The 115,343-nt window shown below is 59.9% G+C and carries 32 protein-coding genes (1 of these 32 cut by a window edge); 20 read left to right on the forward strand and 12 right to left on the reverse strand.

What is annotated here, in order from left to right; genetic code table 11:
• From J3U87_RS13240 to J3U87_RS13265, 6 genes are all read left to right on the forward strand, one after another.
• On the forward strand, positions 1 to 11,907 hold the end of the coding sequence (locus J3U87_RS13240) for a non-ribosomal peptide synthetase (RefSeq protein ID WP_237383521.1). It extends 34,257 nt beyond the left edge of the window; the window shows 11,907 of its 46,164 coding nt (coding positions 34,258–46,164); its start codon lies beyond the left edge, outside the window; the stop codon is at positions 11,905 to 11,907.
• On the forward strand, positions 11,904 to 19,508 hold the full coding sequence (locus tag J3U87_RS13245) for an SDR family NAD(P)-dependent oxidoreductase (RefSeq protein ID WP_237383522.1): 7,605 nt from the start codon (positions 11,904 to 11,906) through the stop codon (positions 19,506 to 19,508). Before J3U87_RS13240 ends, J3U87_RS13245 begins: the two co-directional genes overlap by 4 nt.
• Entirely contained in the window at positions 19,505 to 39,397 is a 19,893-nt protein-coding gene (locus J3U87_RS13250) for an amino acid adenylation domain-containing protein (RefSeq protein ID WP_237383523.1), read from the forward strand. Before J3U87_RS13245 ends, J3U87_RS13250 begins: the two co-directional genes overlap by 4 nt.
• Positions 39,398 to 39,406: 9 nt before the next feature.
• The gene (locus tag J3U87_RS13255; RefSeq protein ID WP_237383524.1) at positions 39,407 to 54,313 is read left to right on the forward strand and encodes an SDR family NAD(P)-dependent oxidoreductase; all 14,907 of its coding nucleotides are present in this window, start codon (positions 39,407 to 39,409) and stop codon (positions 54,311 to 54,313) included.
• Positions 54,310 to 55,452: a MupA/Atu3671 family FMN-dependent luciferase-like monooxygenase gene (locus J3U87_RS13260; RefSeq protein WP_237383525.1), complete on the forward strand. Its 1,143-nt coding sequence runs from the start codon at positions 54,310 to 54,312 to the stop codon at positions 55,450 to 55,452. Before J3U87_RS13255 ends, J3U87_RS13260 begins: the two co-directional genes overlap by 4 nt.
• A 181-nt stretch (positions 55,453 to 55,633) precedes the next feature.
• Positions 55,634 to 57,082 carry a methyltransferase domain-containing protein gene (locus tag J3U87_RS13265; RefSeq protein WP_237383526.1) on the forward strand — a complete coding sequence of 483 codons (1,449 nt, stop codon included), beginning with the start codon at positions 55,634 to 55,636 and terminating at the stop codon, positions 57,080 to 57,082.
• A gap of 61 nt (positions 57,083 to 57,143) precedes the next feature.
• Here the strand turns inward: J3U87_RS13265 and J3U87_RS13270 are convergent, their stop codons facing one another.
• Together J3U87_RS13270 and J3U87_RS13275 are read right to left on the reverse strand one after the other, a co-directional pair.
• On the reverse strand, positions 57,144 to 58,421 hold the full coding sequence (locus tag J3U87_RS13270) for a glycosyltransferase (protein WP_237383527.1): 1,278 nt from the start codon (positions 58,419 to 58,421) through the stop codon (positions 57,144 to 57,146).
• A gap of 162 nt (positions 58,422 to 58,583) precedes the next feature.
• Positions 58,584 to 58,937 (reverse strand): hypothetical protein, encoded by a 354-nt coding sequence (locus J3U87_RS13275; RefSeq protein WP_237383528.1) that lies wholly within the window; start codon positions 58,935 to 58,937, stop codon positions 58,584 to 58,586.
• 77 nt (positions 58,938 to 59,014) lie between these two features.
• Between J3U87_RS13275 and J3U87_RS13280 the strand changes: the two genes are divergently transcribed.
• Positions 59,015 to 60,751, forward strand: coding sequence for a carbamoyltransferase family protein (locus tag J3U87_RS13280; protein WP_237383529.1), 1,737 nt, complete (start codon positions 59,015 to 59,017; stop codon positions 60,749 to 60,751).
• Between the two features lie 81 nt (positions 60,752 to 60,832).
• On the opposite strand, the gene J3U87_RS13285 is transcribed toward J3U87_RS13280, so the two are convergent.
• Positions 60,833 to 63,466 carry a serine/threonine-protein kinase gene (locus tag J3U87_RS13285; protein WP_237383530.1) on the reverse strand — a complete coding sequence of 878 codons (2,634 nt, stop codon included), beginning with the start codon at positions 63,464 to 63,466 and terminating at the stop codon, positions 60,833 to 60,835.
• Positions 63,463 to 64,062 (reverse strand): sigma-70 family RNA polymerase sigma factor, encoded by a 600-nt coding sequence (locus J3U87_RS13290; RefSeq protein ID WP_237383531.1) that lies wholly within the window; start codon positions 64,060 to 64,062, stop codon positions 63,463 to 63,465. Before J3U87_RS13290 ends, J3U87_RS13285 begins: the two co-directional genes overlap by 4 nt.
• 866 nt (positions 64,063 to 64,928) lie before the next feature.
• On the opposite strand from J3U87_RS13290, the gene J3U87_RS13295 reads away from it, so the two are divergent.
• Together J3U87_RS13295 and J3U87_RS13300 are read left to right on the forward strand one after the other, a co-directional pair.
• Positions 64,929 to 66,176, forward strand: coding sequence for a glycosyltransferase family 4 protein (locus J3U87_RS13295; RefSeq protein WP_237383532.1), 1,248 nt, complete (start codon positions 64,929 to 64,931; stop codon positions 66,174 to 66,176).
• Positions 66,109 to 66,648 (forward strand): phosphatase PAP2 family protein, encoded by a 540-nt coding sequence (locus tag J3U87_RS13300; RefSeq protein WP_237383533.1) that lies wholly within the window; start codon positions 66,109 to 66,111, stop codon positions 66,646 to 66,648. The genes J3U87_RS13295 and J3U87_RS13300 overlap by 68 nt, the downstream gene beginning before the upstream one ends.
• A gap of 94 nt (positions 66,649 to 66,742) precedes the next feature.
• Here J3U87_RS13300 and J3U87_RS13305 read toward each other — a convergent pair whose 3' ends face one another.
• From J3U87_RS13305 to J3U87_RS13335, 7 genes are all read right to left on the reverse strand, one after another.
• The gene (locus J3U87_RS13305; protein ID WP_237383534.1) at positions 66,743 to 70,051 is read right to left on the reverse strand and encodes a S41 family peptidase; all 3,309 of its coding nucleotides are present in this window, start codon (positions 70,049 to 70,051) and stop codon (positions 66,743 to 66,745) included.
• Between the two features lie 137 nt (positions 70,052 to 70,188).
• Positions 70,189 to 72,651: an ABC transporter permease gene (locus tag J3U87_RS13310; RefSeq protein ID WP_237383535.1), complete on the reverse strand. Its 2,463-nt coding sequence runs from the start codon at positions 72,649 to 72,651 to the stop codon at positions 70,189 to 70,191.
• 12 nt (positions 72,652 to 72,663) lie between these two features.
• Complete coding sequence (locus J3U87_RS13315) at positions 72,664 to 73,404, reverse strand: ABC transporter ATP-binding protein (RefSeq protein ID WP_237383536.1); 741 nt, start codon at positions 73,402 to 73,404, stop codon at positions 72,664 to 72,666.
• A 308-nt stretch (positions 73,405 to 73,712) separates the two neighbouring features.
• Positions 73,713 to 75,071, reverse strand: coding sequence for a sensor histidine kinase (locus tag J3U87_RS13320; RefSeq protein ID WP_237383537.1), 1,359 nt, complete (start codon positions 75,069 to 75,071; stop codon positions 73,713 to 73,715).
• Positions 75,072 to 75,092: 21 nt separating this feature from the next.
• On the reverse strand, positions 75,093 to 76,487 hold the full coding sequence (locus J3U87_RS13325; protein WP_237383538.1) for a sigma-54-dependent transcriptional regulator: 1,395 nt from the start codon (positions 76,485 to 76,487) through the stop codon (positions 75,093 to 75,095).
• 249 nt (positions 76,488 to 76,736) lie between these two features.
• Positions 76,737 to 76,907 (reverse strand): hypothetical protein, encoded by a 171-nt coding sequence (locus J3U87_RS13330; RefSeq protein WP_237383539.1) that lies wholly within the window; start codon positions 76,905 to 76,907, stop codon positions 76,737 to 76,739.
• A gap of 2 nt (positions 76,908 to 76,909) precedes the next feature.
• The gene (locus J3U87_RS13335) at positions 76,910 to 78,496 is read right to left on the reverse strand and encodes a sodium:solute symporter family protein (RefSeq protein ID WP_237383540.1); all 1,587 of its coding nucleotides are present in this window, start codon (positions 78,494 to 78,496) and stop codon (positions 76,910 to 76,912) included.
• A 403-nt stretch (positions 78,497 to 78,899) separates the two neighbouring features.
• On the opposite strand from J3U87_RS13335, the gene J3U87_RS13340 reads away from it, so the two are divergent.
• The 11 genes from J3U87_RS13340 (at position 78,900) to J3U87_RS13390 (ending at position 110,382) form a co-directional block, all read left to right on the forward strand.
• On the forward strand, positions 78,900 to 79,931 hold the full coding sequence (locus J3U87_RS13340) for an ROK family protein (protein WP_237383541.1): 1,032 nt from the start codon (positions 78,900 to 78,902) through the stop codon (positions 79,929 to 79,931).
• A gap of 3 nt (positions 79,932 to 79,934) precedes the next feature.
• Positions 79,935 to 82,289 (forward strand): hypothetical protein, encoded by a 2,355-nt coding sequence (locus tag J3U87_RS13345; RefSeq protein WP_237383542.1) that lies wholly within the window; start codon positions 79,935 to 79,937, stop codon positions 82,287 to 82,289.
• A 751-nt stretch (positions 82,290 to 83,040) separates the two neighbouring features.
• Positions 83,041 to 92,556 carry an ATP-binding protein gene (locus J3U87_RS13350; protein WP_237383543.1) on the forward strand — a complete coding sequence of 3,172 codons (9,516 nt, stop codon included), beginning with the start codon at positions 83,041 to 83,043 and terminating at the stop codon, positions 92,554 to 92,556.
• Positions 92,553 to 93,767, forward strand: a complete 1,215-nt coding sequence (locus J3U87_RS13355; protein WP_237383544.1) for a hypothetical protein — start codon at positions 92,553 to 92,555, stop codon at positions 93,765 to 93,767. The genes J3U87_RS13350 and J3U87_RS13355 overlap by 4 nt, the downstream gene beginning before the upstream one ends.
• Positions 93,764 to 96,268: an ATP-binding protein gene (locus J3U87_RS13360; protein ID WP_237383545.1), complete on the forward strand. Its 2,505-nt coding sequence runs from the start codon at positions 93,764 to 93,766 to the stop codon at positions 96,266 to 96,268. The genes J3U87_RS13355 and J3U87_RS13360 overlap by 4 nt, the downstream gene beginning before the upstream one ends.
• A complete protein-coding gene (locus J3U87_RS13365; RefSeq protein WP_237383546.1) occupies positions 96,265 to 98,946 on the forward strand; it encodes an amidohydrolase family protein in 2,682 nt (893 codons plus the stop codon). Before J3U87_RS13360 ends, J3U87_RS13365 begins: the two co-directional genes overlap by 4 nt.
• 546 nt (positions 98,947 to 99,492) lie before the next feature.
• A complete protein-coding gene (locus J3U87_RS13370) occupies positions 99,493 to 100,596 on the forward strand; it encodes an efflux RND transporter periplasmic adaptor subunit (RefSeq protein ID WP_237383547.1) in 1,104 nt (367 codons plus the stop codon).
• Positions 100,597 to 100,730: 134 nt separating this feature from the next.
• Entirely contained in the window at positions 100,731 to 104,246 is a 3,516-nt protein-coding gene (locus J3U87_RS13375; protein WP_237383548.1) for an efflux RND transporter permease subunit, read from the forward strand.
• A complete protein-coding gene (locus tag J3U87_RS13380; protein WP_237383549.1) occupies positions 104,243 to 107,467 on the forward strand; it encodes an efflux RND transporter permease subunit in 3,225 nt (1,074 codons plus the stop codon). Before J3U87_RS13375 ends, J3U87_RS13380 begins: the two co-directional genes overlap by 4 nt.
• Before the next feature lie 121 nt (positions 107,468 to 107,588).
• Complete coding sequence (locus J3U87_RS13385) at positions 107,589 to 109,421, forward strand: motility associated factor glycosyltransferase family protein (protein ID WP_237383550.1); 1,833 nt, start codon at positions 107,589 to 107,591, stop codon at positions 109,419 to 109,421.
• 79 nt (positions 109,422 to 109,500) lie between these two features.
• The gene (locus tag J3U87_RS13390) at positions 109,501 to 110,382 is read left to right on the forward strand and encodes a glycosyltransferase family 2 protein (protein ID WP_237383551.1); all 882 of its coding nucleotides are present in this window, start codon (positions 109,501 to 109,503) and stop codon (positions 110,380 to 110,382) included.
• Between the two features lie 1,638 nt (positions 110,383 to 112,020).
• On the opposite strand, the gene J3U87_RS13395 is transcribed toward J3U87_RS13390, so the two are convergent.
• Positions 112,021 to 115,254, reverse strand: coding sequence for a ligand-binding sensor domain-containing protein (locus J3U87_RS13395; RefSeq protein ID WP_237383552.1), 3,234 nt, complete (start codon positions 115,252 to 115,254; stop codon positions 112,021 to 112,023).
• Positions 115,255 to 115,343: the final 89 nt, after the last annotated feature.

Here is a 115,343-nt window from a genome sequence, read left to right on the forward strand (position 1 = left end):
CAGGTGCAAAAAATGGGATTGCTTCCCGAGCCCGGTACCTGGGCGCCTTGGCGGGAGTTGGCGGGCGAAGCGGGGATCGTGAACACGTACCGGCGTTGGTTCGAGGAATGCGTGTCGCTGCTGGAAGACGGCGGCTACCTGAAACGCAAGGGCGAGCGCTTGCAGGTGATCGCAGAGATCGACCCGCACGAGGGCGACCGAATCTGGGCAGACTGGGCCGCACAAAAAGCGGCTTATTTGCAGGATCGCGACTTGGGCCCCGGAATTGCCCTGGTTGACGAATGTTTGCAGCGGCTCCCCGAAATCCTCAAAGGTCAGGTTCAAGCGACGAGCATTTTGTTCCCCGATGCCTCCACGAAAAAAGTGGAAAAGATGTACCAGCGGAACGCCATTTCCGATTATTTCAACGGCCTCGTCGTCCACTTCGTGAAAGCCTATATTCAACAACGGATCGAAGAGGATCCCAAGGCCCGGATTCGGATCATCGAAATCGGTGCCGGCACCGGCGGCACGACCAGCATGGTCTTGCCGGAACTCGATTCCAGCCATATCGCGGAATATTGTTTTACCGACCTGTCCAACGCCTTTTTGTTTGCGGCTCGGGACAGGTACGACGCCCCTTTCATGACCTACCAATTGTGGGACATCGAAAAACATGGACGCGACCAGAAGATCAAGCGCGGTGCCTACGACATCGCCATCGCCGCCAACGTGTTGCACGCCACGAAGAATATTCGGGAAACGCTGCGCCATGCCGTGGATGCCTTGAACTCGGACGGCATCCTGGTTCTGTATGAAGTCACGCGCAAAGTGGCGTTGCTGTCCCTGACGTTCGGGTTGCTGGACGGTTGGTGGCGCTATGAAGACGAGGCGCTGAGGATTCCCGGATCGCCGCTGTTGGACTCCGAGGCCTGGTGCAAGGTGTTGCAAGAAGAGGGCTTTGCCAAGGTCCTGTTACCCGTCGAAGCCGCCGAGAGCCTGGGCCAACGCGTGATCGTCGCAGAACGCGGCGGCCTCGTCTTGAACGAAAGGCAACCCGACGAGATGACGTCGCAGCAACCAACACAGACCGCATCCGTCGCGGGGTCCGCGGGCGATGGACAGGATTCGGTGGAGGCGGTGATCACCCGCAGTCTGGCCGAGGCCGCCCAGGTTTCGCAGTCGGCGATCCAAAGCCATATCCCGTTTTCGGACTACGGGCTGGATTCGATCTTGGGCACCGCCTTCATCAAGCTCATCAACCAGCGCTTAAACCTTCGTTTGAACAGTGCGATCATTTTCGACTACACCACCGTCGGGCGCTTGTCCCAATACGTCGAGCACACGTTCAAGGACCGGGTCCGGATTACCGCGCCCGAAACGCCGAGACGTCCGATTGAAACGGGTTCCACCCCAAACATTCAAGCTCCGTCCTCCTCCGCGTCCTCGATTGCGGTGATCGGTCTGTCTGTCCAGTGTCCCAAGGCCCACGATGCATCGAGCTTTTGGCACAACTTGATTCAGGGCCAGGACGGGATCGGAGCGCTGCCCGACCATTATGTGGACCCGGAAAGTGCCGCGTATCGTTGGGGCGGCATCTTGGCGGATCGCGATTGTTTCGATCCGCTGTTTTTCAACATTTCTCCCTGGGAAGCGGAATCGATGAACCCGCACCAGCGCTTGATCCTCCAGGAAAGCTGGAAAGCCCTGGAGGACGCCGGGCTCAATCCCAAAAACCTGGAGGAGGCACAGGTCGGTCTGTATATCGGTGCCGAACCGACCGGATACGTGCATGAATCCTTTACCGGCGCATCCGAAGCGATCGTCGCCTCGCGCCTGTCCTACTACCTCAACTTGAGAGGGCCGGCCATGGTGCTGAACACGGGCTGTTCCTCTTCCGGCACGGCCATCCATCTGGCCTGCGAAAGCCTGCGCCACGGAGAAACGGATCTGGCGATCGCCGGTGGGGTTTATGCCGCCATGGGTCAGGACGGTTTCAATGTACTGTCCGGCGTGGAAATCCTCTCGCCCGACGGGAAATGCCACACCTTCGACGCATCCGCCAACGGCACGGTTTTATCGGAGGGTGTGGGCATCCTGGTCTTGAAGCGACTGGACAAGGCGATGGCCGCCGGCGATCCGATCTACGGCGTGATCGAGGCTTCCGGCGTGAATCAGGACGGCGCCAGCAACGGCATCACCTCCCCGAGCGGTGTCGCCCAAGAGGCGTTGATCACCGACGTCTACCAGCGCTTCGGCATCAATCCCGAGCAGATCTCCTATGTGGAAGCGCACGGTACCGCCACCAAATTGGGCGATCCCGTGGAAGCCAACGCGCTGGTGCGCGCCTTCAAACGGTTTACCGATAAAAAACACTTCTGCGCCGTGGGCAGCGCCAAAGCGCATATCGGGCATACCTGTGCCGCTGCCGGCGCGATCGGGTTGATCAAGATCCTCTTGTCCATGAAGCACGGCAAACTCCCTGGTCTGCTTCATTTCAATCGGCTCAATCCCTTGATCGAATGGGACGATTCCCCGTTTTTCGCCAGTGGGCAAACCATGCCTTGGCCCGCTTCCGCCGATCATCCGCGCACCGCCGCCCTGAACTCCTTTGGGCACAGCGGCACCAACGTGCATCTGGTCGTGCGCGAACATGTCCCCGTGACAACCGATGCCACCTCGGACCTCGAAACCTACTTGATTCCACTCTCGGCCCGCAAGGCGGATCGGCTTCCGATCCTCGCCGAGAACCTGCGCCGCAACGCACCGTCCGCCGCCCATCTCGCGGAGATCGCGGTGACGCTCCAAACCGGACGCGAAGCCATGAAGGAACGCGTGGCGTTGCTGGTGCGGGACCGGGCCGATTTAAACCGGAAACTGGCCCAGTTCATCGCGGGCAAAACAGACCCCGCCTGGTGCCTGCAAGGACGCGCTGGCAAGGAAACCGGGCCGCCACCGCCGCTGCACGATCTTCGAAACGTCGCGGAACGATGGTGTCGCGGTGCCGAGATCGCATGGGATCGATTCTATGGTGGGGAAATCCCGCGTCGAATCCATCTGCCGGTCTACCCGTTCGTCAAAAACCGGTATTGGGCGGATATTCGTCCCCAAGTCGCCGAGCGCCCGCATCATCACGAGAACGTCTTGATGTACCGCCCGACCTGGATAGAGAAAGCGGTGCCCGCGACGGGCCGAATCGAGGCACGACACCTGGTCATGCCCTGCGAACTCGAACTTCCCCACATGGGCGAAGGCATCGCGATTCATCCCTTGCGCACTCGAGAAACGGATGTGGATCGACGCTTCGAGGACATTGCCCTGCAAGTCTTCGAACACATTCGAAACGTCCTGGCGCAAAAACCGCGGCAATCGCTCCTGATCCAAATCGTCATGCTTGGACAAGGCGAACGACAACTATTCCGCGGACTCTTGGGCCTCTTGAAAACCGCTCAATTGGAAAACCCGAAAGTCATGGGGCAACTGATTGAATTCGAACCGGGAGAGCAGGAACTCGTCCAAAAACTCAAGGCCGAAGCCTCGGCTGCGAACGAGGTTCACATCCGCTACCGCGACGGTGTCCGCCAGGTCTCGTCTCTGGAGGAAATCAGCTTCAATCCGGAGATGGGCGATCACCTCTACAAAGAGAAAGGCGTGTACCTAATTACCGGCGGTGCCGGTGGGCTTGGTTCGGTGTTCGCACGAGACATCGCCGCCCGCACCAAAGGCGCCGTGCTGATTCTGGTCGGTCGCTCTCCGATCGACGACCGGATTCGTGCCTTACTCCGGGAGCTCGAAAGCACGGGTGGCGGCGTTGCCCGATACCGCTCGGCCGACGTCGCTCGGCGTCAGGAGATATGCGACCTGGTTCGCGAGGTGCACACGGAATTCGGTGCGCTGAACGGTTTGATCCACAGCGCCGGACTGATTCGCGACAACTTCATTCTCAAAAAATCGGCGGTGGAATTCAAATCGGTCTTGGCCCCGAAAGTCTCGGGCATCGTTCATCTCGACACGGCGACCAAAGACCTGTCGCTCGACTTTTTCGTGTTCTTCTCTGCGGGCGCCGGCGTATTGGGCAATCCGGGTCAGGCGGATTACGCGACCGCCAACGCCTTCATGGACGGTTATGCGTCCTATCGAAACCAGCTTGTCGCCGAAGGTCGGCGATCGGGTCATACGCTGTCGATCGATTGGCCGCTTTGGAAAGAATCGGGCATCGACATCGCCATGGAGACCCAAAAGGCCATGAAGGACCAAATCGGCATGGTGGGCCTGGAGTCGCCCGCGGGCGTCTTGACGCTCCACCAAGGCTTGGCGGACCTGCAAGATCAGGTGATGGTGATCGCCGGAGATGTGGCCAAGCTTCGCCGCTTTCTCGGCCACTCCCCGCTCAAGCGACAGGTGTCGAACGCGGCGGTGCCGACCGAAACGTCGTCCGAACGGTTGATGGAAACCACCATGATGCGGCTCAAGGCGCTGTTCTCCAAAATCATTCGATTGGAACCGCACGAGCTTGACGCCGAAGAGGCCCTGGAGCAGTACGGCGTGGACTCGATCGTGATCAATCGGCTCAATGGGGAAATGGTCGCGTTCTTCCCAAACATGTCGAAAACGCTGTTTTTCGAGTACCAGACGTTGCGCACCGTGGTGGAACACCTGACCGAGGTCTTCCCGCAGGAATGCGTGCGTTGGGCAGGCGACGCGAGGCCTTCCGCAGCCGGCACGCCCGACGCCGGAAAGCCCGTGGCGGTGCCCCGCGAAACGACGCGTATCGCGGACGAGGCGCCCCCCCTCGAAAAGACGTTCGTTGCGGATGAAGCGGCGCCCGTCGACGCGACGGCGCAAGGCGAGCCGATCGCGATCATCGGTATGCGCGCTCGCTTCCCGCAAGCCGAGAACCTGGAACGATTTTGGGAGAACTTGAAAGCCGGAAGAGATTGCATCCACGAGGTTCCCGAGGATCGCTGGCGCACGGAAGGGTTCTATCATCCCGATCCCAGGCAGGCGATCGAACGGGGCATGAGCTATTGCAAATCCGGCGGGTTCCTGGAGGGCTTTGCGGACTTCGACGCGCTCTTCTTTGAAATCTCGCCACGGGAAGTCATGAGCATGGACCCCCAGGAACGGGTGTTCATCGAAGCCTGCTGGGATGTCTTCGAAGATGCGGGCTACCCACGGGCACGGCTGGCCGACCAACACGATAACCGCGTCGGCATCTTCGTGGGCATCAGCCAAACCGGGTTCGAACTCAACGCGGAAGCGTTATCCAGCCAGGGTAAACGGGTGATTCCCCACACCTCCTTCAGTTCGGCGGCCAACCGCATGTCCTACCTGCTGAATTTGCGAGGACCCAGCCTCGCGATCGACACGATGTGTTCGTCTTCGCTGACGGCCATCCATGAAGCGTGCGAACACCTGCATCGCGAATCCTGCGATATGGCGGTCGCAGGCGGCGTCAACCTATACCTCCACCCCTCGAAGTTCATCCCACGCTGCGCGATGGGCATGTTCTCGCCCAACTCGAAAAGCCAGGCCTTCGGAAAGGGTGCCGACGGTTTTGCGCCAGGCGAGGGTGTCGCCTGTTTGCTGCTGAAACCCTTGTCCAAAGCCGTCCGGGATGGGGATTCGATTTACGCCCTGATCCGCGGCAGTGCGCTCAATCACGGCGGCAAGACCAACGGTTACACGGTCCCCAACCCTCTGGCTCAAGCAGCGTTGATTCGGAGCGCATTGGATCGGGCGGGCGTGCATGCGCGCACGGTCAGCTATGTCGAAGCTCACGGCACCGGCACCGTACTCGGCGATCCCATTGAGGTCACCGGCCTTTCGCAGGCCTTTCAAAAAGATACCGCCGACACCGGGTTTTGTGCATTGGGTTCGGTCAAGTCCAATATCGGTCATTTGGAAGCCGCCGCGGGCATCGCCGGACTGGCCAAAATCGTCTGGCAGATGCGCCATCGCCAACTGGTGCCCAGCCTGCACGCCAAAGAATTGAACCCCAATATCGACTTCGCGCGCACCCCGTTCGTGGTCCAACAGGAAGTAACGGAATGGAAACGGCCCGTCGTCACCATCGATGGCGAAACGAAGGAATATCCCAGAATAGCCGGGGTTTCCTCGTTCGGGGCCGGCGGTGCCAACGCCCATCTGATCATCGAAGAGTACAGGGGTGGGGCGGAACCGGTGCGACAGGAACACGACACCCACGTGATCGTCTTGTCCGCCAAAACCGAGGATCGCCTGCGGGCCTACGCCGAAAAACTCCTGGCGTGCCTGTCGGAATCCGTCAATCTTTCCGATCTTACCTACACCCTGCAGACCGCCCGCAACGACATGAAAGAACGCCTGGGCCTGATCGTGAAATCCGTAGCGGAACTTTCCGACAAGCTGGGCGCCTTCCTCGCAAACCAAGCGACCGACACGTATCGTGGCCGGATGATGAAAAAGGAGCCGTTGGCCGCCTTGGCGAAATCCCTGCGCCGCGACCTCGATGAATGGTACCGGGAACGCGACTTGGCCAAACTGTTGGCGCATTGGATCAAGGGCGTCGCCATCGATTGGGACCGACTTTACGGCGCGGCCAAACCGCGCTTGATGCGTTTGCCCAGCTATCCGTTTACCCGTGAAACATACTGGTTCTCGCCGGTGGCGGCCGCGTCGGCGGGGAATCATAGCCTGCTTGGCTTGGTTCCCGAAAAAGCCTCAGATTCGCGCGAGCAGCGTTTCAGGGTACAGCTCACGGGTCGTGAATTTTTCTTGCGCGACCACGTGGTCAACGGCCGCAAGCTGCTGCCCGCCGTGGCATACCTGGAGCTAGCCCGCAAAGCGATGACGCAATCCGCCGAGGCCTCCGCTCACGTTCGCCTCGAGAACATCGTCTGGGCCCAGCCCTGTTTCGTCGACGACGATCCCATCGAACTCCATATCGGACTCGAGCCGGATTCGAGCCTCCCCGATCGGATTCGGTATCGCATCTTCGCAACCTCCGCCGAAGAGGAAAGCCTTTACAGCCAGGGATTTGCTATTTGGGCTGCCGACACGCAGGCAACAAGCGTTCCGGAGCTTGCCGCCCTGCAGGCGGAGATCAACCAAACCGAGATCGAGCCCGCGACCTGCTACGCGGCGTTCGAGCGGATGGGCATCGACTACGGCCCCGCTCACCGTGGCCTGGAACGCCTGACTTATGGAAACAATCAAGTCCTGGCCAAACTCAGCCTGCCGGCCTCGGTTGCGGAGACCCTGGATCAATTCGCGCTCCATCCCAGCCTGATGGATGCGGCCACCCAAGCCTCGATCACATTCGCCCTGATGGCCGATCAGGAACAAGGCGCGGGTCCCTTCCTCCCGTTCGCCCTGGAGGCTTTGGAAATCCATGGGACATGCGCACCAGACATGTGGTGTTGGATCCGTCGTTCCGATATCCCGGAAAACAAGGTGCGCAGGCTCGATATCCATCTGTTGGACGGCGACGGAACGCTCTGCGTACGCATGCAGGGCTTCTCCTCCCGTGCCGTGGAAGCACGTCATCCCCTGCTTCACCAAGACCGCACCACCCCCGGAACGGTCGGCTTTACGACCTCATTCAAGGGAACGGAACCCTACCTGAGAGATCACGGGCACATGTTGCCCGGCGCGGTTCTTCTGGAAATGGCGCACGCCGCCGGAGCACAAGTGCAAGAGGTCGTGGGCTTGAGCCACGTGGTTTGGAGCCGACCGCTGGTGGTCGCGAAACCCGGCCTGGCCGTGCAGATCGACGTGTCTCGAGACGATCGAAACGGCTTCCAGATCAGCACGCGAACCGATGGCGAACTGCAGGTTCACGCCCAGGGCCGATTCATCACCGGCCCCCACCCACAAGCCGCCGGATCATTGCCCGTTGAAGAGATCCAGGCCCGTTGCACCGCACACAAAGATAAAGACGCATGCGACGCCCTGCTGGAATTCGGCCACGGGCCAAGCATTCAAAGCGTCGTGCGGCTCGACTACAACGACCGGGAGGCATTGGCCACACTCAGGCTGCCCGCCGAGGCCGACCGGGCCAACTACGTCCTGCACCCCAGCATGATCAACGGCGCCGTGCTGACGGGCATTCTGTTCGCTGCGATCCAAGAGCCGGGGAACGCATTGCCGATGCCCTACAGTTTGGACGAATTGACATGCTACGGCGACCTTCCCGATCAGGCGTACGCCTACGTGCGGACGTCCACATCCCGCGATCCGTTCAAGAAGGTCGATATCGATGTGACCGATGAGCACGGCGCGATCATTGTGGCCATGAAGGGTTTTACCGCGATTCCGGCACCCGCGAACAATGAGCTGCTGTACGCGGTTCCCCAATGGCGTCCCTCGACGCTCATCAAAAATCCACCATCGCGACCGACGGCGCCGCCCATGTTCATCGTGACCGAGGACGAACTGCACCAGGCGCTGAGCGAACATCGGCCGGATGCCCGCATTGAATGTCTGCCGCTTTCCAGTGAGAGCGGTGCTCAAGAGATCCAAGACAACTTCATTCACGTGTTCGAGCTGATCCAAACGGCCGTGCGCCAATTGTCCAAAGACGACCAACCGGTCATCCTGCTGATTCCCGAGGATAGCGAAGACAAGGCTCACGCCGCCATTGCCGGCTTCCTCCAAACGGCGCGCCTGGAACATCCTGGCATTGCGCCCAAAGTCGTTTATTACCAGTCTGATCAGGCCGATTGGTTTGATCGATTGATGCCCCGCCTGGAAGCCGAGATCCAAACCGCCAACCAGGATCTCGAAATCCGCTACACCCGAACCGGCAGTCGAGAGGTCAAAGGCCTCGAGGAAATCGAGATCCCTGCCGAAGGCGGTCCCATCCTCCAAACCGGTGACGTGGTTTGGATCACGGGCGGCCAGGGCGGTTTGGGCCTCATTTTCGCCGACCACTTTGCAAGCGTTGCAGGCGTCACCTTGATTCTGAGCGGCCGCTCCGAACTGCGCGATCCGTCCCTTCTGGAGAAGCTGCGCCGCAAAGGTGCCAAGGTCGCCTACCTCCAGGGCGACATCGGCGACGAAGCGGAGGTGCGCCGCCTGGTGGACACCATCCTGCGCGACCACGGCAAACTGAACGGCATCGTCCACAGCGCCGGCGTTTTGCGAGACGCCTACATCCTCGGCAAGACGCCCACGGACGTGGCGCACGTGTTGCGGCCCAAAATTGCCGGGTTAACGGCGATCGACCGCGCTACACAATCCGTCGATCTGGATTTCCTGATCCTGTTCTCTTCGCTCTCCAGTGTGTTGGGCAATCCGGGCCAAGCCGATTACGCGGGTGCCAACGCCTTCCTCAACGGTTTCGCGGAAGCCCGCAACCGCCGCAAAACCCAGGGCGGGTGCAGGACCCTATCAGTGATCTGGCCGTTGTGGAAAGGCGGCGGCATGCAGATGGCGCACGAGAATCAAGTCCGCATGACCCAAGCCACCGGCATGATCCCGTTGGAAACGCCTGCGGGCCGACAGGCCTTGGACAGGATCTTCGCGACCGGGCATCCTCAGGTGCTGGTTCTCCAGGGAGACGCCCGACGGATTCGTTCTCGGATTTTGCAGCCCGCGGCCCTGGTCCCACAGCCCAAGCAGGAAAGCGCCGTCGCTTCACCCGACCTCAAAGCCCTACGCGACGCGACCTATAGGGAACTCGTCACACAGGTCGCCGATCTCATGGACTTGCGGCCCAAATTGATCGAAGCGGATGCCGAGCTTCCGGCCTATGGATTCGATTCGATCACCTTCTTGGAATTCACCAATCGTCTCAACGGGTGTTACGGCTTGGATCTGATGCCCACGCTGTTTTTCGAATACACCAGCCTGTCGGCGCTGACCGACTATCTGCTGGACGCGCACCTGCCGGTCCTCCAGAAAAAGTACGGCGCGTCACTCAAGGCAGTCCAGGCATCCGTCCCGACTGCCCAACCGGAACCACCTCCGCGCCTCTTCCCCAGCCAACCGAAACCGAAAACGTCGGAACCGGTTTCGGCCGTGGCCATCGTCGGTATGCACGGCCGCTTCCCCGGCTCCCCCGACCTGGATGAATTTTGGCGCAATCTGGAAGCCGACCGCGATCTGATCGGCGAAATCCCTTCCGATCGCTGGGATTGGCGTCGTTATTACGGCGATCCGATCCAAGAGCCAGGCAAGACCAACGTCAAGTCCGGCGGTTTTATCGCCGATGTCGATCGATTCGATCCTTTGTTCTTTGGGATTTCGCCCGTGGAAGCCGAGAACATGGACCCGCAATTCCGGCTCTTCCTGCAAACCGTTTGGAGCACCATCGAAGATGCAGGTTACCGATCCGCCGCCCTGTCCGGGAAGAAGGTCGGCGTCTTCGTGGGCGTCTCCTCCGCCGACTATCGCGACCTGAGTCGGCAAACCCAGGCCGAGGGATTCATGACCACCTTCCCCTTCGCCGTGGCCAACCGCATTTCCTACATCCTCAACCTGCACGGACCCAGCGAAGCCATCGACACGGCCTGTTCCAGCTCCTTGATTGCCATGCACCGTGCCATCGAGAGCATCCGCAGTGGCAGCAGCGACATGGCTTTGGTCGGGGGCGTCAACGTCATGTCCAGCCCGCAGTTGTTTATCGCCGCCTCCGGGGCCGGGATGCTCAGCGAGGACGGTCGCTGTAAAACCTTCGACAAGCGCGCCGACGGCTACGGGCGCGGCGAAGGCGTCGGCGCGGTGTTTTTGAAACCCCTGGACAGAGCGCTCGAGGACGGCGACCAGATTTACGGCCTGATCCGCGGCTCGGCCGAGAATCACGGCGGCAAAGCCACGTCGCCGACCGCCCCCAATCCGGTAGCCCAACAAGACCTTTTGGTCTCGGCCTACCGGGCCTCGGGCGTCGATCCGGCGAGCGTGGGTTACATCGAAACCCACGGAACCGGTACCCAATTGGGTGACCCGATTGAAATCAACGGCCTCAAGGCCGCATTCGAGGAACTGGGCAAACAAGTCGGCCCGCAACCCGAGCAGGCACGATGCGCGTTAGGCTCGGTGAAAGCCAACATCGGCCATTTGGAAGCGGCCGCCGGGATCTCCGGTGTCTTGAAAGTGCTCTTGATGCTGAAACACGGCAAGATCCCCGGCAATCCGCATCTCAAAGACCCCAACCCGTACCTGAAGTTAGAGGACAGTCCCTTTTACCTGGCCGAGAAGACGCACGACTGGAAGCCGACCTTGGACCACCAGGGCGAGGCGCTTCCCAGACGGGCCGGGGTCAGCAGCTTCGGCATCGGCGGGGCCAACGCCCATGTGGTTTTGGAAGAATACGTGGCGGCCCCGTGCGCCCGGACCGAACCACCGGGGAGGGCCCACATCGTCGTGCTCTCCGCCAAGAGCCCGGATCGGCTGGCCGCTCAGGCCGCCAATTTGCGCGAATTCCTCGCGAGCCGTGCCGATCTCCAGCTCGAAAGCCTGGCCTTTACTCTCCAGGTCGGGCGCGACGCCATGGATCATCGACTGGCGTTCACCGCGACGTCCATCGCCGAAGTGCAGGACACACTCCAGGCCTTTTTGGACGATCGTCACGACGGGCCCGCATTCTATCGCGGCGAAGTGGGCACCGACGATTCACTGCGGATCTTCACCGAAGACGAAGATATGCCCGAAATCGTCGCCACATGGATCGCCAAACAAAAGTACGTCAAGCTGATCGAACTGTGGGTCAAGGGGCTTGCCGTCGATTGGGAGCGGCTCTACGGGGAGGCCAAACCCCTGCGGGTCGGTTTGCCCACCTATCCTTTTCTCGGCGAACGCTATTGGCTCGGCACCGAGACCGAGCCGCAGGACACACATCGAGACGATTTCGAAATGGATCACTTCGAAACCATTCTGGAACAGCTTGAAGACGGTCGAATCGACGTTTCCCAAGCATTGAAACTCACGAATGCGGGTATGCCATGAACCATCTCCTGGAACTCATTTATCGGAAGGTCGCCGAACATAAATTGACCAAAACCGAGGCGTTGGGGCTGATCGAAGGGATGAGGGGCACCGCGTCCGCTCGGCTGCATCCGCTCATCCACCGCAACACCTCCGATTTCTCGGGACAACGCTTCTCCGCCACCTTCACCGGTCATGAGTTTTTCCTGCGGGACCACGTGGTCAAGGGACAAAAGGTGATGCCCGCGGTGGCCTTCCTCGAAATGGCCCGCGCCGCGCTGGCCTGTTCAGCCGGTTTCCCCGAGCCATCAAGGGCTTCCGCGATTCGCCTGCGCCATACGGTCTGGATTCGCCCGCTGATCGTCGATCAAGCGCCCAAAGACATCCATATCCGGTTGGACGTGGAACAGGAGCGGATTCACTTCCAAATCTACGCCGAACCGGAGCAGGCCGGCGACGAACCCGTTGTGTACTGCCAGGGCGTCGGCAGCGTTGGCGAGAGCGGCGACCCGGTTTTTCCCGACCTTCAGGCTCTGCGAACCGACATCAACCACGTCGCGCTGAACGCGGACCAGTGTTACGAGGCCTTCAGCAAGGTGGGCATCGAATATGGGCCCGGTCAGCGAGGCATAGAAACCGTCTACACGTCGGACAATCAGGTCTTGGCCAAATTGACACTGCCCCACAGCGTCAGTTCCCAGAACGATTTTCTGCTGCATCCCAGCACGATGGATGCTGCCCTGCAAGCCGTGATCGCCATGAACATGGGCGCGACAGGAACGCATGCGAAACCCTCGCTCCCGTTCTCGCTGGACGAGTTTGCCGCGATCGGCGGCTGTACCCCCGCCATGTGGGCCTGGATCAGACATGCAAAGCCTTGTAAATGCAAGGAATGTACGCCCCAACGCGACGTTTCGCAAACGCGGCGGGGCGACGTCAAGTTGGACATCGACGTGTTCAACGACCAAGGCGAAGTCTGCGCCCGCTTCAAAGGCCTGTCGTCTCGGGTCCTGGAAGCGCGACGCGAAGCGCCTCCGACCGAGGGTTTGACGCTGCTCGAACCGGTGTGGTCGCCGATCTCGCTTCAAAGGGAACCGATCGTCGATCAACGGGTCCTCATCCTGGGTGGTACCCAAACCCAAATTGCGGCCGTGCGCAGCATGTACCCCGATGCCGGGCATTTCGCGCTAGGTACCGAGAACATCTCGGCGATCGCCGCCCGATTGAAGGGTCCCATCGATCACTTGGTTTGGATCGCGCCCGATCGCCAGGTGTCCACTGTCACCGAGGAATCGGTGGTCGAAGCACAAGAAATCGGTGTACTTCAGGTTTTTCGGATCATCAAAGCCCTGTTCACCCTGAATTACGGTGTCAAGGAATTGACCTGGACGTTGATCACCACCCAAAGCGTTGCCGTTGCAGATACCGACCACCTGAACCCGACCCATTCAGGCATTCATGGCCTGGCAGGCTCACTTGCCAAGGAATACCCACATTGGCGGATTCGTCTCCTGGACATGGAAGCAGACCGGGCCTGGCCCGTCGAAGCCATGTTCCGCGTATCCCCCAACGATCAGGGCGACGCCGTGGCCCGGCGCGGCGAACAATGGTACGCCCAGCAATTACTTCCCGTCGATGACAAGCCTGCAAGCCAATCGCCGTACCGCACCAGAGGGGTGTATGTGGTCATCGGCGGTGCCGGAGGCATCGGCGCCGTTTGGAGTCGCTCGGTCGTTGGATTGTACGACGCTCGAGTGATCTGGATCGGTCGCCGCGCCGAGAGCGACTTGGGACCAGCGCAGCGCGAGGCCTTATCCCACCCGAATCTGACCTACATTCGAGCCGACGCCACCGACAAAGCGTCCCTGCAACAGGCCCGCGATCAAATCAAAGCCAAACATGGCCGCATCCACGGCGTGATCCATTCCGCCCTGGTTTTGCAGGACCGCAGCCTGGCCAAGATGGAAGAGGGCCCTTTTCGCCGAAGTCTGGCGGCAAAGGTCGATATCAGCGTCAGGCTCGCCCAGGTCTTTTGTGCCGAACCTCTGGATTTCCTGGTGTTCTTCTCTTCCATGAACGCCTTCGCCAAAGCCGCGGGTCAAAGCAACTACGCCGCGGGCTGCACCTTCAAGGATGCCTTCGCCCATCGACTCGCCCGAGAATGTGCCACCACGGTCAAAATCATGAATTGGGGTTTTTGGGGCAGCGTAGGCGTTGCCGCCGATGCGGCCCACAACCAACGCATGGCCTCCGTCGGAGTTGGGTCGATCGAGCCTGACGAGGGCATGGCCACGCTTGAAAAACTGCTCCAATCGCCCTTGCCTCAAATGGCGGTGTTCAAAGCGGTCGCGCCTCGAGTCGAAGAGGCGCCCGAAGCGCCGCAGCACATCGAGTCGGGTCCTTCTCTGGTTGAAAAAAGTAGGGCCTACTTCAGATCGTTCATCGCCGAAGCTCTCAAGATCCCACCCAACCGGATCGATCCTTCGAAACCCCTGGAAAACTATGGCTTGGATTCCATCCTTGCCGTTCAACTAACCAATGGATTGAGCAAACACTTCGACAACCTCAGCAGTACCTTGTTTTTCGAGGTTCCGACCATCGACGCGCTGGTCGAAGAAATGATGAGAACCCAGAAAGAGGCATTGATCCGCCGAGTGGGTTTCGAAGCATCGACCCCGCAACCGGAGCAGGTCAAACAGAGCCCGCCTGCACCCAAAACGTTCAAGAGGCCCCAAAGGCGCGCCACAGCAACCCAGGCGCCGCGCACGACGTCGAAGGACGTGGCGATTATCGGCCTCACCGGCCGCTTCCCCCAAGCCGACGATCTCGAAACCTTTTGGGACAACCTGGTGCACGGGAAAGACTGTATCGAGGAAATTCCCAAAGACCGCTGGGACGCCGCCGCCTACAACCAAGACGAACAAGAGCCCGGCACGTCCTACAGCAAGTGGGGCGGGTTCCTCAGCGACGTGGACGGATTCGATCCGCTTTTCTTCAATATCTCCCCGAGGGAAGCCCAGGTCATGGATCCCAAGGAACGTCTGTTTCTGGAGACCGTTTGGAACCTGTTGGAAGGCCGAGGGTACACGCGACAGATCCTTGCCGACCGGTACGCCAAACGGGTCGGCGTGTACGTCGGCGCCATGTACCAGCAGTATCACGCGTTCGACGCCGATCTCGTCACCGAGTCGGTGGTGTCGCTCTCGTCCTATGGTTCGATCGCCAATCGGGTTTCCCATTTTTTCGATTTTCAGGGGCCCAGCATCGCGATCGACACCATGTGTTCCTCCTCGCTGACAGCCGTCAAGATGGCCTATGAAAGCCTGCTCAACGGGGAATGCAAACTGGCCATCGCCGGCGGCGTGAACCTCTCGATTCACCCTAAAAAGTACATTGGCCTCAGCGCCTCGGGCATGATCGGCAGCCATCCTCAAAGCAGGAGCTTTTCCGACGGCGACGGGTACCTGCCCGCCGAAGCGGTCGGTGCCGTGCTCTTGAAACCCCTTGCCCAAGCGGTGGAAGACGGCGATGCCATCTTGGCGGTCATCAAATCCGTCACCGCCAACCACGGCGGTGCCGGCACGGGCTACTCCATCCCCAACCCCCAGGCCCAGATCCAACTCATGCGGGACAATTTCGAAAAAGCCGGAATCGACCCGCGCACCATCAGCTACCTGGAATCGGCCGTCAACGGTTCTCCGTTGGGCGATCCCATCGAGATCAACGCCTTGAACCGGTTTTTTGGAGAAGCCACCTCGGATCGAGGCTTTTGCGCCATTGGTGCCGTCAAAGCCAACATCGGCCATGCCGAAGCCGCTTCGGGCATCTCTCAGCTCGCCAAGGTGGTGCTGCAACTGCAACACCGGCAATTCGCACCGTCCCTGGACGAAACGCCGCGCAACCCCAAGATCCGTTTGGACGACTCTCCGTTTTACCTCCCACCCCGAGAGGCCACGGCTTGGGAACAGCCGGTTTTGGAAATCGACGGGCAGATGCGGGCGATTCCCAGAAGAGTGGCGATCAGTTCCTTCGGGGCCGCGGGCGCCAACGCCCACTTGATCGTCGAGGAATACGCGCAACCCGTGCCCGAAAACGAACCGGGTGCACAAGGACAGGCCCATGTCATCCCGCTATCCGCAAACGCGGAAGACCGCCTGCCGGTCATGTGCGCGAACCTGTTGGATGCGATCCGTTCCGACCCCAAACCGATTGCCGACATTGCCTACACGCTTCAACTTCACCGTGAGGCCATGGCCTATCGCTTGGCCTTCGTGGTCGAAGACATGGAAGAGCTGGTGCTTGGCTTGGAGCAGGTCGTCGCCCAAGTCGATCACCAGGTCCCGATGTTTCGCGGCAATACGGAGGATTTTTCCAATAACTTGCTTTCAGGCGAGACCGGCAAGGCGGTGCTGCAATCGATTATGGCGGAGCCCAACCTCGCAAAAGCGGCCGACTTCTGGACCCATGGCGGCCACATCCCGTGGACGGCGTTTCATGAAGGAGAAAACCGGCGCCCCGTTGCACTACCAACTTATCCCTTTGCCAAGCGGCGCTACTGGATCCCGGCAGTGGGCGCCACTTCGGTCGACGAGCCGCAGCAGGGTCGGGCGACGAAAGACTGGAGCGATTGGCTTCGACGCACGGCGGGCGACCTTCTCCAAATCGACGACATGCCCACGCGCAAGAGCCTCGACACCCTGGGCTTCGGTTCGCTGGACGGCGTTCAGTTGAAATCGGCGTTTGAGCGCGAGTTCGGCGTCACCGCACCCATCGCACTGTTCCAAGGTGCTCAAACCATCGAACAAATCACCCTCGCGCTGGAAAAAGTCGCTCCGTTCGAGCAGACCTTCACACCGTCTGCCGTCGCCGATTCCGAGATCCTGCCCGTGATCGTTCCCAACCCTTCCGAACGCTATCAACCCTTCCCCTTGAGCGATATTCAGGAATCCTATTTGATCGGTCGCAAGCTCGGCGACAAAGAGGACGCCGTCGGCTGCCACATTTATCTGGAGCTGGAAGCAACGCAACCTTTGGATCTGTTCCGTTTGAACGCGGCCTGGAAGCGTCTCGTGCAGGATCACGACATGTTGCGCACGGTGATTCTGCCCGACGGCCGCCAACAGGTCCTGGAGGACACGCCGCCCTATGAGTTCAAGGTTCTGGATCTCAGAAGGAAAACCGCGGAGGAACGCTCGGCCTCGTTACAGAAGCTGAGAAACGATCTTTCCCACAAGGTTTATGAAACCGACCAATGGCCGCTGTTCGACATCCGAATCAGTATCTGCCCGCAAAGAAAAACCGTCGTTCATTTCAGTATCGATGAACTCCTGCTGGATTGGTCCGGCATCGACATGTTGTTCGCCCAGTGGCAGGCCTACTATCGGGAGCCCGCAACGCAACGGCGGCAACCGCAAGTCACTTTCCGCGACTACATGGTCGCCGTCAAAAAATTCGAGGCATCCCAGCGCTATCAGCAGGATCTGGAATACTGGTTGACCAAATTGGACGGCATGCCCGGTGCGCCACAGTTTCCCAGACAAGAACCTTCCGAATCCCGGAACCATCGCCGCGCCAAACTGGAAGCAAGCCTCGATCAAGCACAATGGCGCGCACTCAAGGAAAAGGCGCAGGCCCTGAAGGTCTCGCCGACGACGCTGCTGCTGTGCGTGTTCACCGAGGTCCTGCGTATCTGGAACGACGGCAACCCCTTCTCCCTGATCATGACCTATTTCAACCGCCTCGCCCTTCATCCCGACTTGAATCAGGTGCTCGGCCCATTCATTTCCACAAACCTCTTTCGGGTGGACGACCCTGGCGACCGCGACCTGGCGGACATCTTCCGAGACACCCAAACCAGTCTGTGGGAAGATTTGGACCACGGCAATGTCAGTGGCATTCGGGTGTTGCGGGAGCTGAAGAAGCGGAAAAAAATTCCGAACGACCTGTCCCTGCCGGTCGTCTTCACCTCCCTGTTGGGCCAGGAACGCGAACCCCAGAACGTTGGTTTTTTTGCGGACCTCGCCTATTCGGTCACCCAAACTCCGCAGGTCTACCTGGATCACCAGGTCCATGAACGCGATGGCGCGCTTCATTTCAATTGGGACGTCGTCAAAGGCACCTTCGCACCGGGCGTGATGGACGCGCTGTTTTCCGATTATTGTGCCGTACTTCAGCGGTTGGCTGCGCACCCCGAACAATGCCACGACGGTTCCTGGCGCTCCGCCGTCAAGCAAACGACCGCCAAGGTACCGATCCACCTGCTGAAAGCCCAACCGGATCGTGCATTCGAGCCCTTTCCCCAAACGGATCAGCAACAGGCCTACGCATACGGTCGCAGCAAATACGCCGGTAACATCAGCTCCCAGGTTTACATGGACTTCGAAGCGGAGGACCTGGATGTGGCACGCCTGGAAAACGCGTGGCGAAAGGTGATGGAAACCCACGACATGTTGCGCGTGGTCGTCCAGGCCGACGGCACCCAGCAGGTCTTGAAAGATCCACGCCCCTACGCGATTCGCGTCGAAGATTTTCGGGGCGAGAAGCCTGCCGAGGTGCTGCGCCAATGTGCAGCGGTGCGCCACGCCATGATGGCGAACATCACGCCGCTCGGCGCGTGGCCGTACTTCGACATCGCCGTATCGCGATTGGACGAATCGAAGTGCCGCGTTCACTTCAGCATCGATATGATCATCGCCGACGGGACCAGTATCAACATGCTGGCCGAAGCGTTGTTTCACCACTACGAACATCCCGACGCGCCTATCAAGAAGCCCTCGATTTCGTTTCGAGACTACGTAATGTACCTGCAACACTACCGAAACACCGAGGGCTTTCGAAAAAGTACACATTACTGGCGCGACAAATTCGCCGACATCCCGCCAGGACCGGATTTACCCGCCTTCGAGGGGGTCTCGATCAAGGGCACGGAGCGTTTCGAAGGCGTTCTGGAGGATTGGTTCAGCATCAAACGAAAGGCCGAGGGTTTGCAGGTTTCGCCCGGCATGGTGTTGCTGGCGGTTTACGCCGAAGTCCTCGCTGCCTGGTCGGACCGCAAACCGTTTTCGCTGGTGGTCCCCTGCTGGAAACGGCTCGCACTGCACCCCGAGTTGGACGAGGTCGTGGGCGATTTTACCGCCATGAGCTGGGTCACCGCCGACCTGGAGGCAAAACCCTTCGAAGAGAAAGTGCGCGGTTACCACGAGGCTTTGGAACGCGACCTTTCCCACCAGGCCGTCAGCGGATTGAGCGTGTTGCGAAGGGTTGCCATGAAGCATCGCAACAAATCGCTCGGCTTCCCGGTGGTGTTCACCAACCTGGCCAAGCCGACCCGGCTCCAACTCCCGCCCGGCTTGACGTTCGGTGAATTCTTAAGTCAAACCTCCCAGGTCCATATCGACTGCATCAGCTTGGAAGAAGGCGGTCAGCTCAACCTGCATTGGGACGTGGCCAAAGGGTTGTATCCGCCAGGCATGATCGCGGAGATGTTCCGGGGATATCAGCGCGTTTTGGATGCGTTGACGGATGCCGGGAATTGGCGCAAGACGAACTTTGATGCATTCATCGGCGCACGGCCAAGCGAGGTCGGGGTCGCGGTCGCCAATGCCATGGAGAAAGTCTTATGAACAAGAGCACCGACCATTCCCTCATCGAGAAGACCCAAGTCCTCACCACCCTGCACCACCTGGTCGAAGAGCGGGCTGCGCGCGCGCCGCAGGACGTCGCCCTCCGGTTTGAAGGTGAGTCGCTCACCTTTTTCGAACTCAACCGGCGCGCCAACCAGGTCGCCCATTTCCTGCGCGGCTTGGGCATGGGTCCCGACAAGATCATCGGCGTGGTCATGGAGCGTTCGTTCGAGCTGACCACGGCGTTGCTCGGGGTCTTGAAGTCCGGCGGCGCTTGGCTGCCCTTGGACCCGGACTACCCCGAACAGCGCATGAACTTCATCCTCGACGACGCCGGATCGACGGCCGTGCTGACGCAAGCCAAACACGAGGAGCTGCTGCGTTCCTTCGACGGTACGGTTTTGAGCCTTGATCGGGAGTGGCACTATGTGGCGGAAGAGTCCGACGCGAACCCGAGCCCGATGGCCATGCCTCACCATTTGGCCTATGTCATCTACACCTCGGGCTCTACGGGCCAACCCAAAGGGTGCATGATCCCCCACCAGGCGATTTGTAACCGGCTGATCTGGATGCGCGACGCCTACCAGATCACCGACCAAGACCGGATTTTACAGAAAACGCCCTACACCTTCGACGTCTCGGTCTGGGAACTGTTTTTGCCGTTGCTGGCAGGCGCCTGTCAGATCGTCGCCAAACCCGACGGTCACCGGGACGCGCATTATCTGGTGGACTTGATCAATGCCGAGCGCGCGACGGTGTGCCACTTCGTGCCTTCGATGCTGCGCTTCTTCCTGGGACAAGCCCAAGCGCACACCTGTCGCACCTTGCGCCATGTGTTCGCCAGCGGCGAAGCGCTGCCCTACGACCTGACGCGTCGCTGGATGGAAACGATGCCGGCGAAACTGCACAACCTCTACGGGCCCACGGAAGCCGCGGTCGACGTGAGCTTTTGGGAATGCGAGATGCGCACGGACCGGAAAATCCCCATCGGGCGCGCGATTCAAAATATCGAACTCTATATTCTGGACGACGATCTGAGACCGGTTCCGGACGGCGAAGCGGGTGAACTGCACATCGGCGGCATCGGCTTGGCGCGGGGCTATTTGAACCGGCCCGAGCTGACTCAAAAGACGTTCGTCGCCCACCCGTTTTCGAACGATCCCGAGGCGCGCCTGTACAAAACCGGCGATAAAGCGCGCTTTCTGGAAGACGGGAACATCGAGTATCTGGGCCGCTTCGACACGCAAATCAAGCTGCGCGGTTTTCGCATCGAGCTGGGCGAAATCGAGGCGGTTCTGCGAAGCCATCAAGCCGTGAAGGACGCCGCCGTCGCCGTCCAAAGTCAGGACGATCCCCGACTCGTCGCTTACCTGGACGCGGAAGACGTCACGGCCGGACAGATCAAACAGTTCGTCAAAGACCGACTGCCTGAATACATGGTTCCCAACCAAGTCGCGTTTCTGGACGAATTACCGGTTTCCCGCCACGGTAAGCTGGACCGCAAGGCCCTGCCGTGGCCGATTGCAAACGCCCAAAAGCAGCAACCGAACGAAACACCGGCCGCCAAACCCACCGCGACCTTCGAGAACGTGCTTGCCCATCTCCTGGGCGATTTCACGCGGCTGGTGATGGTGAACGACTTGAAGGGCGATGACGACTTGTTCGATGCCGGGGCCACGTCGTTGACCGTCGTGCTGATGGTCGAGCGGATCCAAACCCATTTCGGCGTCACCGTGCCGGTCGATGTGATCATGGATACGCCGACGGTCGCAGCCATGGCGCATTACGTGGCGGATAGGCTGGGAAGCGTACCCGAGGAAATCCCCCCACAGGAACGCCAGATAAGCGAGCCGCAATCCACCGAACTCGATTGGATTGATTTGGCGCCGGTTCACCTGCGGGATTCGGCCTTTAGGCGAGTCTCGATTCCTACCGGATTTTCCGCGCAATCCATCGACGCAGACCGGTTCGGCCGGTTTTTATCGCTCTTGAAACAGGGCCGTTTGGAAGCAAAACCCAAGTATATGTATGCCTCCGCCGGCGGCTTGAATCCCATCCAGACCTATCTGTTCGTCAAAGAAGACGGGGTAAAAGATCTGGATGCGGGCATTTATTATTACCACCCCATCAAGCACCGCCTGCATCTCATCCGATCGCAATCCGAATTCACGCCTTCGGCGTTTATGGCGTGTGATCGTGCGTCGTTCGCCCAGGCTGGGTTTGCGGTGTTCTTTATTGCCCAAATGGACGCCGTCAAGCCCGTCTATCAAGCGACGAGCCCGCTATTGGCGGTGCTCGAAGCCGGCTACATGGGCCAGTTGCTTGTCAGCCGCCAGGCCGATTTCGGGTTGGGTCTGCGCCCGGTGACCGGCGTTGCCTTCGATCGGATCGCGGCCCAGTTCGACCTGGAGTCGGGCCACCGCTTCATTCACTGTCTTCTGGCGGGAACGCCTGAGCAACGCCCATCAACCGAACCCATTTGGAACCTTGCAGATCACCTGCGTGCAAGCGGTAGCGCCTTTGAGGGCTCCTTTGCTTCGTTTTTGGACACGACCGAGGAGCCCCTCGCGTTCCTCACCACAGAGGATAAAGATCGACTGATTGCGGAACAACGGCATATCAGAACATCGTTCCCGCAAACGACGATCGTTCCTTTGGAGAGCGAGACCATCGACCCCAAACGCTATGCCGCGCGCTCCTGCAAACGGGTGTACCTGGATCAACCCGTTCCCGCGGCCCACGTCGGCAAGCTCCTCGCGCTTTTGGGAAGCAAGACCCTTGACGGTCAAGCGCGTCATCTCTATCCCTCGATCACCGGAACCCACGATCTCGAGATCTACATGTACATCAAAGCGGGCGGGGTTGAAGGACTCGACCCCGGACTGTATCGCTACGATCCCAGCCGGCACGCCCTGCACCGCATCACCAGGGAATTGTCGACCGCGATTAAGCTGTGCTACACCCCGTTTAATCGCCAACATGCCCAACAAGCCAAGTTCTATGTATTCTTGGTGGCGCCGTTGGCGCGGTGGCAGCCCGTCTTTGACCGGGAAAGTACTTATCTCGCCCTGTTGGAAGCGGGTTACATCGGGCAAATGCTGTTGGACAGGCAGGCAGAATTCAAGCTCGGCATCTGCCCGATCGGCGGCCTGATGTTCGACAAGATTCGTCTCGATTTCAAACTCGAAGCGGGCGATGAACTGATTCACAGCTTCGTCTGCGGCGGCTTCGAAGGCGAATTGCCCGATGATTGGAAACCGATCGAGATCCCCGCGGAACATTCGCAAAAGTCTGCCTCTCTCGAGGATCTGGCCATCGTGGGCCTCAGCGGCCGCTATCCCGGCGGCGAAGATTTGGACGACTTTCTCGGGCTTCTGGAAAGGGGGGAAACCGGCTTTTCCGAACGGGTCTTCGACGCCTCCTTCCGCCGCGACGCGGCTGCAGATACCCCGGAAACCACGCGTCACCACGGAGGATTTTTAGACCGAATCGATGGTTTCGACGCGCAGTTGTTCAAAATGACGCCCGTCGAGGCGCGCAGCATCGACCCCCAAGAACGCCTGTTGCTGGAGACGGTCTGGGCCTGTCTGGAAAACGCGGGGTACACCAGCGCGGAATTAAACCGCCTTGCCGGTCGGGTGGGCGTATTCACGGGTTCCATGTGGAGCGAATACCAACAACACGCCGCGAACCAAGGCCAAGCCGCCGTTTCCTTTCCCTCCTCCATGGCCAACCGCATCTCTCACTTTTTCGGGTTCAAGGGGCCCAGCATCGCGGTGAACACCTCCTGCTCTTCGGCCATGACCGCCCTGCACTACGCCTGCAGGAGCATCAAGGCCGGTGATTGCAAGGCAGCGATCATCGGCGGCGTCAACTTGATGAGCCATCCCTATCACCTCGGTCTCCTGCATGCCATGGACTTCCTCAGCGACCAAAAGGAACCCCGGCCCTTTGGGCTCCACGCCGACGGCTGGGTTCCCGGCGAAGGCGTCGGCGCGATCATCGTCAAGTCCGTGCGGGATGCGCAACGGGACGGCGACACCATTCACGGCGTCATCAAAGGGACCGCGCTGGGTTTCAGCGGTCAAGCGGGTCGTTACGGCGCACCTTCCGCGCAGATGCAAAAGGAATCCATGCTGGCCGCCATCGAGAACGCAGGTGTCTCCATCGATTCGATAAGCTACGTGGAAGCAGCGGTTTCCGGCGCAAGTGTGGCCGACGCCCTGGAAACGAACGCCATCAAGGAGATCTTTCAAAACTCCGCCAACGCGCCGACCCCGATCGGCAGCGTCAAAGCCAACATCGGCCATTTGGAATCGGCCTCGGCGATGTCGCAATTGACCAAAGTCCTGTTCCAACTGAAACGGGGACAGATATTCCCGACCCTCAATACCCAGCCCTTGAACCCCATGCTCCAGCCGGAGGACGGCGGCTTGCGGATCGTGGGCGAATTGACGACTTGGCCAAACTCGGACGGGCCTCGGCGCGCCTTGATCAACGCCTTCGGGGCGACGGGGTCGGCCGGGCACCTGGTGCTGGAGGAATACCCGGAACCGGAACCCACAGCGGTAGAAGGGGAAGCCCTGATCCCCCTTTCGGCGGCGACCCCTTCACAACTGCGCACGCTCGCCGCGCGCCTGCACGACGCGCTGAAGACGCCGCCGCCCCTGGCCGACATCGCCCATACGCTCCAGGTGGGTCGCGTCCACATGACGGAGCGGCTGGCGTTCGTCGCGGACTCGCCGCACGATTTGCGCGAAAAGTTGGCCTGCTATTTAAAGAGCGATGACCCGATTCGCGACTGTTTCCAAGGCTCGGTCGCCTCCGGCGAAGCACCTCAGGAAGCGGGTACCGAACAGGATTGGCGCACCATCGCTCAAAAGTGGGTGCGGGGTGCGCGGTATTCGTGGACGCGTTTCATCGACCAAACCCAACCGCGGCGGCGAACACCGCTGCCGACCTATCCCTTCGCCAGGGATGCTTTTTGGGTCGAAGCCCCCGATTCAAGGGCGACCGCCGTGCCGCAACCGACCCGCGAGCCGCGGCAGGAAGGTCTGGAAGACCAGGTGGAAACCTGGCTCGTTGAACGCTTTGCCAAAATAACCGAGCTTCCCGTTGCCAGCATCGACGCCCACGCCACCTTTGACGCGGTCGGCATCAACTCCTACATCATCCTTCAGCTCAACCGCGACCTGGAACAAGCGTTCGGCAAACTACCGAAAACCCTGCTTTTCGAATACCAAACCATTCACGACCTGGTCGATTTCTTCGTGACCCGCCATGGCGATCGACTCGAGGACTTGTTCGGCACAACTCCGGAGTGGCGCGACACGCGGGTAGCGACGGAAGGATCGCCCATCGAGGCGCCTGCGCGGCAAACCGAGATCGCCATTATCGGGATCAGCGGCAGGTATCCCAATTCGAACGACCTCGAGTCGCTTTGGCAAAACCTCGAAGGCGGCGTGGATTGTATCTCCGAGATTCCCGAAGATCGCTGGGACTACCGCGCTTATTACCATCCGGATCAACCCCGGCCGGGAAAAATGTACACCAAGTGGGGCGGGTTCATCGAGGGCGTCGATCAATTCGACCCGCTCTTTTTCAAAATGTCGCCGCTGGAAGCCGAAGCGCTGGACCCGCAGGAGCGGCTCTTTCTGGAAACGGTTTGGCATACCTTCGAAGACGCCAATTACAATCGCGCCGCCTTACAAGCGGCGTTCGCGGGCAGCGTCGGGGTTTTCGTCGGCGTGATGTCCAGCGACTATCAATTGTTCTCCGGCAAGCCACAAGAAGACGACGGTTTGATCATCGGGTCCTCCTTCGGCTCGATTGCCAACCGGATTTCCTATTTCTTCGACTTTCACGGGCCCAGCATGGCCGTGGACACCCTGTGCTCCTCATCGTTGACGGCGCTGCATTTGGCGGTAGAGAGCATCGTGCGTAACGAGTGTCGGGCTGCCGTCGTCGGCGGCGTCAACCTCTCCATCCACCCCAACAAATACATCATTCAATCCCAGTTGACGATGTCTTCCAGCGACGGCCGTTGCCGTAGTTTCGGCGAAGGCGGCGATGGATTCATACCCGGCGAAGGCGTCGGCGCCGTTTTGATCAAACCGCTGGATCGAGCCATCCAAGATCGCGATCACATTTACGGCGTCATCAAGGGCACGTCCATCAATCACGACGGCAAAACCCACGGCTATACCGTGCCGAACCCCAATGCCCAAGCCGACATGATCAAAGGCGCCATCGAAGCAGCAGGTGTGGATCCGGCCGATATCAGTTATATCGAGGCCCACGGCACCGGCACCTCGCTTGGCGACCCCGTGGAAATCGCCGGTCTGACCAAAGCCTTCGGTGCCGGTACCAACCAAAACCAATACTGCGCCCTCGGCTCGATCAAATCGAATATCGGGCACTTGGAAGCCGCCGCCGGAATGGCGGGTTTAACCAAAATCCTGCTGCAAATGAAACACGGGTTGTTGGCGCCCTCGCTCCATGCCGCAAACCTGAACAAAAATATCGATTTTGAACAAAGTCCGTTTTATGTACAGCAGGAATTACGCGAATGGAAGCGACCCGTCCGCGAAGGCGGCACGGCGCCGCGCATCGCCGGTCTGTCTTCGTTTGGCGCGGGCGGCGCAAACGCCCATGCCGTGATCGAGGAATACCGGCCGGACACGGCAGAGCCGGAGACCGTGCCGGACAAGGCACTCTATGCGATTCCGTTGTCGGCCAAGGACGAAGCACGGCTGCGGGAGATGGCGGACAACCTGCTCGCCTTCCTGAAGAAACCCCATATTGGCTTGCGAAATCTGGCCTACACCCTCCAAGTGGGACGCGAACCCATGGAAGAACGCCTGGGCTTTGCGGCTACGTCGATCGAGGAAGTCAGGACGAAACTCAGCGCGTTTCTTACGGCCGAAAGCGATGGGACCGGCCTTTACCGAAATCGCGTGAAGCGATCCCGCGAAGCCGTCCGGCCGGATGATCAGGCCCAGGCGATTCAATCATGGGTCGAGGGCGCCGTGATCGATTGGGCTGGGTTATACGAACACGACGAACCGCGCCGGATCGCGCTTCCGGTATATCCCTTCGCGCGCGAACGGTACTGGCTCCCTCAAGCCAAGCCAAAGCGCCCTGCGCCGCAGGTGGAAGAAGAATCCTTCGAGCTGATGCACTTCGAAGAAACCTGGCGAGAACAGCCGCTGCCCAAGGGCGCGGCACCCGACATCGGAACCTTGGTGTGCTTCCTGTCCGATCGGGAAAACCAACGTACACTGCTAGACGGGCTCGAGAAACGCAACCCGTCCATCCAAGTGGCTTTTGTGGGAACAGATGCGGTTTCCCCCGATGCGCCCGAAACCTATCAACGCGCCTTGGAGAGCGCTTGCGAGGAATTCGGCGCCATTGACGGAATTCTTTATCTGTGGGCGCTTGAAGATGGCCTGTGGGTTCGGGACACCGCTCCGATCGTCAGCCTCATTCAAGCGATCGAGGCCACCAAGATAAAACCCAAACACCTGGTGCTGGCGGGCGGATTCAGGGACGGACTCGAGCGTTGTTACGCGGAATCCTGGATCGGCTTTACCCGTTCCCTGAGAGCAGCTCTGCCCGAAACGCGGGCTCGCGTGATCCTTCAGCCCATCGGGCCTGACCTGAACGACTGGACCGAAAAGCTGACGGACGAAATCGGCACGAATCGCGCCGAAAGCGTTCTGTACCAAGCGGGCAAACGCCACTGCCTGAAGGTGCAACCAACCCCGCCGCTGCCCACCGGCGATCCGGCGCCGATCGACGGAACGGTTCTCATCACCGGCGGTGCCGGTGGCCTGGGACTTCTGTTTGCGGAACATCTGTTCAAAACCAGGTCCGTCGATCTGATCCTCACCGGTCGTTCTCCGCTCAGCCAGGAAAAACGAGCCCGGCTTCAGGCCATGCAGACTGGCGAATGCCGGGTGGTTTACCTGCAGGCTGACGTGTGTGACGCAGCGGGCATGAAAGACGGGGTGGCCCGTTTAGACCTGGGTCCCATCACGGGTGTGATCCATGCGGCGGGCCTGGAGCCGTCGGGCCACATTTTCGACAAAACCCACGAGCACTTCCAGGCCGGGTTGGCAGCCAAGATCGACGGCACTCAAATCCTGGACGAAGTGCTGGCCCGCGAACCGCTGGAATTCGTCTGCTATTTTTCGTCCACCGCCGCCGTGCTGGGCGACTGGGGCGCCTGCGATTACGCCATGGCGAACCGCTTCCAAACCGCCTACGCCGATTACCGCAACGGCTTGCGAACCAAGTGCGAGCGCCAAGGTCGAACCTTGGTCCTCAACTGGCCGCTGTGGCAAAGCGGCGGCATGGGTCAGGACCGGGAGCAAGCCCGCGCCTACCTCCAATCCAGCGGCCAGCGGTTCTTGGAAACCCGAGAAGGTCTCGACTCGTTCGACCGATTCCTGCAAGCCGAGCAGACCCAACTGCTGGTCTTTGCCGCGCGCAAAGATCGGATCGATCGGCTGTTGGCCATCACCGAAGTGTCCGCGCCCAAACCCAGGGCAAGTCGTCCCGAGATGCGCGGTTTGACTGTCGCCCAATCGATCCGCTGGGACCTGGTGGACCTCGTCTCGGGCCTAATGAAAATCGACAAGGCCAAGATCGATGTGGAAAGCGATTTAACCAATTACGGCTTCGACTCGATCAGCCTCGCCAATTTTGCGCAATGTCTCACAAATCACTATGGCTTCGAGGTCACGCCCGCCGTATTTTTCGGGCGTTCCACCCTGGCCGAGCTGACCCGCTACTTTCTGGACGAGCACGGCGACGCCGTCCGACGCTTCTACCGCCAGGATCCCGTTGGTGCCCAAACCGCGCCGCAACCCAGGGAAAAAGTTGCGCCGCAACCCGAGGCAGTGGTTCAGCCCATACGATCGACGACCCGGGAACAGGGCGAGCCGATTGCGATCATCGGCATGAGCGGACGCTTCCCCCAAGCCCGTTCGGTGGAGGACATGTGGCGCATCCTGGAGAACGGAGAAAACGCGGTCCAGGAAATCCCTGCGGAGCGGTTCGACTGGCGAGCCTACTTCGGCGACCCCACCACGGATGCGAGCAAAACCAATTGCAAGTGGACCGGGAACATTCCGGGGGTGGCGGAATTCGACCCGTCGTTCTTCGAGATCTCTCCCCGCGAAGCCGAACGCATGGACCCCAGGCAACGGCTGCTGCTCCAGGAATCTTGGAACGCCCTGGAGGATGCCGGATACGGCGCAAGGCACATCGCCGAATGCAAAACCGGCATGTTCGTCGGCGTGGAGGAGGGCGAGTACCAGCGCATGGCTGCGCAAGGTGATCTGACCTCCTTTCACACCGGCATTTTGGCCGCGCGTTTAGCCTACTTCCTCAACCTCAAGGGACCGACCATGGCGATCAATACCGCCTGTTCGTCCTCTCTGGTCGCGGCCCACCAGGCGTGTCAGAGCCTGCGCAATGGCGAATGCGACACCGCCCTCGCCGCCGGCGTCAATCTCATGCTGACCCCCGAGGTCTACATCGGCATGGCCCAGGCCGGCATGTTGTCCGATCAGGGAACCTGCTTCGCGTTCGACCAACGCGCCGACGGGATGGTGCCGGGCGAGGCCGTGGCCGTGGTGGTCCTGAAACGTCTGTCCCAGGCGCTTCGCGACGGCGACCCGATTCATGCCGTCATCCCCGCGAGCGGTGTCAATTACGACGGCAAGACCAGCGGGATCACCGCACCCAGCGGCGTATCCCAAACCGAGCTGATCCAAAGCGTTTACACGCGTTATCACATCGAGCCCGAATCCATCGACTACATCGTCGCCCACGGCACGGGAACGCCCCTGGGCGACCCCGTGGAGATCAACGCGCTGGAAAAGGCCTTCGAGGGCGTCGGCCAACACGCGAACTGCGCCTTGACCTCCACCAAGACCAATTTCGGCCATACCTTCGCGGCCTCGGGTCTGGTCAGCCTCATCGGTATGGTCCAAGCCCTGCGTCACGAAACCATTCCCGCCAGTCTGCACTGCGATCGGGAAAGCGATTACATCGACTGGAAAACCAGCCCGTTTTACGTCAACAAGAGCAAGCGATCCTGGCCAAAGCAAGCAAACGCGGCGCGAACCGGCGCCGTCAGTTCCTTCGGCATGAGCGGTACCAACGCCCACATGGTGGTACGGGACATCCGGCTCGAGCCGTCGCACACCGACGCGCAACCCTGTTACCTGCTCGCTTTTTCCGCCAAGACCGAATCGGCGTTGCTCGAGAGAGTCAAACGGTTCTCGGAGCTTTTGGAACGGGACCCGCAACTGGACCTGGCAGGTGCCGGCTACACCTTGCTGGAAGGACGTCACCATTTCAGATATCGCCTCGCGATGGTTGTGCTCGACGCCGAAGACGCCCGTTACCTGTTGCAGCAGCTCGACAACAAATCGCCGCACCTGTTCCGCGGTGTCGTCTCACGCGGCTTCGACCCGCAACCCGCGTTACGCGATTACGGCCAACGGCTGATCGAAGACGGTCCCGTTTTGCAGGCCGATCCGCGCAAGTACGGCGAATCCCTGCGCGCCCTGTCCGAGCTGTTTTGTCAGGGCTACGACTTCTCCTGGTCGCATTTTTTGGGAGACAAACCGCCGCGCCGCATCCATCTCCCGACCTACCCTTTTTCGCGCGAACGCTATTGGATCGACCGCGAAGAACCCGAGGTGGAATGGCTCGAAGAACCCGCCGAACCGGTCGTCGCACCCTCGGTTTCGGGGAACGGCAGGCGCCTGGAATTAACCGGCCTGAGCACGGCGGCATGCCTGGAATGGGAATTAAAGGAGCACATGAGCGGCATCCTGAAAACCCAACGCGAGATGCTGGAATCGGACATGGAGTTTACCGAGTTCGGTTTCGACTCCATCCGGCTGTCAGAACTGGGCCTCGCGCTGACGAACCATTTCCAGGTGGAAATCAACCCTTCCATATTTTTCGGGTACCCCACGTTGGAAAAACTGGTTCCCCACCTGCTGGATGTGCACGGCGACGCGCTGCGGGCTTTTTTTAGAGAGAACCCAAGCAACCGCCCCGCGAACCCCAATCCCAAAAGCATCGCCGTTCGCAAACCCAACAGGAGACGCGTGGTTCCGGCCGGCGCACCGGCCCAAGCAGAACCCATCGCCGTGATCGGCATGAGCGGCCGTTTTCCCCAATCCCGAAACGTGGACGACATGTGGCACATCTTGGCCTCGGGCCACAACGCGGTCACGGAAATCCCCTCGGAACGATTTGATTGGCGCCGCTATTTCGATCCGGCGGGCTCCCCGGGAAAAACCAACTGCAAGTGGATGGGCAGTCTGCCGGACGTGAAGGCATTCGATTCCCTGTTTTTTGAAATATCCCCCAAGGAAGCCGAAACCATGGACCCCAGACAGCGATTGTTGCTGCAGGAGGCCTGGAACGCGTTGGAAGATGCCGGTTACGGCCAAGACCGATTGAACACCGATCAGGTCGGCATGTTCGTCGGAGTGGAACAGGACGATTACCAAGCCTTGAGAGGCGCGCAGGGCGGGGTGACATCCAGTCACAACGGGGTGTTGGCGGCGCGTCTGGCGTATTTCATGAACCTGACGGGCCCCAACATGGCCATCAACACGGCTTGCTCCTCCGGCTTGGTCGCCGCCCATCAAGCTTGGCTCAGTCTGCGCAATCACGAATGCGACCTGGCTTTGGCCGCGGGGGTCAATCTAGTGCTCACGCCAGGCATGTTCGTGGCCATGAGCCAATCCGGGATGCTGTCACCGGATGGCAAGTGCTTCGCCTTCGACCAACGCGCCAACGGCATGGTTCCCGGTGAAGCCGTGGCGGTGCTGGTCTTCAAACGCCTCTCCCAAGCCGAGCGCGACGGCGATCCGATCTATGCGGTCATCGAGGGCAGCGGCGTCAATTACGACGGCAAGACCAACGGCATCACCGCGCCCAGCGGCGTGTCCCAGGTGCGGCTCCTGAAGGAAGTTTACGCGCGCCATAAAATCGATCCCGGTGCGATCGACTACATCGTCACCCACGGTACCGGCACTAAATTGGGCGATCCCATTGAAATCAACGCATTGGCCGAGGTCTTTAAAGACTGCCGAAAACAATCGTGCGCCCTGACCTCCACCAAAACCAATTTCGGTCACACCTTCGCCGCCTCGGGTCTGGTGAGTTTGATCGGTTTGGTTCAGGCCCTGCGGCACGAAACCATTCCCGCCAGTCTGCACTGCGAACGGGAAAACGATTACATCCCGTGGCAGGACAGCCCCTTTTACGTCAACAAAACCAACCAACCCTGGTTGGCGCAGGAGGAACGATTCAGACGGGGCGCCGTCAGCGCCTTCGGCATCAGCGGCACCAACGCGCACATGGTCGTCCGCGAATACAAAGACGATCGCCACACCGCTGGCCACCAGGCACCGTTCTATTTGCTCGCACTGTCCGCACAAAGCGAACAGTCGCTGCAAGGCAAGACCAAAGACATGATCGCCCTGTTGCAAACCTCGCCGCCCGACCTGGCAGAGATCAGCCACACGCTGCTGACGGGCCGCCACCACTTCCTGCACCGCTGCGCCGTCGTCGCCCGCGACGCCGCATCCGCGTGTTACCTCTTGCAACGCATCGGCAGCGGGGAAAAACGGTCCGATCTGTTTCATGGCAAGGTCCCGCGTGGATTTGCGGGTCAAAAGGTGCTGAGCCTGTTTGGTCGGGAACTGCTGGAACGCAGCCGGTCCCAGCTCGCCGAACCCGATCGTTACCAGGAATCTCTATTTGCCCTTGCGGACCTTTATTGTCAGGGCTACGACCTTTCCTGGTCGCTGCTTTTCGGCGAGGATCCGCCGCGTCGGGTTCGATTACCGGGTTATCCCTTCGTGCGGGAACAGCATTGGGTTTCCGCAAAGCAACCCGCGATGTCCCCTTCACAACCCTGGCTTCATCCACTGTTACATCGCAATACTTCCGATTTCTCGAAACAGCGTTTCTGCACGACGCTCACGGGCCGTGAATCGTTCCTGACCGACCACGTGGTTCAGGGTCGAAAGGTCCTGCCCGGCGTCATTTCTCTGGAAATGGCGCGCGCCGCCTTGGCCTGCTCCTATGGCGTTCCGCTGGAACAAACCGAGATCCAGTTGAAGAACGTGGTGTGGCGGGAACCGCTGGAAGTAGACGAACCGCGCGATGTGCATATCGCACTGACCCTGGAAGCCGACCCTTGGGTTCGCTTCGAGATCTACACCTCGACAGCCGAACAGCCCATCGTACACGCCCAAGGTTTGGCCAGAATGGGTGGCGGCCAAGCGATTCCCCGCTTGGACCTGACTGTCCTCAAGCAGGAGACGAGCCGCAACCCCTTGGATCGCGACACGTTCTACCAGACCTACCGAGCCATGGGCATCGACTACGGCGCCGCCCATCAAGGCGTTGAAACCCTCTACCGGGGAACCGGCCAAGTGCTTGCCAGACTCGTGCTGCCGTCCACGGTCGCTCAAGATGCGTACGTGCTTCATCCCAGCATCATGGACGCCGCCTTTCAGACACCGATCGGTTTGTTTGCGAACGACGACACTCAGGCAGCGGCCTGGCTTCCCTTCGCCCTGGAACAGCTCGACATTCGGGGTCCGGTTTCTCGCGACGTTTGGGCCCTGGTGCGCGAGGACACGGCAGCGTCTGGCGAGGGAATGAAAAAACTCCATATCGACCTTTGCGACGACGACGGCGCGGTCCTGGTCCGAATGGAAGGATTTAGTTCCCGAATCGTGCGGCCGGCCTTCAAAGAGACCAGAACCACCTTCACGGGGCGTGAATATTTCTTGAGAGATCATCACGGGATTTTGCCAGGTGTGGTCTACCTGGAGATGGCGCGCGCGGCAGCGTCCGCCTCCGGTCAGGCGAACGTCGGTCTGCGAAACGTGGTTTGGCGCGAGCCGATCAGGGTGACCGACCAACCCCGAGAGGCTGTCGTTCGCGTATCCACCGAAGAATCGAGCTGCACCGTCACGACCGGTGCCACCGTGCATTTTCAAGCCAAGCTCGACCTGGATCCCGAGAAGGACACGCCGGGTTGTATGGCCATTCGAGATATCCAAGAGCGGTGCGCCTCCGTCAAAACCAAAAACGAAATCGAGCAACTGCTCAAAGGCACCCATGGTCCCGCTATTCAATGCATCGAAACCCTGTATCACCATGGAAACGAGGCCTTGGCGCGCCTCGAACAACCCGACGATTTGGATGCTGGCCCCTACGAACTGAACCCCTGTTTGATGAACGGGGCCGTGCTCGCAAGTGTCGTCCTGGCTTTGATTCAAGAACCGGACGCGGGCCTGCCTATGCCCTTCGGGCTGGACGAACTGCGCATTCACGGAACCTGTCCCCAACAGGGTTACGCGTTCGTGCAGACCAGGCCGTCGACCGGAGAGATCAAAAAATTCGATATCGACCTGACCGATCTGGAAGGAAATCCGGTCGTTTCCCTGATCGGTTTCGCACTGAAAGTGGCCAAACCGGCCGCGAACAAGCTCTTCGCCACCCAGGTCTGGCAAGCCGAGACCTTACCTGAAATCATCAGGCCCGCCAAAACGATCGAACCCATCTTCGTGTTGGTCGAGCCAGCGACCTGGCTGGAGCGAGCTTTGCGGGATGAATGGCCTTCTGCCAGGATCGAGACACTCGAGGCTACGGGCGAAAACCGGGCACAAACCATTCAAACCCAGTTCATTCAAGTTTTCCAACTGCTCCAGTCCTGTGCCGCGTCATCCGAGGCGACCGGCCCCCTGTGTATTCTGGCTCCCGATGAGAATCCGGCCCACGCCGTCTTTTCAGGTTTATTGAAAACGGCACGTTCCGAACAACTCAAGACGACCTGCAAAATGATCGTCCACCCTTGGGAAAGCGGAGCGGCGCGAACCCTACTCGATCGGCTGAAGGCTGACATGGCGAGCGAAGATCTGGAAATCCGCTATACCGAGGCCGCGGTCCGCGAGGTCAAGCGCGTGCAGGAAATCGACCTACCTATCCAGGGTGCTCCCCAGTTCAAGCAAGGCGGGGTGATTTGGATCACGGGCGGTTTGGGCGGCCTGGGGAAGATCTTCTCCCGGCATTACGGTACCCACTGCAAGGTGGTGGTCAGCGGTCGTTCCGCCTTGACCGGCCCCGTGCGCGAAGCCTTCGACGACCTCCGCGACGAGGGCGTCGATTTGGTTTATGTGCAAGGCGATGTCGGCGATCCAAGCCAGGTTGCTGCCATGGTCGACACCATTCGAAAGGAGCACGGTCCCTTGAGCGGCATCATCCACGCCGCGGGTGTGCTCCGCGACGGCTACATCTCCAAAACAACGTCCGAGGACATCATCACCGTGTTGCGGCCCAAGATCGCGGGCGTGCTGGCGCTCGACGAAGCCACCCGTGATCTGGACCTCGACTTTTTGATATGGTGCTCTTCGCTATCCGGCGTGATCGGTAACCCAGGCCAGGCGGCTTACGCCGGGGCCAACGCCTTCCTCGACGCCTTCGCCCATCAACGCAATCAATGGGTGAGCCAGGGATTGCGGCGCGGCAAAACGCTTTCGATCGGCTGGCCGCTCTGGAAAGACGGCGGTATGCGCATGGACCAGGCCGCCGAGCACATGATGGAACGGGCCACCGGCATGACCGCGATGGATACCGCCAACGGCCTCGAAACCCTGAACCGCGCACTCCAAGGTGCCTACGCGCATGTTTTGGTCGCCCAAGGATCTCTGGCAAACATTCGATCCTGGTTTCAACCCCGACAACACCCGGACCCGCAACCCGAAACGTCGGCGCCAAAGGCCTCGAACCAGACGGAGCCCCTCCTTCGCGAGCTGATCGACCAAGTGGCCGAACTCCAAAGAATCAGCCCGAAGAAGATCGAACCGGATGCGGAATGGTCGGTGTACGGGTTCGACTCCATCGGTTTGACGGAACTCGCCAACAGTTTGAACCAGACCTACGGGCTGGACCTGATGCCGACGGTGTTTTACGAGTACGCCACCATATCGGCCTTGGCACAATATTTAGTGAACACCTGGCCCGACGCGGTCCTGAAACGGCGGGAAACACCTGCAAACCAAGCACCTATACCCAGTCAACCCATGGACCTATCGGCACCGCTCGGGCGCTTCACCCGCAAGGAACCCCGCCGCAACGACAGCGAACCGATCGCCATCATCGGGCTACACGGTCGGTTTCCCGGCGCTTCCGACCTAGAGGCGTTTTGGGAACATTTGGCGTCCTGCGACGACCTCATCACCACGATCCCGTCCGATCGCTGGGACTGGCGCGCCTATTACGGCGATCCGCTCGAGGAACCCGGCAAGACCAAGGTGAATTCCGGCGGGTTCATCGCGGACGTGGCCTGCTTCGATCCCTTGTTCTTCGGCATCTCGCCCAGGGAAGCGGAAACCATGGACCCGCAGTTCCGCCTGTTCCTGGAGACCGTCTGGGCCACCATCGAGGATGCGGGTTATCCCGCCGCCGATCTGGCCGGCAGCAAAACCGGCGTATTCGTGGGCGCATCCTCCACCGATTACAAGGAGCTGTGGCAAGAGGCCACGGGCGGTGCCGAGGGAAGCACGCCAGCGATCTATCACTTCATCATCGCCAACCGCATCTCCTACCTATTGGATCTTCGCGGCCCTAGCGAAGCCATCGACACCGCCTGTTCCAGCTCCTTGATCGCCATTCACCGAGCCGTGGAAAGCATCCGTCAGGGCAATTGCGACATGGCGCTGGCGGGCGGCGTCAACGTGATCATCAGCCCCAACCTGACGCTGGTCTCCAGCATGTCCGGCATGTTGAGCGAAGACGGTCGGTGCCGAACCTTCGACAAGCGCGCCAACGGCTACGGCCGAGGCGAGGGTGTCGGGGCCATTCTTCTGAAACCCCTGGACAAAGCGGTTGCCGACGGTGATCGGATCTATGGCCTCATCCGGGGGTCGGCGGAAAACCACGGCGGCCGCGCAACCTCGCCCACCGCGCCCAATCCCGCCTCACAGCAGGATTTACTGGTCTCTGCCTACAGCGGTTCGGGCATCGATCCGCGTACCGTGGGTTACATCGAAGCCCACGGTACCGGCACCAAATTGGGCGATCCCATCGAGATCAACGGTCTCAAGGGCGCCTTCCAACAACTTTATGAGAAACACGGATACCCGGCCCCCGAAGCGCCGCATTGTGCCGTGGGCAGCCTGAAAAGCAATATCGGCCACCTCGAAGCCGCCGCCGGCATCGCAGGTGTGATCAAGGTTCTCATGATGCTCAAGCATCGGAAGATTCCGGGCAACGTGCATCTCAAAGACCAAAACCCCTATCTGAATCTGGAGGCAAGTCCCTTTTATCTTTCGCGGGAAACCCACGACTGGCCAACCCTTTCAGACGCCCGGCAAAACCCGGCTCCCAGGAGGGCCGGTGTCAGCAGCTTCGGGATCGGCGGCTCCAACGCCCATTTGGTACTCGAAGAATTCGACGCGCCGAGCGAATCCCTGCCGCAGGATACAGAAGGTCCGGTCGCCATCCTTTTTTCCGCCAAAAACGAGGACCGGCTCAAAGCGATGGCCGCAAACCTGTTGACGCACCTGGCGGCCCACGAGCCAGCGCTGCACGACGTGGCCTACACCCTCCAAGTCGGCCGCGAGGCGATGAAAACGCGCCTGGCATTCACCGCCGCTTCGCTCGCGGAAGGGGTGGAAAAGCTTGGCCGTTTCCTCGAAGGCGGACCCGCCTCGGATCTGTTCTACGGGCAATTGGAACGGGATCCCGCGACGCAAATCGACGAGGCTGCTTTGATTGCCAACCAAGATCTCACCAGGCTCTTGGAACATTGGGTCAAGGGTGCCCGAATCGATTGGCACCAACTCTACGGGGAACGGAAACCGCGCCGAATCGAGCTTCCCACCTACCCCTTCGCCAAGCAACGCTACTGGGCACCGGAACCCGAAACCAAACCGAAGGCGGCCGAACCGAAGGCGGCCGAACCGCAAGCGCCAAAACCGAAAGTGCCCGAACCACAAGCGCCACCCGCACAGTGGCTGTTCATGAAGGAGGATTGGCGTTCGCAACCGATTCCCGACGATCTGGACTGGGTCGATCGCCTGACCCGCTACGAAGACAAATCGATTCTGGTGGTGTACACCGATCCGCAGGACCAAGCCGCGCTATGCGCTCTGCTGGAACGTCTGACGGAAGTGGCCAATCTGACTAAACCCCTGCGAATTCAAAGCTTGTCGACAGACGACTTAGATCCCGAGAATCTGAAACAGGCCCCGGATGTCGTCTTGTTTTTAGGGCCGAACCTCAAAACACCCAACGCCGAACGCGACGATATCTCCGCGGTGTTCCACCTGAGCCAACTCCTCATGAAACAGGTTTGGGGTGAATCCATCCGGATTTTCTATCTCTACCAAACCAGCCCCGAAGAACCCCGTCTGGACTGCCAAGCCCTTTCCGGATTTGTGAAATCGGCCATGATGGAAAACGAGCTGCACACCTGGAAACTGATCGAACATCGCGTCGAAGACACGGCGACCAGTCACCAACTGCTTTTAAAAGAATGGCTTTACGACGAGCCCACGCCCATGGTGCCGCAGATCGACATGGAAATCCGCCACTGCGGATCGCGCCGCTTGGTCAAAGGCCTGACGGAAACGGCCCTGGCGGAAGCAGGCCAACCCGTGTTCCGGACGCGAGGCACTTACCTGCTGGCCGGCGGCATGGGCTACATCGGCGAACTCTTGACGCGCAAACTGGCGCAACGCTACCAGGCTACGCTCGTGATTCTCTCCCGCCGACCCCCGAACGAGGCCACAAGGGCCAAGTGCCGCGACTTGGAGGCCTTGGGCGCCAGGGTCTATTACCATGCGGTCGATATCGCGGATCGGGCAGCGCTGGCCGAGACCTACGCGGACATCAGCCAAGCGGTCGGCGCAATTCACGGCGTCGTCAACCTCACCCGCGCCCACGAAGACTGTATGATCGCCACCAAACCATGGGCCTCCTTTCAGCGCGTGATCCGCTCCAAGGTGCAGGGTTCGCAAAACCTGGATGAGCTGACCCGCACGGAGCCCCTGGATTTCTTCATCATGTTTTCCTCGCTGGGGGCCTACGGCGTGCGCGGCTCCTCGGACTACGCCTATGCGACGGCCTTTCAAAACGCCTTTGCCCATCACCGCGATCAATGGCGCCGACGAGGCCGACGCTCCGGCGTCACGGTCGCCCAATCCTGGGGCGCCTGGGTGGAAGATCGACTGTTCCCCGAAACGCGCAAAAAGATCCAATCCCAAGGCTTTCGGCTGATCGACATGGACATCGGCTTTCCCGTGATCGAATCGAGCCTCGCCGACCCGCACGCCGTGATCGCCCTCATGGCCGTCGACGATTTCGAGAAGGTAAGCCGGTTCATGGGGCTCGACACCCAACCCACCGATTCCCTGGAAACCCGAATTACCGCGTGGGAACGGCGCGGCGAACCGCTGTCTTTCGAGGAACTCACTCAGTTCCTGGATGTGGATGAGATCGACGGGCTGGATCCCTCGTTGGTCCACCGAATCTACACCCTGTTAAACGGTCCCGAAATCGCCAAGCCGGCCCCACCACCCGAGCCGAAACCCGTCGCACCGACCGACGATCTCGCGGACATCATTCTCAACACACTTTGCGATGTCCTCAAACTGGAAGAAGCCGACGAACACGAGTCCTTTCAGAACTACGGGCTGGATTCCATCTCGGCCACGGTCATGGCCACGCGCTTAGAGAAGCGACTGAATCGAGAGATCTCCTCGCAATGGTTGCTCGATTATCCGACTGTCCGCGAACTCTCTGCCTATCTATTGAATGATGAAGAGGATTAAGGATCGCCGATGAGAAACACCGAAGCAGAAATTCGCTGGATTAAAGCAGGCATTCGCAAGGCATGCCGGCCGACGGAACCGGAAACGCCCCGTCGCTCGGAACCGATCGCCATTATCGGATTGTCGGGTTACTTTCCGCAAGCCGGCTCGGTGGAGGCGTTTTGGCAGGCCTTGGAGCGCGACACGTCGTTGATCGAAGAAATCCCCAAGAGTCGCTTTGATTGGGAACGAATCTACGACCCGCATCGCCAGGACCCAGCCAAGCTTCACACCAAGTGGGGCGGGTTCATCCCCGATATCCGGGGCTTCGATCCACATTTCTTCCATATCCTGCCATCGGAAGCCAAGCTCATGGATCCCAGACAGCGGTTATTGCTGATGGCCGTCTACCATTGTTTGGAAGACGCGGGTTACGCGCCCGGCTCCCTGAAGAAAAGTGCCACCGGCGTCTTTGTGGGATCGGAAGACAACGAATACATCCAAATCCTGGCGGCGCTGGGCAAGGAACTCGGCGAGCCCATGGGCCACGCGCCCAGCATGATCGCCAATCGGATCTCCTACGCCTTCGATTTCCGGGGACCCAGCGAATTTGTGAACACCATGTGTTCCGGCGCGGCCGTGGCCCTGCATCGGGCGATCGCGGCACTGCGCTCGGGTGAAATCGATTGTGCCGTGGTGGCCGCCGCCAATCTTTTGCTGCGACCCGAACCGTTCATGGGGTTGTCCGCCATCGGCCAACTGAGTCCCGACGCGACCGTGCACTCCTTCGGCAAAAACGCACAGGGGTTCGTCCGCGCCGAGGGCGTCGCCAGCGTGCTGTTGAAACCCCTGGCGCGTGCCGAGGCCGACGGCGACCCGATTTACGCGCTCATCAAACACAGCGCCGTCAATTACAACGGTCAAGGCGGCACCTCGATCGCCGCACCGAACACCGCGGCCCATGTCGACGTGATCAAGCGCTGCTACCGCGAGGCGAACGTCGACCCGCGCGATATCGGCTACATCGAAGCCCAAGGCATGGGCAACCCCGTGGCCGATATCGCCGAGTGGCACGCCTTGAACCGCGCCCTGTCATCGCTTGCCACGGAGCAGAACATGGTGCTGCCCTCGGGAAGCTGTGCGGTGAGCACGCTCAAACCCCTGACAGGCCATATGCATGCAGCCTCCGCTCTGGGCGCTTTGTTTAAGATCGTGAGAAGTCTACAGACAGATCGGATCTACAAGATCCTCAATTTCCGGGACATCAATCCCGAATTGGACACCGTCGGCCAACCCTGTCGGCTTTTGTCGGAAACGCAAAGCTGGCCCAAAAGCGACCGGCCCCGCCTCGCGGGCCTGCATTCCTACGGGTCGGGCGGCAACAATGCCCATGTGTTGATCGAGGAATATCGACACCAAAGCCCAGTCGAAACCCCAATGACGCAGCCCGTCCTGATTCCCGTTTCTGCCCAGAGTTCGGCGCAATGCCGTCACATCGTGCAACAGCTCGTGGATCTGGTAACCCGAGACCCGGACGCGTCGCTGGCCCGGATCGCCCACACCCTGCAGGTCGGTCGGGACGCCATGGCACACCGGGTGGCCTTCATCGCCGAGGATCGGCGCACCTGGCAGGCGCAAGCCCGACGCTTTCTGCAAGGCGAACACGGGAACGGGATTTTTGTCGGCGAAGCCACCGGCGACAAACGGCGCAAACGGGTTCACACCCATCTCGAGGATCTGGCCGAGGATTGGGTACGCGGTGCCGACTTAGAACGACCCCCGAGAGGGGTTCAGGTCCTGCACCTACCCACCTATCCCTTTGCAATCAAAGACTACTGGTTTGATCCTGAACGCCTGCCCCAAGCCCCCGGGAGGGACATCCACCTTTCGGCACAGGCGGAGAGCGAACCGGCGCTTCGCCAAATCCTGAGCGGCTTCCTGGAGATCGCACCCGATGCGATCGACATGGACGCCGAATTTAGCAGTTTGGGGTTTAACTCGCTGCTGGTGGTGCATCTCTCGACGAAAATCGAACAGCGGTTCGCCCTCAAAGTGGAACCCGCTTTGTTTTTCGAATACACCACGCCCGCCCAACTCGCACGGTACCTGGACCGCCAAAGCGGCAGCACGATGACGGAGCCCGCCGCGTCCCCGGCGCCAAGCGCTCCGGGGTCGTTTCATCGATCCCACACGCCATGGGAGCCGATCGCCGTGATCGGGCTTGCCGGATCTTATCCCCAAGCGTCGAACCTCGAGCGGCTTTGGCAAAACCTGTCCGAGGGCCGGAACTGCGTTGAAGAAGTACCGGAAGCGCGTTGGTCCCTGGCGGATTTCTACGAGCCCGACCCCGAACAGGCCAGACGAACCGGCAAGAGTTACGGGAAATGGGGCGGATTCATCGACGGCCTCTACGATTTCGATCCCTTGTTTTTCAGCCTCTCCCCCCGTGAAGCCGAGTACATGAACCCCAAGGATCGCATCTTCCTGGAAAACGCATGGCGCGTTTTGGAAGATGCCGGTTACCCACCGCAACAGTTGGCCACGGAACGCGTCGGCGTGTTCGCGGGCGTCACCAGGGCCGGTGTCGATCTCCAGCAGAGTTCGGCTTTTTCCGTGGCCAACCGCGTCTCGTATACCTTCAATTTTCAGGGTCCCAGCATGACCGTCGATACGGCCTGCTCGTCTTCGTTGGTAGCCATTCACGAAGCCTGTCGCCATATCCACGCCGGAGAATGCAGCGTCGCCATCGCGGGGGGCGTCCACGCCTTTCTGCACCCCAGCCATTTCGTGGCCTTATCTCACGCCCAAATGTTGTCGCCGGATGGAACCTGCAAAACCTTTGGTGCCGAAGCCAACGGCATGGTGCCAGGCGAAGGGGTCGGTGCCGTGATGCTCAAACCCCTGTGGAAAGCCTTGCAGGATCGCGATCGGATCTACGGCATCATTCGCGGAACGGAGACCAATCACGGCGGTAAAACCAACGGTTTCACCGTTCCCAATCCGAAAGCCCATCGCGATCTGGTTCGCGGGGCCATGGCGCGCGGCGGGGTTCACGCCGGCCAGATCAGTTACGTGGAAGCCCACGGCACGGGAACCGCCTTGGGCGATCCCATCGAAATTCGCGGGCTCACCGAGGCTTTTCGAGAAGACACGGATGACTCCGGCTATTGCAGCATCGGCTCCATCAAAACCAATATCGGTCACTTGGAAGCAGCGGCGGGCATTTCCGGCGTCACCAAACTCTTGCTTCAACTCCAGCATCGCAAGCTGGTTCCCTCGCTTCACGCGAAGCACTTGAATCCGCACATCGATTTTGGAAGCACCCCGTTTCGGGTGCAACAGGAACTCGAATCCTGGCAACCCACCGATCGCGAGGGTCGGGCCCTTCCGCGCATCGGCTGTGTTTCTTCGTTCGGTGCTGGTGGCACCAATGCCCATGTGATCATCGAAGAGTATGTGGCCCCGACCGCCGAAGCCCGGCGTGAAGATCCTCAAGATCCAGCCATCATCGTGCTTTCGGCGAAAAGCGACGATCGACTTCGCCAGGTCGTCGAAAACCTTCACGCCCATTTGGCCGAGCGCCAGGAAGCGTTGCCGAACCTCCATGATCTCGCCTACACCCTCCAGGTGGGTCGTCAAGCGCTGGAAGAACGCTTGGGTTTCGTCGTCGACTCCATCCAAGAACTTCAGAATGGTTTGCAGGCATTTTTGGAGGGCCGAACGGACGGCACGGATTTCCTTCGCGGCCACATCAAGCGCGACAAGGCAAGTCTCTCGCTGCTCGCCGACGAGGATATCGCCAAGGGGGTGGACGCTTGGTTCGAGAAACGTAAGCTCAAGAAAATACTAGACCTGTGGCTACAGGGCATTCCGGTGGATTGGCGCAAACTGTATCCCGGCGTCGTGCCGTCTCGGGTGCGTTTACCCAGCTACCCCTTCGCCCGAGAAACCTATCGACCCAAGGAAACGGACGGTCGCCAACCCCTCGCCCCGCCGCCCACGAATCTTCCTCCGCAGGAGCAAAACCCCATTCAGACCATGATCTCGCATCAGGTTTGGCAGGAAAAACAAGCGGACGAAGGCCATGCTCCTTCCAAGTTCGAAAAGCACCTCGTCTTGCTGTGCGGTTTCGAATCCCGGCCTCCCGTTGAGATCCAAATCCAGGGAGTATCCTGCGTCGCGCTGCACGCCGACGGACAAAAGAACATGGGGCAACGCTATCGAGACATGGCACTTCAAGCTTTTGCGACCGTCAAAGAAATCATCCTGAACCGCGAAAAGGTATTCGTGCAAATCCTGATTCCTGCCGAAGGAGCGGGACGCCTGTTTGCCGGACTCTCGGGTTTACTCAAAACGGCACAGCAGGAAAACCCTAAAATTGTCGGGCAGTTGGTTGAAGTCGCTCCAGGCGTTACACAAAGCCAATTGTGTCGCATCATCGAAGAAAACCGCCGCACGCCCGAAGACGCCCAGATCCGCTATCAGGCCGATATCCGCCAGGTGGCTTCCTGGCAGCCAGTTTCTGTTCCGGAGCATGCCGGCCTACCTTGGAAAGAGCGCGGCGTCTACCTGATCACCGGCGGTGTCGGCGGGCTCGGGTTGATTTTCGCCCGGGAAATTGCCGCCGAAAGCCGAACCCTGATTTTGATCGGCCGCTCACCCTTGACCCCGGAGATGCAGGCAAAACTGCGAGCCCTCGAATCACGGGGCGCTCGGGTCGAATACCAGGCCGTCGACGTGAGCGACGAAACGGCCGTCCACGCCTTGATTCGCGATGTGAATCAGCGCTTCGGTGGGCTGACCGGCATCATTCATACCGCCGGAGTGCTACGCGACAGCCTCATCCTCAAGAAAACGGAACGGGAATTCGCCACGGTGCTCGCGCCGAAAGTGGCCGGTACGGTTCATCTGGACCAAGCCACTGCAGACCTGGACTTGGATTTCTTCGTGCTGTTCTCATCCACAAGCGCGGTGCTAGGCAACCTGGGGCAAGCCGACTACGCGGCGGCCAACGCCTTTTTGGACAGCTTCGCCGAATACCGCAACGGTCTGGTTCGCAACAAACAACGCCGGGGCAGAACGCTGTCCGTGAATTGGCCCTTCTGGCAGGACGGCGGCATGCAGATCGGCGCGGAAGCAGAAAAGATCTTGGACCAAACCGGCATGGTTGCCCTGCGGACATCCAGCGGCGTTCAAGCCCTGGTCCAAGGGTTGGCCGCCGAACCGTCGCAGATCATGGTCATCGAAGGCGACCTGAACCGCATTCAGGCCGCGTTCACCCAGCCGTCGAAAGCGAAACCCGAAAAGAGGGCGAGCGAAACGCCGGTTGCTAGCGGCGCCTCCAGCGAAAAAACGGCCGATTTCATCAAAGAATTGCTGAGTTCCACCATAAAGCTGCCCGCCCATGAGATTCAGGCCGAAGCGCCTTTGGAGGCCTACGGCATCGATTCGATCATGGCCATGGAAATGACCAGCCGTTTGGAAGAGACCTTCGGCACCTTGTCCAAAACGCTGTTTTTCGAATACCAGACCATCCAGGAACTGGCCGATTATTTCTTGGAGCAACATCCCGACAAAATTCCCCAGCTCTTCAATGAGACCCAAGAAGCCAAGAGCCATTCGGAAAACGGCGTCGCCCCGGTGGCTCTCGAAACAAGATCCCGTCCCGCCACCGCCACGTTCACCGGCGTGACCAACGCGACGAAGAAAAGCGCCGCGGGCCTGGATATCGCCATCATCGGCGTCTCAGGGCGCTATCCCCAAGCGCGCAATTGTGAAGAGTACTGGCGAAACCTGGCCGAGGGTAAGGACTGCATCACCGAGGTTCCCGCAGATCGCTGGGACTGGCGGCGCCATTACGACGAAAGTCGAGAACAAGTCGCGGCGCATTACAGCAAGTGGGGTGGTTTTATCGAAGATGCGGACAAGTTCGATCCGCTCTTTTTCAACATGCTGCCACGCGAGGCCGAGTTCATCGATCCCCAGGAACGCATTTTCCTGGAAACCGCCTGGGCCGCGATCGAAGATGCGGGCTATTGCCGCACGGGCCGTCGCATGCCTTCCGAGGTCGGCGTCTACGCCGGTGTCACCTACAGCGAATATCAGCTTTACGGTGCGGCGGCGAGCGCGCTGGGGACCCCGATGACGTTGGGCGGCAACTACGCCAGCATCGCCAACCGGGTTTCCTATCTGCTCAACCTTCACGGTCCCAGTATGACCCTGGACACCATGTGTTCCAGCTCGCTGACCACGATTCATCAGGCCTGTCAGGATCTCGTGCTCGGTCGCACCGAGATGGCGCTTGCCGGCGGGGTCAACCTCAGCATTCACCCTAATAAATACTTGATGCTCAGCATCGGCCAATTCATTTCCGGCAAAGGACATTGCGAGAGTTTCGGCGAAGGCGGTGACGGCTATATTCCCGGCGAGGGCGTGGGTGTCGTGGTCTTGAAACGGCGCCACGATGCCGAAGCCGACGGCGATCATATCTACGGCATCATCAAAGGCAGCGCCGTCAATCACGGCGGCAAGACGAATGGCTATTCCGTGCCGAACCCCCATGCGCAAGCCGATGTGATCAAGCGCGCCCTTCAGGAATCCCAACTCGATCCGCGCATGATCAGCTATATCGAAGCCCACGGGACGGGAACCAAGCTGGGCGACCCGATCGAAATCACGGGATTGACCAAGGCCCTCCATACCGACCGACAAACCGGATGGTGCGCCATCGGTTCGGTCAAGTCGAACATCGGCCACTGCGAAAGTGCGGCAGGCATTGCAGGCGTCACCAAGGTCTTATTGCAGATGAAGCACCGTCGCATTGCGCCGTCGCTGCATTCCCAAACCCTCAATCCGCATATCGACTTCGACACGACGCCCTTCGTGGTCAACCAAGAATTACGGGAATGGGAACGTCCCGTCGTCGACGGCCAGACCGTGCCGCGAATCGCCGGAATCTCGTCTTTCGGAGCCGGCGGCTCCAACGCCCACCTCATCATCGAGGAATATGTCCCCAAGCAAGCGGAAGCCGAAAAAGCGCACGGCGATCTTCCGGTCGTGATTCCGCTCTCGGCCAGGAACGCCGAGCGCCTCAAAGAAATGGCCAAAAATCTGCTGGATTACCTGCAAACCGCCCGGCCCCCAGATCTTTCCGCTCTGGCTTACACCCTTCAAGTCGGCCGGGAGGATATGGAGGAGCGCTTGGGTTTGGTCGTCCACTCGCGGGAGGAGCTGGAACGCAAATTGGCCGGTTTCGTCGCCGGCGAGAACCCGGTCGAGGGCCTTCATCAGGGTCGCGTCAAGCGCAACACCAATCCGCTCGCCGCATTCAAAGCCGATGACGACTTCGCCGAAACCCTCGCAGCCTGGTTTGCAAAACGCAAATACGCCAGGCTGTTAGACCTTTGGACCAAGGGATTGGCACTCGATTGGGACAAACTCTACGGGCAGGAAAAGCCCAAGCCGATCAGCCTGCCCACCTATCCCTTCGCCCGAGAACGTTATTGGGTGCCCGCCGTCCACAAGCATCGGCAGCAGAGCAAACCGCCCGCGCCGATGGCCGAACAATCACCCGAACCCACGACGCAATTGATCACCATGAAGCCCGTCTGGAATGTGATTCCCCAACTGGAAAAGCAAGCCCCGCTTCCTCTCGACGCGAAGCTGCTGATCGTCGGCGGAACTTCCCGGCAAATCGAGACCTTGCGCAAACGCCACCCCGGCGCGCACCATGTGACATTCTCACCTAAGGCAAGCATCGAAGAAATTGCCAACCACTTAAAACAAAAAGGCTTGAACACCCTGGACCAGATCCTATGGATCGCGCCGCACGGCCCGTTGCCATCGGTGACCGAGGAATCCCTTGTCGCGGATCAGGGCCAGGGCGTCCTGCTGGTTTTCCGCATGATCAAAGCGCTGCTTTCCCTGGGTTACGGCGCCAAGCCATTGGGCTGGACCTTGATCACCACCCAAAGCCAAGCCATTCGCGACGGGGATCCGGTCGACCCGACACACGCCGGCATTCACGGTCTGGCGGGCTGTCTGGCCAAGGAATATCCCCATTGGTCGGTTCGCCTGCTGGATGTGGAACCCGAATGGGATCTCCAGGACCTGTTTCAACTTCCCGTGGATCCCCATGGCGGCGCCCTGATCCGTCGCGGCGAGCAATGGTTCCAACAAAGCTTGAGTCCCGTGCCCGAGCTGCCAAAAGAAGGCACGCGCTACCGCTCGCAAGGCGTCTACGTGGTGATCGGCGGCGCGGGCGGGATCGGCGTCGCCTGGAGTCAGTGGATGATGGAGCACTACGACGCCCGCATCATTTGGATCGGCAGGCGGGAAAAAGACGCCGCCATTCAAGCCAAACTGGACGCATTGTCCTCCTTCGGTACGCCGCCCGTCTACCTCCAGGCCGATGCGACTCGAGAAGCATCCATGCGGGAGGCCCATCGCAAAATAAAAAGAGACCATCCGCAAATCCACGGCGTGATCCATTCCGCAATCGTTTTGTTGGACCGCACCCTGGCTCACATGGACGAGGAACGCTTCAAAACGGGACTCATCGCCAAAGTGGATGTGAGCGTCCGCATGGCCCAAGTCTTCCGCGAAGAGCCGCTGGATTTCGTCTTGTTTTTCTCGTCCATGGCCTCCTTCATCAAAGCGCCGGGCCAGAGCAATTACGCCGCGGGTTGCGTCTTCAAGGATACGTTTGCGCACAGGCTGGCTCAGGATTGGTCCTGCGCCGTCAAAGTCATGAATTGGGGTTATTGGGGAAGCGTCGGCGTTGCCGCGGACGACTTCCATCGAGATCGTATGAAGCGCGAAGGCATGGGCTCCATCGAGCCCGAAGAGGGCATGGCCGCTCTGGCGTCCCTGCTTGAGGGCTCCTTGGACCAGGTCGGTCTGATGAAAATCCTGACGGACAAGGCCCCCGGGGCACCAGACACCCAAGATGCGCCGAATCCCCAGCCGGAATCCCAGGGCTCCGAGCAGGTGCAGGCCAAGCTGATGCAGGTGATCAGGGAACTTCTGTTGCTGCCCGAAGGACATGCCCTGGACGGCGAAGCCACCTTTTCCGACCTCGGCCTGGATTCGATTAGCTCGGTCGGTTTCATCAGGGGCCTGTCCGAAGAGTACGGGCTGGATTTCCGGGAAACCCTGGTTTTCGACTATCCCACCATCGATGCGTTAACGGGCTACATCGTTGCGCAAATACAGTCAACGCCGCCGTCAAAATCCCCCCCCGAGGAGCCCGCCAAACAAGCGTCCCCACAACCCTTCAAACAGCGTCTGGGCAGCGTCATGGCACAGCGGAAAAGCGTGGTTCCCCTGCAAATCGAGGGAGATGGGCCGCTCTTGTTTTGCCTGCCCCCGATGTCCGGCGACGTGGGTGTCTACACCAAACTCGCGGAGGCCGCTCAAGGGCGTTTCCGCGTGATCGGGCTCCGATCCAAAGGTTTTTTAAGCGATGAAACGCCCTTGACCACACTTGAATCGATGGCCGGCGATTTTGTGCAAACCATGACGGCCATCGATCCGATCGGGCCCTATCACCTCTTCGGCGTATCCGTCGGCGGGACCCTCGCCTATGAGTGCGCGCGACAACTCCAACAGCAAGATAAAACCGTCAAGACGCTCCTGCTCGGGGAAGCGCCCCTGGTGGAAAACGACACAGACGCCGTGCTCTGGGATTCGGACGAAGCGCATAACTGGGTGATGAACGCCAACTTCCTCATGATCGCCATGCTGCATATGGACCCACAGTTTCGCGAAAGGAAACAGGCGGGCGCAATGCCGTGGTCCGACTTGGAAATCACCGTGGAGGAAACCGAAGGCGAGATCCCGGCGCGGCTGCCTGCGCTCATCAAAAAGCGCGGCGTCTTGCAAACCGAAGCGATGCTGCACCAACGCTTGACCGACATGGCACACACCCATTTGATCAATTTGCGGGCGCTCAATCGCTATCGCGCACGAGCACCGGAAACACCGATCGAGGCCGTATTGCTCCGCACCCGAACGGCCCATGCGACTTCTCCCGAAGTCTACAATCCGGATTATTTGGTCAACATCCAACAAGCGAAAGGCGGCTTCGCCCATTTTCTTCAGGGCTGGCAGCGGGTCTTGCCTGAGATGGAAACCTATCGGATCAAGGGCGAAAACCATTTCGATTTGCTCAGTTCAGCGGAAACCGTCGCCCATGTGGCCGACGCGGTTGCCGAGATGACGACCCGACGGAAGCGGTCGCCAAAGCCCGAACCGGATGGCAAAATCGCCATCATCGGGATGGCGGGACAATTCCCCGGCGGCCAAACACCGGCAGCGTTTTGGCGGTTGCTGAAAAACGGGGAATCGGCCTTGTCGACGGTCCCTCCCGAACGGAATTGGCCCAAACTGCCGGTGGACGTCCACGGTGGGTTTTTGGAGGACATCGATCGGTTCGATCCTCACTTTTTCCAAATCGCGCCCAAAGAAGCGGAAATGATGGATCCCGCCGAACGCTTCTTCCTTCAGGAATCATGGCGGGCCATCGAAGATGCGGGCTTGGACCCTCACAGCTTATCCGGAAAACGTTGGGGCGTGTTTTGCGGTGGCGGCGGCGATTACACGCTCAAGCTCAAAGACGCGCTGGGCGTTTCCCCGCACGTCACCTCCAGCATCCCCGGGCGCGTCGCATACCACTTGAACCTCACGGGTCCCTCGATCTCGCTGGATGTGGGCTGCGCCTCGTCTTTGATGGCGATCGCTCAAGCCTGCGACTATCTGTTGCTGAACCGCTGCGACGCCGCCATCGCCGGCGGCGTTTCGATTTCGTCGACCCCGAATCTCCTGCTCGCATCCGGCGAGATGCTTTCCAAAGACAGCGTGGGCCAGGCCTTCCACGCCGATGCCAAGGGCATGATCCCAGGCGAAGGTGTGGGCGTCGTCATTTTGAAACACCTCGACCAGGCGCTGGCCGATCAGGATCGCATATACGGCGTGATTGAAGGCTGGGCGAGCAACAACAGCGGCAAAACCAACGGCATGGCCGCGCCCAGCGTCGTCGCCGAGGCGGCGCTCTTCTCCGAAGTATACCAACGCTTCGAAATCGATCCGGGCAGCATCGGTTTGGTGGAAGCCAACGCCACGGGCACCCCGTTGGGGGACACAATCGAAGTCCAAGCCCTGACCGACGCCTTCCGCAAACACACCCAGGAGCGCAACTTCTGCGCTCTGGGCAGTGTGGAAAACAACATAGGCCATGCGTGGCAGGCATCGGGAACCGCCCACCTCTTCAAAGTTTTGTTGGCGTTACGAAAGAGTGTCATTCCGGCGACCCTCAACGCCGAAACGCTCAACCCGTCTTTTGATCTCGAGAACGGGCCTTTTTACATCAATCACCAAGCCGTTCCCTGGACCAGCGCACAACCGCGTCGCGCCGCCCTGAGTTCGTTTGGCGCCACCGGGACCAGCGTTCACATGGTGATCTCCGAGGCCCCGAACGCCGACACCTCGGAAGCGATTCCCGAAACCGAGCAGCCCGCATTGGTGGTCCTCTCCGCCACGACGGAACTGGCCTTGAAACAGCGCTGCCGCGACTTGCGGGATAGCGCCGAACGACCACCCCTGTCGCGCCTTTCCGCCAACCTGTTGCTGCGGCGAAGTCATTTGCCCGTTCGCTGCGCCTTCGTGGCCGATCACCACGATCATCTGCGATCGCAATTGTTGCAATACATCGAGGGTCAAGAGCCCGACTCCGGCTTTGCGGGGACGGTGACCAAGAAGGTCAGGCCCTCGCTGGCCCAGTTGGTGGAGACGACCGCAAACAAGGCCGCGCCGACCAAGGCCGATCTGCTGCTGCTCGCCGATTGTTACGTTCAAGGCGTTCCCTTCGATCTCGCCCACCACTTCTCCGGTGCAGCCAAGTTGCCCCTGTCTTTACCGACCTACCCGTTCGCCAAGAGACGCTGCTGGGTGGATGTTCCGGGTGATGCCGCGTTCGCGGCGGCCGAAGCGGATCGACCTTCCGACACGGAGGGAACCCTCAAGACGCAAGTCAGGACCATTACGGGCTTAGAACTCGACGAAATCGATGTGGAAGCGCCGTTCAGCCACTTCGGCATGGATTCCCTGATGAGCATCCGCCTGCTGGCGATGATCAATGATCATTTTTCAGTGGAGATCGATCTTTCCGATCTGTTGGACCACAACAGCATCCGGCGCGTGGCCTCGTTCATCGAACGGCAAAGCGCCGAAACCCATGCGGCACCTACCGCGACCGGTCCCTCCGAAGAGTTTTCCCCGAACGCCCATTGGCTCGCGGAGCGTCCCTGGCCCGAATCGCTCCACCTGCTGAGCCTCGAGCCGGAAGCCGAGCCCGCCGAGAGAGCGCTGCGGGAATCCGGTCGCGCGATGCTGTCCCAACTGCTCCAACAAGGTGTCGCCGTGTTTCACGAAGGTCCCCGCTGCTGCTTTCTGGCGCATCGTTCGGTCGATATTCGCGGGTTTCTGAATGCCTTCTCCCCCGATCGGCAACAGGAACTCATGGCGCAGATTCCCCTGGAAACCTTGATCGCTCCCCTTTCCCAAGAGCAGTATCGCAATCTCTATCATTCCGAAGTGATGCACCAATGGGCCTGGAACATTCAACACGTCTATGAGACGTCGATCGAGTCCTTGGACCTCGCCACACTCGATCAGGCGATGGCTCAGGTCGTGGCGAATCAAGATGTGCTGCGGTCCTATTTCCCGGCGCTAAACGACACCTGGGGTCAATTCGTCGCGCCCGAGGCGACGCTGTCCGTTGAGAGAGTCGAATTCGCCGACCTCGATGCATTTAAGGCACATGTCTCGGAGCAACGTGTCCGCTTGTTGAACGTGGACCAACTTCCGATTTTCCAAGCATGGATCTGCCGGATCGATCGCACCTGCTATCTCGGCTTCGTGACCCATCACAGCCTGGCCGATGCGTTTACCACCACCATGCTTTTCTCGGAGTTGATGGAACATTATCAATCTCTGAAGCAAGGAAAAGCGCCCCAGGCGGTTCCGGTCACCGAACAGTATTGGTGTTATGCGCTGAGGCAAGTGGAAACCCATCGCAAGGAAAAAACCCGGAACTATTGGGACCGACAGCTCGAGGGCAGCCGGTTGTCGATGCGGCTTCCCTATCATCGAGATCCCGAGACGCTGGAAGACGACCAGTTCCACATCGCCGAGGCCCATGCGGTCTCTTTGTCGCCATCGCTGTGTGACGCAATCAAAGCGTTCAACACCGATCACGACATCACCCATACCCAATTGTTCACCGGAGCGATTGCCTTGCTCTTGATTCACGGCATGGGCAATCCCAATGCCGCGTTCCATTTCTACAACAGCCAACGGGACCGGGCATCGCTGCTGAATACCCTGGGTGAATTCACCAATATCCTGTTCCTGCTCCTGGACATCGAACCCGACGCCAAAATCATCGATGTCCTGCAGGAAGTCAAACGCAAGAGTGCCGAGAGCCTGCGCTACGCCAAACTGGATTTCAAGCAACTCCTGACCTCGGCCGGTCTGGAAAACCACGAAGCTTTTTTCAGGTTAACGGGAGACGTCGTCATCGATAGCGCCGATATCGACACCAGTACATTGAGTTCGTCCAACAAACACGGACGTTCCCTTTACGCGGAGTTTTCAGAGCAGAAAGAAGCCGCGGACCTGCGGGCAACCGGAACCTTGTTCTACCAGATTCTGAAGGTCAACCAGAACATCCATCTCCTGGCCACTTACCGGAAGCACCTCTTCGACGCCGGAGAGATGTACGGGTTATCGACCCTGATCGTCCAACTAGTCGAAGAGATGGTGCGTCGCCCCGAGCATCGCATTGCGGATCTGCTCGCAACCACCCAAGACGCCATCGACCAGCTCAGAAAACAAGCCGCCCGACATGAACCCAGTCAACCGCATCGGCCGCAACCTCAAAAAGCCAATCGATTTCCGGAGCTGGTTCACCTCAACAAGGTCACCGGGAAACGGCCGGTTTTTTGGATTCACGGCGGGCTCGGCGGCGTTGAGGGCTATTACAAAATCGCCATGAAGTGCCCGCGGCCGTTTTACGGCGTTCAGGCGCGGGGCTGGATGACCGACCGCGCTCCCATGCAAGGCGTTCGCGCGATGGCCGCGTTTTACATTCACGCCATCCAATCCGTGCAACCCGAAGGCCCTTACGACCTGGGCGGCTATTCGCTGGGCGGGTTGTTGGCTTATGAAGTGGCGCGGCAGTTACAGGAGTTGGGTCAATCCGTGCAGACGATCCTGATGTTGGACTCCTTCGACGGCGCGAAAAACCACACGCCGGACCACTTACACGGCAAGTTGGCGCTCTTCCACGCCGTGAATTCCGCCCTGACCTTCACCATCCGCGATCAGCCCGAAAAGGTGGCCGAAACCCTGCTGCATCGAGACGAAATCGACCCAAGCCTGGAAGAGGAAGCCTTCCTGGACCAACTCATCGCGCTGGCCAAAACACGCGGCCTCACCAAGACCAAACAGCAATTGCAGTTTGCGACGCGGCAAAACGCCGACGTGGTGGCCGCCTATCGCGTCAGGGATTACACCACAGCGCCGCTCCCGGACCCGGCGGCGGTGACCTGCTACTACTTCCGCAACATTAGTGGTGTGTTCCTCGGTGAATTCGAACCCTATTTCACCATACCCGGCGTGGAGATCTCGGTAGACCACACCCGATACTGGGCGCGCTGGGAGCAACTGCTACCCAACCTGCACATCATGGACGTGGACGCGTCGAGCCATATGACGTTCCTTTCGGAACCCAAAGTCCACGACACCATCATTGAATTCAGCGAACTCTTGTACGCACGAGACGGTCTCTCGCAAGCCACCCTCACGAGTTTCAAAAGCAAGGTCCGACAAGCACACGGTACCCTCGAGGAACCGGTGAAAGCCGAGGAAACGACATGAACAAAACCATAGATCGCGATGAAATCAACCGGCAAATGGCGAGCCTGCTCTCCTTGGGCCGCGACCCGGTCGAGGTGCCGCTCGAGGTGAAGCCCAAACCTGCCGCCGCCAAGCTGGACCTAAGCATCATCTTTTTCTCCGACATCAATCAGGGAATGGACCATAAATATCAGTTGGTATTCGACCTTACCGAATTCGCCGATCGACACGGATTCACCGCCGTCTGGCTGCCCGAACGACACTTCCACCCCTTTGGCGGCATTTACCCCAATCCGTCGGTCCTGGCCGCGGCCTTGGCCGTCAAGACCAAGCAGATTCGCTTGCGCACCGGGTCGGTGGTCCTACCGCTGCATCATCCCATCGAGGTTGTGGAAGCCTGGTCCATGGTCGATCATTTGTCCCAGGGGCGGGTGGACCTGGGCTTTGCCAGCGGTTGGAACCCCAATGATTTCATCATCTCGCGCGATACCTTTGGGGAGCACCGGAAGATCTGGTTCGACCGAATCCCCATCGTGGAAAAGCTGTGGCGCGGGGAGTCCATGACCTTTCAGAACGGCAAGGACGAACCCAGCGACATTCGAATTTACCCAAAACCGATTCAAGAAACCCTCAACGTTTGGCTGGTGGTTTCTCGATCGGAAGAAAGCTTCAGGATCGCCGGATCGAAGGGTTACAACGTGCTCACCATGTTGGCCGGCATCGACCTGGCCAAGCTGTCGGAAAAAATTAAAATTTATCGCGATGCCCGACGCGACAACGGCTTCGACCCCGAGGGCGGCGTGGTCACCTTGATGATGCATACCCTGGTACACCGAAACCTCGACATCGTCAGAAAGGCCGTTCGGGAACCCTTTTACGACTACATTAAAAGCGCCTTGACCGGACATGTCCAAGCCTTCGACAAGGGCCAACGGCCCAGCGAAGAAGAAACCAAAAAAATGGTGGACTATTCGTACGAACGCTATTTCAAAACCGGAGCGCTGTTCGGATCGCTGGCCGAAGCGCAGGACATTGCCGAAAAAGCGGTCAATGCAGGCGTCAACGAAATCGCCTGCCTGATGGACTTCGGCGTGGACTACAAGGTCGTCATGGAATCCCTGCCGTACCTGCTCGAATTCAAAGAAACAGTATCCCAATAGGACCTACTCGTCGTCATATCAAGAAAATAAAATCGAGTGAACAGTGTAAGATAATCATACAAAAAATCAACGTTCCATAATTCACGTTTCCCAAATCACTCGACTCTATTTTTTATGATGTAAACGCGACGAAAGCAAGGCTAGAATATAGTAATACCCATACACCAAAGGTGGCAAACTCATGCATCAAAATCTGCTCGATCAGTTGCGGTGTCCCTACTGCACCGGCCATTTCACGTTGACCATCAACCTGAAATCGCACAAAGACCGCGTCCTGTATGGTTCGGTTGAATGTAATTGTTTTGAATTTCCCATTATCGACGGCGTTTTGCTGCTGTCGTTGACCCAGGGTTACGGCGGTTCGGAAGGCAAACTGATTCCCTACGAATCGTTTATGGCCGCGGCGATCGTTTTCATTCATACCGGTGATCTCGACGGTCTCCGGGCCTGGATCGAGAAAAACTCCCCGATTCTGGCACAGCTCATCTACCGCGAAGACCTTTCGTTCGTGGATTTCAACGTCGCCTACACGCGGCAATTCCATACCCACAACGCCCGCTACCTGGACGAGCAGAAACGGCAATACGGCGTGGTGGGCGAAACACTCGAAGAAGGAGCGATGCCGGCGGACGAACAGGGTGAATCGGTTTACCCCAAAACGTTCGAAGACATGCTCTATCGAAAGATGGCAAGCGGCGGGAACTTTTATGCCAAACGCTATTTCGATTCCAGCGTGTCCGTCACCCGCAACATCCTGCTCCAAAACAAACCCGACGATTATTTATTATCACTGTGCTTTGGGCAGGGCGTCTTCGAAAGTGTCGCCCGGGAACACGTGGCTGCCGACAAGATGATCAGCTTGGATGCACAGTTAATCAATATTTTCATCACAAAACGTTTCATCCATCCCGACGGAATGTACATTTGCCACGACCTTTATTTCCCCCTACCGTTTCGCGACGGTTTCCTGTCCGCGGTGTTCGCTTCCACGTGCCTTCCGGAATTGGTCAACCAAGCACAAGTCGTCCGTGAAATCGCCCGGGTCACCAGCCCCGAAGGTTGGGGCCTGATCGAACATATCTGGACCGGAAAAATGATGCGGTACGTTCCGGGCAGATACTATCGTTACATGCAGAATTTCTTTGCGTCCTTCGACAATTACCTAACCCTGCTCAACAACACCTGCGATCCCGGGCGCACCCACCTGACGGCTTACGGGTTCGGCGACTACCGGCTCGACGCCGTCGACGGATTCACGCCGCTTTCGGAAATGGAACATATCGACGACGGTACCACCGGCATGATCAGCATCCTGATGTCCGCCAAACCCCGCGAAATCGGCGAGAAGGCGGTGCCGTTGACCGATGTGGAAGCGGGGCGCTTGCGGTTGTCGCCGATGTACGAGCTGGAACGCGAGGGCGACGCGCTGCGCGGTGCGTTCAAACAGGATCTGCGAGATTTCATGCAAATGACCTCGCCCGATACCTTCGAAATGGATTTGACCCGCCTTGACGAGCGCACCTACTTGACGGAACTCTATCAGGCCGGCGTGCTGTTGCTGTTGCCGGAGCCTTTGGTCGACCATTTCCCGCCGCTGAATCAATGGGCCGATTTGCCGGAAAGCGCCTAAACGAGAGGGAAACGAAGCGGCGCCCGAGGGCGGGATATCCTTTCGGGCGTTGCTTCGTCGATTAAGCGAGATGGGCTTCGGCGAATTCGTCGATCGCTTTGACCGCCTGGCTGAGACCGTCTTCTCGATTGAGTTTTTCGGCCATTTCTTTGGCGTTGCGATCCAGCGTCGCCTTGTTTTCCAAGATATAGCCGATCCGTTCACTGATATTGGCAACGTTGAGTTCCGTGCGAGCCACCGGTTTGGATCCCAAGCCTTTTTTATTCACCGTGTCGCCCCAGAAAAATTGATCGTTGCCGTGGGGGACCACAATCTGCGGTACGCCGGCTTTGGTCGCGTTCGTGGTGACCCCGGCTCCGCCGTGATGGATCACGAACGCCGCGTGGGGAAACAGGTGTTCGTGGGGAATGTAGTCGACGAAGAGCACGTTGCCGTTGGCATTCGCATCGCTCAGATTGCCCCAACCCCGCTGGATGATGGTTCTCATGCCATGCTTCTCGAGCGCTTCCAGGATGATCTTGGCGGCCTCTTTGCCGTGCGCCTCGTCTCCACCCATGGAACCGAAACTGACGACGGCGGGCGCATCTTCGTGATCCAAAAAGGCGGCGACCTCCTCACTCATTCGATAGTCCCTTTTTGGTAGGGACCAAATGCCGGTCAAGACCGTAGGGTGCTGCGGCTTTTCGGGGAAGGGTATCAAGTTATCGGAAGTAGCCAGCAGATTCAAGTAAGGCGACATCGAGAAAAAGCCCAGATCCGATCGGGTGGAGCCCCGATCCTTTCCGAACGCGATGATCGATTTAAACGCCGATTGCTTGAACATCCATTTCATCAGTTTCCAGACCGCGCCATTGAGCGGCCCCATTTTGATGGGTCCGGCTCCCATGATCACATATTTCTTGTTGGGGATGCCCACGGGTGCGGGATAACCCTGAATCCAGGGTTTTTTGGAGACCTCGGCGGCAACCTGCGCGGCCCAATCGCTTGGGTGGCAAATCGCAAAATCGCAGGACTTCATGATGTCCATGCACCGATCGAAACGCGCCTCGATGTCGCGGGCCAAATGGCCGCTCAGCGCCAACTCGGCCTGTTTTTCCGGCTTTTCGCCTTCGGTTTCCATGAATAACCGAGTCACTTCCTCTTTGGAAATGTCAGGTGGAATGGCGATGAAGTCCATGCCCTTCTTGGCGACGCCGTCTTCGAACATGGCGCTGGTGCAAAATTTGACGCCGTGCCCGATCGACTTCAGTTTTTCGGCCAGCGGCAGCAAGAAATGGATATCACCCCAGGTACCGAGCGTAAAAAAGCCAATATTTAATTTCTTCATGACCGTATTCATCACCTTTCTCTCCCACGGAGTTGCTCCGTACACTTCCGCCTTGGCACCGAGACCGAGCCACCACATGTGCCATTGCCACCAAACGGACGAATGTTTCCGCTGATGACTTGATGATTTGACAGGCCGGAACTACGTTTCGAGTTTTCCTGCCCTCAATCGATTTCAGAATGAACTGTATTCAGATTTTGCCACCAATTTACGAAGAAACACAATGGAAAGCAAGGCAAAAGCAGGGCTATCGCCTTTAAATCCATTGGGCAATCCGCCTGGCATCGGCACGGAAACAGTGAAAACGGGGCGAAGACAGGCACCCACATCCCACAAGCTCATATTTTTCAACACCTTATTAGACTCCCCAAGCTCGATGAGGCTTAGATTGACCGGTGCCGGCGGCAAAATTCGATCAAATTTCCGGCCATTTCCAACTGGATTTACGGCGCTCGCCCTAGTGCATCTTTTGTTGCCAAATGTGAAATGTTTCTTTAATCTGGCCTCAAAAGTAAGTTTGGAATTCATATCACGGCTCCGGCCGAGGCGAAAAGCACCGACCGGAGATGAATTTGGCCGCATATTTATGAAATTGAGGAAAAAAGATGAATACGTACTACATCGGCTTGGCGACGACGTTTCACGATCCGGCCTTGGCCGTGGTGAATTCCGACGGCGAGATCGTCTTTGCCGAAGCCACCGAAAGATACTATCAAAACAAGCGCGCCGTCGGTTGCCCGGCAGATGACACCGAATGGGCGCGGCATGTGATTTCCAAGTATACCGACCCCGATGCCAATTTCGTGGTCGCCGGTTCGTGGAACACACGGATGCATCGTTTTTTGAAGAGAATCGATTTTTTGGGCCTGGCCAATCCCTTCAAGATTCATCGCCACGACCAGCTCGCCCCGATGGGTTTCGCGACAAAACACGAGGGCTTGTGGATTTGCATCATGCAGTTGACTGCGTTCAACCGATCGGGCGCGGGTTTCGGGTTGACCCTGGCCGAGCACTTCAACAATCGCAAGGTCCGCTTCACCAACTTTCAGCACCACTTGACCCATGCGGCGGCAGCCTGTCATATGAGCCCGTTCGAAAGCGGTGCCTGCATGGTGGTGGACAGCAGCGGAGAAAAAGGGTCGATCTCTTATTTCGAATACAAAGCCGGAAAACTGCGCCAGATCCGCCAACTCAAGGGCCCGGCAAGCCTCGGCGCGCTCTACTCCGCGGTCACCAACTATTGTGGGTTTCAGGCAGCCAAGGGTGAGGAATGGAAAGTGATGGGATTGGCCCCGTACGGCAAACCGATCCCCGAAGTCTACGCGGCCTTCAAGGAGCTTCTCAAAATCGAAGGCCTGGACTTCAAATATACCGGTAAAGCCAATTTCCAAAAGCTGATGCGGCACTTGGAATCGGCCAGGAGGCCGTCCGACCGTTCCGCACGGGATGCCGCCGACCTGGCCTGCACCATTCAAACCATCTACGAAGAATCGATGACCGAACTGCTGCAGAACTTTTATGGGGAAGGCCTATCCGAGAACCTGATCCTGAGCGGCGGTTGCGGCTTGAACTCGGCCTACAACGGCAAGATCATCAAGCAAACGCCCTTCAAACAAGTCTATGTGCCCTGTGCACCGGGAGATGACGGAAACGCGGTGGGGGCTGCCCTGCTCGCATACCGCGAGGACCATCCCGACGCCGCCCCCAGAACGCAGGTTCACCATCCCTATTTAGGGTCATCGTTGTCGCCGCGCGGTTTGGAGAAAATAAAGAACTTCGGTCGATTCCAAAAGATACGCCATATTCCCGACACCATTCACCAAGAAGCCGCCGCTCTCTTGGCGGAGGGCAAACTGTTGGGCTGGGCCCAAGGCAGGGCCGAGTTCGGCCCCCGGGCTTTGGGGAACCGTTCCATTCTGGCCGATCCGCGGCCGGCAGGAATGAAGGACATGATCAACATGAAGGTCAAATTCCGCGAGGAGTTTCGCCCCTTCGCCCCCGCCATTTTGCATGAATTCGGCCCGGACTGGTTTGAAGACTACCAGGAATCGCCATACATGGAGCGAACCCTGCGATTCAAGGACGAGATGAAAGACAAAGTGCCGGCCGTGGTGCATGCCAACCAAACCGGCCGACTACAAACCGTCAAACGAGAATGGAACGAGCCCTATTACCGGCTCATCAAGGCATTTTATGATTTGACCGGCATTCCCATCGTGCTGAATACCAGTTTCAACGTCATGGGCAAACCGATCATCCATTCCGTGGAAGACGCGCTCGGCGTGTTCCTCACGACGGGCCTGGACGCGCTGGTTCTGGAAGGTTACTTAATAGAGAAATGAGCCTTGGACCGTTTTCTCTTTGGCAATATGGCACTTCTGGCTCTGGGTTCCGCACGGGATTTGATGGCCGGTCGCTCGATCCTAGTCCAGACGCGATGCGATCGTCGCGGCATTCAGCCGTTCGAGGTACCTGCGGTAGAGACGCGTATCCGGGTGCTGGCTGCCCAACCGTCGTTCGGCCATCCGCAGTGCGGCCTGCATCTCGGCGAGGCCCTCGTTTCTACAGCCCATCGCCGTGCGTGCCTGTCCCAAGGTAAACCGCGTCCGCAGCGTTTTGAGATGACCGGACCCGAAGACCACCCGGCGCCCTCGCAAAGCGCGCTCCAGCACCGGCTCCGCCTGATCCGGCAGGCCCAACTCGACCAGTGCGTCGCCCATACCGTGCCCGAGCAACAGGACGACCGGGTGAGGGTCACCCAATTTTTGGCGCGCATCCGCAAAAACCGTCGCCAGGAGGTCGAAGGCCTCGGCCATCCGGCCCTGATCGGCGAGAACCACGGCCAAGTTGTTGCGGGTCGTCAAGGTGTCGGGGTGAAGGGGCCCGAGGTGATGGGTCCGATCGGCCAATACGCGGCGATACCCGGTTTCGGCGGCGATCAATTCGCCGCGACGGTGGAGCAGCTCGCACATATTGTGGCGGGCGCTGGAGGTGAAAGGATGATCCTCGCCGCGTGACTCACGGTGCAGCATCAGGTTGGTCGAGAGCAGATCCTCGGCTTCGGTCAGATGCCCGGTGGTGACCAGAAGGTGCGCCAGGTTGTTGCGCGTGGCGGTGGTCCGCGAGTCATCGTCGGGAAGCACGGAGACTTGGGTGGCGAGGGTCGCGCGGAGCAGTTCCTCGGCCTGGCGAAGCCGTCCCGCATCGCGCCACGCCGTGGCCAGGCCTCCCGCCAATGCCAACGTCAAGCTGTCCGTCTTCCCGAAATGGGCGCGGGCCTCGCGCCAGGCCTCGCGATAATGTGCTTCGGCCTCCCGCAGTTCACCCGACTCGGCGCAGACGAAGGCCAGCAGGCCCCGCAGTTGAAGCCGACCGCGCACATCGCCGGTCCGATCCTCATCGTGCAGGCGGAGCGCCCGATTCAATTCCTCTTTGGCCAAAGTGGGATTCCCCGCGCGATGCATGGTCGTCCCCAGTTGGGTGCGCAACGTGGCCTCCATTCCCGGATCCGCATCGCCCACCAAGCCCAGACGGGCGGAGACCTGGCGCCAATAGGCCTCCGAGTGAGGACCCGGCAGAACCGGGCGACGCGCCTCGTCGGGTGGATCGGCCGCATAACCGTCGATCGGATCGGACAGCTTGACCAGCGCGCGAGACAACTCGTTCAGGTGATGCGCGCGCCGCTCCGCTTCAAATTGGGCCGTTTCCAAACTGGAAACCTCTTGCCGATGCCGCTCCATCTTCCAGAGCGAGGTTCCCGAAACCAACAGCAACACGAGAAACACCGCGCAAACCGCACTCACGGCCACGCGGTTGCGGTGAAGCCATTTCACGGTTCCGTACAGCGGCGAAGGTGGCAAGGCGGCCACGGGCCGATGGTCCAGATAACGGCTCAAATCCGCCGCGAAGGCCTCGCAAGAGACGTAGCGGTCGGCGGGCAGCGCGGCCGTGGCCTTGTAAATGATGGCGCGGATCTCGGGATCGAGTCGGGCCAACAGATCCTCCGCCGACAGGGCCACATCCAAATCCATTCCCGGAAAATCCGCATGCCGCACGGGGCTTCTGCCGATCGAAGCCGAAAACCGCCGTGCGACACGGGCCGCATGCGCTCGGCGCGCCTCGTTTCCGGCCAACAGCTCGAGCAGAATCAGCCCCAAGGCGTATTGATCGCAACGCGCGTCGATGTTTGCCGCTCGACCCAGGGCTTGTTCCGGACTCATGAAACTGGGTGTCCCGAAACAACCCGAGTTGACACCTCCCACCGGTCGATCCCCGCTCGCGAGGGAGGCGCCCAACTTTGCGATGCCGAAATCGATGATCTTGGGAACCGGCTGACCATCGGTCTCGCCGACCAACACGTTGGCCGGCTTGATATCGCGATGAATGACGCCTTTTCGATGGACGTGATCGATGCCTTTGACGAGCGGCAGCATCAGTGCGATGCGATCGCGTGTCGCAAGATCCCTCTCGGCGCAGTACCTTGTGATCGAAGGCCCGTGCACGTACTCCATGGCGAAGAAGGGGCGGCCCTCGGCGGTTTTGCCCGAATCGACCACGAACACGATATTGGGGTGGTTCAACGAAGCGAGCACGCCCTGCTCCGCGTAGAAACGCGGCAAGTAGGCGGCCCGACACCATTTGCGGGCCAACACCTTGACCGCCAGGAATCGCTGCAGGTGGCCACCCTGAACCACCTTGTAGACCTCGCCCATGCCGCCCTGTCCCAAGCGACCGGCCACCTGATAGCCTGGCAGGACCGGCCAGTCTCCACCAGCGCGCACCTCGTCCTCGGCAGGAAGAAAATCGACCATCCAGTCGGCCCATGCCGACGGCTCGAGCTCCCAAGGGACGAGTCTCGGTTGGTTCAGGAGATCGCACGATTCGGCCGAAAGGGAGCGCACCTCGGCCCACATGCGCGTCAACTCGCGCGCCAACTCCGAATCGTCACCACATCGTTCCCGCAACAGGTTGCGGCGCTCCGGCTGCGACAGCGGCAGTCCCTGTTCGAAGAGCCGGCGCAACTCGAGCCAGCGCGATTCGGATTCGATCGCCCTCATCGACAATCCGCAGGCAGAACGGTCCGAAGCCAGGCGCGGCCGAAGACCAGGTCGCGCTTCACGGTACTGTCGGAAAGGCCGGTGAGTTCGGCGATTTCCCCGCGGTTCATGCCGAATAGGTGGTGGTAACTCAACACGCGAGCGGCACGCGCATCCCGATCCGCCAATCGAGCCAGGACCTCACCCAGCAGGACCCACTCTTCCTGAGTGTACCGGCTCCTCGCGGGGACATGGCGGGCCTCGTCAAAGGGGAGCGCCTCCCTGCCGTCACCGCGTTTTCGGGCCGAGCGAGCCTCGGCGCGATTGATCAGGAGCCGGCGCATCGCCACGACCGCCATCTTCAGGAAATGTTCGCTGTCGTGACAGGGGCGGCTCGAACTCCGGGCCAAGCGCAGGTACAGCTCGTGGGTCAGTGCGGTGGGCGACAGTGTCTCGTCGGGGCAGCCACGGGCCGTCAACCAGACGGCACGCCGGTAGAGGTCCGCGTGGACCAAGGGCCAGATGCGGCCCAGCACGGAGCCCAAATCGCGACGGTACTGGCGCAAGAGACGCGTGACCACACCACCCTCCGCCCATTCGGATGGAGAGGTTGTCATGGAAACAAATCCTTGTTTTGCTGAAATTATTCGCGAGTAAGCATACCTCAACCAAACCAAAAAGCAAAACTAAAACACCCCAAAGGAATAAACCCCAAAAAACCGGCAATTTGAAATAACTCCAAATCCAACCCTCAGAGTTTTTTGGATATTCAGACATTGTTTTGCGAGATTCTTTGGCGCTTTCTTTTTTTCACCAGGATGTCGTCGCTCAGGCCGAGGGCCGTTTGGACTTTACAGCGTCTGTCACCTAAGAGCCGCGAACCAGCGGGCAAACCCACTCGATTTCGAGAAAGAAACAGCACGCCTGGTTTCTGGAGAAGGGCCATGGGTCGTTCATCGAAAAAATTTAGCAGGAACCCATGAACATCGGAAAGCAGGAAGGGACCGGTATTTGTACACATCATGGTCCTGTTTTTCCTGGTTTCTATCATTCCTGTCTTCCTGATGAAGATGTGACGACGACAAGACCCAGCTCAGGTTGAATGCACCACTTTGTTTCAAGAGCGCCACGAACCAGCGGGCAAACCCCCTCGATTTCGAGAAAAAAACAACGCGAAGCGAGCCAGCATGGTGGTCCCGGCTGCTCGAGGGGGCGTCGTGCAGGGCCGGTAAGGCACGGCCGGTATGGCACTGCCGGCAAGACAGGGGCTTTCTTACGCGCCCTTAACTTTCCACTCGCGCGCGGTTGACACAGGACTCACCAAGGACTCTTTTTCCATTCACGATCCACTGACACGGGCCCCCTAGACTCGTTCCAATGGCTTGAAAGACGCTGATTTGCCTCGGTGCGGCCTCGGCAAACCAATCGTGTTCGCCATCACTTCCTCTCCCAAATGGATGTTTCCAAGCTCATGAGCCAGCCAATGACCCAAGCTTCCGCTTCGCCCAAACCATTCCGGCCCTTGACCATTGCAGTGGTCACCGAGACCTACCCACCCGAAATCAACGGCGTTTCCAAAACCATCGGCCGAATGGTGGAGGGCCTCTTGGCACGCGGCCACCAGATTCACCTGTTTCGGCCACGCCGTTCCGGAGAAAGTTGTGAATGCGATCGAGAAGGCCTTCAAGTGGTGACGCTTCCGGGAGCCCGCATCCCGTTTTACCGCGAGCTGCGTTTCGGCTTGCCGATGGTGCGCACCTTGATGCACCACTGGCGCCGCCACCGGCCCGACGTCGTGCAGGTCGTCACCGAGGGTCCGCTCGGATGGGCCGCCGTGTCCGCGGCAAAGAAGCTGAACCTGCCCGTGGTCACCGAGTTTCACACCAACTTCCACGCCTATTCCAATTACTATCGGCTGGGTCTGATTTCCAAAATCGTGGCGAAGTATCTGAAATATTTTCACAACCGCATGGGGCAAACACTGGTACCCACTCTCGAGATGAAACAGCGGTTGGGCGCCGAGGGTTATCAGGACCTGAGCGTCGTCGGCCGCGGCATCGACCCGAACCTGTTCAATCCCGAACGTCGCAGCGCGGATCTGCGCGCATCGTGGGGTTTGAAGGCGGGCGATCGTGCGGTGATCTACGTCGGTCGCATCGCCCCCGAGAAAAACATCGCGCTGGCACTCGAGGCGTTCGAGGCCATGCGCCGGCGCGATCCGCGCCTGGTGTTCGTGGCGGTGGGCGACGGCCCGGCCCGGCCGCAACTGGAGCAGCAATATCCCCACGCGATCTTCGCCGGGATGCGGAAGGGCGAAGACCTGGCCAGCCACTACGCTTCGGGTGACATCTTCCTCTTTCCCAGCGTCACCGAGACCTTCGGCAACGTGGTGCTGGAAGCCATGGCGAGCGGGCTGGCGATCGTGGCCTTCGACTATGCCGCCGCCAATCTCTACCTTACCGACGGCGTATCGGCCCTGCTGGCCCCTTTCAACGTCGCCGAGGCCTTCGTCGCGCGAGCCGAATCGCTCGCCGTCAATCCCGAAATCGTCCACCAACTGAGAGGAGAAGTGAGGGAACCGGCCCAGGCCTGCAGTTGGGCGCGGATCATCGCGGACCTCGAAGCCGTGCTGACAAAGCACGATGAGGGAGAAGGAGCACACCATGCCCGCCTCGAGGCTAAAGCTAACCTTGTTGCGCATGGACCGGATCGAAGGCCCATGGTGCCTTAAAATCAACCGGGCGGGCCATTACCTGCCCGTTCGCGCCCTCTTCGCCACGGTCAGCCGTCTGGGTGACGGCATCTTTTGGTACGGCCTGATGGTGCTCCTGCCGGTGCTCTACGGTTTCGAAGGCCTGATGGTCTCGTTGAAGATGGGCCTCGTGGGCTTCGTCGGCCTGTACTTCTACAAATACGTCAAGTCGCGCACCTCGCGTCCACGGCCCTTCAAGGCCTGCGACGAGATCGCCGATTGGGTACCGCCGCTGGACGCCTTCAGCTTTCCGTCGGGGCATACGCTCCATGCGGTGGCGTTCACGGTGTTGGTGGTTTCGTTCCAGCCGGCCTTCGGCTGGGTCTTGATTCCGTTCACGACCCTGGTCGCCATGTCGCGCGTGGTGCTGGGCCTGCACTACCCCTCGGACGTCCTGATGGGCGCCAGCGCCGGCGTGCTGTTCTCCAGCCTCTGCCTCTGGATGTGGTAGCAGATTTCAGGCGATCGACACCAATCTCGTTTGGCCGCCCCACCTAATCCTGGGCGGAGATACAGCATCGCGGAAAGGCATCCGACACGGAAACCTACTGCCGCTGTGCTTCGGTTTGATGCTTGTCGGGGTTGAAATCGGGGAAGGATGGCATGCGCCGCGGCGAAGCCTGGAGGTCCCCGGACCGGTTCAGTGCACCCGCGATGGCCCGTTCGAGTTGGCTGTCGCGGCCTTGACGCCACAGAAACGGATCGAGTCCAATATCGATATCCGGTTGAATCCCAACATTTTCGATGCTCCACGTACCCGTCTCGGGGTTGAAGGCCGCTCGACTTGGAATTTCGAGGACGCCGCCGTCGATCGAATGGGGTTGAAGGCCGTGTGCCGCGATCCCCGCGCCGATCGTGGCCCGGCCCACGATGGTTCCCAACTCGGTCAGACGAAACATGAGGGCGAACGTCTCGGCTGCAGATCCATTCCACTGGTTGACGATCAGGACCTTGGTTGGCGAAGCCAGGCTCGGCGGCACGTTCAGGCCGTCACGCCCGCGAAACCGATAGGCGTAGATTCTCTCCCTCTCCAACATCTCGATCGCGCGATCGAAGGTGATTCCCCCTGGATTGAAGCGAATATCCAGTATGAGGCCCCGTGCGCCATGCGATGCGTAATAGGCTCGAATAAAATCCTGAAGGCCACGCTCATCGAATCGGGCGACATGTTGGTACACGAGCGCACCACGGCTGGCCTTTTCCACCCTGCGTCGGTTGGATGCCGCCCAATCTGCAAGCCGAAGAAGCCCTTCGTCCCGAAGCGGCTCGACCCGGATCCGCCGCGAATCGCGGCCACTTGGGTCGGGTCCGACGGTCAATTCGACAGGCCGCCGCACCTTTCCTTCAAAGTAGGCGTAGAGGTTTCGGCTCGCATTCACCGGTTTTCCATCGACAGCCAAGAGGTAATCACCCACCGCGACCCGAGCCCCCGGGCGATCGAGCGGCGCGTGAATGGGGTCCTGAAAAGAGTCGAGTAGGGGACGGCGATATATTTTGGTGAAACGATAGGTTCCGCGATCCACGGCAAAGTCGGCACCCAGCAAACCGACCTGCGGCGTCGGGACGGACGGGGGGAGGTCCCCGCCGCCAACGTTCAGATGACTGACCGAGACCATGTCGAACATGCGCGCCATCAAATCGTTCAGTTCTCCCCGCGTGGTGATGTTGGGCAAATATTTTTCAAATCGCCGATTCAATCCGGGGAAGGTAGGTCCCCTGGCGAATCCATGTACATTCGGATCGTAGAAAAAGGTTTCGAACGCCCGCCATGTCTCTTCGAAGATCTGCGTCCACTCCGTTTTCTGATCGATCCGTACCGGCAGGGCGTGCGTCGGTATGCGCTGGCGAACGAAGCGACCCGCCTCGAAACGCGCGACATAGATCCGGTCCTTTTGGCGGAACACCAGGGCGGATCCACCAGGAGTCAGGTGCCAGTCACGTACATGGCCGGCGATTCGCCGGATCTTTCCAGGATCTCGGAGATTCAGATGGAAGAGTTCCCTGGAAGGTTCGCGGAAGGGATTGCCGCCTTCTTTCCAGCGAATCCCACTCAATATCAGATGCCCGCTTCGCAGAACTCGGACCCGACGCGGCTGCACCCCGACGCGTGGCAAGCTCACCAGCCGCGTCTCGATCCCATCGAAATCGATTTGGACCGGCTCCTTGCTGGCCTCCCACTTCGCTTCGAGGTTGGGTAGGCCGCTCAGGAACCAAACCGGTTCGGAGTCACCCCGTCGGAGAATCGCCGCATGGAGATCGAAAAGGATTCTCGGCTGGTTCTCGATCGCGCTCTGCAGGCTCCAGGGCACATCGGAGCCTGGCGCCTGGGGGCTCGAAAGAAAATAGAGGTAACGACCATTGGGATCGAACGCGGGTGAAACCGCGTAGTGATGTGTCGGAGAAATGCGCTGCCCCGTTTCCGTGTCGGTATCGTGAACGTACACCGCGGCAAGGCGATTGGACTCCCATTTGACGTAGGCGAACCACCGCCCGTCCGGCGACCAGGACACTTGGAAATCGACCTGCGCCGGGTCCCTGGCATGGTCCACCGCACGAAGCCGATCGGCTTCCAAATCATAAAGCCAGAGAACGCCGCGGGGCCCGGTAAAACACAGGCGTTTGCCACCCGGCGCCCAATGAAGCCCCCGATAAAAGCTGCCCTCGACCTCGATCGACCGAACGGCGTCCTGGTTCGGCCGAGACAAATCGCGAATACACAGCAAATCCCCTGAGGCCAAAGAGCAAAAAAAGGCCAAAAACCGTCCGTCATCCGAAATGGCCGGTTCGCGCTCCAGCCTTTCCGAACTCCGCGTGAGATTGGTGGCATGGCCGGTAGCCGTCTCGATCGCAAAAAGATCGCCCCGCCCCTCCAAGACAATCCGATCCGCCGAACGCGCCAGTTGTGGCCGCTTGGCCAGTTCGAGGGCGTTGACCGTTTTGGTGCGCCGATGCCGGAAATCGAGAGGCACGCGTATCGACAAAGGTTCTTCGGGGATCGTGCCCGCTCTGGACACATACAAAGCACCGTCCCTGCAGTATGCGAGGTGATCTTCGAAACCGGCGGCAAACCGAATCCCCATCCTCGAAAACCGGGTCACGCGATGTATTTGGCCGGAATCGGGGTCGAGGCGATAGAGATTGGAGATCCCATCACGGTCCGAAAGAAAGAAAAGGCCGTGGGCCAGCCAGATGGGACGGAATGCATTGAATCCATCCGTCAAAGGCCGGTAGGTACCAAAGGTACGCGTATCGGTTTGAACCAGTTGGGGCCGCCTGCCGCCGCGATATCGGCGATAGGTGGTGGTGAAGGGCATGCGCCCGATCGGGACCAGAACCAGGGATGCGCCATCCGGCGAGAACGCGGCCTGGGTTCCGAAGGGGAATGGCAATGGCTCGGGCCAGGCTTTCTCCAAATTCAGACGATAGAGTCGGATCACCCGGCTTTTATCGCGCTGACTGGCAAAAAGCAGGGTTCGGCCATCGGGTGAAAACGCGACGGGTATGTCCGGACCGGGGTGGAACGTCACCTGGCGCACTTCACCGTTGGTCAAGTCCAAAAGATAGGCATTGCGGTCGGCACGGCGGTAAAAGGCGAGGAACCTCCCATCCGGTGCCACGACGGGATAGCGATCATCGCCGTCGGTAAGCGATATCGCCACACCTCCCGCCCGGGGAACCCGCCAAATTCGACCCGCCAGCCCGAAAAACAGATGGGTGCGATTCAAGGCCACGCCCTGAAACAGGAAGGGTCCTTGAACGGGATCAGTCCCGCAAAGGGCCGGGGACGAGACGAGAAAACACAGCCACGAGGCGATCTCGAATAGTCGAAATACCCTGGAATGAATCGTATACATGAAAACACGGCTCCTGAACAGGATCGAAGGTATTCGCGTCGTCACGGTGAACCGGGGGCGACACGCGCAAAGCCAAGCCCGCGACGGACGCTCCCATTCCCGAGCGGAAAGCCATTCTTTCCGCACCGGGGCACGCTTCACTCGTAACGCAGGGCTTCCATGGGGTCGCGATTCGCGGCCTTGCGGGCCGGCTGGAAAACCGCCAACCCTGCGGCTCCGACCAACAACAGGGTCGGCGCGACAAACGAGAGAGGATCCGTTGGGCTGACCCCGTTCAGGATCATGGTCAAAAAATGGGTGGTCCCCCATGCCGCGGCAATGCCGACGGCGATGCCGATACCGACCAGACGGAACCCATGCCACAACAGGAGGGCCATGATGGTTTCCGGGCTACCGCCGAGAGCCAGTCGAATGCCGATTTCACCGCGGCGTTGCCGAATCTCGTGAGAGACCATGCCGAATACGCCCGCGGTTGCCAAGACGAGCGCAAGCAGGCCCAGTCCGGCAAAGAGGGCGGCCCCAATTTTATTGGGCCAAAGAATGGTGGAGATATGGTCGCGCATACTGACCAGGGAGGAGAACACCATCTCCGGATGTTCCTTTTCGAGAAAGGCTCGCATCCCCGCCGTGACCTCATCCGAAGCGGTGCGTCTGGTGGTCCGCAGGATGAAGGACAGGCCATGCTCGAATCGAGGCTGGAGCGGATAGTATAGGTATGGTTGGTCTCGCTCTCCCAAGGTCTGGTATTTTCCGGTCGGGACCACGCCGACCACCTCGATCGATTCCTCGCCCCCCGCCGGCATGATCTGCCGACCGACGGCCGATTCGCCTGGCCATAACCGGTCCGCCAGCTCTCGATTCACGATGCAGCTTCGTGGCCGGTCCAGCCGATCGGAGGCCAGGAAATACCGACCCTCGAGAAGGGGTATCTCCAAGGTTTCCAGAAAACCGGGCGCAATGGAATTTTTCAGGGTTCGAATCGGTTCACCGGTCCCCAGGTTCTCGTCGATGGCCTGAACCGAGGTGACCGAGTAGTTCATGTCGAACGGCGCCATGTGTCCATGTGCGGCGCCTTCGACATCCGGGTGGTTCGCCAACCGCAGGGTCAGGTCGGTACCGAGTTCGCCGACCTCATCGATGTCGAACCCATACAATTCCGGATCGAGGTGAAACACCGCGGTATGGTCGATATCAAAGCCGGGATCGATGTTGCCGGCCCGTTGCAGACCACGCCACAGGAGTGTCGCCACGATGAGCATGAACACCGAAGTCGCGACTTGCATGACCACGAAGACGGCACGCAACCGAGAAGTCGCCCGATTGGAACCGGCATCGGCACCCTGGGATTTCAAATGGGACACGATATCGAGTTTCGTGTGGTGTAAGGCTGGTGCCAAACCGAATACCAAGGTGGATACGATCGTCACGAACAGAGAGAACAGGAGCATTCTCCAATCGAGCCCGGTGTCGACCACGATGTGAATGGGCATGTTGGCGAGTAGCGATCGAACGAGATCGAGCGTCCAAAGGGAGAGAATCAAACCGAACAGGGTGGCGACAAAACTGAGCAACGCGCTTTCTACCAGCAACTGCCGAATCAGGCGCCCACGCGTGGCGCCCATCGCGACCCGAACCGATATTTCCCGACGCCGCTCCGTGGTTCGGGCCAGAAGTAGGGCGGCCACATTGAAGCACGCGACCAGCAGCACCAGCCCCACCAAACCCATCACCATCGCGATCAGTCCACCGACGGGCACCAGGGATAATTCTCCTAACTGAGAAAAGGGAGCCGAGGTGAAACCGCGCTCCATGATTTCGTCCGGGTTCTCGGCGGCCAGAGTCTCGCCCAGTGTGCCCAGGCGCGTGTCGACTTCCACGAGATCGGCACCCTTTTTCAATCGCCCCACCACGTTCAACCAGAGTTGATCGCGTCGGTTCAGGCGCTGAGGCTGATTGGGGATCGCCTGGGCGCACATGGGCAACGGGATCCACATATCCGGTTGCAGCGCGATGGTGGCTCCGGTGAAGCCGGGCCCCATCACGCCAATCACGGTGAACTCGAATCCGTTGACCCACAGATGTCGACCCACGACATCGGGATCCGCACCGAAATTCTTGGTCCAAAAGCCATGCCCCAATACCACGACAGGCATGGTTCCGGGAGTGGCTCGGGGATTTCCGTGGAAGGTATCTCCGACCACGGCATCACGACCCAACACGTCGAAAAAGTTCGCACTGACCAAAGAGCCATAACTGGTGGTCATGCCCCCCGGCAACTTGACGGCGACCTCGCTACCCGAATAGGCGATCAAGCCGCTGAAGAGATCGGTCCGATCTCGAATATCCACGTAATCCGGATGACTGAGACTGATCAGTTCGCTGAATTCTCCCACCTCACCCTTGATCGTCGTTCGAATCGAAACCAGCTCATGTTGCCGCGCCACATCGACGGGCCGGAGAAGTAGGGTGTCGATGACGCTGAAGATGGCGGTGTTGGGACCCACCCCCAAGCTCAAGCAAACAATCGCGATCACGGTGAATTTGGGGCTCTTGCGCAACATGCGAACGGCAAATCGGAGATCTTGAATCAAGGCGTCCATCGTCGACCTCTTCTAGGATTCGTTCACGATTCGGCCGTCGACCAATTCGACCCTTCGATCGGCGAACGCTGCATAGCGCGAATCGTGAGTGACCAGGCAAATGGTGGTCCCGTCGCGATGCAACTCCGCCAAAAGGTTCATGATCGTTTCCCCGTGGCGACTGTCCAGGTTCCCCGTAGGTTCATCGGCTAAAAGGATATCCGGCTCGGTCACCACGGCACGAGCAATGGCCACACGCTGCTGTTGTCCACCGGAAAGCTCAGCGGGAAAGTGGCGATCCCGATCCGTGAGACCGACCCGAGCCAAGGCGGAAGCCACCCGATCGGCTCGTTCGGAGGGAGAAACTCCGGCATAGGTCAGGGGCAGCTCTACGTTTTGAAACAGGTCCAGGTCACCGATCAAATTGAAATTCTGAAACACGAAACCAATCGATTGATTCCGCAATCGAGCCCGTTGCTTGGGGGACAGATCCACCGTGGTACGACCGTTCAATTCATAGGTGCCGTTGGTGGGTGAGTCCAGCAATCCGATGATCGAAAGCAGGGTGGATTTTCCCCCTCCGGATGGGCCCAGGATGCCCAAAAATTCACCGCGCTCGATGGTCAGTTGGACATGGTCGAGGGCGCGGGTCTCGAGGCCTTTGCCACAAAAAACCTTGGACACATCGCGAAGGCGGATCACCGAAGCGGGGGAATTCCCCGAAACCTTGGCGCCAACCAGGTCGGTTAAACGATTGCTGAGATTGTCGATCAAACCACTCACTCCTTGTCAGGCGATTCCCGAACGGAGACGACCTCTCGGAGGGGAAGAAATCGAGTTCGGCCGGATCCGTCTTTCCCACAACCATTCCGCGACGAAATGCCGGGAGAGACTCGGGGCGGCCACCTAGGGAGCAGAAGCTGCGCCAACCTTGACAACTAGTTTTCTATGAAATACTTAAGCCAAAGTGAGACTGCCTTTTTCATGGGCGTGATGCCGGCGGTGTTCGCTGGCGGGCAGTGCATGTCCGAATTCGGACACCCTATGGATTTCCAAAAGCGCGGTGCGCAACCCAACCGGATTCATCCCGAAGGGATAGGGGGGTCCCGTAGCGGAACGAGCGGAAGTTGCAGGATTGCCCGAGCGCCCGACGCATCCTCCCTGTTATGCAACGACAGCGCACCTCCGTGAGCCTCCGCGATTTGACGGGACAACACCAGGCCGATGCCGTTTCCATCCGGCTTGGTGGTGTAGAAGGGCACGAATAGATGCTCCGGATTGGCGATACCAGGCCCGGAATCCAATATTTCCAGTTCGAACAAGCCACGTGAGGGAAACGCCTGCCAGCGTAGGATGACGCCGCCGTCTCCGAGCAGCGCAGATTCGACCGCGTTGTCGACCAGGTTTACCAGCACCTGATCGAGCATCTCGGGATCTGCTGGAAGCCGAACCTCGGGTCCCGGTTCCAGGCGAACCGCAATCCGTGATTCGGCAGCGGCAACCAACCGAATTTGTTTCGCCACTTCGATCATTTTGAGTTTCGGTCGTGAAGGGCCGGCGATGGACCGATGGCGTTTCATCAAGGTAACGAGCATCGCCGTTCGTGAGCGTATGATCGCAAGGCCTTCGATCAAATCCTCTTGCCAGTCCGGATTCTTCTCGGGTCGTTGGATGATTCGCGGCAAGGTATCGACAAGGGAAGCGATCGGGGTCACCGCATTGCTGATCTCATGGCGAAGGACCTTTAAAAGTCGCTGCCAGGCGTCGCGTTCTTCGCGGCGCAGGGGTTCGGTGAGATCGCTCAGCAGGAGAAGGATGTGGGGCCGCCCTTCCTCGCGAAAAGGAGTGCGCCGAATTTGCCACCGGCGCCGCTTTCCGGCAACGGCGGCCTCGCCCACACGCGGCACCTCACCGGCCAGAAACGAAGCGAGCCCCAACTCCTCGGCAGACTTTCCCCGGTTGGCGGAAGTCCCGATCAGCGCGGTCCCGCTTCGGTTGCTCCAACGTAAACGGGTCTGGTCGTCGAAGGCGAACATGGCCACATCGACTTGATCCAACACTTTTTCCAACAAGGCATGGCTTTCGAAGGTGCCGGTGTGCTCGCTGCTGAGCTTTCGAGAAAGTGCGTTGAGGTTCTTGACGATCTCGTTCAGGGACTGACTGGACTCGACCGACCGCATTTGCCTCGAATAATCGCCCTCGATCATGGAGAACAGCAAACTGGATACATTTCGAAGACGGGTCACGAACGTTTCGGTAAGGTAATGAACGAACCAGAGATTGGCCCCAATCACCGCCGCCGTAACCGTCCAGCGAATTTTTTCGGGAAAGGCGGCGAACCAGACCAGTGCCAGTGCGATCCCCGAAACCGGAAACAAGGCGATCAGCGCGGAACCGACGAGCCAACGCTCGGTGGGGGCCGTTCGCTTCATGGCGAACATGCCCGGGAGATCCATGAGACATCAACCGGCATGGGGATCCAACTTGTATTTTTCCATACGGCGATAAAGGCTGCTCCGCCCCAATCCGAGCTCACGCGCGGCCGCCTTGATGTTTCCGTCGGTACGAAACAGGGCCCGTTCGATCAAGTGGCGCTCGGCTTGATCGAGCGTCATGTGCTCCAGGTTGGGACGCGTCGCTGTCGCGGCAGACTTCGTGGCGGGTGCGACGAGGCCCAGGTCCGCGGCGGTGATCGAGAACCCGCGTGCGAGCAGAACCCCACGCTGTATCGCGTGATCCAGTTCGCGAACATTGCCTGGCCAGGAATGGGCCAGCAACTCGGAACGTGCCTCGGGAGACAACTCGATGCCGGCTTTTTGGTATTTGGCAGCGTGACGTTCGAGGAAGGATTCCGCCAGCGGTATGATGTCGTCATGCCGCGCCCGTAGCGGCGGAAGACGTATTTCGATCGTATTGAGCCGAAAAAGCAAATCCTCGCGATACGAACCTTCGCGAGCCATCGCTCCCAGATCGGCATTCGTGGCGGAGAGCAACCGCACATCTACCGCTTCGGTTCGGGAGGAGCCCAGCGGTTCGAATTCTCCGGTCTCGATGACGCGAAGCAGCTTGGCCTGTAGCGGCAGGGAGATGTTTCCGATTTCATCGAGAAAGAGCGTGCCGCCATCCGCACGCTTGAAACGGCCCTCGCGGGCGGTACGGGCATCCGTGAAGGCTCCCTTGGTATGGCCGAAGAGCTCGCTTTCGAAAAGGCTGTCGGAGAGGGCGCCCGTGTTGACGGTGATCATCATCTCGCCGGCACGATCGGAACCGGCGTGCAGGGCACGGGCGGTCAACCCCTTGCCGGTCCCGTGTTCACCGGTAATCAGGATGTTGGCATCGGTCGGGGCGACTCGCTCGATCAAGTCGAGGACACGGTTCATGGCGGGAGATCGTGCGATCATGCCATCTTCTCGGTCCCGAACCAAAAGTCGGTTCTCCTGTTGGAGATGACGGTTCCGGCGATTGACCCGCCCGAGAGCGAGCTGGTTTTTCACGATACTCAGCAGACGTTGATTGTCCCACGGCTTCTCCACGAAATCCCTGGCACCGCGCTGAAGCGCACTGACCGCGAGGTTCACGGTCGCGTAAGCAGTCATGACCACGATGGGCAGGTCCGCATCGGCCATGCGGAGGACTGCCAATAAATCGAGACCTTCCTCACCGGAAGTGGTATCTCGCGTGTAATTCATGTCGATGAGCGCCAGATCGAAGCGGCTACGCTCCAGTTTGGCGCAGACCTCGCCCGGAGAGCCCGCGAGTTCGGTGCGGTACCCTTCGCTTTTCAGAAGCAGGCGCAGCGCCCTCAATACTTCCTCTTTATCATCGGCAATCAATATGCGAGGGTGGCCGCTACTCATCGACGCGCTCCATTCGTAAAGCCATCGATCTCACTATATGGAGCGAACCCCTGAGCGTCAAGGGGCCTCCGAGCGCACTTCTCTCTCGGGCGAAAGGAAATCGAACCCCCGTTTTCCAGGAACGTCACCGACCCACATCCATCACGTGATCGATGAGGGTCGGTCTTCCTGGGTGCGACTGCGAGCGGGCTTCGAATCTCGCCGATCAGGAACCTTCGGGTCGGGAATCCCACTCGTGTCCCGTGGCCTTCAGGGTGCCTCCTCGTCGTTTCGCTCTCTTTGGCGGCGCTGCTCCTCCATCGTCTGAAACAGCTCGCGAATGTCTCGATACCCACCGATCGTGACGAACACCGCCAGCACCGCGAACAATGCCAGCACGACGACGAAACAAATCTTCCAAAAGGCTATCCAAAAATCCACGATCACACCTCCTGCATCTGCGCCTTGTCGTTGAGCGCCTCGCGACGCGCCTCCGACATGGCGTAGGAATTATCGGGGAACAACAAAGACCCCAGGACCATCACGAACAGCGAAAAGGCCACCGTGAGCAGGCCGACCCGCTCGCCCGAAATCTGGATGCCCAGCAGCGCCTGAACCGGGCCGAGACCGACCACGGCGAAGATCCCGCTCAGCAAGGCCAGAAAGGCCCCGGTGGAACTGGCCCGCTTCCAGTAGAGCCCGCCCAACAGGACGGCGAAGGAGCCGGTGAAATAGATGGCGCCGGTCACCGCCATGTAGTCCCAGATGTCGTCGTTCCCCTTGTAGAAGAGGCCCCAGTACAGGATGTACAGGCCGATCACCACGATCAGGATGCGGGTGCACTTGATGCGCTCGGCCCCGGTCATCCCGTTGCGGCGCAAGGGGGCGATCACGTCCTGGGTCAGGACCGAGCTCCACGCCAGGAGATAGGAATCGTGGGTGGACATGAACGCCGCGATCATCGCCGCCGAAATCAACCCGATGATCCCCGTAGGAATGATGCGTCCCAAAAAGATGGGCATCGCATAGAGGTTGTCGAGTGGGGCACTGCCGTCCGTGGGGAAGAACAGGGCGTTGAGTTCGGGAGACTTGGTGGTGATCAACACGAACGCCGCGATTCCCAGGAAGTTGGGAATCAGGAACCGGATCATGAAGGAAATGGACGACCACATGTATTGTTTCTTGACGGTTTTCGCATCCTTGGCGGCCAGGGCCCGGGCTACCGCCGTCGGCCAGATGGCACAACTCACCAGGCCGGCCGTGAACGCCATCCACAGCACGTATTCCAACCCGAAGGCTCCTTCACTGACAAAGGGATCGAAACCCGCCTGGCCTTTCGCGGCCACGATCGTTTCGAATAAATGGTCCCAACCGATCACCTGGATCGCCACGTAGGTCGCGACCAGCATGCCCGCCGAGAGCACGACAAATTGAATGTAGTCGGTCACCACCACCGAGAACATACCGCCCAGCGTGGTGTAGATCAGGACCAGGACCAGCAGCAGCGTCATCACCAGCGGCAGGGCCCAACCCTGGGCCGACAACCCCGTGACGCCGACGATGAAAATCGATCCCACCTTCAGGAAGAGACCCATGTTGAGAATGCCGCCCAGTGCCAACATGATCCCGCCCAACACGCGGGTCTTGCGGTCGAAGCGCTTCTCGTAATACTCGGGAATGGTCAGCACTTCCGACTCGCGCAACTTGGCGACGATAAAGCCGGATGCACCCACCAGAAAGGTCACGATGCCCGCCACCAAGGCGATGTGAAACGCGGCGAAGCCACCCGTGAACCCCTTTTGGGAACTGTACATGACGGTGACGAGACCCATCTCGGTCCCGGTCATGGTGGCGATGCCCAGACAGGTGCCCAGGGCACGGCCGGCGCCGATGTAGTCGGTCATGTTCACGACGAACTTGCGAACGAAGAGACCGATCACGACGGAAATACTGAGGTAGAGCAGGACAATCACCCAATCGATGGAAGAGAAGTTGGTCTGACTGAGAATCTCAGCGGTGTGTTCGTTCATGGCGATGGTTCCTTGCGCGAATTAGTTTATTGATATTACAAACAATGATTCCACGGACGCAAGACATCTTTTCGCCGAGGCCGTGTTTTTTCTCACCAATGACAAGGCTTCGCAGAAAAATTTCGATGCTCGCGAGCAAGCCTGGATTCGTATATCACCTCACGATTCACCGATCGATCTTTGTGGATTGGACCAAACCAGGCCGAAACGCGCCCCGCCATGGCCCAGATCCAGGCTGGCGCAAGCCCTCGAGGCATTTTTTATTACCCACTTAAACACCGTATTTAAAGCATGAAAATTCGCAAACTTCTTTTTTTCTTGTTTTTTGGTGATGCGCTCCGTACAATTTGACCAGATTCATTTGTTAAATAAATAAACAAATAAATCACGAGGTCGCCCACCCATGGTCACCAGGATTCATCCCCATCGAACCGACGTCGCCCGGCCGCCTTCCGGCGTGCAATCCCTGTTCATCGGGGTCGACATCGGCGGCACCAACTCCGAGATCGGCTTCGTCGACGGCGAGGGCCGGTGCCTGCGCAAGATCGTGATCCCCACCTTGCCCTACCATCCCTTTCGTCGCTTCATCGACGAGTTCGTCGCCCAGATCCGCGCCGGCCTCGAGGGCCTGAGCAACTATACCTGTGTCGGGATGGGCGTCGCCGCACCGGGCGCCAATTCGCTGGACGGCCGCATTCGCGACCCGACGAATTTCGGCTGGCCCGACGTGGACCTGGCGCGGGTGCTGCGTGATTTTTTTCCGTTCCCCATTCGGGTCGCCAACGACGCGACCGCCGCGGCCATCGGCGAGAAGAAACACGGTGCGGCCAAGAACTGGCGCAACTTCATCATGATCACCCTGGGAACCGGCCTGGGTGGTGGCATTTTCGTCGATGATCAGCCCCTGATCGGTCACCGCGGCTTCGCGGGAGAGTTGGGCCACACGCCCGCGGAGCCCGGCGACCGGCTTTGCGGCTGCGGTCGCTACGGCTGCCTGGAAACCTACGCCTCGGCCACCGGCCTGCGCCGAACCATGCTGGCCCTGACCGCCAAATACGGCGACCGCAGCGGCCGTTTCCAAGACGTCAGTTACAACGAACTCAGCGCCCGAGCGATTTGGGAGGCGGCCTGCGCCGGCGATCCCCCCGCCCTGGAGGCCTTCGAAATCACGGGCAGCGTCCTGGGCCGCAAAATGGCCGAGTGGGTGCCGATCTTCGATCCCGAGGCCTTCGTGCTGTTCGGCGGCCTGACCCGAGCGGGTTCGTTCCTGCTGGAACCGGTGCGCAAGGCGTTCCGCGCAAGCCTGGCCAACGTGTTCTCCGGCGACATCCCCATCGTGCTCTCCCAGGTACCGGAAAGCGAAGCGGCCATCCTGGGTGCCTGTCACATCCCCGAATACCTACCCGAGTCCCTATCCATAAAGGAGGAGGCCTGACTTATGAGCAATCCACACCTCGATCGACCCGACCTTTCCGCCGTAGAGCGAACGTTGATGGAGCGAGGCGGACAGGCGGACCGATACGCACCTCGCGAAAAGATCCGGACGCTCGTCGTCGAACATTTCCCGATGCTGGGCAAGGTGACGGCCTTGCGATTCCTGGAATGGGCCCAAAGGAATCCGGACTGGTCGGTGGCACTCCCCACCGGCAAGACCCCGGAACACTTCATCAAATGGACCCAACGCATCCTGCGGGATTGGGACCGGGCCGAGGTGCGCCGCATTTTGGAAACCCACGGCCTCGATCCGGCGCGCAAACCCGACCTGAGCCGCCTGCACTTCATCCAGATCGACGACTTCTATCCGATCCACGGTTGGCAACAGAACAGTTTCTTCCATTACGTCAACCGCTTCTATCTCGGTGGATTCGGTTTCGACCCCAAGAAGGCGTTGCTGATCGATCCCGACAAGATCGGCCTGGACCCGGGTGAAGACCTGGATCAGGTCTGGCCCGAAGGCCAGGTGGACCTGTCCTTGAGAACACGCGCACCGCGCACCGCCCTCCAGCGGCGCCAACAGCGGCTGTTGGCCGAGGTCGACGAATTCTGCTACCGCTACGAAGAGCGGATTCGCGAGCTGGGCGGCGTGGGTTTCTTCCTGGGCGGCATCGGTCCGGACGGGCACATCGGCTTCAACGTGCGCGGTTCCGACCATCTCTCGACGACGCGCCTCTGCGAGACCAACTACGAGACCCAGGCCGCGGCGGCTTCGGATTTGGGCGGCATCGAAATATCCAGCGCGCGCCTGGTCATCACCATCGGCCTGGGCACCATCACCTGGTGCCCCGAGACGACCGCGCTGGTCATCGCGGCCGGGGAGGCCAAGGCGGCCATCGTACAACGCGCCATCGAGAGCGAGCCCAGCAACCAGGTTCCGGCCTCGGTGCTGCACAAGCTCGACAACGCCTGCTTCTACGTCACCAAGGGCGCGGCCCGCCTACTCACCGAACGACGCCACCACCAGCTCGAAACCCCCGAGACCTGGGACGACACCACCCAACGCTCCCTGGTCATCGATGCGGCCCTGAATGCCGGATGCAGCCTGGCCCAAACCGGTCACGAGCAGATCGAACGCCTGCGCTCGGGCAGCCTGTTGCTGGAGCGCCTGGAACGGCCGGTGGTGGAAGCATGCGACGGGGCGGCCTCCTTTTTGAAGGAAAGCCTGAACCGGGCCCTGGCCACGCCGTGCGGCGAGACCTTCCTGCACACGGCACCGCACCACGACGACATCATGCTCGGTTACCTGCCCTACCTCGCCCAGTTCGTGCAGGATCCGGCCAACAGCCACCGGTTCCAATACCTGACCAGTGGGTTCAACGCGGTCACCAACGGCTTCATGGTGGATCGCTGCAATTGGGCGAGCGCCTTGCTCCGCAACCCGGAGTGGCGTGCCGGCGCCCAGGCCTATCTCGCACCGGACCGGCGCGAGCACCGCGAAGCCGAGGTCCAAATGTTCCTGGACGCCTTGGGCGCGGAAGACGCGACCGGTGCGGCACGGTCGGCAGTGGGGGCCAGACTCCTGGCCTGCGTGGCCGAAATCTACGGTGAACCCGATCCGGAGGCCTTGGAGCACCGCATCGACGCCCTGCGACACTATTTCCTGACCACTTACCCCGGCAAGAAAGACGAACCCGAAGTCCAGAAACTCAAGGGCATGCTGCGCGAGTGGGAGGCGGAGGTCCTTTGGGGCCATCTGGGCTTCGGTCTCGACACCATCCACCACGCGCGGCTCGGCTTTTACAAGGGCGACATCTTCACCGAAGAGCCGGAGATCAACCGCGACGTGTTGCCGGTGCTGGAGGAAATTCGCCGCGTCCAGCCGAGCGTCGTGACGGTCGCCTTCGATCCCGAGGGCAGCGGGCCCGACACGCACTACAAGGTGATGCAGGCCGTGGCGGCCGCACTACGCCTGTATCGCGACGAGACCGGCCGCAACGACATCCGAATCTGGGGGTACCGCAATGTCTGGTACCGGTTCCACCCCGCCGAGGCCGATCTGGTGGTGCCGGTGTCCCTGGGTCAAATGGCCGAGCTGCATCGACTGTTTTTGGATTCGTTCGCCTCCCAACGGGAGGCCTCCTTCCCCAGCTACGAACACCAGGGCCCCTTCTCCGAGTTGGCGCGCCAAATCCAAGTGGAACAGTACCGGCAAATTCGAACCTTGTTGGGCGAGTCGTTCCTACGCCGCCACCCCGATCCGAGAGTGCGCGCGGCACGTGGCTTCCTGTTCGTGCGGGTCATGGAATTGGACGAGTTCTTCGAAAAGACCCGCGAACTCAAGAAATCCATCGAGTAGGTCGGTGACGCGACCACATCGCGACCCTCGTTTCTTCGATTCCCTGAAGCCCTGCACTACCCCCCGCTCCCTTTCTACCGCTTTCTCGTAATTCTCGAAGCTCTCTATTCATCGTGTGCAAACCACTTCGTGGTTTCTCCTCTATTTTCCAGGTTTGCCGCATGGGTCGATCCCCCGATCCATGCGGTTTTTTTGTGTGAGGAGCCAGAGCGAACCCGCCATTCGAGAAGGGAGACCGCACACCCCTGGTCGACAGGGGTCACTGCGGGGTCGGGAAAGGCGACCCCTTCGAACTTGCATGAATGGCAACCTTTCCGGCGCGGGTCGAGCTAGTGCTCATCGAGAAACAGGGTTTTTTGAAAATGCACCTCTGAATCGGCAGGATTGCCAACACCTACTCATATGAGCAGTCAGGTATCAGGTGTCAGCTTATCACCTTAAAACAATGACCTTGCTGAGACCTGACACCTGATACCTGATCGCGTGCCCATCCAGCCGGACCGCTTGGCTTGTCGAAATGATTTCGTTTCATGATGGGCACGAGCTAATGAATTGAGACTGCTGTCAATAGGCTTGCGGTGATCGCATCGAGCCGACGTCGAAATCAGGAATGGCATTTTTCGCCAAATTACAAATAAGCGTGATCTAAAACCCGAATCAAATTCGCATGTTTCTATAAAACCCTCCTTTTTTGTCAGCATGGATGATTTCAACTTCTTCGGTCGACCTCTATTCCCGGGAAAGGAATCTCTTGACCTTCGATGAACTCATTGCTCGTATTGCCAGAGCTTCGCAACAACGGCGGCTGTCGCTGTTTCTCGGCGACGCACCCGCGCTCGCCTTGGACTATCCCACTCTGGAAACGGCCCTGGACCAATTGGCAGACTACTTTCTCAGTGGCGAATCCCTGGATTCCGGCCGCAAAGGCCGCGTGACCAAGTACCGCGACCAGCGCGACTGGTTGCGCTTGACCAAAACCATCGCCGACGCCGAGCCGGAAGCCTATCTTCGCCAATTGAAACGCCTGTTTGCGGGACCATGGGTGGATCAACCATCCCAGCCGCCTTGGTGGCTGCGAGCCTTGATCGCACTGAAACCGGTCCTGATCGTGACGGCGGACCGTGGCCCGCTCCCGACGGCTTCGATCGCACGAGGTTATACTCCGGTCACCTGGCGGGATCGCGACCTACTGGACAACCTGCCCCACGCAGAAGGACACCATTTGGTCGCCGTCCAGGGCCATTCCCTGGAACCCGCCAACCTTGTACTCACCTTGGATCAGATGAAAGCGTTCTCGGGGGAGCACGGTGAGCCGGTACGCCGCCTGTTGCGCCGAATTCGGGTGGACCACCTTTGCCTTCTGGCGGGCTTTCGCGCTGAGGACCCCTTCCTCACCGGGCTGGCTCTTTCCGCCGGGCCGGCCCTGGAGAACCTGGTGGCGTTGGCCGCACCAAACAGCTTTCCTCATTTGACCGAGCTGACCACGCTATGGCCGCGACAATCGGAGGCCCCCGAAGACCCTTTGCGCACGGTGGCCTCGCGACTGATAGCCGAGATAAACGGTCAACTCCCTCCTGAAATCGAGCCGAGTCCGGGACATGAGACGGGCGAGGCTGTCCCGCTCGGGTTGGAAGACCTGCGTCGTCTGCCGCCGGCCGAAGAAAACAGGGTTCGCGATTTCTACCGTGGCCATCCCATCGATTGGACCCTGGTTCGCGACGGGCATACGATCCCGCGCCGCGAGGCCGGGCAGGTCATCGATCTGATCGCGAAGGGCCGCAAGGCCGTGTTGGTGACGGGCCCGACGGGGACTGGAAAAAGCACGATTTTAATGCAGGCAGCCCAAGTCCTGTTGGAAGAGGGATACACGATCATTCGCCTGAAAAAACCACAGAGAGTGACAAAGGTTCACGGAAACCTGGCGATTTTGGTAGAGGACGGCAGTCGCTACTACGGTTTGGCGAACCTGATTCAGGAGATGGGGCGCAGGAAGGGTGTGGTGGTATTGATCGCGGCCCGCACCCACGAATGGGCCAACCTCCAGGGCATGCGCCGCCAAGCCAACTTGGCCGCCATTGCCCGCATCGCCGTGAAAGAGTTGAACCCGTCTGAGATCCGTTGCCTGGCCGAGAAATTGGTCGAGACTGGGGCCTGTTCCAAGGAGACCGACGTGGCTTCGCTCACCCAGCGCCTGGAAAGCCGGCTGAACGGCAACCGCGACCTGTTGGCGGCCCTGTTGGAGGCGACGCATGGCCGCAAGCTGGTGGATATCCTGACCGAAGCGCTGGAGGAAATCGCCGGTTGGATCGAGGGCTGCACCCTGCTGGAGCTGCTGGGCAGCATCGTGCTGATCGAGGCGCTGCCCACCAAATCGGGGACGTCGCTGGCCTGCTCCGCCAAGTTACTGGGCCTGGTTCTGGGACTGCCACGCAAGGCGCTCGATGCGGCCTTGGACCGCCTGCGCGGCGAGGTTCGCCCGCGCCACTCGGGTGTAGACGACCTGGTTTCGCGAGACGAAGTCATCGGCAGCCATCTCTACCGGATCTTGTTCGAGGGGGACAGTCCGCTGCTGGACGTAATTCACGTGGGAACTCAGGTGCTTTGGGCTGCCCATTTGGTGGGCATGGCAGAGACCCGGAGCCGCCACCGGCAACTAATGAGCATGATTCCCAACCATTTCCGCGATCGCGGTGCGTTTCGGACGGCCGAAGAGCTCTACATGGCGGCCACCCGTGTCTCGCCACGAGATCCGATCACCTGGCAGAACTGGGCCAGAATGGCAGCCGATCCAAAAACCAAAGGCTGGTTGTCGAAGGCCTCCGACCCTCGACGCCTGTTCGAGAAGGCCGCGCTGGCCGACCCCCACCATGCACCGGCATGGCAGGCCTGGGCTCTGATGGAGGCCCACGCCGACAATCATCCCGAAGCCCGCCGCCTGTTCAAGAGGGCCACGCTGGTCGATCCCGGTCATGCACCGTCATGGCAGGCCTGGGCCCTGATGGAGGCTCGCGCGGACAACCGAGCCGAAGCCCGCCGTTTGTTCGAAAGGGCGACCCTGACAGCTCCCCACAATATCCCGTCTTGGCGTGCTTGGGCCGCCATGGAACTGGATTGGGGCGAGGTGAAGCGGGCCGAGGAACTGATTGCAAAAGCCTCGGCCAATTGCCCCCCCCACGAATTCGAAGCTCTGATCCGAAAAATCACCGAGCACCAAAAGCGAAGTCCCAAGCAGGCCACACGCCCGGAACCGCCTAGGGCCGCTCCACCGCAGCCTTCCTCCCGCCTAGTAGAATGGACCCGCCGCACCAAGTCCGAAATCGGTATCTCGGAGTATCAGGCCTATCTTGCCGCCCAGCATGTTCGCCGTTCGGCCAACGCCGATCGGGACCAACGCTTTCTGGCTCTGGCCATGATCGCCCCCCATTTGCGCAAATGCCTCCTGCGCGAGGCCGACAGCACCCAGCTCCCCACCGCACCCGCCTTTCTGCTGACCCTTCCGCCCGAATTCGAGCCCAACCGCAAAGCCACCCGCGCCACCCGCTGTTTCGCCGTCACCCGACAAGGCTCGCTCTTCACCTGGCTGGCCGCGCCGCGCCTGCAGTTGTTTGGAGAGCCGAGGCTGCCGGTCGAACCCCAAAAAATATTCGACATCCCCGATTTCGACTCCGAACGCTCGCGCGTCCTCGGCCTCTATCTAGGCACCGCCAGCACTTTCGACCCGACGGTCGATCTGTTTTTGGCCGCAGAAAGCGGGGAGCAGCCGCTGCTTTTCCAGTTCGGCTTGGGCCATTTGGACCAGCCCCCTATCGAGCGTCAGGTGTTGCCCGCTTGGATGCGGATCTGCCCCGTTTCGGCGCGGCCAGGCACCCAAATCGCGGACCTTCACACCCTCGCTCCAGCGCTCGAGGACGAAGATCACCCGGCCTGGGCCGTGCTTTGGAATAAGCGCCTATGGCGGCTGGCTTCGGGAAATCTCACCGCACCTGATATCCTTCGCGGAACTCAGGCGACGGTTCTGGCCGACCGCTTGTACGTGCTACGGACCGATCAATCGATCGCTCTGTTCGGCAACGGGGAAGACCGACTCAACCGCATCGGCCGCCGCTTCTTCAGGCGCCAACCCGTCGCCTTGGCCGCTCTCCCCGACCTGGATGGACAGGGGGCCCGCCTACTCGTCGGTTATCGAGACGGCCGCATCCGAATCTGCGCCGATGTTTCGGAACCCAGAGAAGAGCCCTGGGGTGAAGGCTGCTGGCGCGACATCGCCTCCGCCCTGGTGGCCGAGCTGGGACTGAACCATCTGGCCGCCTGGCCTCAATGGCTGGAGGATATTGCCGCCAAGCGCTTCGCCCACGAAGTGTGCCGCCCCCAATCGGCCCTCCAGGTAGGCGCCCGTCTGTTTTATGAATTTCTGTTGACTCAACCGAACTTGGAAGGGCTCGGCGATTGGAACTATTGGCGTTGGTTGACGCCCCCATTGGGCCCAATCGACTACCTGCCGCTGCTCCAGGCCATGCGCGGCCGTCTCCGTAATTGGCGTCGCACCCACCGGTCCGAGGGGGCCGCCGCCTTCCTCGCGATCTATGAAAGCCTGCCCCACGAGCTGCGGGAAATCCTCGACACCTATATCCACGTGAGTTACCACCTGGACGCTCCGAATACACCTCCCGGAACCCAAAGCCGCGATGCCGAGGCCCTGGCCGAACTGAGAAGCCGTTGCTGCCGCACCCGCCGAAAATTTATGGCCGATCCCAATCTTCCCTTGGCGGTCCGGGCATCCATTCAGGCCGAGATTCAATTGGGTTTTCCACTTACCCAGTACTTCGCCAAAGGTTCCCACGGCGAGGGTGCCCACGTACTTTGGACTTCCCGCCGAGGCCTTTTCCTATGGGACGACGGCCACAGTGTGCAGACCTTTTCCGTCACCTGCGATCAACCCCGCGATCGCTTGCCCCGCGGCCAGGGGAACACCGGCATTCGTTCGGTAGTGGAATTCGACGACTGCCTGCACCTGGCCGAGTTGAACACCACCAAGTTGCGTACTTGGCGCGTCGATACGGACGGACGCTTCGGTGAACCCGAAATCCAGAACTTTCCCGAGGCGATTCGTCCACTTCGGGTCGTCGACGCCGGTGGAAACACCTTGCTGGTCCTCTCCCGTCAGGACCATCCTCAATATGGCTTTCGATTACTCCTCTGGCATCGGCGCGGTGGGGGTTCCGTGGCAGCCGAATTGCCGCTGCGCGCTCACCCCCTGACCTGTTTGGCCCACCAAGTGGTCACGCCAGGAACCAGGTGGCACATCGCCTTGGCCGCCGGCGAAGGCGAATGGATCTTCTACGGACTGGAGTACGTCGAGGCATGGGACAAACTCACCCTTTCCGAGCCTTTCAGGTATCGCAGCCGGGGCAATGTCACTTGTTTGAACTTCGCTTCTGTCGGCGAAAAGACATGGGTCCTGGTCGGCACGGACGGCGGCTACATTCAAGTCTTCGAGCAGGTCGGTGAGCCGATGACCGGTTGGCGTCTCAAGTGGTTGCACGCCACCGCCACGGAGGTTCGGGGCATCCACGTCCTCTCCACGCCCCACCATTGCCGTGTTCTCTGCTTCACCAGTCAGGGCGAAGTGTTCGTGTTCGACGGCGACGGGCGCTTGCATTGGCACCGCCATTTCTACGTGTCGTTGGTCCAGGGGCGGCTGCTTTCCCCCGCCACTGTGGATGAAACCACCTTTTTCGCCGTGTTGTGCGACGCGCGCGGCATCATGGCGCTCATGGCTTTCGAAGAACCGGCACCCTGGGAAAGCATTGTAGAAGCGTACCGCACCCAAGTGAAAAAGCCCCGTCGGCCGCCCTACACCGAGATCGAAGTCTTCCAGGGTCCCGAGTTAGCACCCTGCGCGTTGGCTAGGTTGGTGGGTGACCCGGAAACCAACACCTCCCATCGAGCCCTCTACCTGCGTGATTTCGGCGCGAAGGTTCTTTCCCGCGGGGTCACCGATGACCAAGATCGGGCAAACATCGTCGAGGCCGCTCAAACGTGGTCCTGGGCAGAACTGGAAGGGCTGGCGAGCTTCGACGGCAGCCACGCCCAGCCGAATACACGCCTGTGGTTGACCGAGCTCCTCCTGGAATTGTTGGCACGGGTTTACCGTGAAGAGAAGGCCCAGACAGCCGCCGAGTCGGCCGACTTGCGCGGAACGCGCGTTTTGGCCGATTTGGTGCGTGGTGTCGGCCGCGAGCTCATCACGCCAACCGCCCTGAGTTCTGGGAAATTGACTAGATGGGCTCTCCTGCCTAGCGCGCTCAAACGAGCTCCCGCCGTCTGTGCGGCGGTCATTCTCAACCAAAACCTCGAGGGTGACGAGGACGCCCTGATTGGCAAACTGATCGCACAGGCCGGCTTCTTGGGCCCGGATGCCTTCAGGGCCCTCGTTCTGCTGGCACCGGCCAAGTGGAATTCCGTCGCCTGGTATTTCGGCGAAGTGATGGGGCTTGAAAGCCCGCGGCAGGATTTGGGAAAAGTGCCTTTTGCGCTCGAGGCGGAGCAGTTATCCGATTTTCCGGGTGTCCTCTTCGATTTCTGTCGCTTTCTCTGGGAACCCGAGCGCAATCTGGAATTCCTGATCGGGGCGGCCGAGCGACTGACAAACCTGGATTATGCGGAAATTTCTCAGCGTTTCCACAGCGATCTGGCCATTCTTTTCGACTGGTTGAGACCGCTCGCCGAAATCGCAAAATTCCAGCCCTTGCCCAAGGAGCGACAACTGCAAAGGCTGGCAGAAATTGGGGCCAATTCTCCCGTACAGGCCCAATCCCCGACGGAGGCGTGGGAGACCTGGATCGACACCAGTCGCCAACGCTTCATGGCCCGACGCCACGACGCCCTCGGCCATTTTCGCCAGGAATTGCTCGACCTGACCCGGTTGCGCTTGGAAAATCCGAAATGGGAATACCGGGCCGAACGGTTGGTCCAATTGAGTTTCCGACCCACCATCGATGGCGACAGCAAGCAGGCGGCCGTACACTTTTCCATTTCTCTTCCTCCCAACTCGGGAGTGGTGAAGGCCGAACCGTCGCTTGCACTGGCCTGGCCCTGGGACGGCGTCCCCGCCGACCGCCAGACGTTTCGTCTGCAACTGGAAGAGGGTTGCCAAGAGGTTCGCCTGGTTTGCTGCACCCTGGTCTCCGGTGAAGAGAAGCACTGCCAGGACTGGCGCCTCCCGCTCCCGCCGCATCCACACACTGCACCGGAGCGATTGCTGGGGGCCTTACCGGACTTGGTGGCCCACCAGGTCTCCGAATGGAGTCGTTTGTCACCGGGCCTGCACCTGCTGGCCTTCGACCCCGACCTGGGCGAAGAAGTTTATCTAGAGGCTGCAAGACAGTGTGACCTACCCATCGTTGCCTTGGATGCACTGTTCACGGGGCCCAAGGGTGAGCTGTTTTCCGACCAAAACATCCTCGCCAAGGTAGGCTGGGACCATTCGGAATCGGCCCAAAACGAGCCTCACCGGCAAATTTTGGTAACGTCCGCCGTGGACACGGTCGAACGCCTCCTGAAAAAAGAAAGCGAGACCGTCTTGCGCAAATTCCAGGAGGCATTGAGGCGCGGTTCAAGTCGCACTTCCTGTTGGCTGCTTCCCAAATCCCTGGCTTTTACCCTCAGCGGGAGATTGGGAGAATCTGCCCTGCTGGTACCCCTTTTCGCCCCCAAGAAACTGCCGCTTCACCTCCAACACGACTTAATTTTGTGGGTCATGGCCCGCTCCGGTGTACGCGAATCCCAGGCTGCCGCCGTCGTGGGCGCGCTCGGCAACCACCTTTCCCTCATCGACGACTGGACCCGTGCGCCAACCTCGTTGGACACCTATCTGAAAGAAAGCTCCAAACCGAGAAACCTGCTCACATCCCAATTCCGTGGTTTGTCCCCCCTAGCCTTGGCCAACTTGATCATTCTCGTTTACTGCCGGACCTGGATCCCCGCCGTCAGGCCCATTCCCGCCGAAGTCACTTGTCTGCCGGAAAAAAACAAAAACGACGAAGGACGAGGTTGTGGCCAAGATCTTTCCGAAATCGCCGTCCTGAAGTCCGATAAAAGGTCCGACGTTCGTTCTCATTCGGCCGAGCCCGAAGGCACCTGGGTACGCGGCTATCATGCGGGCCAAGGGCGCAATCCAAAACCCAGCGTTTTGAACGCACTGCGCGACCTGGGTGACGCTCTGCCGGACTCGGAGCGGAATCTGTGTCGCCATCTTCTTCAGGATCGTGGGATTCTGGGACAGGAAGAGGGTTTGGTGTTTCTCCGCCAACCTTATTTGAACATTCTAGAACAATGGGTGGATCCCGAAAGCTGGGGCCGATCGTTTGCCGAGACCATCCTGGAGGCGCCGTTCTACCAGAGCTTGGGATTTCGGGCCTTGGCCAAAGCCGGCAAGGGTTTGCGAAGTCTGATTTCCCACATGACCCAAGCCGGTTTGGACACATTGGCAGAGTTGGGCTCGCCTTCGCCCGATTGGGGCCGACTGGCCGAACTGCTTTCGGGCGCGCCCGCCCAGCTCGTCCAGGAGCTCGAACTCTCCGGGCCCCAACAACGGCTGCTGGGCGATATTCGGGCCCGTCTCGGACCGACGCCGGTCTTCTCCATCCACCAAAACGCCGGTTCCCCAGTTCGCTCCGATCTTCCCGAGGCGTCGCACATTTTCCCGCAAGCGAGCACCAATTGGCTCGTGTTCTGCGAGGTGGCGCACGAGCCGGACCAGGCTTGGTGGCGCAACATGATCGCCAATTACGAAGTAGGCGTTACGCTTATTCTGGTTTATCGGGAGGTGTCTCACATTCCCTCGGCCAAGTCCAATCGGGTGAGTTTCCTCGACAGTGGGGCCCTCAAGGAAATGGCGGGCAGCAACGAGGTCGCCGACACCTTCTGGCTCCACGTGCGCAATCGTATCGGTCTGCTCAGGTTCAATATCTACCAGGCCGGCTCACCGTTGATCCCCGGCAGCGAAGTGTTTGTCGGTCGCACGCGGGAAACCGAACGCATTCTCGCGGGCATCGATGCGGCTAGCTTTCTGGTGATCGGCGGTCGCAAGATCGGAAAAACCAGCTTGTTGCACCACATTGAAGATGTCCTGACCAAATTGGGCACCATCACGCCGCTTTACATTGACTTACAGGGCGTCGTCGACTCACGCGGCTTTTGGCGCCAATTCGTCAAGACCTGCCGAAAGAAAAAATTGGCGTTCGTCACCTCGGGAGACATCGAGGAACGATTGAGCCGGACCCTGGCCACCCTGCCTCGACCGGTGCTCCTACTCAACGAAGTCGATGGCCTGGCCTTGTACGCCAACCCATTTCTCGTGACCCTCCGGCGCATGAGTCACGATGGCGAGTGCCAATTCGTGATGGCCGGCTATCAGGGCGCCTACGGTGGCCTGGAGCAGGCGAATTCGGCGCTGCACAACTGGTTCCCCGTCAGCGAGGGGAGTCCCGCCATCGTATTGGGAAGCCTCGACTCCGAAGCGGCTACGAGCCTGGTGGATCTTTTGGAAACGAGTCGACTGCGACTTCAATACGAAGATCCGCAATTGCGTGCCTGGGCGCGTACGGAGCTGCCGCGCCGAACCCACGGCATTCCGATTCTGCTCCAAGAACAGTGTGATCTCATCGTGAGGCGATTGGACGCTCGAAACAGCACGGTCATCACGCGGGCGGACTTGGCTCCGCCCGCCGGTGATCCCCCCATTTGGAGTCTGTTTCAGCGCATTCAAGTTCCCTTCGACGTGGCCTCACGCAGGTCGTCCCCTAACGCGGCCCCTCGACACAACTACAAAGAACACAACCATATGCGCCTTTGGCGATTTTTATTGATGAGCGCTACCGTCCACTGTCTCTACATTGGCCGCAAGGATGGCGAGTTCTCGGAAGAAGCCTTACGGCGTGTAAAAAACGGCGCTGTGCACTTCACGGTCCTCGAAGCCTGGGGTTATGCCCACGAGCAATTGAGGTCCTTGAACGAGAACCACCGCCAAATGGCGTTCCGCGAATTTACTCTCGACGTATGCAAAAACATTTTCGATTACCTGGCGCTTACCGTGTTCGTCGGGGTCGAGGTCGACGAAGAGACCCGCTACCACTTTCACGATCATCTCTACCCCAACGAATTGCGGCGTTTCCTTCACCGGAAGGGTAGGGAGTGGCGAGACTATCTCGACAACCTCGCCAAACGGTTTGGCAAGAGTTTGGCCGAATTGGAGGCTTCATCATGATCAGAGACGACGTATTCACCGTGTTCAAGGAAAATGGTGAAGAAGAGGAAGCGTTCGAGTATCGATGGGGTGAAACTGAAAATTCGCAATACCGGCTGGAACGCGCCACGCGGAGAATCGGCACCTTGGAAACGCCACCTGAAAATAAAACGCTGAATTACAACGACTTGGACCGGGTTTTTCTATTGGTTTCCGAGCGTGGCAGTGGGTTCAAGGTGTTTCGCAAATGGCTTGAGAACGGCGCGTGCCGGGAAGAGGCGAGTCCCGGGGAGCGAGGGGAGACGGAAACCGGACCGGCCAAACAATCATTCCAGAACATGGTATCGCCTCCCTGGATGGTGATTGACGGGAATCTCGTCCTTCACCAGTCCGACGCGAATCCGCCGCGGTTCTGGCAGGGTTTCCTCTCCGGGGAGCCCGGTAATTTCATTCTCGATCGCACTTTTCACGGAGATAGCCAGACCTCTCCGGCGGCCAACTTGGCGCTCGCCCAAATCAATGGGGTGGTGGAGGCCATGCGCCACTCGCCGAAGTTTCGCTTCATTCACGCCTCCTACCATCTGCCTTCCATGGAAATCGATCCCGTCTTCTCCCATCTTCTGGACCAGTGCCACTTGTACAGGCTGCCTCAATTTGAAATCGACGAATTGGTCACCTGGTTGGCGCAATTGGCGGCCAAATACAAACATCGTTCGATCGGCATTCACTTGGAAGCCGAGGAAAAGGAACATTTGGCACGTCAAATCAAGTTCCGGGTGGGTGGGCAGCCGCGCCTCACCAGCGCCTTGTTCCGCCTGGTCGACGACGCGATCCTGACCCAACTTCCCGAGGAGGAGCGAAAACCTCCCAAAAAGGCGCCACCACCACCCCAGTCGCACACCCCCCTCGGTTTCAACACCTTGCGGCAACTATTCCACGTGATGGGTCAAGAACTCGAGCGTAATCCGCCTCACATCGTCGAACGCTGGAAAGAGGACCTGATGGGTTTTTTGCGAAAGGACAACCACGTCGTCCAACTGCTGAGGAGGTACGCCGACGACAAGCCCAAACCCAAAACCGACAGCCACTACCCGGCCGACACCCAACTCTATCTGGCCGGCTGGGCAGGTTTAGATCCCGACGGCAAGTGGGGCATCCGGTCTCAGTGCCATAAACAGTGGGCCGGCGAACTGTTGCGGAAATTCGATCAGGACAAGGAGCGCGGCCGATGAATGACCAAAAATCCAAACTGGACCTGTCTGGTCTGAAGCTCCCCCAAGCCCAATTTCTCCGGTCTTTTTACAAGGCGGTATCGCGTCCCGATGCCGAGGTCGTCGCCATCGTGGGCAGTCGCGGTTCCGGAAAAACCACCATGATGGCGCGCGTGCGGGACGCGCTATGCGATACAGCCGGCTTCCAGCCCACCGAGTTGATCGATGCGGCCCTTATCGACCCCGAAGCCGGGATCATGTCGACCTGTATTCGCGCCCTAGCCGATCTGATGCCCAACACTAGCCAAAGTTCGGACCCAGCCACCGAAGACCTGCGCAGGTCCTACGCTACTGCGTTTCGCCAGAGCTTGAGCCTGGGTGAACCTTATCGCCAAATCGCCAGAGAAATGTCGATGGCAGCCAGGCAGTACTTGCGCATGGTTGAAGATCGAGTCAACGAAACCCGGGAGCTCCCTAAACGATTCAGGGATTTTTTGGACATCGTGCGGGATTTTCTCCACAGAACCGGGTCAGACCGGGTTTCGAGCGAACCACCGCGCATCATCGTGTTTCTCGATGACTTGGACTTGGCCCCCTCCGCGTTGCTCAGCCCCTGGGCCAAGGCTATGATCGCCGACTTTCGCTGTGAAGGCTTGACCTGGGTGCTCTCCTACAACGACACCCGCATGGTTTCCGCCCTATCGGACAGCCACATCGACGGCAATCAACCGGACCGAGAGACTGGCGATGCCTTGCTCAACAAACTGGTGTCTGGAAATGACCAATTTGTTCTGGACTCTTGGCCGGCCCGCGAGCGGGAGGAATTCCTTCCGCTGATCCCTCTCATTCAGGATGTCACGGAACGATCTGATTCGGTGTCCGAAGAAGGAGAGGCAAAGAAAAAAACTCCGACGCTCGCACAACTTCTGGAACAATTTGACAACGGCCACCTCAAACTCTTACTACCCGGAACGCCTCGGGGGCTCGAGCGGCTTTATGAGTGGCTCGCGCGGCATCGTGCCGATCGCGACCTTCAAAAGTCGACAGGAACCGAAGATGGAATCACTCATCCTACAGAGCGCCATTCCGAATCCTTAGAGAACCTGTCGACCCAAGGTACAGATCTCTCGACTGGGACGAACGACCGACCCTCCACTCGAGTCCATCAATCGGTCGACCCCTACCTGGACAGCCATACCGTGCTTTCTAAGTTGGCCGAGGTCAATCATTGGGATTCGGTCACTCAATTTTTACGAACCGTCCCCAGCAGTCGCATCGCCTCCAAATTCTCCTGGAATTCCGAGTCCAACATTCCTCCAGCCGATTGGGCCGAGCTCATCAATTCCATCCGCAGCGCCGACCACGCCATGCCCCTATGGGAACTGCCCCTGCCGCATCTGCTCGATCGCTGGGAGGAAGTCGCACGCGGTGAGGCTCTGACGGAAGTCTTGTGTTATTTGGCTTTGCGGGCCGAATCAATGAGCCCTTATCAACTGTTGACACGCATGCCCTTCACCAAGAATCGGTTGGACCGTTGTGTCATCAAATGTCGCTTTCACGAGTACAAATTAGATCGGTATCTCAAGGATTTCGGTGACCAAACCGGAGCGTACCTATTTTGGGGTCGCTGGAGCAAATCGGAGGACCGCGGCATATGGAATTTCACCCTGGGTCCCTGCCTGTTTTGGGAGCAACTTTTCGATTTGCGCGACGGCTATCCACGCGATTTGCTCAAAGCCCTTTATTACCACGAGGAAAAGTTGGAATCTCATCTCAAGACCATTTTCGCCGAAAATGCAAAAACCTTTGAGAGGTTGAATCTCGTTTCGGAGGTGGGCGGCCAGACGGGGTTTCTGCCGCGGTCGTTGCGCGCCCTGATTCTCTTGGTGGATGCGCTCGAACGCGCGCCCTGGCGCGAATTGGAGGCGCGTCAGAACCATTGGTCCCCCGTCACCCTAGTGCAATGCGTTTCAGCGTTTCAATTGGCTGCCGTAGCCTACCGCATTTGGTCGGATGACGAAATCGCAGCCGGTTTAAGAGCCAAGGACACCGACACCCAGTTTGGAAGTTGTTCTTCCGCGTGGGACGCTCCCGGTGCACCGGCAGGTCAGGCTAAAGAATCCGTCGGCGAAGAGAGGCGGGAAGAAGAGCATTCCCAAGCCACCAAAAGGAGCAAAGAGCCGGCCCCCATCATTCTCTATTTCCCATCCGAGGCTTTTTCTCGAATCAGCCTGGAGGATGAGGAAGCCATCGATCACGCCTATCACGTGTTGATCGAGACTCTGGTCAGCATGACCGCCGAGAAGCGGGCGGAGCTCGCCCGGGAATCTCGTTCGGAGGGCATTTCCTTCGCCGACAGCCAGCGTGACCTTCTCAACCTTCTCGAAAAGATGCTGCAATTGCCGGCGGTCACGGCGCTCAAACTACCAAAATCCACCACTACCGAGGACAAGACGAAGGCCATCTTCGCCGACATGTTCCATCTCGAGACCACGGCCGTGCCACCGAGCAACCAGCCATGAATCCGCCACTCGATTTTTATCGCTGGCTTCGGGTTTTCCGCCTCCTGGATCCACACCTCAGCCAGTTTCTCGGCCCCAACGAGCAGGCGCGGGCCGGTTCCCGGATCGATAGTGAGGGCGCGCGCAAAGCCGAAGCGGCCTGGCTTTGGGAGGCCGTGCGCGGCACGGCGGGCATCGAGGACACCTACACCGGAAATAGACTGGTGTCCCAATTTCAAAAGATCGACGCCCACCCGCTCGACGGATTGCTTGTGTTGGCCGACGAATTGGTGACCTTTGGCGACGGGCACCCGCGCTGCACGGATCAAGATATTTGGCAGCAACTCAATTTTCACTTGGACACCGATCTGCTCATCGCCGCGCGGTTGGCCTGCGACACCTACCCGGAGCAGGTCCTCTCGACCCGTGACGCCCTTGCCAAACATGGCTCGCGCCTGGAAGCCTCGCTGGCCTGGCCCTCTGTTCTCGCCATCGAATGTTTTTGCGACGACCTCGTCCAACGGGAGGAACTGATCGACACCCACGTTCACTTGGGCACGGCACTCCCGCTCTCCTTCTACTGGGTCGCCCTGATGACCGAATTCGCACCGGCGCGCTGTGTGCTCTCCCATGTGGCGCAGGCCGAGGCCTGGGAGGAAGCCCTCTACGAAGCGATCCAACTCCGCCGTCGTTTTGCGCGCAGGATGACAGGTTGCGACCCCGATGATCTGCTCGCCAGTGTCAACGGCGTCGGCTGGGAAGACCAGGCACTTTGCCCCGAGCCCTTTGTCGACTATCTTCTCGTTCACCTCGTGCCCCAGCGAGGCGTTCGGCAATCGCGCAACCCCGTATTGGGCGAGCGTTACCTTCTTTGGTTCCTGCTGGCCATGCACGCCCGGGATCACTACGATGCCCATCACATCGGCTTTCCTGTTCCCGGCCCCGTCGGCGATTCCGACTTCGACCGTGAAGACGTATTGCGGTACCTTCGCATTCGCAACAGCTTCATTCGGGAATTGACCTATCGCCCCGGCGAACCGGGTCTGGACCACTTTCGCCGCTACCTGCGCATCCCCCGCGCGCTTACCGATACCCAAACCAACAAAGCCATCGGAGAGCGGGTCCGCCGCATGAAGCGGGCCTTTTTGAGCTTCGAGCGGTTTCGCATGCGTCACGCGCTGCGCTATCAATTCTCCGATCCGACCGATGCGCCATGGGCTCGCGACCACGGCGCCGGACTGGAAGTCGACGATTTCGGTCACACCACGCCTTGGCGGCCGCCCCGCCAAGTGGAATTGCGCATCAAACCCATCCAGTCACCGATGCAGAAACGCTACCTGCACGCCCTCTTGATGGGCTACCGGGACTTCCTCATCCACGATCGCGACGCTCCGTTATTGCGCATGGGTCTCATCATTCACACCAGTCGCTCGAGCTACCGGCGCTCGCTCGCCGAACGCCAGCGCCATGAATTGGAAGGCATTGTCGCCATGTTGGAAGAAGAACCGGATTTCCGACCCTTCGTGGTGGGCCTCGATGCCTGCGGCAACGAGCGCGACCTGTCGCCCCGCCACTTGCGCGAATTTTTCGGGTTGCGCCCGCCGCCTCTAAGCGACCCACTCGGCCAGACCCCGGACCGACAGACGGGCGTGCTGCCCCCCGGCAACGGCGATCATTTCTTCGGAGCCTCGCGCTGGGACTGGCTCGCCAGGCGTGTGGCCCGTTCGCCCGGCATCGAGCCCATTCGGCTCCGACGCACCTGTCACGCCGGTGAGGATTTCTGCGATCTACTTTCGGGTTTGCGTTGGATGGACGACAGCGTCGTCATGCTCCACCTGCGTCCCGGCGAGCGTCTGGGTCACGGTGTGGCGCTGGCCTGGTCGCCATCCGATTGGTACCTGCGGCATCGGCCCTTCGTATACAAACCGCGATTGCAGCATTTGGTGGATCTAATTTGGGCCCGGCGACTTTTGGGCGAGAACCTGCCGCGCTTCCAATGGGCACCCGACAATGCGGCTCTCGCCCCGCTCGACTACCTCCTGAAGCGTTTCCTTGTAGCCAACGGATACCCCGACAAGAACATCGATCAAGTACTCGAACGCTGCACCGCCGCCTATTACGAAGCTCGTTCCGATCGGGAGTTGATTCGGCCTCTACTCCAGCTTCGACAAAAAGACCAAACGTTCGCGGCTGGAAGAATAGAGGCTGAAGTTCGGGCGGCCCACCTGGATGAGCTGATTTCGGTCGAGGTCACCCCGGACTATGTAGCCTTGGTCGAAGCCTGTCGGGCCCGGGTGCGCAGGCGAATCACCGCCGGAGACATCGTGCTGGAGTTGTGTCCCACCTCCAATGTGTATATCGGCGGTCTTCAACATTATGCCGAGTTGCCCTACACCAACCTCAACCGTCACGGCCTCAATGATGCCACCTCCCTGAAGGAACCGGTTCTGATCTCGATCAATTCCGACAATCCGGGTCTCTTCCGCACGACCATCGCTCATGAGTACCGCTTGATCGGGGCAGGTCTGCGCGCCCAGGGTTATGGCTCGCGGGAGGTTGCCCGCTGGCTTGAAGAAGCGCGTCAGGTGGGATTGGCCTCCGCCTTCATCCCCCCGTGGAGCCCACCCAGCAAGCCGGAGATGCGCGCACGACTGAATCGGCTTTGCGACGATTTCGACTTAGAGAGGCAGAGCCGATAAATCCGACTCGTGCCTGTTTGCAATTGAAACGGTCACTGTGCCGGGCCGAAAACTCGCCAGAACCGACTCCTCGCCGTCGTCAGGATGCAATCCGGCCTCGTGGGGCGGGCACCGACGAGACAGCAGTCGCTTGAATCCATTCCGTCATTCGGTTCCGGGTGCTGGATGCAAGGCTGATCCGGATCTATGACGCCGGGAATGAATGAACCCGCCTACACCGGTTCCAACCATCGATGGCTTCACCTCGCGGGGGCGTGATCAAAGATAGGTTTCCCGTGATTAAACCCTACACCCGAAGCCACCTGTCCGCGTACCAGACCGCGAACATTTCGGGCTGAACCGCTTCGATTTGTTGCCATCCCGAAACCCGGCGCCTCGGCGTTCCGGGTTATGATGAGGGCGAACTCGTCCTCGATCGATGACCGCCGCGTCCCAGTCCGCCTGAGCCGGTTCGCGACCCGCGGTCTCCCTAATCTTTGATTGCCATTGGGAACACGACATATGACCACACCCAGCCACTTCAACAGACCGTGGCGATGGGCGGCCATGCTACCCCTCGCGCTGCTCCTCATCACCTGCGACTCTTTTCAGAACAAAGACGAATCCGACAACGCCAAGCGCCGCGACAAGAAAGAAGAAGCCGTGCCCGTCGAAGTGGCCACCATCGACACCGGCGGCATCGAAGCCATCCTCAAAATGACGGCCACCCTGGAAGCCGAAGAGCAAGTCAAAGTCCTGGCCCGGACCACCAACGAGCTGGTCGAACTGCTGGTCGAGGAAGGCGACGTGGTCGAAAAAGACCAGATCCTGGCCCGCCTGGAAAACCGCAACCAGCGCCTGGTCGTGGAAAAGGCCCAGGCCTCCCTGGCCAAAGCCAAGCGCGAACTGGATCGGCAACGCCGGCTCTTCGAAAAGAACATGACCACCGAGCAGGCCTACAACGACGCCAAAACCGAGGCCGAACAGCAGGAAATCTCCCTCAAAGAGGCCGAGCTCGACCTGGACTACACCGTCATTCGCGCGCCGATCGCGGGAACCGTCACCCAGCGTTTGGTCAACCTCGGCGACCAAATCTCCGCCAACCAACACCTTTTCGATTTGGTGGACTTCGGCACCGTGGTCGCGCGCCTCTACGTCCCGGAGAAATACCTGCCCGATTTGCGGTTGGAACTGCCAGCCCGCATTCGCACCCCGATCTACGCGGACTCGGATTTCCATGGATCGATCCGCCGCATCGCACCCACGGTGGACGCGAAAACCGGGACGGTCAAGGTCACGGTCGGGGTCGACGAGCTGGAAAGCCTGCGACCGGGCATGTACGTCAACGTGGACCTGGTCCTCAACACCAAACAAAATGCGGTCCTGATTCCGAAAAAGGCATTGGTGTACGACAACGACCAGATCTTCGTCTACCGCATGGGCGAAAAGCGCCGCGTCGAGCGCCTGGAAATCACGCCACGCCTGACCGATCGCAACTTCGTGGAACCCGAGTCGGGGCTCGCGGCCGGCGACCAGGTCGTCATCGCCGGCCAGGCCGGTTTGAAACCGAACGCCCTGGTCCGCATTCCCGGCGATCCCAAACCGGTTGCGGAGGATTCGGAGAAAGAAAGACGCGAAGTCCGTCGCCGGAACCAGGACAACGCGGACTGAGCCGCCCGTCGCGATGCCCGGCAGGGGCACCGCGCAGCTCCCGGCAGCTCACGATACCCCTTCTCTCTCAGGCTTCCGCCCGGCGTCACGCCCGCGGAACGGAGACATCCAAGGATTCATAAGCGAGTAGACCCATGCGTTTGGACGATCCCCTTTCCCAGCTCACCACCCAACGACCGGTCGCGGTGGTCATGATTTTCCTGGCCGCCACGGTGTTCGGGTACTTTTCGATCGGTCGCCTGCCGCTGACCCTCATGCCGGAGTTGAGCTACCCCACCTTGACGGTTCGCACCGAGTATCCGGGCGCGGCCCCGGAAGAAGTGGAAAACGACGTGAGCCGCCCCATCGAAGAGGCGCTGAGCGTCTTGGGCGGCCTCAACCAGATCAGCAGCACCAGCCGTTCGGGCGTGGGCGACGTGGTCCTGGAATTCGTCTGGGGTACCGACATGTCGGAAGCCACCCAGAACGTCTTGGAAAAGCTGGATCTGGTCTTCCTGCCGGACGACGCCGAACGCCCCCTGATCCTGCACTTCGATCCCTCGCTCGATCCCATCATGGAACTGAGTTTTTCCGGGAAGGGCGATCGCTTCGAAGGCGAGCAGGGCCTGCGGCGCCTGCGGCGCATCGCCGAGCTGCAGATCAAGCGCGAGCTGGAACCGGTCAAGGGCGTGGCCGCGGTGCGCATTCGCGGCGGCCTGGAAGAAGAGATCCAGGTGATGTTGGACGAGCAGGCCATCCGCCGCGCCGGGCTCTCGATCAAACAGGTCATCGATCGCCTCGCCCAGGAGAACATCAACGTGGCCGGTGGGACCATCAAGGAAGGCCGCACGGAATACATGGTCCGCACCCTCAACGAGTACACCGACCTGGAGGAGATTCGCGAGACCATCATCGCCAAGTTCGAGGACCGCATGATCCGGGTCCGCGATGTGGCGCAGGTCGCCCGATCCCACAAGGAACGGGAGATCATCACCCAGACCAACGGCGCCGAAAGCGTGATCGTGGAGATCTACAAGGAAGCGGACGCCAACATCGTCTCCCTGGCCAAATCGATCAAGACCCAGATCGGCGAGATCAAGACCGACCTGGAACGCAGCCAGGAGGACGGGGAACTGGCGCAACGTAGGGGCAATCCCCGCGGTCGCAGGCACAACCGCGACCTGCGCGGCCCCGGTGGCGGGCGGCGCGGCTCGAAGGACGTGGCCCTGGCCCAGCGCCTGTTCGACCAGGAAGGCGCCCAGCTCAAAGTGGTCGCCGATCGCTCGATCTTCATCGAGAGTTCCATCAAGGAAGTGCGCAACACCGCCATTCAGGGCGGCATCCTGGCGGTCATCATCCTCTTTCTGTTCCTCCGCAACTTCAAATCGACCGTCATCATCGGCGTCAGCATTCCGGTTTCGCTGCTGGTCACCTTCGCCCCGCTGAACCTGATGGGCGTCTCGCTCAACATCATGTCGCTCGGCGGTCTGGCACTGGGGATCGGCATGTTGGTGGATTCGTCGATCGTCGTGCTGGAGTCGATTTACCGATGTATCGAGGAGGGCGACACGGTCATGACGGCGGCGATTCGCGGCACCAAAGAAGTGCGCGGCGCCGTGTTCGCCTCGACCCTGACCTCGATCGCGGTTTTCTTTCCGATGGTGTTCGTGGAGGGCATCGCCGGTCAGGTGTTCGGCGATCTGGGCCTGGCCGTGGTCAACTCGCTGCTGGCCTCGCTGGTCGTCGCCCTGTTCCTGATTCCGATGCTGGCCAGCCGGCGCGGCCTGAACCTGGCGGAACGCACGCGGTTCTCGCCCCGCGAGATCGTCTCGTTTCGTTCGCACCAGCAGGTTTTCGACCTGTACCGCGAGGGCCCACTCCTCGCCAAGGTCTTGGGTACCCTGACCCTGTACCTCCCGGCCCGATTGATCATCGGTTGGGTTCTGGAACTCGTCGGCAACCTGATCCAGGGCGTCGTATTCGGCATCACCTTCCTGGTCACTCGCCTGCTGGCGCCCCTGTTCGTGGCCTTGTTCCGCGTACTCTCCTGGCTGCCGCTGAAACTCATGGACGCCATGCTCGAAGGGCTTCAGCGCCTGTACCCGCCCGTGATCCGATGGGCCGTGAACAACGGCATCACCATGGTCCTGCTCCTGGTCGGTTGCTTTTGGTTCACCTGGGAAATCGCCCGCTCGCTGGAAAGCGAACTGCTGCCGGAGATCCACCAGGGCGAGTTCACCATCGAAGCCAGCCTGCCGGTGGGCACCCCGATCGATCAGACCTCGGCCGTGTTCACCCCGATCGAAGAGGCGATTCTCGCCGAAGCCGAACACATTCGCGAGCTGCTGGTCACCTACGGGTACGACGTCACCAACACCAAGCGCTCGGACGAAGGCGAACACTCCGCCAAGTTCAAGGTGCTCCTGGAACCCAGCGACGAGCCCGCGGCCCTGGAAGAACAGGTGGTTCACCGTCTGCGGGCCAAGTTCGAGAACCTGCCCGACGTGGACATTCGCGTCGTGCGGCCCGTGCTGTTCAGCGCGACCACCCCGATCGAGGTGGAAATTCACGGTACCGAGTTGGCCCAACTCAAGAACCTCTCGGAACAGGCGCGGCTGCTGATGGAGCAGATCCCCAACCTGAGCGACGTGGAATCGACCCTCAAGTCCGGTGCGCCGGAGATCCAGATCCATTTCGATCGCGAAAAGATCCTGCGCTACGGACTGAACCTTCGCCAGGTGGCCGACCTGGTCAAGAACAAGGTCAAGGGTGAGGAAGCCACCAAGTACAACCTGCAGGACCGCCGCATCCCGATCCTGGTCCGCCTCGAAGAGCGCGACCGCCACACCGTCGAGGATGTCTCGCTCCTGACCATCAACCCCACCGAGGACAACCCGATCCCGCTCGAGTCCGTTGCCGAACTCTACCTGGACGAAGGACCCAGCGAAGTGCGCCGCATCGACGGCAGTCGCGCCGCCGTGATTACGGCCAACCTGGCGGGCGGCTCGTTGAGCGAGGCGGTGACGGCGATCGAGGTCTCGCTGGGAGACGACATCAACTGGCCCGAGGCCACGGCCTTCTACATCACCGGCCAAAACGAGGAAATGGAGCGCAGCTCGGGCAGCCTCTACCTGGCCCTGTTCCTCAGCCTGTTCCTGGTCTACGTGATCATGGCTTCCCAATTCGAGTCGCTGATCTACCCCTTCGTCATCATGTTCACCATTCCGCTGGCGTTTCTGGGCACCATGCTCGGGTTGGCCTGGCTGAAGATCAGCCTTTCGGTCGTCGTCTTCCTGGGCATGATCATGTTGGCCGGCATCGTGGTCAACAACGCCATCGTGCTCGTAGATTACATCAACACCCTCAAAGCACGTGGTCACCACAAGATCGAGGCCATCGTCACCGCCGGCCAGGTGCGCCTGCGGCCGATCCTCATGACCACCGCCACCACCGTGTTGGGGCTGTTGCCGATGGCCCTGGGCCACGGCGACGGCGCCGAAATCCGGACCCCGATGGCGATTGCCGTCATCTTCGGACTGCTCAGCTCGACCGTCCTGACCCTGATCTTCATTCCGGCGATCTACGCCATCGTCGACAACCTCAAGGAAAAGGTCTTGGGCCTGTCCCGCGAGGACGAACCCATGGAGCCGATCACGGGAGCCACGCCATGATGCCAGGTGAAACGCCCGAACGGGAGACGCCGCCCGCCACTCCCACCGATCCGAACGAGCACGCCGACACCTCGGTCCAGCTCAGCAACATGCTGACGACCTTCTCGTTGAACCGTCGGATCACGGTGCTCGTCCTGTTCTGCACCATTCTGGTGGTGGGCGTCATCGCCACGCTGGGCATTCCCCTGGAACTGATTCCACGCGGATTCGAGAGCGACTCGATCCGGGTCACGGTCCCCTGGCGCAACTCACCGGCTCGCGAGGTCTTGGACAAGATCACCATCCCCCTCGAAGACGAGCTCAGCACGGTCAAGGGACTCGATTCGGTGCGCAGCCGCACCGACGCCAACGGTGCCTCCGTCAACCTGGTCTTCAAACAGGGCATCGACATGGACGTCGCCTACCGCGAAACGCGCGACCGGGTGGAACGGGCCCGCGTCCTGTTTCCCGACGATGCCGATCGGGTGTTCCTCAGTAAAGAAGATACCAGCGGTGTTCCGGTCGCCGTCATCGGGGTCGCGGTCGATGCCTCGCTGGCCGATCCCTACAATCTGATCCAAAAGCAGATCGTGTTTCCCTTCAAGCGCTTGGAGGGCATCGCCAGCGTCAACGTGGACGGCCTGGAGGAGAAGGAGATTCTGATCGAGGCCGATCGCGAGATGCTGGAAGCCCACGGCTTGAACATCTACCAGCTCTCGCAGGACCTGGGCGGTGACAACTTCACCCTGGCCAGCGGCCACGTCCGCGAAGGATCCAAGAAGTTCCTGCTGCGCTCGATGGCCCGCTACCACAGCCTGGAGCAACTGGAGAACCGCATCGTCGCCGAGAACCTGCGTCTCAAGGACGTGGCCAAGATCAAGTACGAGGAGCCCGAGAAGGACTACAGCGTGCGCGTCAACAGCAAGGACGCCTACGCGCTGGTCCTGCTCAAGGAGGGCGAGGCCAATACGGTGGATGTCTCGCGCCGCATCAAGGAAACCTTCGACGCGATGAAGGACAATCCGCGGCTGTCCGGTGTGGAGACGGCCTTGCTGTTCAATCAGGGCGACCTGATCCAGGAGTCGCTGGAGAACCTGCTGTCCAGCGGCCGGATCGGCATCGGCCTGGCCATGATCGTGCTCCTCTTTTTCCTGCGCCGGTTCCGCATCACCGGTATCATCGCGCTCTCGATTCCGCTCAGCCTGGTGATGGCCCTGATCGTCATGTTCTTCGCGGGGGAAACCCTCAACATCCTGACCCTGCTCGGTCTGGTGATCTGCATCGGGCTGTTGGTGGACAATTCGGTGGTCGTGGCCGAGAACATCCACCGCTGGTATCAGAGCGGCATGTCCAAACGCGATGCCTGTATCCGCGGTGCCGGTGAAATCGCCCTGGCGATCACCATGGCGACGCTGACCACCGTGATCGTCTTCCTGCCGGTCTCGCTGGTGGAAGGCCAGGCCCAGTTCTTCCTGCTGCGGCTCTCGATCCCCATTTCGGTGTCGCTGGTGGCTTCGCTCCTGGTGGCCCTGGTCTTCATCCCGCTGAGCACCTACCTCACGCTCTCCGAAAAGGACATGAACTACCGCTCGAGCCTGTTCAAGACGGTGCACCTGAAGTTGAATGCGGTGCTGCGTCGAGGCTACGAATTGACCCTTTCCCCCGTGAACCATGCCTACAATCGCCTGCTGGCCTTCTTTCTAAAGCATCGACTGGACATGCTGTTGGTTCTGGTACTGACCCTGGCCGCCACCGGCGCCATCGTCGAAAAGGTGGAGTTCACCACCTCCGACGAAGAGAGCAGCAACCGGTTCAACATCGACGTCTCGCTGCCGCGCGGTTACTCCTTCGAGGAATCCAGGGAACTGTTCCGGTCCATCGAGGCCGTGCTCGAATCGAACAAGGAAGAGCTCAACCTGACCTTTTACTTCATCTTCCACCGCACGCGGTTCGGCAGGGTCCAGGGCACCTTCGATCGCAAGAAGATGCCGGATGCCGACGTCAAGCAGATCGTCAAGGAGCTGAGTGCGCAATTGCCGGAAAAGCCAGGGGTCAAATACTACCTGGGCGACGAGAACGAAAGCGAGGACGACAGCAAGGACGACGTGTTCACCTTGGTGATCTACGGCGACGACCTGGACCAACTGGACCGTACCGCGGACGAGTTGGAGTCGGTCTTGACCCGGGTGCCGGGGGTCTTGGGCGCCAAGAAAAACGTGGAGCTACCGCCCAACGAAATGGCGCTCCAGGTGGATCGCGACCGAGCCCAGCAAGTGGGCGTGGATCCCAACGTGATCGCCGGGGTGGTGGGCTTCGCCCTGCGCGGCAGCCAATTGCCGCGATACCGCGAAGAAACGCGCGAAGTCCCGGTGCGGGTCCGCTTCGAGGAAGAAGACCGCGAAACCCTCGCCGACCTTCACACTTTCGGGGTTCCCACGGCCGAGGACGGCGTGCTGCCGCTTTCGGCGCTGACCAACATGCACATGCTGAAAACACCCACCTCCATCCGGCGCCGCGACAAACAGATCTCGCGCACCATCACCCTCGAGCTGGATACCGATCGGGTCGGTCGGACGCGCGCCGCGCTGCGCCAGTTGATCGCTCAGGTGGACTTGCCCGAAGGCCTGAGTTTCAACGTGTCCTCCAACGCCTCCAGCGACGAGGAAGAACTGAAGAACATGCAGTTTGCCGCGCTGATTTCGGTGGTGTTCATCTACCTTCTGATGGGCCTGCTGTTCGAGAGCTTCATCCTGCCCCTGTCGATCATCATCACGATTCCCATGGCGGGCATCGGGGTCGCCTGGATTCATTTCCTGGCGGGCAAACCCATGGACATGCTGGGCGCCATCGGCTGCATTCTGCTGATCGGCGTCGTGGTCAACAACGGCATCGTGCTGATCGACTACGTCATTCGCCTGAGGGCGGAGGGCCACCCGCGTTCGGAAGCGATTCTCCTCGCCACGGACCGGCGCTTCCGGCCGATCGCCATGACGGCGATGACCACGATCATCGGCATGATCCCGCTGACTTTCGCCGAAAAGAGCAGCATGGGCCTGGATTACATGAGTTTCGGGTTGACGCTGATCGCGGGCATGACGACGGCCACGGTGCTCACGTTGCTGGTGGTGCCTTGGGCCTACACGCTGTTCGACGACGCCCGCGAGCGCGTTACCTCGATCGTGCAACGGGCGAGCGTGGCGCGCAGGTTGTCGCCCCCGGAAGAGGCCGAGACGGAAAGCTGAATCACTTCGAGTCGTTCATTCCGGGAATTGCGCTTGGCCCCTGCGCGGCGCCGTCCTAAGATGGACGAAACATCGCCTTTCAGCCGGCACTCGCGGAGTCACCGCCATCGAACCCCTTGAAATGACGTCTTTTGAGGAAGTGAACCTGACCTGTCTGCGCCGTTGGGATCCCGACCTGGTGCTGGCCCTCGGCTGCCTGGACACTGCCGCCGACGTCCGCGTCCAGCCCGCGCGCAAAGGCGGGCTCACTCTCGCAAAGAGTGGGCGCTTCGTTCACAGCCGCTACGATCCGATCAAGGAAGCGATTTCGGTCGTCGGTGCGACCACGGACGGCGCCGAACCCGGCGATGCGGCGCTCCACATCCACTTCGGCTTCGGCCTGGGATTCTTTGCCGAAGCCGACGCCCCTCCGTCAGCGACACCCATGCTGGTCTTCGAGCCCGAGACCGATTTCGTCAGAGCGGCCCTGCGCCACCGTGACTTGCGCCGACTCACCGATCAGGGGCGCTGCCATCTCTGCCTGGATTTGAAGCGCCTGCGCCTGCTGTTGCGCCGGCATCTCACCAAGGGCGTCCGCAAACTGAGCCTGGTTTTCAGCCCCTATCACCGCCAGCAATTTCCCCAGCTTCTGACCGAGTTCCTGGAACTGATCAAGAGTGAACGGAACCGGCTCGGGGTGGTCCAGCAAGCGGAGCGCACCCTTTTCCGCGACTTCATGACGGCCACGTTGCAGGCCTTCCCCTTGTGGAGCCGGGCGCCGGGCGCGGAGCGGCTGGTCAACCACTATCGGGGCTTGCCGGCCGTCATCGCCGTGGCCGGCCCTTCGCTGGAGCGCAATTTGGCGGATTTGACCCCGTTTCGCGACCGGGTACTCGTCTTCGCCTTGGCGCGCACCGCCCGCGCGCTCGAGCGTTACGGCATCGAACCCCACTTCCTGGTGCACACGGAGGCCGAGGATTACCGGCACCTGATCGACACCTGTACCCATCTGACGCGAACGATCTTCCTGCTCTCCGAGCAATGCCATCACCAGATGCACAGCGTGCCCCACCAGGCGACCTACATCTACCAGAACCCGACCAATCTCGTTTCGCGGTGGCTGGCCGACCGACAGCCCAAACTGCGCCACCTCCCGCTGCCCACCGCGGGCTCGGTAGCGACCGAGGCCTTTTCCCTGGCCACCTTGTTCGGTTGCGATCCGGTCATTCTGATCGGCCAGGATCTGGCCAATTCCGGCAAGCGCCACTATGCCGCGTCCCACTACAATCCGGCGTTCGCCTTCACCGCCAACGACCGACGGTCCACCCGCGGCTACTTTGGCGGCAAGGTGGACACCTTCGCCCATTACCTGCATTTCCGCGACTGGTACGGCGAAGCCCTCGAATCCTACCGTGCGCGCTCTCCAGCGCGAGCCTTTTTCAATGCGACCGAGGGCGGCGCCCACCTGCCCGGCTTCGATCGATGCAAGCTCCGCGAAGCGCTGATTCGCGAAGCGGTGTCCGCCGAGACCATTCGCAACCGATTGGACCGCCTTCCCGCACTCGATCCCTCGGAAGCCGTCACGGCGGCCGAACGAGCTTCCGTGATCGGGGAAATTCGACAGCGGCTGGACCGAATTCGTCGGGGCGTTCGCGCGTTCACCGCTTTTCGGAACGAGGTGGCTGGTAGCGCTTCCCGGCTCGAGCGCCAACCGGACTGGCGGCGCGAGGTCGTTCAAAAGCTGATCCGATTCAACCGGCACTTTGGTGAATGGCAGAACGAGCTGCCCTTCCTTGGTGCGTTCCTTCCGGAAGATCTTCAGGTAGAGGCAGCCGATCGGCCAGCATCCACCGAACCGGATCTGATACGGGAGTTGACCGAATTGGCGCACCTGTTCGGGGCCCTCGACCAAGCTTTGGATTCCCTGACCCCGATCGTCGCCGAACTGGATCGGGCGATGGAGGAGGGCTCATGACCGATGTTGCGTGCAAAACCAGGGGATCGATGGCCCTCGACAAGACCGAGCACGGAGCAATCACCTCGAGGAGGAAGACATGGTGTCTGTAAGTGTCGTCATTCCCTGTTTCAACCTGGGCGCCTTTCTGGACGAAGCCGTGGACTCGGTACTCGCCCAACGGTTCGAAGATTACGAGATCATCGTGGTCAACGACGGCTCCACGGACACGGAGACCCTGGCGCGCCTTGCCGCCCAGGAAGGCAAGCCGAACACGACGGTCTTCCACACCGAAAACCAGGGCTTGCCCGCCACCCGCAATTACGGCATCGAGCGGGCTCGTGGCCGCTACATTTCCTGCCTGGACGCCGACGACCGCTTTCACAAGGATTTTTTGGCGGAGTGCGTCCCCGTTCTCGAAGGCGACAGCGCCGGCGAGCTGGGCTTCGTCACCACCACGGTCAAGGTGTTCGGCGCCCAGCGTGCCTATTGGTACTGCTCCGATTACGATCCCGTCAAACTCCTGGTGGAGAACGTGGTTCACGCGGCCTCCCTGTTCCGTCGCACCTGCTGGGACGAGGTCGGCGGATACGCACGCAACCTCAGCGGCTTTCAGGATTGGAACTTTTGGATCGCCATCGTGGCCAAGGGGTACCGTTGGTCCCTGGTCAAACGCCCGCTGTTCCAGTACCGAGATCGCGAGGGCTCGATGATCAAGACCTCCGAGACCAAGCGCCGCGATCTCAAAGCCACGATCGTCGCGAACCACCTCGAATTCTTCCGCGAGCACGTGGCCGGGATGGTCGCCGAATACGAGACCCAGATCGCCGAAATCCGGAGCCAGAGTCACGAACGGGAAAACGAGGTCGCCCAGCTCTCGTTGGAAAAGCTGAAGTCGTTGTTCGCCGCCTACGAAGGACTTAAGGCCCGCTGCACCCGATTGGAACAGGAACTCGCGGCGGCGCGGTCGTCCTCGAGCTGATTTCCACCGTGTTTCTGGTTTCCAGATCAGCGGTGAAGAGGGACCAAATCGAAGCGAATCACTTGAGAGTTCCCGCATTTCGAGAGCGGCGTCGTCGCGGTAGGTTGGGCTGCCAGCCCGACACTTCGGAGCGACGCATCCGAGGAGTTCCCGAACGTTGAAAAGGGATACCATGCCAGGTAGATACACCAGGGGGCGGTAAGCCCGGATGTACTTTTCGAAGCCACCAATGCACGCAGTTCCCGCATTTCGAGAGCGGCGTCGTCGCGGTAGGTTGGGCTGCCAGCCCGACACTTCGGAGCGACGCATCCGAGGAGTTCCCAAACGTTGAAAAGGGGTCCCATGCCAGATAGATACATCAGGGGCGGTAAGCCCGCCGGATGTACTTTTCCAAGCCACCACTGCACGCAGTTCCCCCATTTGCGAGAGCGGCGTCGTCGCGGTAGGTTGGGCTGCCAGCCCGACACTTCGGAGCGACGCATCCAAGGAGTTCCCAAACGTTGAAAAGGGGTCCCATGCCAGGTAGATACATCAGGGGCGGTAAGCCCGCTGGATGTACTTTTCAAAGCCACCAATGCACGCAGTTCCCGCATTTCGAGAGCGGCGTCGTCGCGGTAGGTTGGGCTGCCAGCCCGACACTTCGGAGCGACGCATCCAAGGAGTTCCCAAACGTTGAAAAGGGGTACCATGCCAGATAGGTACATCAGGGGCGGTAAGCCCGCTGGGCCGACTTTTCAGAGCGACTTGGCGGCGAATAAAACCGATACAACAGAGCGGAGCCCCCAATTTTCGAGTGATCCGCGGAAGCGAAATACAACCTCCTGCCGACCCTAAGTGTCGGGCTCGTCGTTTTTTGCTCAATCGAAGGTGAGGAGCTCCGCTCCCGGGGCCATTCTGATCGGTAACTTGGGTCGCTTCGACATGTACATCCGGCGAGCTGACCGCCCCTGCTGTACCTGCATGACGTCTCTCTTCCTGCAGAGACTTTGAAAGCCAGTCACTTCGAGCGGGTGCGATCGAGGAAAGGGGTAGGCTCCGCTTTTAGGGGTATGTTGCTGAAGCTGCGTGGGTCGCTTCGATTGGTGGAGCAAGCTGCTCCACCGACAGGCTCGACGTCTCTCTCACGATGCGGGGAGTTTGGACTTTTCGGCTTTCGATTGGAGTCGTCAGGGGAAATGATCGACTTCTCTCAATTGCGTAATTGCTTGCTGTTGCTTGGGTTGCTTCGATTTGTCGGCCCGGCGGGCCAACCTACAGGCACGACGCCCCTCTTGCGATGCGGGAACTTTGGACTTTGCGGCTTCGGATTGGGGTCTCGGGGGAGATTCTGCGCTTCGCTCTTTGGCGTAATTGCTTGCTGTTGCTTTGGTTGCTTCGATTAGTCGGCCCGGCGGGCCAACCTACAGGCACGACGTCTCTCTTTACATGCGGGAACTCCGCTAACCGATCACTTCGCTTGGGAGGGCGCGCTTCGCTCTTTGGAGTAACCTATAGACGTGGCAAATGTTGCTTCGACGCGTCGGCCCGGCGGGCATACCGCCCCCGTGACCAACCCACCGCAATGGCAACCCTCTCCAGCATACGGGAACTCCTAGGCTGAATCACTTCGAAAAGTACATCCAGCGGGCTCGCCCAGTGCTACGCGGAAAGGGTGCCCATCGGTGCCGGGCGATGCGCTTTTTGGCCGGAATCGATCGGTAACTGCAGAACGAAGCAGGCCCCGGAGCCGATGCCCTCGCTGCGCACCGAAATGCGTCCCTGCATTTCCGTCATGGCATTGGCGCAAAAATGCAGACCGAAACCGTGCCCCTCTTCCTTGGTGGTGTATCCATAGGAAAAGAGCTGCTCCGCCTTTTCGTTGTGGATGCCGATGCCGTTGTCGCGAATCTGGATTTCGATCTCGTTGTCCTCGGTGACCAGCGAATGGATCTGAATGCGGCGTTCGCGAGGATCGGACTTTTTCTCGGTGGCCTCGATGGCGTTTTTGAGAAGGTTGGTGATGACCTGCATCAGCTTGATCTTGGCCACCCGAATCGCGGGCAGAGGTTTGAGATCCTGCACCAGCTCGATCGACCGGTTGTGGATCATGTTGGCCAGAATGCGCACCCCGTCTTCGATGACCATGTTGACATCGACCATCTCGTAATAGCCTTCGACCTTGGCGTAGGCTTGCTGGGTACGCACGATCTCGTTGATGTGGTGAATCTGGGCGCGCAACTGGTTCACTTCCTTCATGACCTTTTCCTGGTTGCGTTCCATGATGCTCAGGGTGCGGCTCAGGGTTTCCGGCACCTTGCGGCCCTGCTCCGTTTCGATCAGGAAATGGGCCATGTCGTCGCGATTGGCTTCCATCACCTGAACGAACTTGCGCAAGAAACCGCTGGCGTCCGATTTCTGGACGATGGTCACGATCATCTCGGCCGAGACATTGATACTGTTGAGAATGTTGCCCACGTTGTGGAGGATCCCGGTGGCGATCTCGGCCATACCGGCCCGGTGGGCCGTTTCCACCAGTCGCTCCTGGGCTTCGACCAGCTCGGAGTTGGCCGATTGCAGGGCACGGGTGCGTTCGTTGACCAGGCGTTCCAATTCTTCCTGCTGCCGCGTCAGCCGCGCCAAGCGGCGAACCACCACGCCGAAGACCAGGATGCCGATGCCGACCAGGCCCAGCAGACGGAACCACCAGGTTTCCCACCAGGCCGGCATGATGTGAAACGCATAGGAGGCGATGTCGCTTTGCAGGCCATCCTGGGTGGCGGCCCGGACCTCGAATCGATAGCGACCGGGCGAAAGGTTGAAGAACCGGACGTGGGTGTCGGTGGTCGGGGCCGACCATTTACCCTTGTTCAATCCCACCAGCCGAAACGAAAAGCGCACCTCTTCTTCCTTGCGGAAATGGGGGGCGGAGAACTGGAACTCGAGATTGTTGCGATCGTGGGTCAGTTCGGCGGAACGAGCCAGATTCAGGTTCAACTCGTTGGCGTTCACGGTCTCGAGATACACCGGAAGCGCCGTCGCGGCCGGTGGTTCCTGGTCGGGATCGTACCGCGTGATACCGGAAGAGGAACCGAACCACAAGTTGCCGTTCCAATCCTCGATGACCGTCGCGGCGGCGCCCTCGTCCTCGGCCATGCCGTCACGCGTGGAATAGTGTCGGATCCTTCCATCCTCCAACACGTCCAACCCGCGGTTGTGACCGAACCACAACGCGCCGTTGGATTGACACAGGACCTGCCAGCCGTAATTGCTGCCCATGCCCTGTTCCGTGGTGAATCGGGTCAGCTCCAAACCCTCCACCCGAAACAGGCCGTGCCCGTTGGAAGCGGCCCAAACGACGCCGTCCCGGTCGCAATCGACGGCCCAGACGGTCACGTCGCTGTATTCTTTGAAGGTGTGGATTTCATCGGTCTCCGGGCGGAAGCCGATCAGGCCGCGATCGCTGCCGAGCCACAACATGCCGGTCTGATCTTCCACCACGTCGTAGACGGTCGGTTCCAGGAGCGGATGGCCCTCGGGCATGCGGACGATCTCCCCGTTCTCGTAACGGGCCAGGCCGATGGAGTTGATCCACACGCGATCCTTGGAATCCACGAAGACCGACCGAACGTAGTCTTCCTCCAATCCGTCCACGATGGTGTAGTTGCGAAGGCCGCCTTGGGGATCGATGGTGGTCAATCCGCCGAACGTGCCGTAGAACATCGTGCCGTCCGGAGCCTGGGCGATGGAGAAAATGCGCTGGCTGAGGAATTTGGAGGTATCGAACGATTCGATGCGGTAGTCGCGCGTCATGATGTTGAGGCCGTCGCGGGTGCCCATCCAGAAGGTACCCTTGCGGTCGATGTGGAGCGCGCGCACGAAATCGTTGGCCAGACCGTGATAGGTGGTGTAGTAGGTGAACGGGCTGGGCGTGTATTTGGTGAGGGCGATGTCGGTACCGAACCAGAGGTTGTTCTCGCTGTCGGCGATCAGGGAGAAGGTATTGAGGTTGGGCGAACCGGCTCCCGCATCGATATCGATGATTTCCTCGGGCTCGAGCAGGCCCTCGGCCTGGGTCGATTCGTAACGCAATCCGAAGACGCCCTGGGTCGCCGTGCCGAACCACAAAATCCCGTCGGGCCCCATTTCGCTGCACGAAATCTCCGATGAAATCACCCGGTCCCGCACCCGGAACAGGAGAAACCGCCCGTTGGCGTACACCAACAGGCCGCGATTGGTCCCCAGCAGCAGGCGTTTGTCGGGCGCTTCGATGAGGCTGCTGATTTCCAAATCCTTGAAGAAGGTTTTCACGGGCAGAACCGAGACCTGATCGCCGACGATCTCGGAAACCTTGGTATTGGTGGCCACCAGGATTCGGCCGTCCGAGGTTTGATAGACCGCGTTGCACTGCAGTGAAGGCAGGCCGTCTTCGGTGGTGAAGACGCGTGTCTTTCCGTCGACCACCCGCGCCAGTCCCGAGGTGGTCGCCACCCACAACCGCTTTTCGCGATCGAGCAGGATGTCGGCGACGTTGCATTCGGCCCAGAACGGGTCTTTGGCGAAAATGTGAAAGCGATCGTCGGCATCCAGGCGATTCAATCCGTTGCGGGTGCCGACGAGCAGGCGTCCCTTGGCGTCGTGGTGGATGTCGGTGATGAAATTGCGCGACAGCCCGTGTTCCTTGGTGTAGATCCGCCAATGAGAGCCGTTGTACCGGCCCAGGCCGCTGTAGGTCCCGGCCCAGATGAAACCTTTTTGGTCCTGGTAGAGGCTGAGTACCTGGTTTTGGGGCAGGCCCTCGTTCACCGAGTAGGATTTGAGATTGACGTTCTGGGCGATTCCTTGAACACCGATCAGAAAGAGCCCGACCCAGGGTCCGCGGCGAAAGACGGACAAACATTTTCCAAGAAGTACAAAGACAGCATCTACGAGAGAAACAAACGCTTTTTTCATATCGCCCGGAAAAGTGATTTTTTTCTTTGGCG

Origin of the sequence: Sulfidibacter corallicola (genome assembly GCF_017498545.1) — a bacterium.
Lineage (GTDB): Bacteria > Acidobacteriota > Holophagae > Acanthopleuribacterales > Acanthopleuribacteraceae > Sulfidibacter > Sulfidibacter corallicola.

Bases quoted from the DNA above. Each gene is read 5' to 3' on its own strand.
- J3U87_RS13355 (WP_237383544.1), top strand. From the start codon at position 92,553: ATGATCAGAGACGACGTATTCACCGTGTTCAAGGAAAATGGTGAAGAA.
- J3U87_RS13280 (WP_237383529.1), top strand. From the start codon at position 59,015: ATGAATACGTACTACATCGGCTTGGCGACGACGTTTCACGATCCGGCC.
- J3U87_RS13320 (WP_237383537.1), bottom strand. From the start codon at position 75,071: ATGTTCGCCATGAAGCGAACGGCCCCCACCGAGCGTTGGCTCGTCGGT.
- J3U87_RS13345 (WP_237383542.1), top strand. From the start codon at position 79,935: ATGAGCAATCCACACCTCGATCGACCCGACCTTTCCGCCGTAGAGCGA.
- J3U87_RS13370 (WP_237383547.1), top strand. From the start codon at position 99,493: ATGCTACCCCTCGCGCTGCTCCTCATCACCTGCGACTCTTTTCAGAAC.
- J3U87_RS13310 (WP_237383535.1), bottom strand. From the start codon at position 72,651: ATGGACGCCTTGATTCAAGATCTCCGATTTGCCGTTCGCATGTTGCGC.
- J3U87_RS13300 (WP_237383533.1), top strand. From the start codon at position 66,109: ATGCCCGCCTCGAGGCTAAAGCTAACCTTGTTGCGCATGGACCGGATC.
- J3U87_RS13270 (WP_237383527.1), bottom strand. From the start codon at position 58,421: ATGAATACGGTCATGAAGAAATTAAATATTGGCTTTTTTACGCTCGGT.
- J3U87_RS13250 (WP_237383523.1), top strand. From the start codon at position 19,505: ATGAACAAGAGCACCGACCATTCCCTCATCGAGAAGACCCAAGTCCTC.
- J3U87_RS13365 (WP_237383546.1), top strand. From the start codon at position 96,265: ATGAATCCGCCACTCGATTTTTATCGCTGGCTTCGGGTTTTCCGCCTC.
- J3U87_RS13290 (WP_237383531.1), bottom strand. From the start codon at position 64,062: ATGACAACCTCTCCATCCGAATGGGCGGAGGGTGGTGTGGTCACGCGT.
- J3U87_RS13305 (WP_237383534.1), bottom strand. From the start codon at position 70,051: ATGTATACGATTCATTCCAGGGTATTTCGACTATTCGAGATCGCCTCG.
- J3U87_RS13245 (WP_237383522.1), top strand. From the start codon at position 11,904: ATGAACCATCTCCTGGAACTCATTTATCGGAAGGTCGCCGAACATAAA.
- J3U87_RS13335 (WP_237383540.1), bottom strand. From the start codon at position 78,496: ATGAACGAACACACCGCTGAGATTCTCAGTCAGACCAACTTCTCTTCC.
- J3U87_RS13375 (WP_237383548.1), top strand. From the start codon at position 100,731: ATGCGTTTGGACGATCCCCTTTCCCAGCTCACCACCCAACGACCGGTC.
- J3U87_RS13385 (WP_237383550.1), top strand. From the start codon at position 107,589: ATGACGTCTTTTGAGGAAGTGAACCTGACCTGTCTGCGCCGTTGGGAT.
- J3U87_RS13380 (WP_237383549.1), top strand. From the start codon at position 104,243: ATGATGCCAGGTGAAACGCCCGAACGGGAGACGCCGCCCGCCACTCCC.
- J3U87_RS13260 (WP_237383525.1), top strand. From the start codon at position 54,310: ATGAACAAAACCATAGATCGCGATGAAATCAACCGGCAAATGGCGAGC.
- J3U87_RS13340 (WP_237383541.1), top strand. From the start codon at position 78,900: ATGGTCACCAGGATTCATCCCCATCGAACCGACGTCGCCCGGCCGCCT.
- J3U87_RS13255 (WP_237383524.1), top strand. From the start codon at position 39,407: ATGAGAAACACCGAAGCAGAAATTCGCTGGATTAAAGCAGGCATTCGC.
- J3U87_RS13265 (WP_237383526.1), top strand. From the start codon at position 55,634: ATGCATCAAAATCTGCTCGATCAGTTGCGGTGTCCCTACTGCACCGGC.
- J3U87_RS13360 (WP_237383545.1), top strand. From the start codon at position 93,764: ATGAATGACCAAAAATCCAAACTGGACCTGTCTGGTCTGAAGCTCCCC.
- J3U87_RS13285 (WP_237383530.1), bottom strand. From the start codon at position 63,466: ATGAGGGCGATCGAATCCGAATCGCGCTGGCTCGAGTTGCGCCGGCTC.
- J3U87_RS13295 (WP_237383532.1), top strand. From the start codon at position 64,929: ATGACCCAAGCTTCCGCTTCGCCCAAACCATTCCGGCCCTTGACCATT.
- J3U87_RS13275 (WP_237383528.1), bottom strand. From the start codon at position 58,937: ATGAATTCCAAACTTACTTTTGAGGCCAGATTAAAGAAACATTTCACA.
- J3U87_RS13325 (WP_237383538.1), bottom strand. From the start codon at position 76,487: ATGAGTAGCGGCCACCCTCGCATATTGATTGCCGATGATAAAGAGGAA.
- J3U87_RS13390 (WP_237383551.1), top strand. From the start codon at position 109,501: ATGGTGTCTGTAAGTGTCGTCATTCCCTGTTTCAACCTGGGCGCCTTT.